The 114543-nt window shown below is 47.6% G+C and carries 121 protein-coding genes, 5 tRNA genes and 2 riboswitches (2 of these 128 only partly in view); of the genes, 92 read left to right on the top strand and 34 right to left on the bottom strand.

Annotated elements, in window-relative coordinates; genetic code table 11:
* From alaS to BLV22_RS04880, 8 genes are all read left to right on the top strand, one after another.
* Positions 1-2227: the 3' portion of an alanine--tRNA ligase gene (gene alaS, locus BLV22_RS04915; RefSeq protein WP_091612002.1), read on the top strand. The gene continues 416 nt to the left of window position 1, outside the view; the window shows 2227 of its 2643 coding nt (coding positions 417-2643); its start codon lies off the left edge, out of view; the stop codon is at positions 2225-2227.
* Positions 2228-2365: 138 nt separating this feature from the next.
* Positions 2366-2635 (top strand): IreB family regulatory phosphoprotein, encoded by a 270-nt coding sequence (locus BLV22_RS04910; RefSeq protein ID WP_091611999.1) that lies wholly within the window; start codon positions 2366-2368, stop codon positions 2633-2635.
* A complete protein-coding gene (gene ruvX / locus BLV22_RS04905) occupies positions 2632-3057 on the top strand; it encodes a Holliday junction resolvase RuvX (RefSeq protein ID WP_091611998.1) in 426 nt (141 codons plus the stop codon). Before BLV22_RS04910 ends, ruvX begins: the two co-directional genes overlap by 4 nt.
* A gap of 17 nt (positions 3058-3074) precedes the next feature.
* On the top strand, positions 3075-3365 hold the full coding sequence (locus BLV22_RS04900) for a DUF1292 domain-containing protein (protein WP_091611995.1): 291 nt from the start codon (positions 3075-3077) through the stop codon (positions 3363-3365).
* Positions 3366-3478: 113 nt separating this feature from the next.
* A complete protein-coding gene (gene mltG, locus BLV22_RS04895) occupies positions 3479-4579 on the top strand; it encodes an endolytic transglycosylase MltG (protein WP_091611993.1) in 1101 nt (366 codons plus the stop codon).
* A gap of 20 nt (positions 4580-4599) precedes the next feature.
* A complete protein-coding gene (locus tag BLV22_RS04890) occupies positions 4600-5271 on the top strand; it encodes an O-methyltransferase (RefSeq protein ID WP_176967651.1) in 672 nt (223 codons plus the stop codon).
* A 60-nt stretch (positions 5272-5331) separates the two neighbouring features.
* Positions 5332-5808, top strand: a complete 477-nt coding sequence (greA, locus tag BLV22_RS04885) for a transcription elongation factor GreA (protein WP_079476887.1) — start codon at positions 5332-5334, stop codon at positions 5806-5808.
* A 184-nt stretch (positions 5809-5992) separates the two neighbouring features.
* The gene (locus tag BLV22_RS04880) at positions 5993-6811 is read left to right on the top strand and encodes a YrrS family protein (RefSeq protein WP_091611987.1); all 819 of its coding nucleotides are present in this window, start codon (positions 5993-5995) and stop codon (positions 6809-6811) included.
* 56 nt (positions 6812-6867) lie between these two features.
* On the opposite strand, the gene BLV22_RS04875 is transcribed toward BLV22_RS04880, so the two are convergent.
* Positions 6868-7083, bottom strand: a complete 216-nt coding sequence (locus BLV22_RS04875; protein WP_091611984.1) for a DUF2536 family protein — start codon at positions 7081-7083, stop codon at positions 6868-6870.
* Positions 7084-7163: 80 nt separating this feature from the next.
* Here BLV22_RS04875 and mtnN point away from each other — a divergent pair, with 80 nt between their 5' ends.
* Positions 7164-7853 carry a 5'-methylthioadenosine/S-adenosylhomocysteine nucleosidase gene (mtnN, locus tag BLV22_RS04870; protein ID WP_091611981.1) on the top strand — a complete coding sequence of 230 codons (690 nt, stop codon included), beginning with the start codon at positions 7164-7166 and terminating at the stop codon, positions 7851-7853.
* Positions 7854-7870: 17 nt separating this feature from the next.
* Here mtnN and BLV22_RS04865 read toward each other — a convergent pair whose 3' ends face one another.
* Positions 7871-8488 carry an NUDIX hydrolase gene (locus BLV22_RS04865; RefSeq protein ID WP_091611978.1) on the bottom strand — a complete coding sequence of 206 codons (618 nt, stop codon included), beginning with the start codon at positions 8486-8488 and terminating at the stop codon, positions 7871-7873.
* 88 nt (positions 8489-8576) lie between these two features.
* Between BLV22_RS04865 and BLV22_RS04860 the strand changes: the two genes are divergently transcribed.
* Positions 8577-8774 (top strand): hypothetical protein, encoded by a 198-nt coding sequence (locus tag BLV22_RS04860; RefSeq protein ID WP_091611975.1) that lies wholly within the window; start codon positions 8577-8579, stop codon positions 8772-8774.
* Between the two features lie 88 nt (positions 8775-8862).
* On the opposite strand, the gene BLV22_RS04855 is transcribed toward BLV22_RS04860, so the two are convergent.
* The 10 genes from BLV22_RS04855 to BLV22_RS04810 form a co-directional block, all read right to left on the bottom strand.
* Positions 8863-10845 (bottom strand): S9 family peptidase, encoded by a 1983-nt coding sequence (locus BLV22_RS04855; protein ID WP_091612313.1) that lies wholly within the window; start codon positions 10843-10845, stop codon positions 8863-8865.
* Between the two features lie 450 nt (positions 10846-11295).
* A complete protein-coding gene (locus BLV22_RS04850) occupies positions 11296-11601 on the bottom strand; it encodes a HesB/YadR/YfhF family protein (RefSeq protein WP_091611973.1) in 306 nt (101 codons plus the stop codon).
* 121 nt (positions 11602-11722) lie between these two features.
* A complete protein-coding gene (locus BLV22_RS04845; protein ID WP_022793829.1) occupies positions 11723-11995 on the bottom strand; it encodes an HU family DNA-binding protein in 273 nt (90 codons plus the stop codon).
* A gap of 268 nt (positions 11996-12263) precedes the next feature.
* Complete coding sequence (gene mnhG, locus BLV22_RS04840; RefSeq protein WP_176967650.1) at positions 12264-12647, bottom strand: monovalent cation/H(+) antiporter subunit G; 384 nt, start codon at positions 12645-12647, stop codon at positions 12264-12266.
* Positions 12631-12915, bottom strand: a complete 285-nt coding sequence (locus BLV22_RS04835) for a Na(+)/H(+) antiporter subunit F1 (RefSeq protein WP_091612310.1) — start codon at positions 12913-12915, stop codon at positions 12631-12633. Before BLV22_RS04835 ends, mnhG begins: the two co-directional genes overlap by 17 nt.
* Before the next feature lie 2 nt (positions 12916-12917).
* Positions 12918-13394 (bottom strand): Na+/H+ antiporter subunit E, encoded by a 477-nt coding sequence (locus BLV22_RS04830; RefSeq protein WP_091611967.1) that lies wholly within the window; start codon positions 13392-13394, stop codon positions 12918-12920.
* Complete coding sequence (locus tag BLV22_RS04825) at positions 13394-14881, bottom strand: Na+/H+ antiporter subunit D (RefSeq protein ID WP_091611964.1); 1488 nt, start codon at positions 14879-14881, stop codon at positions 13394-13396. Before BLV22_RS04825 ends, BLV22_RS04830 begins: the two co-directional genes overlap by 1 nt.
* Positions 14874-15215: a Na(+)/H(+) antiporter subunit C gene (locus BLV22_RS04820; RefSeq protein WP_022793834.1), complete on the bottom strand. Its 342-nt coding sequence runs from the start codon at positions 15213-15215 to the stop codon at positions 14874-14876. The genes BLV22_RS04825 and BLV22_RS04820 overlap by 8 nt, the downstream gene beginning before the upstream one ends.
* On the bottom strand, positions 15215-15637 hold the full coding sequence (locus tag BLV22_RS04815; protein WP_091611961.1) for a Na(+)/H(+) antiporter subunit B: 423 nt from the start codon (positions 15635-15637) through the stop codon (positions 15215-15217). Before BLV22_RS04815 ends, BLV22_RS04820 begins: the two co-directional genes overlap by 1 nt.
* Complete coding sequence (locus BLV22_RS04810) at positions 15634-18039, bottom strand: Na+/H+ antiporter subunit A (RefSeq protein WP_091611958.1); 2406 nt, start codon at positions 18037-18039, stop codon at positions 15634-15636. The genes BLV22_RS04815 and BLV22_RS04810 overlap by 4 nt, the downstream gene beginning before the upstream one ends.
* 365 nt (positions 18040-18404) lie before the next feature.
* Between BLV22_RS04810 and BLV22_RS04805 the strand changes: the two genes are divergently transcribed.
* The 12 genes from BLV22_RS04805 (at position 18405) to holA (ending at position 29126) form a co-directional block, all read left to right on the top strand.
* Complete coding sequence (locus BLV22_RS04805; RefSeq protein ID WP_091612308.1) at positions 18405-18923, top strand: YqeG family HAD IIIA-type phosphatase; 519 nt, start codon at positions 18405-18407, stop codon at positions 18921-18923.
* Complete coding sequence (gene yqeH / locus BLV22_RS04800; RefSeq protein ID WP_091611956.1) at positions 18920-20023, top strand: ribosome biogenesis GTPase YqeH; 1104 nt, start codon at positions 18920-18922, stop codon at positions 20021-20023. Before BLV22_RS04805 ends, yqeH begins: the two co-directional genes overlap by 4 nt.
* Positions 20024-20878 (top strand): shikimate dehydrogenase, encoded by an 855-nt coding sequence (aroE, locus tag BLV22_RS04795; protein WP_091611953.1) that lies wholly within the window; start codon positions 20024-20026, stop codon positions 20876-20878.
* A complete protein-coding gene (yhbY, locus tag BLV22_RS04790) occupies positions 20868-21161 on the top strand; it encodes a ribosome assembly RNA-binding protein YhbY (RefSeq protein ID WP_091611950.1) in 294 nt (97 codons plus the stop codon). Before aroE ends, yhbY begins: the two co-directional genes overlap by 11 nt.
* Positions 21162-21177: 16 nt before the next feature.
* The gene (locus BLV22_RS04785; RefSeq protein ID WP_091611947.1) at positions 21178-21753 is read left to right on the top strand and encodes a nicotinate-nucleotide adenylyltransferase; all 576 of its coding nucleotides are present in this window, start codon (positions 21178-21180) and stop codon (positions 21751-21753) included.
* A complete protein-coding gene (gene yqeK / locus BLV22_RS04780; protein WP_091611945.1) occupies positions 21740-22303 on the top strand; it encodes a bis(5'-nucleosyl)-tetraphosphatase (symmetrical) YqeK in 564 nt (187 codons plus the stop codon). Before BLV22_RS04785 ends, yqeK begins: the two co-directional genes overlap by 14 nt.
* A gap of 13 nt (positions 22304-22316) precedes the next feature.
* Positions 22317-22673 carry a ribosome silencing factor gene (gene rsfS / locus BLV22_RS04775; RefSeq protein ID WP_091611942.1) on the top strand — a complete coding sequence of 119 codons (357 nt, stop codon included), beginning with the start codon at positions 22317-22319 and terminating at the stop codon, positions 22671-22673.
* 65 nt (positions 22674-22738) lie between these two features.
* Entirely contained in the window at positions 22739-23488 is a 750-nt protein-coding gene (locus tag BLV22_RS04770; protein ID WP_245724008.1) for a class I SAM-dependent DNA methyltransferase, read from the top strand.
* 126 nt (positions 23489-23614) lie between these two features.
* Complete coding sequence (locus tag BLV22_RS04765; protein ID WP_176967648.1) at positions 23615-24238, top strand: helix-hairpin-helix domain-containing protein; 624 nt, start codon at positions 23615-23617, stop codon at positions 24236-24238.
* A gap of 72 nt (positions 24239-24310) precedes the next feature.
* Entirely contained in the window at positions 24311-25600 is a 1290-nt protein-coding gene (locus tag BLV22_RS04760; RefSeq protein ID WP_091611934.1) for a homocysteine synthase, read from the top strand.
* Between the two features lie 118 nt (positions 25601-25718).
* A complete protein-coding gene (locus BLV22_RS04755; RefSeq protein WP_091611931.1) occupies positions 25719-28016 on the top strand; it encodes a DNA internalization-related competence protein ComEC/Rec2 in 2298 nt (765 codons plus the stop codon).
* A 75-nt stretch (positions 28017-28091) separates the two neighbouring features.
* On the top strand, positions 28092-29126 hold the full coding sequence (gene holA, locus BLV22_RS04750) for a DNA polymerase III subunit delta (protein WP_091611928.1): 1035 nt from the start codon (positions 28092-28094) through the stop codon (positions 29124-29126).
* A gap of 31 nt (positions 29127-29157) precedes the next feature.
* On the opposite strand, the gene rpsT is transcribed toward holA, so the two are convergent.
* On the bottom strand, positions 29158-29424 hold the full coding sequence (gene rpsT, locus BLV22_RS04745) for a 30S ribosomal protein S20 (RefSeq protein WP_091611924.1): 267 nt from the start codon (positions 29422-29424) through the stop codon (positions 29158-29160).
* A gap of 233 nt (positions 29425-29657) precedes the next feature.
* On the opposite strand from rpsT, the gene lepA reads away from it, so the two are divergent.
* From lepA to BLV22_RS04595, 30 genes are all read left to right on the top strand, one after another.
* Positions 29658-31481 (top strand): translation elongation factor 4, encoded by a 1824-nt coding sequence (gene lepA, locus BLV22_RS04740; RefSeq protein WP_091611921.1) that lies wholly within the window; start codon positions 29658-29660, stop codon positions 31479-31481.
* A 59-nt stretch (positions 31482-31540) separates the two neighbouring features.
* On the top strand, positions 31541-32683 hold the full coding sequence (gene hemW / locus BLV22_RS04735; protein ID WP_091611918.1) for a radical SAM family heme chaperone HemW: 1143 nt from the start codon (positions 31541-31543) through the stop codon (positions 32681-32683).
* 79 nt (positions 32684-32762) lie between these two features.
* On the top strand, positions 32763-33797 hold the full coding sequence (gene hrcA / locus BLV22_RS04730) for a heat-inducible transcriptional repressor HrcA (protein ID WP_091611916.1): 1035 nt from the start codon (positions 32763-32765) through the stop codon (positions 33795-33797).
* A 78-nt stretch (positions 33798-33875) separates the two neighbouring features.
* Positions 33876-34475: a nucleotide exchange factor GrpE gene (gene grpE / locus BLV22_RS04725; protein ID WP_091611913.1), complete on the top strand. Its 600-nt coding sequence runs from the start codon at positions 33876-33878 to the stop codon at positions 34473-34475.
* Positions 34476-34514: 39 nt separating this feature from the next.
* Positions 34515-36353 carry a molecular chaperone DnaK gene (dnaK, locus tag BLV22_RS04720; RefSeq protein WP_091611910.1) on the top strand — a complete coding sequence of 613 codons (1839 nt, stop codon included), beginning with the start codon at positions 34515-34517 and terminating at the stop codon, positions 36351-36353.
* A 171-nt stretch (positions 36354-36524) separates the two neighbouring features.
* Positions 36525-37649 (top strand): molecular chaperone DnaJ, encoded by a 1125-nt coding sequence (gene dnaJ / locus BLV22_RS04715; RefSeq protein ID WP_091611908.1) that lies wholly within the window; start codon positions 36525-36527, stop codon positions 37647-37649.
* Positions 37650-37667: 18 nt separating this feature from the next.
* Positions 37668-38612 carry a 50S ribosomal protein L11 methyltransferase gene (gene prmA / locus BLV22_RS04710; protein WP_091611905.1) on the top strand — a complete coding sequence of 315 codons (945 nt, stop codon included), beginning with the start codon at positions 37668-37670 and terminating at the stop codon, positions 38610-38612.
* Positions 38613-38623: 11 nt separating this feature from the next.
* Positions 38624-39382 carry an RsmE family RNA methyltransferase gene (locus BLV22_RS04705; RefSeq protein WP_091611903.1) on the top strand — a complete coding sequence of 253 codons (759 nt, stop codon included), beginning with the start codon at positions 38624-38626 and terminating at the stop codon, positions 39380-39382.
* On the top strand, positions 39379-40713 hold the full coding sequence (gene mtaB, locus BLV22_RS04700; RefSeq protein WP_091611900.1) for a tRNA (N(6)-L-threonylcarbamoyladenosine(37)-C(2))-methylthiotransferase MtaB: 1335 nt from the start codon (positions 39379-39381) through the stop codon (positions 40711-40713). Before BLV22_RS04705 ends, mtaB begins: the two co-directional genes overlap by 4 nt.
* A 28-nt stretch (positions 40714-40741) precedes the next feature.
* Positions 40742-41410: a deoxyribose-phosphate aldolase gene (gene deoC / locus BLV22_RS04695; RefSeq protein ID WP_091611897.1), complete on the top strand. Its 669-nt coding sequence runs from the start codon at positions 40742-40744 to the stop codon at positions 41408-41410.
* A gap of 130 nt (positions 41411-41540) precedes the next feature.
* Positions 41541-41714, top strand: coding sequence for a 30S ribosomal protein S21 (gene rpsU / locus BLV22_RS04690; protein WP_022794945.1), 174 nt, complete (start codon positions 41541-41543; stop codon positions 41712-41714).
* Positions 41715-41734: 20 nt separating this feature from the next.
* Positions 41735-42181 (top strand): GatB/YqeY domain-containing protein, encoded by a 447-nt coding sequence (locus BLV22_RS04685; RefSeq protein WP_022794946.1) that lies wholly within the window; start codon positions 41735-41737, stop codon positions 42179-42181.
* A gap of 173 nt (positions 42182-42354) precedes the next feature.
* Complete coding sequence (locus tag BLV22_RS04680) at positions 42355-43707, top strand: NfeD family protein (RefSeq protein ID WP_245724007.1); 1353 nt, start codon at positions 42355-42357, stop codon at positions 43705-43707.
* Position 43708: 1 nt separating this feature from the next.
* Positions 43709-44719, top strand: coding sequence for a flotillin-like protein FloA (floA, locus tag BLV22_RS04675; RefSeq protein WP_022794948.1), 1011 nt, complete (start codon positions 43709-43711; stop codon positions 44717-44719).
* A gap of 34 nt (positions 44720-44753) precedes the next feature.
* On the top strand, positions 44754-45380 hold the full coding sequence (locus tag BLV22_RS04670) for a hypothetical protein (protein ID WP_091611894.1): 627 nt from the start codon (positions 44754-44756) through the stop codon (positions 45378-45380).
* A gap of 160 nt (positions 45381-45540) precedes the next feature.
* Complete coding sequence (locus tag BLV22_RS04665; protein ID WP_091611892.1) at positions 45541-46545, top strand: PhoH family protein; 1005 nt, start codon at positions 45541-45543, stop codon at positions 46543-46545.
* Between the two features lie 16 nt (positions 46546-46561).
* Complete coding sequence (ybeY, locus tag BLV22_RS04660; protein ID WP_091611889.1) at positions 46562-47023, top strand: rRNA maturation RNase YbeY; 462 nt, start codon at positions 46562-46564, stop codon at positions 47021-47023.
* Positions 47007-47390, top strand: coding sequence for a diacylglycerol kinase family protein (locus BLV22_RS04655; protein ID WP_176967647.1), 384 nt, complete (start codon positions 47007-47009; stop codon positions 47388-47390). The genes ybeY and BLV22_RS04655 overlap by 17 nt, the downstream gene beginning before the upstream one ends.
* Before the next feature lie 22 nt (positions 47391-47412).
* Positions 47413-47802: a cytidine deaminase gene (locus BLV22_RS04650; protein WP_091612302.1), complete on the top strand. Its 390-nt coding sequence runs from the start codon at positions 47413-47415 to the stop codon at positions 47800-47802.
* 29 nt (positions 47803-47831) lie between these two features.
* A complete protein-coding gene (era, locus tag BLV22_RS04645; protein WP_091611883.1) occupies positions 47832-48734 on the top strand; it encodes a GTPase Era in 903 nt (300 codons plus the stop codon).
* 27 nt (positions 48735-48761) lie between these two features.
* Positions 48762-49511: a DNA repair protein RecO gene (gene recO / locus BLV22_RS04640; protein ID WP_091611880.1), complete on the top strand. Its 750-nt coding sequence runs from the start codon at positions 48762-48764 to the stop codon at positions 49509-49511.
* A gap of 299 nt (positions 49512-49810) precedes the next feature.
* Complete coding sequence (gene glyQ / locus BLV22_RS04635; RefSeq protein WP_091612299.1) at positions 49811-50701, top strand: glycine--tRNA ligase subunit alpha; 891 nt, start codon at positions 49811-49813, stop codon at positions 50699-50701.
* The gene (glyS, locus tag BLV22_RS04630; protein ID WP_091611878.1) at positions 50691-52775 is read left to right on the top strand and encodes a glycine--tRNA ligase subunit beta; all 2085 of its coding nucleotides are present in this window, start codon (positions 50691-50693) and stop codon (positions 52773-52775) included. The genes glyQ and glyS overlap by 11 nt, the downstream gene beginning before the upstream one ends.
* A gap of 44 nt (positions 52776-52819) precedes the next feature.
* The gene (gene ccpN, locus BLV22_RS04625; RefSeq protein WP_091611875.1) at positions 52820-53452 is read left to right on the top strand and encodes a transcriptional regulator CcpN; all 633 of its coding nucleotides are present in this window, start codon (positions 52820-52822) and stop codon (positions 53450-53452) included.
* A gap of 15 nt (positions 53453-53467) precedes the next feature.
* On the top strand, positions 53468-54283 hold the full coding sequence (locus BLV22_RS04620; protein ID WP_091611872.1) for a pyruvate, water dikinase regulatory protein: 816 nt from the start codon (positions 53468-53470) through the stop codon (positions 54281-54283).
* Positions 54284-54295: 12 nt separating this feature from the next.
* Complete coding sequence (locus BLV22_RS04615; RefSeq protein WP_091611870.1) at positions 54296-54763, top strand: DUF188 domain-containing protein; 468 nt, start codon at positions 54296-54298, stop codon at positions 54761-54763.
* A 24-nt stretch (positions 54764-54787) separates the two neighbouring features.
* Entirely contained in the window at positions 54788-56614 is a 1827-nt protein-coding gene (dnaG, locus tag BLV22_RS04610) for a DNA primase (RefSeq protein WP_091611867.1), read from the top strand.
* A gap of 222 nt (positions 56615-56836) precedes the next feature.
* The gene (gene rpoD / locus BLV22_RS04605) at positions 56837-57952 is read left to right on the top strand and encodes an RNA polymerase sigma factor RpoD (RefSeq protein ID WP_022794962.1); all 1116 of its coding nucleotides are present in this window, start codon (positions 56837-56839) and stop codon (positions 57950-57952) included.
* 85 nt (positions 57953-58037) lie between these two features.
* Positions 58038-58757 carry a tRNA (adenine(22)-N(1))-methyltransferase gene (locus BLV22_RS04600; protein ID WP_091611866.1) on the top strand — a complete coding sequence of 240 codons (720 nt, stop codon included), beginning with the start codon at positions 58038-58040 and terminating at the stop codon, positions 58755-58757.
* Positions 58754-59863 carry a Nif3-like dinuclear metal center hexameric protein gene (locus BLV22_RS04595; RefSeq protein WP_091611863.1) on the top strand — a complete coding sequence of 370 codons (1110 nt, stop codon included), beginning with the start codon at positions 58754-58756 and terminating at the stop codon, positions 59861-59863. Before BLV22_RS04600 ends, BLV22_RS04595 begins: the two co-directional genes overlap by 4 nt.
* Positions 59864-59901: 38 nt before the next feature.
* Here BLV22_RS04595 and BLV22_RS04590 read toward each other — a convergent pair whose 3' ends face one another.
* On the bottom strand, positions 59902-60846 hold the full coding sequence (locus BLV22_RS04590; RefSeq protein ID WP_091611860.1) for a 4-hydroxy-3-methylbut-2-enyl diphosphate reductase: 945 nt from the start codon (positions 60844-60846) through the stop codon (positions 59902-59904).
* Between the two features lie 258 nt (positions 60847-61104).
* On the opposite strand from BLV22_RS04590, the gene BLV22_RS04585 reads away from it, so the two are divergent.
* Positions 61105-62394, top strand: coding sequence for a DEAD/DEAH box helicase (locus BLV22_RS04585; protein ID WP_091612297.1), 1290 nt, complete (start codon positions 61105-61107; stop codon positions 62392-62394).
* Between the two features lie 11 nt (positions 62395-62405).
* The gene (locus BLV22_RS04580) at positions 62406-63308 is read left to right on the top strand and encodes a deoxyribonuclease IV (protein ID WP_091611857.1); all 903 of its coding nucleotides are present in this window, start codon (positions 62406-62408) and stop codon (positions 63306-63308) included.
* 128 nt (positions 63309-63436) lie between these two features.
* Here BLV22_RS04580 and BLV22_RS04575 read toward each other — a convergent pair whose 3' ends face one another.
* Both BLV22_RS04575 and ppx read right to left on the bottom strand, forming a co-directional pair.
* A complete protein-coding gene (locus BLV22_RS04575; RefSeq protein ID WP_091611855.1) occupies positions 63437-65545 on the bottom strand; it encodes an RNA degradosome polyphosphate kinase in 2109 nt (702 codons plus the stop codon).
* Positions 65546-65641: 96 nt separating this feature from the next.
* Positions 65642-67219 carry an exopolyphosphatase gene (ppx, locus tag BLV22_RS04570; protein ID WP_176967646.1) on the bottom strand — a complete coding sequence of 526 codons (1578 nt, stop codon included), beginning with the start codon at positions 67217-67219 and terminating at the stop codon, positions 65642-65644.
* 192 nt (positions 67220-67411) lie between these two features.
* Between ppx and BLV22_RS04565 the strand changes: the two genes are divergently transcribed.
* From BLV22_RS04565 to BLV22_RS04550, 4 genes are all read left to right on the top strand, one after another.
* Positions 67412-68188 (top strand): metal ABC transporter ATP-binding protein, encoded by a 777-nt coding sequence (locus tag BLV22_RS04565; protein ID WP_245724006.1) that lies wholly within the window; start codon positions 67412-67414, stop codon positions 68186-68188.
* On the top strand, positions 68188-69045 hold the full coding sequence (locus tag BLV22_RS04560; RefSeq protein WP_091611850.1) for a metal ABC transporter permease: 858 nt from the start codon (positions 68188-68190) through the stop codon (positions 69043-69045). Before BLV22_RS04565 ends, BLV22_RS04560 begins: the two co-directional genes overlap by 1 nt.
* 69 nt (positions 69046-69114) lie before the next feature.
* Positions 69115-69975 (top strand): metal ABC transporter permease, encoded by an 861-nt coding sequence (locus BLV22_RS04555; protein WP_091611847.1) that lies wholly within the window; start codon positions 69115-69117, stop codon positions 69973-69975.
* Positions 69953-70396, top strand: coding sequence for a Fur family transcriptional regulator (locus BLV22_RS04550; protein ID WP_091611845.1), 444 nt, complete (start codon positions 69953-69955; stop codon positions 70394-70396). Before BLV22_RS04555 ends, BLV22_RS04550 begins: the two co-directional genes overlap by 23 nt.
* Positions 70397-70475: 79 nt before the next feature.
* Here the strand turns inward: BLV22_RS04550 and ispG are convergent, their stop codons facing one another.
* Positions 70476-71603 (bottom strand): flavodoxin-dependent (E)-4-hydroxy-3-methylbut-2-enyl-diphosphate synthase, encoded by a 1128-nt coding sequence (gene ispG / locus BLV22_RS04545; protein WP_091611842.1) that lies wholly within the window; start codon positions 71601-71603, stop codon positions 70476-70478.
* Positions 71604-71918: 315 nt separating this feature from the next.
* Here ispG and BLV22_RS04540 point away from each other — a divergent pair, with 315 nt between their 5' ends.
* The 20 genes from BLV22_RS04540 to BLV22_RS04445 all read left to right on the top strand — a co-directional run bounded on the left by BLV22_RS04540 (position 71919) and on the right by BLV22_RS04445 (position 87288).
* Positions 71919-72818, top strand: coding sequence for a DUF1002 domain-containing protein (locus BLV22_RS04540; RefSeq protein WP_091611839.1), 900 nt, complete (start codon positions 71919-71921; stop codon positions 72816-72818).
* Positions 72819-73012: 194 nt separating this feature from the next.
* Positions 73013-73660: an NfeD family protein gene (locus BLV22_RS04535; protein WP_091611836.1), complete on the top strand. Its 648-nt coding sequence runs from the start codon at positions 73013-73015 to the stop codon at positions 73658-73660.
* A 194-nt stretch (positions 73661-73854) separates the two neighbouring features.
* Positions 73855-75486, top strand: coding sequence for a Na/Pi cotransporter family protein (locus BLV22_RS04530; RefSeq protein ID WP_091611833.1), 1632 nt, complete (start codon positions 73855-73857; stop codon positions 75484-75486).
* A 98-nt stretch (positions 75487-75584) separates the two neighbouring features.
* Positions 75585-76067, top strand: a complete 483-nt coding sequence (locus BLV22_RS04525) for a DUF456 domain-containing protein (RefSeq protein WP_091611830.1) — start codon at positions 75585-75587, stop codon at positions 76065-76067.
* A 78-nt stretch (positions 76068-76145) separates the two neighbouring features.
* Positions 76146-76220: transfer RNA gene (locus BLV22_RS04520), tRNA-Asn, on the top strand.
* Between the two features lies 1 nt (position 76221).
* Positions 76222-76298, top strand: a tRNA-Met gene (locus BLV22_RS04515).
* Between the two features lie 21 nt (positions 76299-76319).
* A tRNA-His gene (locus BLV22_RS04510) sits at positions 76320-76395 on the top strand.
* 24 nt (positions 76396-76419) lie between these two features.
* Positions 76420-76496 (top strand) — tRNA-Ile (locus BLV22_RS04505).
* Positions 76497-76526: 30 nt separating this feature from the next.
* Positions 76527-76619 (top strand) — tRNA-Ser (locus tag BLV22_RS04500).
* 364 nt (positions 76620-76983) lie between these two features.
* Positions 76984-77595, top strand: a complete 612-nt coding sequence (locus BLV22_RS04495; protein ID WP_091611828.1) for a superoxide dismutase — start codon at positions 76984-76986, stop codon at positions 77593-77595.
* 140 nt (positions 77596-77735) lie between these two features.
* Positions 77736-79838, top strand: a complete 2103-nt coding sequence (locus BLV22_RS04490; protein ID WP_245724005.1) for a peptidoglycan D,D-transpeptidase FtsI family protein — start codon at positions 77736-77738, stop codon at positions 79836-79838.
* A 184-nt stretch (positions 79839-80022) separates the two neighbouring features.
* Entirely contained in the window at positions 80023-80172 is a 150-nt protein-coding gene (gene rpmG / locus BLV22_RS04485; RefSeq protein WP_079476821.1) for a 50S ribosomal protein L33, read from the top strand.
* Positions 80173-80256: 84 nt separating this feature from the next.
* A complete protein-coding gene (locus tag BLV22_RS04480; protein WP_091611825.1) occupies positions 80257-80820 on the top strand; it encodes a 5-formyltetrahydrofolate cyclo-ligase in 564 nt (187 codons plus the stop codon).
* The gene (locus BLV22_RS04475) at positions 80810-81580 is read left to right on the top strand and encodes a DUF92 domain-containing protein (protein WP_176967645.1); all 771 of its coding nucleotides are present in this window, start codon (positions 80810-80812) and stop codon (positions 81578-81580) included. Before BLV22_RS04480 ends, BLV22_RS04475 begins: the two co-directional genes overlap by 11 nt.
* Before the next feature lie 55 nt (positions 81581-81635).
* A complete protein-coding gene (locus BLV22_RS04470; RefSeq protein ID WP_091611820.1) occupies positions 81636-82391 on the top strand; it encodes an HAD family hydrolase in 756 nt (251 codons plus the stop codon).
* On the top strand, positions 82384-83565 hold the full coding sequence (locus BLV22_RS04465; RefSeq protein WP_091611817.1) for a rhomboid family intramembrane serine protease: 1182 nt from the start codon (positions 82384-82386) through the stop codon (positions 83563-83565). The genes BLV22_RS04470 and BLV22_RS04465 overlap by 8 nt, the downstream gene beginning before the upstream one ends.
* A 60-nt stretch (positions 83566-83625) precedes the next feature.
* On the top strand, positions 83626-83826 hold the full coding sequence (locus BLV22_RS04460) for a YqgQ family protein (RefSeq protein ID WP_176967644.1): 201 nt from the start codon (positions 83626-83628) through the stop codon (positions 83824-83826).
* Between the two features lie 4 nt (positions 83827-83830).
* Positions 83831-84802, top strand: a complete 972-nt coding sequence (locus tag BLV22_RS04455) for an ROK family glucokinase (RefSeq protein WP_091611811.1) — start codon at positions 83831-83833, stop codon at positions 84800-84802.
* 36 nt (positions 84803-84838) lie between these two features.
* Complete coding sequence (gene aspA, locus BLV22_RS04450) at positions 84839-86257, top strand: aspartate ammonia-lyase (RefSeq protein ID WP_091611808.1); 1419 nt, start codon at positions 84839-84841, stop codon at positions 86255-86257.
* Positions 86258-86265: 8 nt separating this feature from the next.
* The gene (locus BLV22_RS04445) at positions 86266-87288 is read left to right on the top strand and encodes an MTH1187 family thiamine-binding protein (RefSeq protein WP_091611806.1); all 1023 of its coding nucleotides are present in this window, start codon (positions 86266-86268) and stop codon (positions 87286-87288) included.
* A 36-nt stretch (positions 87289-87324) separates the two neighbouring features.
* Here BLV22_RS04445 and BLV22_RS15000 read toward each other — a convergent pair whose 3' ends face one another.
* From BLV22_RS15000 to comGA, 8 genes are read right to left on the bottom strand one after another with little or no spacing between them, the layout of a single operon-like run.
* Positions 87325-87735: a hypothetical protein gene (locus BLV22_RS15000; RefSeq protein ID WP_176967643.1), complete on the bottom strand. Its 411-nt coding sequence runs from the start codon at positions 87733-87735 to the stop codon at positions 87325-87327.
* Positions 87668-88180 carry a competence type IV pilus minor pilin ComGF gene (locus BLV22_RS15145; RefSeq protein WP_091611799.1) on the bottom strand — a complete coding sequence of 171 codons (513 nt, stop codon included), beginning with the start codon at positions 88178-88180 and terminating at the stop codon, positions 87668-87670. The genes BLV22_RS15000 and BLV22_RS15145 overlap by 68 nt, the downstream gene beginning before the upstream one ends.
* Positions 88083-88409, bottom strand: coding sequence for a hypothetical protein (locus BLV22_RS15140; protein WP_143030953.1), 327 nt, complete (start codon positions 88407-88409; stop codon positions 88083-88085). Before BLV22_RS15140 ends, BLV22_RS15145 begins: the two co-directional genes overlap by 98 nt.
* Positions 88393-88845 (bottom strand): competence type IV pilus minor pilin ComGD, encoded by a 453-nt coding sequence (gene comGD / locus BLV22_RS04430; protein ID WP_091611797.1) that lies wholly within the window; start codon positions 88843-88845, stop codon positions 88393-88395. Before comGD ends, BLV22_RS15140 begins: the two co-directional genes overlap by 17 nt.
* A complete protein-coding gene (gene comGC, locus BLV22_RS04425) occupies positions 88845-89144 on the bottom strand; it encodes a competence type IV pilus major pilin ComGC (RefSeq protein WP_091611794.1) in 300 nt (99 codons plus the stop codon). Before comGC ends, comGD begins: the two co-directional genes overlap by 1 nt.
* Positions 89137-89289, bottom strand: coding sequence for a hypothetical protein (locus BLV22_RS14990; RefSeq protein ID WP_176967642.1), 153 nt, complete (start codon positions 89287-89289; stop codon positions 89137-89139). Before BLV22_RS14990 ends, comGC begins: the two co-directional genes overlap by 8 nt.
* Positions 89290-89304: 15 nt before the next feature.
* Positions 89305-90345, bottom strand: coding sequence for a competence type IV pilus assembly protein ComGB (gene comGB, locus BLV22_RS04420; protein ID WP_091611791.1), 1041 nt, complete (start codon positions 90343-90345; stop codon positions 89305-89307).
* Positions 90342-91346 (bottom strand): competence type IV pilus ATPase ComGA, encoded by a 1005-nt coding sequence (gene comGA, locus BLV22_RS04415; RefSeq protein WP_176967641.1) that lies wholly within the window; start codon positions 91344-91346, stop codon positions 90342-90344. The genes comGB and comGA overlap by 4 nt, the downstream gene beginning before the upstream one ends.
* Positions 91347-91653: 307 nt before the next feature.
* On the opposite strand from comGA, the gene BLV22_RS04410 reads away from it, so the two are divergent.
* From BLV22_RS04410 to BLV22_RS04390, 5 genes are all read left to right on the top strand, one after another.
* Positions 91654-93501, top strand: coding sequence for an assimilatory sulfite reductase (NADPH) flavoprotein subunit (locus BLV22_RS04410; protein ID WP_091611785.1), 1848 nt, complete (start codon positions 91654-91656; stop codon positions 93499-93501).
* 27 nt (positions 93502-93528) lie between these two features.
* A complete protein-coding gene (gene cysI, locus BLV22_RS04405; RefSeq protein WP_091611783.1) occupies positions 93529-95247 on the top strand; it encodes an assimilatory sulfite reductase (NADPH) hemoprotein subunit in 1719 nt (572 codons plus the stop codon).
* A 174-nt stretch (positions 95248-95421) separates the two neighbouring features.
* Positions 95422-95874 carry a GNAT family N-acetyltransferase gene (locus tag BLV22_RS04400; RefSeq protein WP_245724004.1) on the top strand — a complete coding sequence of 151 codons (453 nt, stop codon included), beginning with the start codon at positions 95422-95424 and terminating at the stop codon, positions 95872-95874.
* A gap of 128 nt (positions 95875-96002) precedes the next feature.
* A complete protein-coding gene (locus BLV22_RS04395) occupies positions 96003-97310 on the top strand; it encodes a Na+/H+ antiporter family protein (RefSeq protein WP_091611778.1) in 1308 nt (435 codons plus the stop codon).
* Positions 97311-97664: 354 nt separating this feature from the next.
* Positions 97665-98360 carry a Na-translocating system protein MpsC family protein gene (locus BLV22_RS04390; RefSeq protein ID WP_091611775.1) on the top strand — a complete coding sequence of 232 codons (696 nt, stop codon included), beginning with the start codon at positions 97665-97667 and terminating at the stop codon, positions 98358-98360.
* A 35-nt stretch (positions 98361-98395) separates the two neighbouring features.
* Here the strand turns inward: BLV22_RS04390 and BLV22_RS04385 are convergent, their stop codons facing one another.
* Positions 98396-99247, bottom strand: a complete 852-nt coding sequence (locus tag BLV22_RS04385; RefSeq protein WP_091611773.1) for a glycosyltransferase family 8 protein — start codon at positions 99245-99247, stop codon at positions 98396-98398.
* Between the two features lie 388 nt (positions 99248-99635).
* On the opposite strand from BLV22_RS04385, the gene cynS reads away from it, so the two are divergent.
* Positions 99636-100082: a cyanase gene (cynS, locus tag BLV22_RS04380; RefSeq protein WP_091611769.1), complete on the top strand. Its 447-nt coding sequence runs from the start codon at positions 99636-99638 to the stop codon at positions 100080-100082.
* 75 nt (positions 100083-100157) lie between these two features.
* On the opposite strand, the gene BLV22_RS04375 is transcribed toward cynS, so the two are convergent.
* The 4 genes from BLV22_RS04375 to BLV22_RS04360 all read right to left on the bottom strand — a co-directional run bounded on the left by BLV22_RS04375 (position 100158) and on the right by BLV22_RS04360 (position 103512).
* Positions 100158-100865: a 3D domain-containing protein gene (locus BLV22_RS04375; RefSeq protein WP_091611766.1), complete on the bottom strand. Its 708-nt coding sequence runs from the start codon at positions 100863-100865 to the stop codon at positions 100158-100160.
* A 516-nt stretch (positions 100866-101381) separates the two neighbouring features.
* Positions 101382-101744, bottom strand: coding sequence for a DUF2513 domain-containing protein (locus BLV22_RS04370; RefSeq protein ID WP_091611763.1), 363 nt, complete (start codon positions 101742-101744; stop codon positions 101382-101384).
* A 158-nt stretch (positions 101745-101902) separates the two neighbouring features.
* Positions 101903-103033 (bottom strand): 5-methyltetrahydropteroyltriglutamate--homocysteine S-methyltransferase, encoded by a 1131-nt coding sequence (locus tag BLV22_RS04365; protein ID WP_091611760.1) that lies wholly within the window; start codon positions 103031-103033, stop codon positions 101903-101905.
* A gap of 146 nt (positions 103034-103179) precedes the next feature.
* A complete protein-coding gene (locus BLV22_RS04360) occupies positions 103180-103512 on the bottom strand; it encodes a hypothetical protein (RefSeq protein ID WP_091611758.1) in 333 nt (110 codons plus the stop codon).
* 157 nt (positions 103513-103669) lie between these two features.
* Between BLV22_RS04360 and BLV22_RS04355 the strand changes: the two genes are divergently transcribed.
* Positions 103670-104143, top strand: coding sequence for a hypothetical protein (locus tag BLV22_RS04355; protein ID WP_091611755.1), 474 nt, complete (start codon positions 103670-103672; stop codon positions 104141-104143).
* Between the two features lie 95 nt (positions 104144-104238).
* Positions 104239-105393, top strand: a complete 1155-nt coding sequence (locus BLV22_RS04350; RefSeq protein WP_091611753.1) for a CapA family protein — start codon at positions 104239-104241, stop codon at positions 105391-105393.
* A 116-nt stretch (positions 105394-105509) separates the two neighbouring features.
* On the opposite strand, the gene BLV22_RS04345 is transcribed toward BLV22_RS04350, so the two are convergent.
* Positions 105510-106151: an MBL fold metallo-hydrolase gene (locus BLV22_RS04345; protein ID WP_091611751.1), complete on the bottom strand. Its 642-nt coding sequence runs from the start codon at positions 106149-106151 to the stop codon at positions 105510-105512.
* Between the two features lie 193 nt (positions 106152-106344).
* Positions 106345-106433, top strand: a riboswitch (glycine riboswitch).
* A gap of 3 nt (positions 106434-106436) precedes the next feature.
* Positions 106437-106524: riboswitch (glycine riboswitch) on the top strand.
* 63 nt (positions 106525-106587) lie between these two features.
* Here BLV22_RS04345 and gcvT point away from each other — a divergent pair.
* From gcvT to gcvPB, 3 genes are read left to right on the top strand one after another with little or no spacing between them, the layout of a single operon-like run.
* Positions 106588-107712, top strand: coding sequence for a glycine cleavage system aminomethyltransferase GcvT (gcvT, locus tag BLV22_RS04340; RefSeq protein ID WP_091612289.1), 1125 nt, complete (start codon positions 106588-106590; stop codon positions 107710-107712).
* An 18-nt stretch (positions 107713-107730) separates the two neighbouring features.
* Positions 107731-109092: an aminomethyl-transferring glycine dehydrogenase subunit GcvPA gene (gene gcvPA, locus BLV22_RS04335; protein WP_091611748.1), complete on the top strand. Its 1362-nt coding sequence runs from the start codon at positions 107731-107733 to the stop codon at positions 109090-109092.
* Complete coding sequence (gene gcvPB, locus BLV22_RS04330) at positions 109079-110560, top strand: aminomethyl-transferring glycine dehydrogenase subunit GcvPB (RefSeq protein ID WP_091611746.1); 1482 nt, start codon at positions 109079-109081, stop codon at positions 110558-110560. Before gcvPA ends, gcvPB begins: the two co-directional genes overlap by 14 nt.
* 69 nt (positions 110561-110629) lie before the next feature.
* On the opposite strand, the gene BLV22_RS04325 is transcribed toward gcvPB, so the two are convergent.
* The gene (locus tag BLV22_RS04325; RefSeq protein WP_091611743.1) at positions 110630-111022 is read right to left on the bottom strand and encodes a rhodanese-like domain-containing protein; all 393 of its coding nucleotides are present in this window, start codon (positions 111020-111022) and stop codon (positions 110630-110632) included.
* 164 nt (positions 111023-111186) lie between these two features.
* Between BLV22_RS04325 and BLV22_RS04320 the strand changes: the two genes are divergently transcribed.
* A complete protein-coding gene (locus BLV22_RS04320) occupies positions 111187-112023 on the top strand; it encodes a lipoate--protein ligase family protein (protein WP_091611741.1) in 837 nt (278 codons plus the stop codon).
* A gap of 76 nt (positions 112024-112099) precedes the next feature.
* Here BLV22_RS04320 and dat read toward each other — a convergent pair whose 3' ends face one another.
* Positions 112100-112975, bottom strand: coding sequence for a D-amino-acid transaminase (gene dat / locus BLV22_RS04315; protein WP_091611738.1), 876 nt, complete (start codon positions 112973-112975; stop codon positions 112100-112102).
* Positions 112976-113210: 235 nt separating this feature from the next.
* Here dat and mntR point away from each other — a divergent pair, with 235 nt between their 5' ends.
* On the top strand, positions 113211-113627 hold the full coding sequence (gene mntR, locus BLV22_RS04310) for a transcriptional regulator MntR (RefSeq protein WP_091611734.1): 417 nt from the start codon (positions 113211-113213) through the stop codon (positions 113625-113627).
* A 19-nt stretch (positions 113628-113646) separates the two neighbouring features.
* Here mntR and BLV22_RS04305 read toward each other — a convergent pair whose 3' ends face one another.
* Positions 113647-114018: a hypothetical protein gene (locus BLV22_RS04305; RefSeq protein ID WP_091611731.1), complete on the bottom strand. Its 372-nt coding sequence runs from the start codon at positions 114016-114018 to the stop codon at positions 113647-113649.
* A 459-nt stretch (positions 114019-114477) separates the two neighbouring features.
* Here BLV22_RS04305 and BLV22_RS04300 point away from each other — a divergent pair, with 459 nt between their 5' ends.
* Positions 114478-114543 carry the 5' end (the start) of a M24 family metallopeptidase gene (locus BLV22_RS04300; protein WP_091611729.1) on the top strand. Its footprint extends 1005 nt past the window's final position, so the window shows 66 of its 1071 coding nt (coding positions 1-66); the start codon lies at positions 114478-114480; its stop codon lies off the right edge, out of view.

Raw genomic sequence — 114543 nt, 5'->3', positions numbered from 1 at the left:
CTGGAGAGAAATTATCGGCCTTCCGGAAGAACGGGTTATCCGACTCGAAGAAAACTTCTGGGATATCGGCCAGGGACCAAGCGGACCGAATACTGAAATCTTTTATGACCGCGGAGACAGCTGGGGGGACGACCCCCGGGACCCGGAGATGTATCCGGGAGGAGAAAACGAGCGTTATTTAGAGGTGTGGAATCTCGTATTTTCGCAGTTTAATCATAACGCTGATGATACGTACACTCCGCTTCCGAAGAAAAACATTGATACCGGTATGGGTCTTGAACGGCTCGTGACCCTCGTTCAGGATGTGCCGACAAATTTTGATACTGATCTTTTCCGCCCAATAATCCGAAAGGTGGAAGAAGTATCTGGAAGAACGTATGGAGAAAATGAAGAGCAGGATATTGCTTTTCGTCTGATTGCCGATCATGTCCGGACTGTCAGCTTCTCAATCGGGGATGGGGCCCTTCCGTCCAATGAAGGACGCGGTTACATTCTGCGCCGTCTGCTCCGCCGCGCGGTACGTTATGCCGGCTGGCTCGGTCAGGAGGAGCCGTTCATGCACAGGCTGGTAGGCGTCGTGGGCGAAATTATGGAAGACTATTATCCAGAAGTCCGTGAAAAGCAGTCCTTTATTGAACGTGTGGTAAAAACCGAAGAAGAACGCTTCCACGAAACATTGACCGACGGGCTGAAAATGCTGAGACAAGTGACAGAAAGAGCCCGTAACAAAGGTGAAACGGTCATTTCCGGGAAAGATGTTTTCCGCCTGTATGATACGTATGGATTCCCTCCTGACTTAACGGCGGAATACGTAGTAGACGAAGGGTTCGCGGTAGACAATGAAGAATTCGAAGTGGAAATGGAAGCCCAGCGGAGCCGGGCACGTGCGGCCAGAAAAGATAGTGGTTCGATGCAGACTCAGGAGTCACTTCTGACAGATATCGATACAGAGAGCACGTTCGTCGGCTACGAGCATTTTGACGTGGAGACAAGCGTTCAGACGCTGATTCATAATAAAGAACTCGTGGATACAGTCGGAGCCGGGGAACAGGTGCAGCTCATCCTGGAAAAAACCCCGTTTTATGCAGAAAGCGGCGGCCAGGTGGCAGACCGCGGCACGATCGTAAATGAAGCAGCAGGGATGGAAGCGGTAGTGGAAGATGTCCAGAAAGCTCCGAACGGCCAGCATCTTCATACGGTACGAATTGAAAAAGGATCGCTTCGCAAAGGGATGCATGTAAGAGCGTCCATTGAAGAAAATACGAGAAGAAGCATTATTAAAAACCACACGGCGACCCACCTGCTGCATCAGGCTCTGAAAGATGTGCTCGGGGAGCACGTCAATCAGGCAGGGTCGATTGTGACAGATAACCGCCTCCGTTTTGACTTTTCCCATTTCGGGCAGGTCACTGAGGAGGAAATAAAGCGGATCGAATACCTTGTAAATGAAAAAGTGTGGTCCAACGTGTCGGTTCTGATTGAAGAAAAAGGAATCAATGAAGCGAAGCAGATGGGTGCGACTGCATTGTTTGGTGAGAAATACGGGGAAAGAGTGCGCGTGGTACAGATTGGCGACTACAGCATTGAACTGTGTGGCGGCTGCCATGTCGGCAGCACCTCCGAAGTCGGAGTGTTCAAGATTACAGGAGAATCCGGAATTGGCGCCGGAACCCGCCGCATAGAAGCTGTTACCGGCCAGTATGCGTATGAGTACTTTGAAAGCCGAATACAGCTGCTTGAAGAAACAGGCAGCATCGTCCGGGCCCGTGCCATTGACGATATCCCGCAGCGTGCAGAAGCTCTGCAGGAGCAGATCAGAAGCCTCCAAAAAGAAAATGAATCGCTGTCGCAGAAGCTGAGCAATCTCGAAGCCGGAGATCTTGCAGATGAGGCAGAAGAAATAAACGGTGTTCCGGTTATTGCCAAAGAACTTCCAGGAGCAGATAAAGATACACTGCGACAGACCGTGGATGAGCTCAAGCAGAAGCTTGGAAGCGGCATTGTCGTGCTTGGAACATCAGAAGGGGAAAAAGTACAGCTTATTGCCGGAGTAACGAAAGATTTGACTGAACGGTACAAGGCAGGAGATATTGTAAAAAAAGCAGCGGAAGTGTGCGGAGGCGGCGGAGGCGGCCGCCCGGATATGGCTCAGGCAGGGGGAAAACAGCCTGAGAAGCTTGCGGAAGCATTGGAAGAAGCGAAGAACTTTATCTTAACCCTTTCCTAAATACCCCTATCTCATGTACAATATAATCGTCTATACAGTAATCGTATTAATTACTACAGTATAGGAAGGGAGCTTCTCCTCCCTTCTGCTTTTTATGAAATGACATTTCGTGAAAAGTCATCCGAGGAGGTGGAGGAATTGAATACGAACGACCGGACCGTACGTTTTAACAGAAAAGAAGATTCTTCCGACCCAAAGGCCGAAGAAGTTCTGCTCAGCGTGTATGAAGCGCTTGAGGAAAAAGGGTATAATCCAATTAACCAAATCGTGGGGTATTTGCTTTCAGGCGATCCAGCTTATATTCCCCGTCATAAAGAAGCAAGAACGATCATCCGCCAGCTCGAGCGGGATGAATTAATCGAAGAATTAATGCGACACTATTTGAAGGACCACCAGTCATCTTCGTGAAAAGGGCGCTTGGTATCGATGTCGGAAAGAAAAGAATCGGGATTGCCATCTCCGACGCGTTGGGCTGGACAGCCCAGGGTGTAGAAACGATTCATTTAAAAACGACAGAGCCGGACGAAGCTTTTCCGCGTATTCTTGAACTGGTTAAAGAAAATGAAATCGAGCAGCTTGTGGTCGGTCTTCCTAAAAATATGGACGGGACGATTGGGGGCAGGGGAAAAGAGTGTCAGGCATTTGCAGAGAATCTTGAAGAATTTTCCTCGCTGCCGGTAGCCATGTATGATGAGCGATTGACAACAAAGGCGGCAGAACGCACACTGTTACAAGCAGATGTCAGCAGAAAAAAGCGCAAAAAAGTCGTAGATAAAATGGCAGCTGTGATGATTTTGCAAAGTTATTTGGACCATCAATCAAACTTATAGTAAAGAGGTGAAATATAATGGCTGAGGAAGAAGAAAAAGAAAGAATTGTCATACCTGATGAGGACGGCAATGAACATTTATTTGACATCCTGTTTACATTCGACGCAGATGAGAGTGAACAATCCTACATTGTAGTGGTTCCGTCAAGTGAAGCCGACAATGACGAAGTGGAGGTTTTTGCTTTCCGCTATGAGGAAGAAGGCGAAGGAGACGAGTCGGATATAAACCTTTTCCCGATCGAATCTGACGAAGAATGGGAAATGGTCGAAGAAATGGTGAACACGTACAGTGCTAACGAAATGGAGTAGAACCTGTTCTAACCGTAAAGGAAGCACACCGGATTTTCTTCCGGTGTTTTTCTTTATCATTATGCCTGCCCTGAAGCTGCTAAGCCAGGGAGTTAAGAGGAGAACATCCATTCATGAAAACGCTCATATATTCATATGCCGGGCGCCGCAGTTCTAAAAAGAAAAAAGGTAAGGCGGTACTTTATTCCCTGGGGATTATATTTCTGATGAGTGTTGCTGCGGCTCTCATGTATGTGCTGTACATGCTTTTTCCGGCAGCGGAAAGTGACGGGGAAAAACAGACCGTCGTTATTGAACAGGGAACCTCAACAAAAGCAGCAGCTGAGTATTTGGAAAATCAGCAGCTGATCAGGAATGCCGTTGTGTTTCAATATTACAGTTATTTACGGCCGGACAGCCTGAAAGCCGGTACATACCGATTATCCGCTTCGATGAGTGCCGGGGAAATTGCCCGTACGCTTGAAGCGGGGCAGCAGGCCCAGGAACCGGTTGTTTCCATCACCATTCCGGAAGGCCGGTCTTTGGAGCAGATAGCACGAATCAGTGCGAAGGATGCTGATTTTTCAGAAGAAAAGTTTATGGAAACCGCCACAGATGAAGCATTTATTCGCTCTTTAAGTGAATCTTATTCATTTATCCCGGAATCAAATAGCGAAAACGGTTTGCGCTATGCCCTGGAAGGATATTTATCCCCACAGACGTATGAATACTACGGTGAATCCCCGGATACTGAAGCAGTAGTGAAAGATATGATTGAACGAACAAACGAAACTATGGTAGAATTTTCGAACCAAATCTCCAACAGTCCCTGGACCGCCCGTGAAATATGGACCATCGCTTCCATTGTAGAACGGGAGGCGGGTCGGGCAGAGGATCGGGCCCCGATTGCCGGAGTGATCGAAAACCGGCTTGGGAAAAACATGCGTCTTGAGATGGACCCTACAGTGGCCTATGCTCTCGGCGAACACAGGCTTCGTACTTCCTTCAATGATCTGCAGGTGGCTTCGCCGTACAACACATACCGAAACCGGGGCCTGCCGCCAGGGCCGATTGCAAGCCCTGGCATACAGTCGGTCGAGGCAGCTTTGAATCCTGAAAATACAAAAGCCTTATATTTTTATGCCCGCCCGAACGGAGAAGTTATTTATAACGAAACGTACGAGCAGCATACACGCACCCAGAGAAAATTTGAAAGCGAATGGGAGAATCAATAGCTAGGAAAGCGGGCGAAAAAATGCCGGACATAAACAATCATTTTAATGAGTACCGGAAAAAGTTGGGCATCGGGCCGCCGCCGTGGTTTGAAGAAATGATTGAAGAAGCAGAGCGCGATCGTATACCGGTCATGGACGAAGAGGCACTGCAATTCATGATCGAACTTCTTCAGTTAAAAAAACCGGCATCGGTTCTGGAGATTGGCACTGCGATCGGCTATTCTGCTTTGCGAATGGCGGCTGCCCTTCCCGAAACGTCCATCGTGTCGGTGGAAAAAGACGAAGAACGTTACAGGCGTGCAGCATATTACCGGTCTGAAAGTCCGTGGCAGGAGCAGACTACGTTTATTCTTGGCGATGCTTTAAACCTGCAGGGAAAATTTTCAGAAGGAACGGCGTTTGACGCAGTATTTATAGATGCTTCCAAAGGACAATATCAGCAGTATTTTCAATTATGTGAACAGTTATTGGCTCCGGAAGGGCTTATTATTAGTGATAACGTATTGTTCCGCGGTTTGGTTGCTGACCCGGAAGCAGATATTCCTGAACGATTACAGCCGATGGTGAAAAAAATACGGGCGTACAACCGCTGGCTGGTGGAAAGAAAAGACTTTCGCACTAATATTTTTCCGGTTGGTGACGGTGTGGCAGTAAGTGCCCGGTTTCCGGAAGCAACTGGTAGTATAACGTAAAATACTATAAAAGTGAGCCGAAATATGATACATTTTTATACTGAATAGAGGAGTGAAAATATGCCAGAAGAAAAACAGCATTTTATGACAGAAGAAGGCAGAAAAAAGCTAGAAGAGGAACTGGAATATTTAAAAACTGAGCGGCGCCAGGAAGTCGTAGAGCGTATAAAAATTGCAAGAAGCTTTGGCGATTTGTCCGAGAATTCGGAGTACGATGCTGCCAAAGATGAACAGGCTTTTGTAGAAGGACGCGTAGGCCAGATTGAGCAGATGCTTAAAAATGCTGCTATCATTGAAGAGGACACAAGTAATAATTCCGTGGTGTCGCTCGGAAAATCAGTGCGGTTTAAAGAACTGCCAAATGGTGATGAAGAAAGCTATACGATTGTCGGAAGTGCAGAGTCTGATCCGCTTGAAGGGAAAATTTCCAACGACTCGCCGATGGCCCAGAGCCTGCTCGGACGCCAAATCGGGGAACAGGTGACGGTTTCAACACCAGGCGGGGATATTGAAGTCGAGATTATTGAAATTGCCTAAAAGTCGGTCATCAGCAATGAAAACTTAAGCACGGCGCCCTGCTTTGAGGATGTAAATCATAGGTCTATATTCCCTCGTTTTCCGGAAATATTTCCTTTATGATAAAACATGTTACGTTCTCTCTGTAGGGCGTGTTTTTGTACTATTAAAGCAATACATACGATAGGGGCAGGTGAATCATAAGATGTCGAACAACAACTATAACGACGACTCCGGCTCGCGCTTTCAAAAGAAAAGAAAAAAGCGCATGAATAATGTTTTAAATGCTGCTATTGGTGGTGTAGCAGTACTCATTCTGTTCTTTGGAATTCTATTATTGTTTTTTAACAATAATAACGAACAGGCTGAAGATAACGGGGAAGAAATGGCAGATTCAACGAATACCGAAGAAGAGCAGAATGAAGGCGGACCGGAGGATAATCCGGACACTTCTTCTACAGAAGAAACCCCGGAAAATAATGCAGACGAAGAAGATACAGAAGAAGAAAGCTCAGAAGAAGCAGAAGATACCTCTGAATCTGATTCTTCCTCTGAGTCCGATTCCTCTACAGAAGAAGAACCGGCTGCTTCTTCAAACGATGAAGGCGAAAGTGACTCCTCTGAGGAAAACACTGCCAGTGAAGACTCTTCAGATGAAGAGAACAGCAGTACTTCCGAATCAGAAGACAGTGAGAGCACTGATACGGAAGCGACTCAGGAAGACGGAGAATACGAACCGGTAGGCACTGAACAGGAAAACTTTACGGCTGACTTCAGTGAAGGCGGCCAGAACTGGGAAGAAATGGAGGATGCCGTAGAGGCTGCCACTGGGCTGAGATCGACAGAAGGCAACAGCACGGTGCTCTGGAGACTCGAAAATGGAGGATCGCAGGATACTGCAAGAGCAGTGATCAGTGAAGACGCCAGCAGTGAAAATCCATACGAAGTACGCATGGAGTGGGTGGAAGGCGAAGGCTGGAAACCGACAAGCGTCGAACGTCTCAGCAGTAACCAGTACAACTAGAGAAAAACCGGCTTTCCCCAGGAAAGCCGGTTTTTCTCTATATTGCTCAGATTAAATTAAGGGGCGGGGACAGCGCGGAAATGAACGACAGCGGTGTAAATTGAACGTCCGTTTTCTGAACGGGTGTGAGCATGGTGCTGAACGTGATGAACCCCGAGCATCATAGCCTCATTTTGTTCGATCTTTTTTTGAATATCTGTTTCCAACTGCTCGAGGGACGACGATTCAAAAAATTCGACCTTGTCCCGGATTGTTTGCAGGTTTAAGGACATATGTATTCTCCTTTGCGTTATAATGTACAGGGTAGTTTTACCAGTAGTTATAATTGTAAATGATAAAGGTGGGTCCGCCAATGCGTTTAGGCATTATTGGAGCAATGAAAGAAGAAGTGGAATATTTAAAAAGCTTAATGGAAAATATTGAAGAAAAAGAAACCGGAGGCTGCTTTTTTTCTTTTGGACGCTTAAACGGCCATGAGGTAATTCTTTTGCAGTCGGGTATTGGAAAAGTAAATGCAGCTATTGCCACTTCACTTTTAATCGGGCTGTATAAGCCTGAAGCTGTGATTAACACAGGGTCAGCAGGGGGATTTAATCCGGACCTTTCTGTGGGCGATGTGGTGATATCCACAGAGGTGCGTTACAACGACGTGGATGCGACAGTATTTGGCTATGAATTCGGGCAGGTGCCAAATATGCCGGCAGCTTACCCTGCAAGCCGTGAATGGATAGAAAAAGCAGAAGCAGCTGCATTGCAGGTGGACTTGAATACGCGGACAGGACTGATTTTGTCCGGGGACTCGTTTATGAGTAAGACGGAGCAGGTGGACAGCTTAAAAGCCCATTTTGACGAACCTCAGTGTGCGGAAATGGAAGCAGGGGCAATTGCCCAGGTATGCTACCGGTTTTCCTGCCCCTTTGTAGTTATCCGTTCGCTCAGCGATATTGCAGGCAAAGAAGCAAAGCAGTCCTACGATGAATTTTTAAAGCATGCTTCGAAGCAATCGGCTGACATGGTGATTGCTCTTTTAGCACAGGCATGAATCCGCCGGGGCGGCGGTTAGCGGAGAAGAGAAACGGTATGGCGGATAATTTGTGCCGTCAGTCCCCAAATAACAACATCCTGATAGTGATAAACAAACTGGGGCAGCGTTGTCGTGTTTGTGCGGTACGTTTCTTCATTCGGTATTAATGAAGTAGGGAAAGTTTCTGAAAAACGCATGCCCATGTAAACATTATGCTTTTCGGGCTCGTGCTTTAAAAAGAACTCAAGCGGCACGGTGAACAGTTCATCCACCTCTGACGTATTAGGGGAAAAATCACCCGCGTAATCAACTTCTCCGATGTAAGGGTAGACTATTCGTTGAAATGGCTGTACTACAACGTCCAAAGCGCCCCATACATCCATCGCATGAGAGGGGATCCCAGTTTCTTCTTCGAATTCGCGAAGTCCTGCAGCAAGAGGAGTAGAGTCGGAGGCATCGATTTTTCCGCCCGGAAAACATATTTCTCCCGGCTGAGACTGCAGCGACCATGCTCGGCGCTCAAACATTATATGATATTCATCGTGCAGTTGAAGCAGGGGTACTACTACCGCTGCTTTTCGCATATGCTCTTCGCCCATTATAGCGGCGGAACGTGTGCGAATTCTATTTTTCCAATAGCGGGCATTGTCCATAGTATCCTCCTTCTGGGGTATCGTTGTTTTTCCTTCTCCCTAACGTGGTATATATATTTACAGGTACTATATTACAGGAGGGATAAAGATGTCAGAATCAGAACGTCTTAAAAATAAAGTGAAAGAAGAAAAAAAACAGGAACCGGATAAAAAGCCGGGGAATGAAGAGCCGCCTACGAGCAGTGAAGACCCAATTCCGCTGGCAGATATGAAATACGAAGAAGAAGAAAACAGAAACAAACACAATACTAAGAAACGTTCCGGCAGTGAAGACAAAGATGGCTGACGCTGGCCGGCGTGTAAATGAAATCCCGCTTCTCTACTGAAGCGGGATCATTTTATATTGCACGGCACGGCGCTGAGAGGCTGAAATATTATTTTTTGATATAATGATGAAACCAGTCGATCATATGGACCAGCCGTTCGATCCGCAGAGCGGGAGGGCCAGAGCGGCTTAGTTCGTGATTGGCTCCTGGAAAACGGAGAAATGAGACCGTTTTGTTTAAATATTTCATGTTAATAAACAGCTGTTCCGCCTGTTCAATCGGACAGCGGTAATCGTTTTCGCTGTGCATGATCAGTAAAGGCGTATGGATATCTTTGACGTAGAGGAGAGGAGAGTGGTGCCAGAGCTTTTCCGGATCCTGATGGAGCGGTACACCAATCTCCCAGTCTGTAAAGAAAAAGCCGATATCACTCACTCCGTAAAAGCTGAGCCAGTTTGAAATGGAGCGCTGGGTGACGGCTGCTTTAAAGCGGTCGGTATGACTGATCATCCAGTTTGTCATAAAGCCGCCATAGCTTCCTCCGGTTACTCCCAGCCGGTTGCGGTCGACAAACTCATAGCTGTCGACTGCATAGTCCAGAATCGCGAGCAGATCCCCGAAATCTTTCCCGCCATAATCCCGGCGGCAGGCGTCGGCGAAAGCCTGGCCATAGCCTTGGCTTCCCCGTGGATTGCTGAACAGGACGCCGTAGCCCTCCGCAGCAAGCAGCTGAAATTCATGAAAGAACGTATGGCCGTACATAGCGTGAGGCCCTCCGTGAATCTCCAGAATCAGCGGGAACGTCTGTCCTTCTTCGTAATCAACAGGATACATAATCCACCCGTGGACGTCCCAATGATCGTCTGTACGGACGGAAAGAGTTTCGGGAAGGGAAAGATCAACTTCTTTCAAAAAGCTGGCGTTTACGTCTGTGAGCCGGACACGGCGTTTGTCCTCAAGTCGCCGGCTGTAGAAATCTCCCGGGTTGGAAGGATCACTGATGCCAAGCACAAACTGCTCGTTTTTAGGATGAAAGGAGAACGAAAAGACGTGGTTGTCCTCATCATGAACAGCGGTGATTTCATTATGCATATCCATTTGATATAAACCAACTTTTCCATTTTCGCTCGCCAAAAAGTAAATATGTTCCTGGTCGCTCGACCATACTGGCTTATCGGAAGTATGACCGGTTCTGATATCGCCGATCATATAGTCACCTATTTGGACGTCCCACTTTAATGTCATTCCTTTTCGTTCTTTTGTTAATGGGTTGATCAGCCAGATTTGATTAATCGTGGCGCTTTTATATTCCAATTCGTGGCCTGTGCACGCTATCCAGGAGCCGTCCGGCGACCAGCTGGCATTAGTAAACGTACCGGCAGAATCCGTTAGTTTGGAAATTTCTTTTGTTTCAATGTTGAGCGTATACAGGTCCTGGACCGGAGAAATATCTTCATCGCTGTTTCTGTTTGCCGAAAATACAATAAACTGGCTGTCAGGAGACCAGTCAGGAGAGTAGTGGTCGTAGCTGCCGTTAGTAAGCAGAGAGGTGTCCTCCCGGTCGAATCGAAACAAACCAATGTGTGCGCGTCTGCTGTGATGAAAGCCCCGGCTGTCTGATTTATAACGGAGACGGTCGATTTTCACAGGAGAAGAAAAATTATCCGAAGAGCCTTCCTCGGTGGTGAAAATGTCTTCTTCAGGGGCCTGTTCCGTTTCAAACAGCAGTTTCTGGCTGTCCGGTGACCATACTGGATTGGAGGCGCCGTGTTTAACGAAAGTAATCTGCTTCGGCTCTCCTCCTGAAGTGCTCATCATCCAAATTTGGTTAAGGCCCGAGCGGTCAGACACAAAAGCAAGGCTGGAGCCGTCCGGGGACCACCGCGGCGAAAAATTTGCATAAGACCCAAAGGTCCACTGAACAGGAACGTCGTCTGTTAAGTATTGCGTGTATATATTTGAATAGTAGCTGTTCGTATCACTTTGAATACATTTTTGTACAAACGCATACCGCTCGCCGTCGGAAGAAAGGCGGGCATCATCAACGACGTGAATACGTTCTAAATCTTCTGCAGATAAAGGTCTTTTCATAGACAAGGTAATGTCCTCCTCGTAGTATACCTGTGAGTCCGTTCGTTATGGAAAGGTTTCACGTATGTAGTGTGCTTTTTTAGTATAGTAAAACGTTTCGCAAAAAACAATCAAACTGCAGGAATGAAAGCTTCAGGAAAAAAGAGTGGAAGAACATCTGACATACATAATGAAAACCCCGCAGTAACTATGTACACTAATAAATAACAGGAGGCAGATGCTTCGTTCCAACATTTACATTGTTGCCTTTTGCAGGGACAATCGAAATGGATCAGCCGGTGTGGCTTTTCATTTTGGAGCAAGTCATTTCCTGTAAGCCGTGAATAACAGGCTCTCCTTTAGGCATCACTCTCTCTCCCTTTGAAGCTGCAGGCATAAGTGCCTGCAGCCTTTTTTTTTGAACAGGGCACCCTCTGTGGGGAATAAGGATAAAAAAACGCAGAGTAGGAATTACTCTGCGTCACTGCTTTCGTTGTATTCAAATATAATAGTATCATGTTTTCGGCTGAAGCTGACGTGCAGATTATGCGCGCGCAAATACCAGCTGTCTGCGTCTTCCACAAAAAAAGTGAGGCCTTCTTCCTCTGTCGATACTGCGGGCTTCTCCGGGCTATCAAGAGCAATACCCATGGAAAAGCCGGGATAAAGCTGCGGAGAACCGCCGTAACGAACGTAAAATCTGACAGAATCGCCGCTCTCAATATTAAGTTCTTCTTTCATCCATTTAACCGCGGGACGGGTAATTGTTATATCCATATGCAAGCTCCTTCAAAGAATGATATAGAATTGTTCCCTTATTCGCACTGGAAGAAACACCAAAGAACTCCAAGAAAAAGCAGCCTTTCTGAATCAGAAGGGCTGCTTTTAAATATTTATGTTAGTTCACAGCGTCTTTCAGCTGTTTGCCTGGGCGAAATGCAGGGTTTTTCGTGGAAGGAATCTTAATTTCTGCACCTGTTTGTGGATTACGCCCTTTACGAGCAGCACGCTCGCGTACTTCAAAGCTTCCAAATCCAACTAACTGGATTTTGTCGCCTTTTTTCAAAGTTTCTGTGATGCTGTCGAATACAGCGTCTACAGCTTTGGAAGCGTCTTTTTTCGAAAGCTCAGCCTGGTCTGAAACTGCGTTGATTAAATCCGTCTTGTTCATGAAAATACTCCCTTTCATTCCATAAATTTAGAGTCTTTCATACCAAATTAACTCATGAAAAGCCCGGTATGTCAACCCTTCCATTTATTTTTGTAGGTTTCTAAGAAGAAAAGCCAGAAATAAAGCAAATATATTTTAAAAATACTTCCATTATTCTGGTTTTTTTCTTAAATCCTATCATAACAAGGGTTTGATAAGAATTCCAGTATTTATGAGAAAAAGATTGAATATCAAAAAAACTGGACCAGATAAACGGTCCAGTTTTTCCTTATTGATCGTTATCGTTTTTTTCTTCGTTGTAGTGTCGATTCTCTTCCCTGGATCGGCTGAGAGCGTCCTGTGAGCTTCCCTCTGCCAGCGGAACGCCGGCATTATACGCTGCTCTTGCGATCAAGTGGCCACCCACAGGTGCCGTCACAAATACAAATACAAGGGTCAGCACGAAGCGGAGGCTGAAGGTCTGTGTGTGTACCATGAAAAACAAAAAGGCACCAAGGACAACACACAGCACCCCTAAAGTAGCCGCCTTCGTTGCAGCGTGCGAGCGTGTGAAGATATCCGGAAGACGGAGCAGGCCGACAGCGCTTATGATGCTGAAGGCCGCTCCAAAAAGGGCGAGCAGTGCTACAATCCAGTCAACTATCTCGGTCATGCTCAATGACAACACCCTTTTCGATATATTTAGCAAAGGCTACCGTGCCGATGAAGGCCAGGATCGCAAGCAGCAGCATCACTTCGATGAACGCCCTCGTATTCAAAATAATGCAGAAGAGAGCTGTTAGACTAATCAGCTGTATACCGATAACGTCGAGAGCAATAACGCGGTCCGGCATCGATGGCCCTTTAAAAACCCGGTACAGTGTGGCCAGAATGGATATGGTGACGAGCGTTGCTGCTGTGATATAAATCGCATTTAATATCATTATCTGCTGACCTCCCTAATCGCTTTTTCGAATGAATTGCGGATTTCTTCTTTAGCCGCCTCTACACTCTGCAGGTCCATCGCATGGATAAACAATGAACGGTTATCCGGAGCAACTTCGACTACCAGCGTTCCAGGCGTAAGAGTAATTAAAAGCGACAGCAGTGTTACTTCCCATTCGTGCTCAAGAGTGGTTTCCATTTCAAAGATCCCGGGACTGATGTTTAATTTAGGACTCAGAATCTGTCGGGCGACAGAGAAGCTGGACAGGATTAATTCTTTAAAAAAGATAAGGACCAGCACCAGGGCCGCGTAGACCCGGTGGAAATACAGTCTCTCCCGGAAAAAGCCCCGCATGAAATACAGAACGAGAAGACCAAGAAAAAAGCCGCTGATAAAGGATGCAAACGACCATGCATCATTAATTATCATCCAAAGCAGGGCCATAGCAAGATTGATCATAATCTGAAAAGACATTATGAATTCCCCCCTAACACAGCTTCAACATAGGCACGGGGATTGACCAGCGTTTCTGCCGCGCTTTCCACAAAAGGATACATGATTTCGGCGCCGAAGCCCATGAATGCAGACAGCGCTACAAGAAATACGATTGGAGGCATCTGCGCTTTAATACTGCCGTGCTGCTCTGCATGGGTAAGCATCGGTTCTCCCAAAAAGCCCTGCAGGAAAATGCGTATTACGGAATACAAAACGAGCAGACTTGCGACCATCATGACCGCCACGACAATATAATGTCCGGCTTCGGCACCACCGACAACGAGCATCAGCTTGCCGGGAAAGCCGCCGAGGGGCGGAACGCCGGCAAGAGCGAGGGCGGCAATGAAAAACATCCAGGTGAGAAGCGGGTGGTGCTTAATCATTCCCCCCATACCTGAGAGCTTGCTGGTGCCGGCTGCAGTAATCAGCGCCCCGATAATCAGAAACAGGGCTGCTTTAATGACAATATCATGCAGCAGGTAGTAGATGGCTCCTACAAACGCATCACTGTTCAATGAAGCGACACCGAATAGAATAAACCCAACAGCTACAATAACATTGTATACTAAAATCAATTTAACATCTCTGTAAGCAATCGCACCGATAACCCCAATAATCATCGTTACTGCTGAAAGTACAAGGAGAATGGTGTGTGTAATGGCTGTATCTTCGTTAAAGATAACGGAGTAGGTTCTAAAAATGCTGTAGATGCCGACCTTGGTCAAAAGAGCCGCAAATATCGCCCCGATGGCTGTCGGAGGCACCGAGTATGATCCCGGCAGCCAGAAGTAAAGAGGGAATAAAGCTCCTTTTAGTCCGAACACGATTAAAAACAAAATGGCAATAACCGTTATGATCGGTTCAGAGCCTGCTTCACCGACCCTTTCACTGAGCTGGGCCATATTCAGCGTACCTGTTACAGCGTACAGATATGCAACGCCAATAACGAAAAAAGCGGAAGAAACAACGTTTACAATAACGTAGTTAAATGATTCCTTCAGCTGTGTTTTTGTACCGCCGTGGCCAATCAAAGCATAAGAGGCTAAAAGAAGAACCTCGAAACAGACAAACAGGTTGAAAATATCACCAGTCAGAAAAGCCCCGGACACCCCGGAGATTAAAAACTGGAAAAAGGCGTAGTAGTAATATTTTTCCCGTTCCACTCCAATGGTGCTGAAAGAGAAATAAATAATAGGCAGAGCCACAAGTGCAGTAGTCGTCGTTAAAAGCACGGCTAATGAATCCCCTACCAGAACAATGCCAAACGGAGCTTCCCAGCCGCCGAGTTCAAGAGTCATGATTCCGTTGGACAATATGTACGTAAGCAAAAAGATATTGACGCCAATCAAAATCAGGCTCGTAATAAATGCCCAGGTGCGCTGGGCGGTGACATGCTTTGGGAAAAACAGTGCCACGATCCCTGCGATGAGAGGGACAAGGACCGGAAGGATCAGCCAATTACTCATCAGTATCAGTTCCTCTCAGTTGGTCAGTCTCAGCCGCCCCGGTCACTTTGTACGTACGGTATCCTAAAACAAGAATAAAAGACGTTACTCCAAAGCTGATAACGATAGCTGTCAGTATCAGTGCCTGGGGAAGCGGGTCTACATAAGTGTCAGCTTCTAGACCAAGCAACGGTGGGGCGCCAGTCTTCAGCCCCGCCATGGTCAAGAGCAGCAAATGGGCTCCGTGGCTTAAAACTGAGCTGCCAATAATAATGCGGATTAAGTTTTTCGTCAGTATTAAATACAAACCGACAGTAAATAAGAAGCCGGCAAGGATAGACATAATTATTTCCACTATTTATCCTCTCCGATCGTTTGAATAATAGTCATAGCCGTTCCGATAACCACCAGATAAACACCCAGGTCGAAGGCAAGGGTCGTCGTCAGTTCCAGTTCACCCAAAACGGGGAAATGAAAATACCCGAAGGTTTGTGAAAGAAACGGTACCGAGAAGAAAAATGAGCCTACGCCGGTACCAACAGCAAATACAAGACCGATGGCGGTCATAAGTTTGTAATCAATTGGCAGAGCCCGGCGGACCGTTTCCATATCGAAGGCGAGAAGCAGAAGCACTAACACAGCGCTTGTCATCAGTCCTCCGATAAAACCGCCTCCTGGCTCCTGGTGGCCGTTGAAAAAGATATAAACTGCAAACAGAAAGATGAGAAATGAAATGAATTTCGTTACTGTCTGCAGGATAATGTCGTTGTACTTCATTTATTCTCCCCTCCTGCCAGCCGTAATTTAATTAAGGAGTACACTCCGAGGGAGGCGATAGCTAATACGAGAATTTCAAGCAGGGTATCAAAACCGCGGAAATCCACTAAGATAACGTTAACGACGTTATTGCCGCCTGCTTCTTTGTAGCTGTTCTCTAAAAAGTAATCAGAAATTGCCGGAAACAGCCTGGTGCCGCTGGCTGAAAGTCCGATGAGTGTGACGGTGAGTCCGACCGTGGCTGAAATAACAAAGTTGACCGCATGAAATTTCGTTTCCTTCAAAGCATCGAAAATCTGCGGGAAATGATAGAAACAAAGTAAAAACAGCGTCACCGACACGGTCTCAATCGTCAGCTGGGTCAGTGCCAGGTCCGGCGCGCGGAACAATACGAAGAACAGTGCTACCGTATAGCCGAGCGCGCCCAGGGAAATGACCGCCTTCAACCGGGACCGTGTAAACATAAGAATAAGGGAAGACCCTACTAGCACCAGTGAGAGAATAGCTTCATAAGGACTAACCGGAACCATATTTTCGACATCAATGGTAAATGCTCCGGTACCAAAAAGAGAGAAAAGGAGCAGTACCACCGTGAAAGAGAAAATATATATAAAGTAATCTCTAACGAGCCCGGTCATATGCCAGGACATTAAGGCATGAGAAGAGCGGTCGAGCCCTTCAAGAGAACGGTTGTATGCCTGGTTAAACAGACGGTTTTCCGGAAAGATGACGTGCATTTTATTCCATTTTTGCAGTGCCAGGAATATGGCCGTACCAAGCAGGACAACGCCGATAGTCATAAATAGTTCCAGGGAAAAGCCGTGCCAGAAGTAAATGTCCACCCCAAATGACCCTGTCTGGGCAAGCTCAGGCATAATAGAAGCCATTGCCGGTTCGATAATCGTTGGTACGAGTGTATTCGGGAAAAAGCCGATAAACACGACAAGAGCTACGAGAATGAGGGGAGACAAAAGCATGCCAAACGGAGCCTCGTGTGGTTTGGTTGGAAGCTTTTCCTTTTGAAGTTTGCCGGTAAAGGTCCGGAAAACGAGCATCATACAATAAACGAAAGTAAAAATACTTGCTGTCCAGGCGACAATCGGAAGCAGAATACCGATGGAATCTACGCTGTACTGCGGGAAGTGGGTAATTTCCACCATGGACATGAAAAACATTTCTTTACTTAAAAATCCATTGAACGGCGGCAGGCCAGCCATGGAAAAGCCGCCGATAACAGCGATAGTAAAGGAAATCGGCATTAATGTCATGAGGCCGCCAAGCCGCCGGATGTCCCGTGTGCCTGTTTCGTGATCGATGATACCTACCATCATAAACAGGCTTCCTTTGTAGGTAGCATGGTTAATTAAGTGAAAAATAGCAGCTGCCACCGCAATTGTATAGGCGTTGTTGTCGATACTGTCATAGTGAAGCGCTGCAGCCCCGGCGCCGAGCATCGATAAAATCATTCCGAGCTGACTGACCGTGGAGTATGCGAGAATACCTTTTAAATCGGTCTGGCGTATTGCAGAAAGCGATCCCCATATGAGAGTAAGAAGTCCGAAGCCGGTGACAAGCCAGAACCAATAGGCACTGACCGCGAACAGAGGGGTCATGCGGGCAACTAAATAAATACCCGCCTTTACCATTGTCGCGGAGTGCAGGTAAGCACTGACCGGCGTCGGAGCTTCCATCGCGTCCGGCAGCCAGATATGAAATGGAAACTGGGCAGACTTTGTAAACGCCCCGAGCAGGATTAGAAGCATAGCCGGCAGAAACAGCGGGCTATCGGCGAGCTGGTCCGAAGCTTCCAGAATACCGCGAATGCTGTATGTGCCGGTTACAGAAGCGATCAGTACAAAACCAACTAAAAGGGCAAAGCCACCCATGACGGTGATAAGCAGTGATTTCAACGCACCGTAGCGTGATTTTTCTTTCGTATACCAATAAGAAATCAGCAGAAACGATGAAATGCTGGTGATTTCCCAGAATGTATACAAAACGATTAAATTATCTGACAATGTAAGGCCGAGCATAGCACCCATAAAAAGAAGCAGATATGTATAAAAGTTATTCAACTGCTCTTTATGCTTATCCAGATAATAGATGGAATACAAAACAACGAGAGCTCCGATTCCTGTAATCAGGAGCGCAAATAAAAGGCCGAGGCCGTCCACATAGGCAATATAATTAATGCCTAAGGAAGGAATCCACTCGAATGTTTTCATGACGGAGCCTGTGCCGGACACCTCCGGAAGGTAGCTCAAAAAGTAGCTGAAAAGAATAATGGGAACAATAAGTACGAACCATCCTGTATGTATACGCGGAATAAATTTATACAGAAGAGGCACCAGCACAGCAGCCAGAAACGGTGCAATGATGGCAAGGTGTAAAATAGTAAACATGAAGAACCTCCTTGTTAGTTTCGGTCGCCACTGAATTCTTTTCACATTATAGCGTATATCTAAACGCCTTGCATTAGAAGCGAATCCCGGAAACATCAATCATTTCAAACACATATATAGGAAGAGAGAGGGGACGCTTTTCACAATTTTTTTCTATATTTCATTACGTGTCTAAAGAAAATTGAAAAAAAAGCTTCTGACGGTTATACTTGCTGATTGTACGGCTTATGACGGAAAACAACGCCAGATTATTGCGATATTTGAATAAGGGTTTGTTAAAATAGAAGAAATAAGTGCGTTTTATATTACAGTCAGATGCAGGCTGAAAGTTAAAGCAAGCCTGCTCGAAGGGGGACGGGATTTTGATTAAGCGATTTATGCCAAATGAATACCTGCCGAGTGTTTTAGATCTCGATCTGGAACACCTGCGTGAAAATAATATTAAAGGTATTATCACTGATTTGGATAATACTCTGGTAGAATGGGACCGGCCGGATATAACCAACGAGCTTGATGACTGGTTTTTCTTTTTACAGGAGCAGGGGTTTCAGGTAACTATTGTTTCCAACAATTCCGAGCACCGTGTCCGCTCATTTTCAGAGCCAAATGGCATTCATTTCATTCATTCGGCCAAAAAACCGATGGGACGGGCGTTCCGAAAGGCGACCAGACGGATGGGATTGAAAAAGCGAGAAGTGGTTGTAGTCGGTGACCAGGTTCTGACAGATGTGTTCGGGGGAAACCGGGCCGGATTTTACACTGTCTTAGTCGTGCCGGTGGCCCAAAATGACGGCTTTCTGACAAAAATCAACCGGAAGGTAGAACGCCGGGTAATGAAGCGTTTGAAAGACAGAGGATTAATTCAATGGGAGGATACACAATGACCGAAGAGCTGCACTGCGCCGGATGTGGGGCGCCTATTCAAAATGAGGATAAAAATAAAGCCGGGTACGTCCCGACCTCAGCGCTAGTGGACAGAGCGACAGTGATCTGCCAGCGTTGTTTTCGTTTGAAGCATTATAATGAAGTCCAGGACGTGGACATGGAAGATCAGGATTTCCGTGATAAGCTGCATGAGCTTGGCAGAAAAAAAGCGCTTATTGTAAAAATTGTTGATGTGTTTGATTTTGAAGGCAGCTGGATTCCTGGATTTCAAAGATACGTCGGAGACAACCCGGTACTGCTGATGGTTAACAAAACGGATCTGCTCCCGCACTCTTTAAATGAAAACAAGCTTCTCCACTGGATTCGCCGCCAGGCAAAGCAGCAGGGATTAAAGCCGAAGGATGTTGTTTTGCTGAGTGCCAAAAATAAACAGGGTATCCAGGAAGCTGCTTCAAGCATTGAAAAGCTGAGAAACGGCAGAGACGTGTACGTTACCGGATGTACAAACGTTGGTAAATCTACATTTATTAACGCACTGATTGCTGAATTCGGAGAAAATGAAGAACAGGACATCACCACTTCTCATTTTCCGGGAACGACGCTTGACATGATTGAAGTTCCTTTAGATGAGCAGGCGAGTCTGTATGATACCCCGGGACTTATCAATGATAAGCAGTTCGGGCGCAAACGGAGTCTTAAGGAGCGAAAAGAGTTTATCCCTGAAAAGGAATTAAAACCGAAAGTGTACCAGCTTGAAAGCGGACAGACGATATTTATCGGCGGTTACGTGCGTATGGATTTTGTCGAAGGCGACCCTAATTCATTTGTTGTGTTTATGTCCAACCGGCTTCCGGTGCACCGCACCAAGCAGGACAACGCTGACCGCCTCCACCCGGAAAGGGTCGGGGACGTATTGAAGCCGCCGTACCGCGTGGAAGACGCGCCGGAATTAACGAAGCACCGAATTGAAATTAAAGAGGAAAAGACAGATATTGTCGTGCAGGGGCTCGGATGGATTACGGTAACAAACCCCCGTGCTTCCGTGGATATTTACGTGCCGGCCGGCACAGGGGTATCAAAACGGGAGGCGGTGATTTAATTGCCAAAAACGCTTCTCGGCTTAATCGGCCATCCGCTCGGGCATTCGCTGTCACCGCAAATGCATAATGAGCAGTTCGGAAAGCTTGGCGTCGACGGTTACTACCATTTGTTTGATATGCCGGAAGAAGAGCTGCAAAAGGGCATACAGGCGCTTCGGCAGCTCGGGGCTGCCGGCTTCAACATTACCATCCCCCACAAAGTGAATGTGATGGACGATATCGATAAGCTTGATCCCTCGGCCAAAAGAATCGGTGCGGTGAACACGGTCGTAAGAGAAAATGATGAGCTTGTCGGATATAATACGGACGGGGAAGGCTATCTGGAATCTTTACTGGCCGTGCGTTCATTGGAGCAGATCAAAAATGCAAATATCCTCGTGATTGGAGCGGGCGGGGCAGCGCGGGCAGTATGCTATGCGTTAAGCCTCCGAAGCCCTGAGAGCATTACTATCGTAAACCGTACGCAGGAAAAAGCAGAACAGCTGAAAAACCACCTGGAAGATATAGCAGCCATCAAAACAGCGTCGAAAGAAGAGGCAGAAAGCAGGAACGGGGAGTACGATATACTGATTAACACTACTTCTATTGGGATGAGCCCTGAGGTAAACAATTCCCCCTGGATTCTCGAGAATGTAAAGGCTTCTGCATTATGCAGTGATCTTATCTACAACCCATGGGAAACCAGATGGTTAAAGGATGCCCGGGAGGCAGGGCTCGACACATTGAATGGAAGTGGAATGTTTGTTAACCAGGGAGCGCTTGCGTTTAAGTACTGGACGGGGAAGGAACCGGACCGTAAAGCAATGCAGGCACTCGTCGAAGATCATTTAAAAGGAGAAAATAATGCTGAATAATAAACAAAAGCGTACCTTGCGCAGAGAAGCACATTCGTTAAAGCCGCTTTTTCAAATTGGAAAAGAAGGCATGAATGAACAAATTATTAACCATGTAGACGAAGCGATTGAAAAAAGAGAAATTCTGAAGGTGAACCTTCTGCAGAACTGCATGGAAGACAAGCATGAAGTGGCATCTGAGCTTGCCGAAGGTACTGGCTCTGAAGTCGTGCAGGTGATCGGAAACACGATCGTACTGTACCGGAGATCAAAAGACAATCCTGGGATTGAACTTCCAAAGTAAACAAGGAGAACCTACTATGAGTGAACGTATCGGCCTGTTCGGAGGCACATTTGATCCACCGCATTTAGCTCATCTGATTATGGCGGAAGAGGCAAAAAATGCATTAAATCTGGATGAAGTCTGGTTTATCCCAGTACACACACCGCCGCATAAGCAAAGGGAGAATATGATTTCCGGGGAAGAACGTCTGATGCTCGTAGAAGCAGCGATTGAAGATAACGCGGGATTTCGCACGTCCTCCGTGGAGATTGAACGCGGCGGGCCTTCGTATACAATTGATACAGTACGTTACTTTAAGCAGCAGGCGCCGGAAACGGAGTTTTTCTTTTTGATCGGCGGCGACATGGCAGACCAGATGGATAAATGGAAGGATATTGAAAAGCTGCGCAGGCTGGTCGAATTTGTATTTGTGAACCGTCCCGGCTACAACGGCTACAAGCCTTCGTGGCTGACCCAGGTGGAAGCTCCCACAATGCACGTTTCTTCTTCGATGATACGCCGCCGGCTCAGGGACGGCGAAACCGTCCGCTATATTGTGCCGGGAAATGTATTAAAAGAGATTGAGAGGAAAAAACTGTATGGACAAAAATGAAGCTCTTCAAATCGTTAAAGAACAGTTAACGGAAAACAGATACAAGCATACGCTCGGTGTCCGGGAGACCGCTTTATATTTGGCAGAACGGTTTGATATCGATTATAATAAAGTAGAGATAGCAGCTATTTTGCATGACTATGCTAAATACCGTCCTGTCGAAGAGATGCGTGAACTGCTCCGCGGAAAAGAAGAAGCCGGCAGGTTTATCGCCTACGGGGACGAACTGCTTCATGCTCCGGCCGGCGCTTATTTCATTCAAACAGAAGCTGGAATTGCAGACGCGGATATTGTTTCTTCTATTTACTGGCATACGACCGGGAAGCCAAACATGACAGCTTATGAAAAGGTGCTGTTTTTAGCGGATTATATAGAACCAAACCGGACATTCCCTGGAGTGGAAAAAGTCCGGGAGATGGCAGAATCAGACATAGACGCTGCCATCGTTATGGCTCTTGGAAACACGATTCAATTTTTAATTTCAAAAAATGTTCCTGTATTTCCAGATACGCTCGCCGCTTACAACGATCTGGTGATGGAACACAAATAATGGAGGTCTGTAGATGAACGAAAAGGAACTGCTTGAATTAGCGGTACAAACTGCTGACAGCAAGAATGCACATGATATCGTAGCACTGGATATGAGAGGGGTGTCGCCGGTCGCAGATTATTTTGTTATCGGACACGGCACATCCGAAAAGCAGGTACAGGCGATTGCCACAGAATTGAAAAAGGCTGCGCATAAGCAGGGCCTCGACGTACAAAGGCTTGAAGGATATAACGAAGCAAAATGGGTGCTGATCGATCTCGGGGATGTCGTCGTGCACATTTTTCATGAAGACGAAAGAAATTATTACAACCTTGAAAAATTATGGGGCGATGCCGTCTACGTGGAACTCGAAACGGTGCTTTCCCAGTAACAATGCAAGCCTGAAAGGCCTGATTTTTCAGGCCTTTTTCTAATTTAAACGAAGGGAAGTGCAGGATGGATCACTCAATGTATAACGGCTTTGCCGAAGTGTATGACCGGCTGATGGCTGACGCTCCGTATGACGCCTGGAAAGAAGCTGTAATAAAAGAAGCCCCGGCCAAAAGCCCGAGAATGCTTGAACTTGGATGCGGAACCGGAGAGATCATGAAACGTCTCTACAGCGAAGGATTTCACGCCGACGGCATGGATCTTTCAGCAGACATGCTTGCAGTGGCAGCAGAGAAATGGAGTACTTCAGGGGAAAAACCTGTATTATTCCATCAGGATATGAGGTTTTTGGACGCGCCGTCTATGTATCAGCTCATTTTTTGTTTTTGTGATTCCCTGAACTATTTAACTGCACCGGAGGATGTTAAAGCCACCTTTGCCGGCGTTTATAACCATCTCGAAGCAGGTGGAATTTTTATGTTTGACGTTCATTCCATTCACTACATAGAGGACATTTTGTCTGAGGTTTCCTATGCAGACAATGATGAAGAAATTTCTTTTATATGGGATGTGTATCCTTCGGAACAAATCTGGGAGGTCGAGCATGAGTTGACTATTTTTTCGAAAAATGCAGACGGCACCTACACCCGGTATGATGAAGATCATGTCCAGCGGACGTTTGCCATTAATGAATACAAAGAGTGGCTCGAGGAAGCGGGTTTTTCGAATGTTCGTATCACAGCCGACTTCACAGCTGATTTTCCGGATGAAGAAAGCGAGCGTATATTCTTTTTGGCGAAAAAAACAGACAAATAGTGTAAAATATTGTAATATATAGAAGTGAATACTCTCCTCTGCAATATGGGAGCCCCGCTCCCTTCCCCTCCCGAATTTTCCCTTACTAATTAAACAAATAAAAAGAATCTGGAGTTGATGCTTTCTTTGTCGAGCCGTTGGAAATTAATTGCAGTCAGCGCCGGCGGAGCCGTGTGCCTTGGAATTATGTTTCTATTATTTTGGAGCGGAATGCCCCGGGAACAAACGGAAACACAGGAATCTGTTCCATGGGAAAATCAATCGGAAGAAAACGGGCAGGAAGAGACCTCTGGAAGTGATTCTGATAAAGAAACCGAAGAGCCTGATGGGGATGTCCGGGTCGATGTAAAGGGCGAAGTGCATGCCCCGGGTGTCTATACACTTCAGGCAGATGAGAGAGTCGAAGAAGCGATCCAGAAGGCGGGCGGAATTACTGACAGGGCGGATATGCTTCAGGTGAATCTTGCAGAAAGAGTAGAGGATGAGATGGTTATTCACATACCCGGAGAAGGGGAAGAAACAATTACCGGCCCACTTGAAGAAAACAGTGAGGAAGGGGCTGTGGTCAATGTGAATGAGGCGGAACAGGTGGATTTGGAAACCATACCTGGAATCGGGCCGGCAAAAGCCGCAGCTATTTTAAGCTACAGGGAAGAAAACGGTTCCTTTGAAACGATAGAAGACCTATCCAACGTGAGCGGAATTGGGGAAAAGACAGTGGAACAGCTCCGAGATTACATTTCTCTCTAATATTTACTTTTCGAAATAGTCTGATAAAGTTAAGAAAGAAATACTATTGCTTTGAGAGAAAGGAGCTTTCCTGTGGAAGAACATAAAGACTGGAAACTTGAAACACTTTCTGTGCATGCGGGCCAAACCCCCGATCCTGCCACTAATGCAAGAGCGGTGCCTATTTACCAGACAACGTCCTATGAATTTAATGATACCGACCATGCCGCAGATTTATTTGGCCTTCAGGAGTTTGGGAACATTTACACCCGAATCATGAACCCGACCTCCGATGTGTTCGAAAAACGAATGGCTGCTTTGGATGGAGGTATCGGTGCGCTCGCTACTGCAAGCGGCAGCTCCGCCATTCATATTGCCGTTTTAAACATTTGCAGCGCCGGAGATGAAATTGTCGCTTCGAGCGGCTTGTACGGCGGAACGTATAACATGTTTATGCATACGCTTCCGAAAATGGGCATCCAGGTGCACCTGGTGGATGGCACGGATCCACAAGCTTACGAGGAAAAGATAAACGAAAATACAAAATTAATATTCAGCGAAATTATTGGAAATCCCAATGGCAATGTGCTCGATATCGAAAAAATTGCCGGGGTGGCTCACGGTAACGGCCTGCCTTTAATAGTGGACGCTACGACAGTAACACCTATTTTATGCCGGCCCATTGACTATGGTGCGGATATCGTCGTGCATTCGGCCACAAAATTTATTGGCGGGCACGGAACTACTATTGGCGGCGTGATTGTGGACAGTGGAAAATTCAACTGGGATAACGGCAAATTCCCTGGGCTTACAGAGCCGGACCCGAGTTATCACGGTGTCGTATTTACCGAAGCGGTTGGAGAAATGGCCTATATTTTAAAAGCACGTGTGCAGCTGCTGCGTGATTTGGGACCGGCTATTTCTCCAATGAACTCATTTTTGCTTCTCCAGGGGCTTGAAACACTTCATCTGCGGATGGAGCGCCACTGTGAAAATGCTGAAAAGACAGCCTCATTTTTGGAGCAGCATGAGCTGGTGGACTGGGTGAGCTACCCGGGGCTTTCTTCACATGATACGTATGCTACGGCGGAAAAATACCTGCCGAAAGGAAAAGGGGCCATTCTGACCTTTGGCATCAAGGGTGGTCTTGCCGAAGGGAAAAAATTTATCGAAGCCTGCAACCTGCATTCGCACGTAGCGAATGTCGGAGACGCAAAGTCGTTAGTTATTCATCCGGCAAGCACGACGCATCAGCAGCTCTCTGAAGAAGATCAGCGTGCAGCAGGGGTGTCGGCAGACCTTATCCGGGTTTCCGTCGGCATTGAACATATAGACGACATTCTCCGGGATTTAGAAGAAGCCCTCCAGGAAAGCCAGAAGTAAACCACGAACGACAAAGCCTGCCTCGCGGGGCAGGCCCTTCCTTTTTTTCTTTTTTCCTATTTTTATATTTAACAATCGGGGGGTGAACAAGGTTCCCGTCCTTTGGATACTTATATCTATGACAGCCCCGGTCGGAATGCTGCTTCGCGGAGATTTCTGGGTGTGGGGGATTATTTGGTTCTGCTTCGGCGCCGGATGGATAATGCTGCGGCACTTTCGGATGTTTGCTGCCGGTGCAGCATTGATGCTGATTTTTGCCGGAAGCTCTTGGTACTGGGTGGAACACAACAATTCATTTTTTGACGGCACCGAAACAGAAATGACCGGTACCGTAGCCTCGCCTCTAACATATGACGGCGGCGGAGCCCGTTTTGCTCTGCGGACGGATAAGGGGGAATACATACCGGTTACATGGTGGTTTGATACTGAAGAAGAAATGCAGCAAAGTAAAAGTCTCCTCCCGGGAGAGCAGTGCCGGTGGACCGGGGAAATGAAGGAACCGTCAGCTTCTGGCAATCCCGGCGGATTCAGCTATCAGACTTATCTGTACTGGGAAAAAATACATTGGCTGTTTACGGCGGAAAATAGTCAGAGCGTTGAATGCTTTGCGCGCTCTACGGGAGCTGTTGACAACCTCCAGCGGATCCGGGCCCAGCAGATGCAGCGGATCGAAAGGTTCTTCCCGGAACAGGCCGCGGGCCTGGCGGGCTCTCTGCTGTTTGGAGACCGCACGTCCATGGCCGGCGAGGTGGAGGAAGCATACCGCTCGCTCGGTCTCGTGCACGTGCTCGTCGTTTCCGGCATGCATGTTGCCATTATCAGCGGTGCCGTATTTTTTCTGCTGAAACGAACCGGGATGACGAAAGAACGCTCATATACTGTGATTCTCTGGCTTCTCCCTGTATACGCTGTTTTAACCGGCGGAGCTCCCTCGGTGCTTCGTGCGGCCCTTGCTGCAGGAGTGTTCATCGGCTGGCAGAAATGGGGGCCTCGCGGACAGCGCCTGGATCCGGTAATTATTCTTCTGACGGTGATGGGGGCTATGCTCATTCTTAATCCAGGTTATCTTTTTCATATCGGTTTTCAACTCTCTTTTTTATTAAGTGCACATCTGCTTTTGTGCAGAAAAAGGATGGCGGCTGCCGGGAAATGGAGGAATATGGTCTGGGTTGCCGGTTCGTCGATGCTTGTGTCTCTCCCAGTAATACTATGGAATTTTTATCAATTTTCCCTTTGGAATGTATTAATTAATTTTCTGTTCACCCCGGTTCTTCTATTCCTCGTTCTCCCCTTTTTATTTTTGAATTACCTTCTCTCCTTTTTTATTGCTTCTCCTCCTGAAATCTTTTCTATGGTGTTTTCTGGAATCGACTGGATGCACGAACTTTTTATCTATCTGGGCGGCATGTCCTGGTCCACGGTACTTCTCGGAAAACCGGGTCTTGTTTTTACCGCCGTATATGCGGCAGGATGTACAGCATTTATTTTGGCGTGGAACAAAAACATGCGAAAAACAGCCATGTATCTATCAGCAGCAGTCATGCTTGCGGCAGCAGCCTGGCAATGGACGGCTCCTTATACAGACGGCCGGGGAAGAGTAACCTACCTCGACGTCGGGCAGGGAGACAGCACAGTAGTCGAACTGCCTTACCGGCAGGGAGTGATTGTTGTTGACGGGGGCGGGCGGGTAAGCTTTAACGACGAAGAATGGAAGGAGCAGGAGTCTCCCTTTGATCCCGGTGAAGCAGTCGTTGCTGAATACTTAAAATACCGGGGGATCCGCAAATTGGACACGGTGGTGGCGACGCACGGGGACGCTGATCACGTGGGCGGCCTGAAATACGTGGTGGAGCATGTGCCGACAGACGAACTGTGGTATGGCAGAAGCGCTCAGTATGAGGCCGGGGAACAGGAACTTTTGGCAGCATTTGACGAGCATACAGATATTAGGCTCGTCGAAGGCGGGGAAAGTTACCGCATTGGGAATACGGCCTTTTATGTTCTGCATCCTAAGGGTGAATGGGAAGATAAAAACGATCGTTCTGTTGTTTTGTATTTTGAACTTGGCGGAAAGCGCTGGCTGCTGACAGGAGACGTCTCCACCGGGCAGGAAAAACAGATAGTGCAGACATATCCGGGCCTGCAGGTTGACGTTTTAAAAACGGGCCATCACGGCAGCAGCACGTCCACAGACAGGGATTTTGTAGCAGCGGTTCAGCCGGAGCATGCGGTGATATCAGCGGGCTACTGTAACCGCTTTGGCCACCCTCATCCGGAACCTCTCGAAATACTTGAAAAAGCAGGCGTGAACGTATGGCGTACGGATCTTCAGGGAGCCGTCCAGTTCATTACCTCTTCCCGGGAGAAGCCCAGCATACGTACAGCAAGAGAGGAAATGCTTCCAGTGTGCAATTAAGTCATGGTTTCTCGTAGGAATGGGAAAGAAAATACGGTAAAATAGAAGGAGAATACGTTCGGAAAGTGTGAGCAGATGGATTATATAACGATGGAAAAGCAGGTACAGCAGGAGGACGTGCAGCCGTTTTACCTTTTGCAGGGTGAAGAAGGCTATATGATTCAGGATATTCAGCAGAAAATTATCGGAAAAGCATTGGCGGAAGAGGAGAGAGAATTCAATCTGTCTACATTCGACATGCGCGAAACGCCGGTGGAAATTGCTGTGGAGGAGGCGGAAACGCTCCCTTTTTTCGGAGAGCGGCGAGTGATCGTGCTTAAAAACTGTTATTTTTTAACGGGGGCAAGAGAAAAAGAGAAGGTGGAGCATAAAATTGAATCGCTGGAAACATATGCCAGGCAGCCGAACCCGACTACCGTGTTAATACTGTCCGCGCCGTATGAAAAGCTCGACGCCCGAAAAAAGGTAGTTAAAGAAATTAAAAAACAGGCTGTTGTACTCGAAGCAGCAGCCGCCGGCGAAGAGACGATGAAAAAATGGATGCAGCAGTTTAACCAGGCCCATCAGCTCAAAATGAGCCGTGAAGTCATGGATCGTTTTATTGCGCTTGCCGGCAAAGACCTTCTGATGCTTGCCGAAGAGGCGAAAAAGCTGCAGCTTTATACGGGCAGCGGGGAAGTGACGATGGAAACAGTGGATAAACTAGTGCCGCGCTCGCTTGAGGACAACGTGTTTGAACTGGTGGATGCCGTAGTCAAAGGCCAGGCAAAAACGATGCTCCGCATCTATTACGACCTGCTTAAGCAGGGAGAAGAGCCAATCAAGATTCTGGCGCTGCTTGCCCGTCAGATCCGTATTATTTATCATGTGAAGAACCTGAAGCAGCAGGGCTATTCGCGAAAACGCATGGCCGGTTCAATTAAAGTCCATCCGTATGCGGTACAGCTGGCCGAAAAGCCGGCGGCGGCATTTTCGCATTCGTATCTGCAGGAAGCCATGAAGCTGCTTAGTATTACGGATTATCAGATGAAAGCCGGAAAGATGGACAAGCAGCTCGCCCTCGAGCTCTGTTTTATGAAGCTTGTATCGGGACAGAAAATTGGACAATAAAAAAACGACTCGGGCCCGAGTCGTTTTATCCTTATTGTGCTACTGCGCTTAGGCGCTTGTGCATTCTGGATTTAGCGCGGTTGGCCGCGTTTTTGTGAATCATGTTTTTGCTGGCTGCTTTGTCTACTTTCTTCATCGCGAGCGCGTAGGAATTCTTCGCAGCATCAACGTTGTTTGCATCGATGTTTTTGTCGAATTCTTTAATAGCCGAACGCATGGAAGAACGGAAAGCCTGCTGCTTCACGCGTTGATTTTCGTTAATAATCACGCGCTTTTTTGCGGATTTAATATTTGCCATGGTGGTCACCTCCTTTAGTTACCGGTCATTTCTTTTATCAGCACAAAAGGATTCTATCAAAAATCACGACTGAGCGCAAGATTCAGCAGGAAAGAGTTAAATGGAGGAAATTTTCAGAATTAAAGCGAAGCGAACGCGAACATTGAAGGAAGAGCGGGGCATTGCTATAATAGACGTTAGTCTCTGCGAACGGAACGCACGGCAAAGTAGTAATAACAGGAGTGATCGAATCAATGAAAGAGCAGGAAAAACTTGAGCGCCAGAAGCGCATTCGTAACTTTTCGATCATCGCCCATATTGATCACGGGAAATCGACGCTTGCTGACCGGATTTTAGAATCGACCAGTGCGTTGACCCAGCGTGAAATGAAAGACCAGATGCTGGATGCGATGGATTTAGAAAGAGAACGCGGCATTACGATTAAACTTAATTCTGTACAGCTGAAATATACACATACAGACGGAGTGGAGTACATTTTCCACTTGATTGACACTCCGGGGCACGTCGACTTTTCCTATGAAGTGTCGCGGAGCCTGGCAGCCTGTGAGGGGGCCCTGCTGATTGTAGACGCCGCTCAGGGCATTGAAGCCCAGACGCTTGCCAATGTGTATCTTGCCCTCGATAACGATCTGGAAATTCTGCCTATTATCAATAAAGTGGATCTGCCGAGTGCAGAGCCTGACCGGGTGAAACAGGAAGTCGAAGATGTTATCGGTCTGGACGCTTCGGAAGCAGTGCTTGCTTCCGCGAAGGACGGGATAGGCACAGACGAAATTTTAAGGCAGATCGTTGAAAAGGTACCGCCTCCACAGGGTGACCCTTCGGCTCCGCTGCAGGGCATGATTTTCGACTCTGTATATGATACGTATCGCGGAGTCATCGCCTATATCCGGATTAAAGAAGGGACAGTCAAGCCGGGAGAAAAAATCCGGATGATGCAGACCGGAAAAGAATTTGAAGTATCGGACGTCGGCGTATTTAATCCGAAGCCGGTCTCCTGCGATGAACTGACCGTGGGGGACGTTGGATTTTTGATTGCCGGCATTAAAAACGTCGGTGATTCGAGGGTCGGCGATACGATTACAAACGCCCACAATCCGGCCTCAGAGCCGCTGCCGGGTTACAAACGCATGAACCCAATGGTTTTCTGCGGCCTGTTCCCGACAGATGCAAGCAAGTATAACGCCCTCCGGGACGCGCTTGAACGGCTGGAGCTTAACGACAGCTCGCTGCAGTTTGAAGCAGAGACGTCCCAGGCGCTCGGCTTCGGTTTCCGCTGCGGATTTCTTGGCCTGCTTCATATGGAAATTATTCAGGAACGCATCGAGCGCGAGTACAATATCGAGCTGATCACCACTGCCCCAAGCGTTATTTATCACGTGCAGATGGTGGACGGGGAAATGAAAGAGATCGACAACCCTTCCAATATGCCAGATGCCCAGCAGGTGGAATGGGTGGAAGAGCCGTTCGTAAAAGCGACTGTCATGGTGCCAAATGATTACGTGGGCGCCGTTATGGAGCTTTGCCAGGCTAAGCGCGGGGAATTTAAAGACATGAAGTATATGGATGATACGCGTGTAAATATCGTCTACGACCTTCCGTTAACTGAAATTGTCTACGACTTTTTCGATCAGCTGAAGTCGCAGACAAAAGGATATGCCTCATTTGATTATGAGTTTATCGGCTTTAAAGAAAGCAATCTCGTGAAGATGGATATTTTGTTAAACGGGGAAAGCGTGGATGCGCTGTCCGTTATTGTCCACCGGGACGTAGCCTATGAACGCGGAAAAGCTATCGTTGAAAAATTAAAGGATTTAATTCCGCGCCAACAGTTTGAAGTGCCGGTGCAGGCGACTATTGGAAAAAGCGTTATCGCCCGTTCGACAATCAAAGCCATGAGGAAAAACGTTTTGTCCAAATGCTACGGCGGCGACATTACGCGGAAGCGTAAGCTGCTTGAAAAGCAGAAGGAAGGTAAAAAGCGGATGAAGAGCGTTGGAAAAGTAGATGTTCCCCAGGAAGCATTTATGTCTGTATTAAAGATGGATAAAGACTAAGCAAAGCGGGCTGCCTTCCGGGCGGCCTTTGCTTTTTCCATAAAGAAGGAGAGAAAAGCGTGGCCAAAGGATTGTACGTCCACATCCCTTTTTGCGAATACATTTGTTATTATTGTGATTTTAATAAATTTCTCATTAACAATCAGCCGGTGGATGAGTATTTAGAAGCACTGGACCGGGAGCTCGCCTCCTATACGATGGACAAGCTGCAGACGGTTTATATCGGAGGGGGTACGCCTACGGCTCTTTCGGCCGCACAGGTGGAAAAGCTGATGCAGATCATGGACCGGCACGTTCCGGTGACCCAGCTCAAGGAATACACGGTAGAGGTGAATCCGGGAGACGTAGGGGAAGAGAAGCTGTCGCTGTTGAAGGCAGGAGGAGTTGACCGGCTGAGCATTGGTGTTCAGACGTTTCATGATTCCCAATTAAACAGTATCGGCCGGGGGCATTCTGCGGACGAAGCAAAAGAAACAGTCCAGGCCGCCAGACAGGCTGGCTTTGATAATATTTCGATTGATTTAATGTTTGGGCTGCCGGGCCAGACAATGAAGGACTGGGAAGAGACGCTGGATGAAGCGATGGCACTTGCGCCACCGCATGTGTCGGCCTATTCCCTGAAAATCGAAAAGCAGACCCGGTTTTACAATTGGTGGAGGGAAGGAAAGATCGCTCCGCTGCCGGAGGAAGAGGAAGCGGATATGTATGAGCTGCTTGTGGATCGTCTCGAAAGCCATGGGCTTCATGCTTATGAAATCAGCAATTTTGCACGTGCCGGGTACAGCAGCCGTCACAACCGGATATACTGGCAGAATGAAGAATATATTGGTGCCGGTGCCGGGGCTCACGGCTACACCGGCGGCGTGCGCTATGCCAACATCAAACCGTTGAACCACTATATCCAGGCAGTTCAGGAAAAAGGCAGTCCGGTACAAACGACACATCCGGTAACGAGAAAAGAACAGATCGAAGAGGAAATGTTTCTTGGGCTTCGTTTATACGAAGGTGTATCTACAAAGCGTTTTTATCAGAAATACGGCTGTGCCGCGGAAGATATATATCCGGAAAGCATCCAGGAAGCGAAGCGGAAGGCGTGGCTCGCAGAAGCGGATGGCCGCTTGTTTTTAACAGAAGAAGGGAAACTGCTCGGTAATGAAGTGTTTGCTTTATTTTTATTGGATGATGAGCCTGAAAACAATTGACAAAGCAAAAATCCTTTGATAGCTTATAAAATAGATTTAGCACTCGGATAAAACGAGTGCTAACAGAGGAGAATGTGTAATGCTTACCGATCGACAATTACTCATTTTGCAATCGATCATTGAAGATTATATTCAATCGGCCGAACCTGTAGGTTCAAGAAGCATCTCCAAAAAAAACAGCATTACGTTCAGTCCGGCCACCATCCGTAATGATATGGCGGATTTGGAGGAGCTCGGTTTTTTGGAAAAAACCCACAGCTCGTCCGGACGCATTCCTTCCCAAAAAGCTTACCGGCTGTATGTGGACCGTCTGCTGCTGCCGTACCGTTTCAGTGAACCGGAAATGAATAATATTCAATCGCTTTTTGCCGGCAAAATACTCGAAGCCGAAGAAGCAGTGAAAGAAACAGCCGGCATTTTGTCTGAATTGACGAGCTATGCCTCTATTGTGCTTGGCCCGGAAATGTTTGAATCGAGACTCAGACAAATTCAGATTGTTCCTATTGGAAAAGAAGCAGCTGTTGCTGTCATCGTGACAGACACAGGGTATGTGGAAAATCATACGGTAGCTCTTCCCCCCACTCTTGAAGCAGGGGAGCTCGAACAAATTACGAACATTTTAAACGAGCGGCTGCGGGGAATTCCGCTTTATCAGCTGCAGCGGGCACTGTTTTCTGAAGTAAGAGACGTTTTAAAAAGGTATGTGTTCAACTACGAAGCAGCTCTTTCGTTTACGGAAGAAGCTTTACGGAAGTCGCGGCATGAAAAGATCTTTTACGGAGGAAAAACCAACCTGCTCAACCAGCCGGAATTCAAAGACGTAGACCGTGTGCGGGCGCTGCTCGAATTAATGGAGGAAGAGCATTTGATTCACGAGCTCTTAAAACCAACCATTAACGGCATGACGATTAGAATTGGCCAGGAAAACACCAATGAAGCGTTTGAGCACTGCAGTATCATTTCTGCCACGTACTCCCTGGCTGGCAAGCCGGTTGGGACCATCGGTATTGTAGGGCCGACGAGAATGGAATATCAAAAAGTAATCAGTCTGGTTAATCATCTTTCCTATGGACTTTCAAATGTGTTAGATGACTTGTACCGGAGAGACTCTTAATGATAGTATTTGTTATTGGTTGATGAACTTAATAAAGAGTCGGATAAAGTATGACTTTGAACGATAGCAACAGCATTTATGGAGGTGGCGCAGGTGAGCGAAAAAAACAAACAGCAGGAAGAGGAAAAAAAAGATCAGGAAGCACCGAATGAAGAAGAATTAACTGAAGAAGACGTTGAAATCCTCGATCCGGAAGATGTTGAAGAGGATGAACTCGAAGAGGAATCAGGTTCGCGTGAAGCGGAACTGCAAAAAGAAATAGAAGAATGGAAAAACCGTGCTTTGCGCGCCCAGGCAGACTTGGAGAACGTGCGCCGCAGAGCGAAAGCGGAAAAAGAAGAAGACGCCAAATACAGGGTCCAGCCCCTGGCAGAGGAGCTTCTGCCGGTAATGGACAATTTTGAAAGAGCGATGCAGACCCAGCCGGATAACGAAAGTGTCCAGTCATTTATTGACGGTATGGCGATGGTCTACAATCAATTCAGAACTGCGCTCGAACAGCAGGGCGTAGAAGAAATCCCGGCACAGGGCGAATACTTTGACCCAACCATTCATCAGGCTGTCATGCAGGCTGACGAAGAAGGGTTTGAGTCCAATCAGATTGTGGAAGAAATGCAGAAGGGATACAGACTGAAAGATCGTGTGCTGCGCCCTTCAATGGTAAAAGTGAACAACTAATAATTCAGATATAGAGTACTGTATAGGAGGAAGAAAAAAATGAGTAGAACAATTGGCATTGACTTAGGTACAACAAACTCTTGTGTAGCCGTTATGGAAGGCGGCGAAGCACAGGTTATTCCGAACCCGGAAGGCAACCGCACAACTCCTTCAGTTGTAGCATTCAAAGACGGTGAACGCCAGGTGGGGGAAGTGGCAAAGCGCCAGTCCATCACAAACCCTAACACGATCAGTTCCATCAAGCGTCACATGGGCACAGATTACAAGGTGGAAATCGAAGGCAAAGAATACAATCCGCAGGAAGTTTCTGCGATTATTCTCCAGAAATTAAAGTCGGACGCTGAAAGCTATCTTGGCGAGACTGTTACAAACGCAGTTATCACAGTGCCTGCGTACTTTAACGACTCCCAGCGTCAGGCAACAAAAGATGCCGGCCGCGTTGCAGGTCTTGAAGTAGACCGCATTGTAAACGAGCCGACAGCTGCAGCACTTGCATACGGCCTCGAAAAAGAAGAGGACCAGACTATTCTCGTATTTGACCTCGGCGGCGGTACCTTTGACGTTTCCATTCTTGAACTTGGCGACGGCTTTTTCGAAGTGCGTTCCACGTCCGGCGACAACAAGCTTGGCGGCGACGACTTCGACCAGGTAATCATCGATCATTTGGTGGATGAGTTCCGCAAGGAAAACGGCATTGACCTTTCGCAGGATAAAATGGCTGTGCAGCGCTTGAAGGATGCAGCAGAGAAAGCGAAGAAAGATCTTTCCGGCGTTACACAGACACAGATTTCTCTGCCGTTTATTACAGCAGACCAAAGCGGACCGAAGCACCTTGAGCTTACACTGACACGTGCTAAGTTTGATGAGCTTTCCTCGAAGCTGGTTGAACGTACAATGGGACCTACAAGACAGGCGATGAAAGACGCCGGCCTCAGTGCTTCTGAAGTGGATAAAGTTATCCTTGTTGGTGGTTCCACACGTATTCCGGCTGTACAGGAAGGAATTAAAAACTTAACCGGCAAAGAACCACACAAAGGTGTTAACCCGGACGAAGTGGTAGCCGTGGGTGCTGCTGTTCAGGCCGGCGTACTCACTGGTGATGTGAAAGACGTTGTACTTCTCGACGTTACACCGCTTTCCCTTGGTATCGAAACCATGGGCGGAGTAACAACGAAATTAATCGACCGGAACACTACGATTCCGACAAGTAAATCCCAGACGTTCTCAACAGCGGCTGATAACCAGCCTTCTGTGGATATTCATGTGCTGCAGGGCGAACGTGAAATGGCTGCAGACAACAAAACGCTTGGCCGTTTCCAGCTGACAGACATTCCACCAGCTCCGCGCGGCGTACCTCAAATCGAAGTTACCTTCGATATCGATGCTAACGGTATTGTGAACGTGCGTGCGAAAGATCTTGGCACAAACAAAGAGCAGTCCATTACCATCACTTCTTCTTCCGGCCTCTCTGAAGAAGACATTGAACAAATGGTCAAGGATGCTGAAGAAAACGCTGAAGCAGACAAAAAGCGTAAAGAAGAAGTAGAAGTGCGCAACGAAGCGGACCAGCTCGTCTTCACTACAGAAAAAACGTTGAACGACCTCGGCGAAAACGTAACAGAAGAAGAAAAACAGCAGGCTGAGGACGCAAAAGAAAAAGTGAAAACAGCGCTTGAAGGCGAAGATATTGAAGCCATCCGCACAGCGAAGGACGAGCTTCAGGAAATCGTTCAGCAGCTGACAACAAAAATGTATGAACAGGCAGCGCAGCAGGCTCAGCAGGAGCAGGGCGAAGCCGGCGGCGAAAGCAGTGACGATACTGTAGACGCTGACTATGAAGATGTTAAAGATGACAATGATAACAACAAAAACAGCTAACGATCTGTAGCGCTGATGAATGGGGCTGTCCCGAATAGTGGTCGCTTGACTGCTTCTATTCAAGGGGATAGCCCCTTCTTTCTGTAATGAATATGTTTTTCGGATTGAAGCGTCTTCTTGTAGAATGATAAGATAACACGTATGGACAAGAGCGAGGAGTGAAGATGAACGATGAGTAAACGCGATTATTATGACGTGCTTGGCGTCAGCAAAGACGCAGATGAGCAGGAAATAAAAAAAGCATATAGAAAACTGGCACGCCAGTACCACCCGGACGTCAACAAAGAAGATGACGCCGAAGAAAAATTTATTGAAATCAAAGATGCCTACGATACATTAAGCGATCCCCAGAAGCGTTCGAATTACGATCGTTTCGGTCACGAAGATCCGAATCAGGGCTTTGGCGGCGGCGGAGCCGGAGCTGGCGGTTTCGGCGGCGGCTTTGGCGATATTTTCGATATGTTTTTCGGTGGCGGTGCTTCAAGGGATCCAAACGCTCCGAGACAGGGGGCGGATCTGCAGTATACGATGACGCTTACCTTTAAAGAAGCGGCTTTCGGCAAAGATACAGAGATCGAAATTCCAAAAGAAGAAAATTGTGAAACGTGTGGCGGCGACGGCGCAAAGCCGGGCACAGAAAAAAGAACGTGCCGCCAGTGCGGCGGGCAGGGCCAGATGAACGTAGAACAGAATACACCGTTTGGCCGTGTCGTGAACCGGCGTGTATGTGACCGCTGCAGCGGATCGGGCGTCGAAGTGGAAGAAAAATGTGCTACATGTAACGGGAACGGACGCATCCGCCGTAACAAAAAAATCAATATTCATATTCCGGAAGGCGTCGACCACGGCCAGCAGATCCGCGTGAGCGGTCAGGGCGAGCCGGGCGCAAACGGTGGACCACCGGGCGACCTGTTTGTCGTTTTTAACGTACAGCCGCATGAATTCTTTGAACGTGACGGAGATGACGTTTATTGCGAAATGCCGCTGACATTTGTGCAGGTAACGCTTGGCGATGAAATCGAAGTACCGACACTGCGCGGTAAAGTTAAACTGAAAATACCGGCTGGCACTCAATCCGGCACAAAATTCCGTCTCCGGAATAAAGGTATTAATAACGTACACGGACGCGGCCAGGGCGATCAGCATGTAAAAGTCCAGGTAGTGACGCCGAAGAAATTGACGGACCGCCAGAAAGAACTGCTGCGGGAATTCGCAGAAATCAGCGGCGATGAAGAAACCGATGAGCAGCACGGAAACTTCTTTGACCGTGTAAAACGGGCGTTTCGCGGAGAGTAAGAAGAGAGGAGCAGGTATATGAATTGGATTGAAATTTCTGTCCACACTACCCAGGAGGCAATTGACCCTGTGTCGTTTGTGCTTCAGGAAGCAGGAGCGAGCGGGGTTGTGATTGAAGATTCGGCCGACCTGGAGCGGGAATGGGAAGAGGCAGAAGACGAATGGTTTATGCTTTCTGAAGATAATTATCCGGATGAAGGCACGCTTGTGAAAGCCTATCTTCCGATGACAAGCTACGTCACCGATACTGTGGAGGAAATTAAGCAATCCATTAATGAACTGCTCCTTTACGACATTGATTTAGGACGAAACCAGGTAGTGCTCAAAGAAATCGCTGAGGAGGACTGGGCAGAGGCCTGGAAAAAGTATTACAAGCCTGTCCAGATCACGAACAAAGTTACTATTGTGCCTTCCTGGGAAGAGTATGAAAAAAAGAGCGGGGAAAAAATTATTACCCTGGATCCGGGCATGGCATTTGGCACCGGCACGCACCCGACAACTGTGCTCAGCATGCAGGCACTTGAAGAGTACACACGCCCGGGTAACGCAGTACTGGATGTGGGCACCGGATCCGGGGTGCTCGCTATAGGTGCATCCTTGTTTGAAGCGGGAGAGATTCTTGCGCTCGACCTCGATGAAGTGGCCGTCAGAAGTGCTAAAGAAAATATCAGCCGAAACGGAATGGAAGAAAAAATTACCGTGGCCCAATCGGATCTGTTGGAATATCAATCGATGCAGGCAGATATCATTGTGGCTAACATTTTAGCGCCGATTATTATCCGCCTCGCGGAAGACGCGTTTAGTTCCCTTAAAACGGATGGTGTGTTTATTACTTCAGGCATTATTGAAAGCAAACGTACAGATGTCGAACAGGCTCTGACGGAAGCGGGTTTTGTTATTGAGGATGTGCGGGCAGTCGAAGACTGGCTGTGCATGATCGCCCGCCGGCCGCAGACACTGTAAAGGAGAGGAATATGCAGCATTATTTTGTGGATCCCTCCTCCATACAGCATGAATATATACAAATCACGGGTAATGATGCAAAGCACATTGCCCGTGTTATGCGTATGGGCCCGGGAGAAAAAATTGTATGTAAAGACAATCAGGGACGTGCCTTTGTGACTGAAATTGAAAGCGTGGAGGAAAAAAGTGTCCATGTGAAAATAATCAGCGAATGGACAGAAGGAGCAGAGCTTCCTGTAAATATCATCGCTGCCCAGGCCCTGATTAAAGGGGAAAAAATGGACACCGTCGTGCAAAAAGCAACAGAACTGGGAGCCGCGGCGATTTATTTTTATGAAGGGGAGCATTCTGTGGTAAAATGGGATGCGAATAAACGGCAAAAGAAAATTGATCGTTTAAACCGAATTGCTAAAGAAGCAGCAGAGCAGTCAGAGCGGATGTATATACCAGAAATTGTTTATTTTTCCTCTGCACGTGAGGTTATAGAACACACGGCTTCCGTCGGGAGCCGGATCGTTTTATCAGAAGCAGAAGCGAGAGCGGAGCTGCCCGCAAAGCTCCCTGAGGTATTCAGCCGATGTCCGGAAACGCTGCTTGCATTTATCGGTCCGGAGGGCGGGTTCTCCCGTAACGAGCTTGACCTGTTTGAGGAGCAGCACATTCCCGCGACGTCCCTGGGAAAGAGAATTGTCCGAAGTGAAACCGCTTCTTTGCTGCTGCTTGGAGCAGTGACATATTATTATGAAATTCAGGAGGGGAACATACAATGAGATCAGTGGCGTTTCATACTCTTGGCTGTAAAGTAAACCATTACGAGACAGAAGCCATATGGCAGTTGTTTAAAAACGACGGCTATGAAAAAAAGGAATTTGATCAGACCGCGGACGTCTATGTCATCAATACCTGTACAGTGACAAACACTGGCGATAAAAAAAGCCGCCAGGTGATCCGGCGCGCAGTGCGTAAAAATCCGGACGCCATTATATGCGTCACCGGCTGTTATGCCCAGACGTCTCCGGGAGAAATCATGGATATCCCGGGCGTCGACATCGTTGTCGGCACGCAGGACCGCAAAAAAATGCTCGACTATATTGAAGAGTACACAGTGTCCCGGGAGCCGATTAACGGTGTAAGCAATATCATGAAAAACCGTGTGTACGAAGAGCTCGATGTGCCGGAGTTTACCGATCGGACGAGAGCATCGCTGAAAATTCAGGAAGGGTGCAATAATTTCTGCACCTTCTGCATCATCCCGTGGGCCCGTGGTCTGCTCCGTTCGAGAAATCCGGAAGAAGTTATGCATCAGGCTGAACAGCTGGTTAACAAAGGCTATAAAGAGCTGGTGCTGACAGGCATTCATACAGGCGGATACGGTGAAGACTTGAAAGACTACAATCTCGCAGGGCTGCTCCGGGACCTTGAAACCATTGATGGATTAAAACGGATCCGGATTTCTTCCATAGAAGCAAGTCAGATCACCGATGAAGTAATTGACGTACTCCGCAGATCAAACAAAGTAGTAAATCATCTGCACGTGCCGCTTCAGGCTGGCTCGAACACTGTGCTTAAAAGAATGAGAAGAAAATACAGCGTGGAATTTTATGCGGACCGCCTCGAAAAACTGCGCGAAGCGCTTCCGGAGTGCGCTATCACCACAGATGTGATTGTAGGCTTTCCAGGAGAAACGAAAGAAGAATTTCAGCAGACGTACGATTTTATCCGGGACCAGCGCTTCTCAGAGCTGCACGTATTTCCGTATTCAAAAAGAACTGGCACCCCGGCTGCTAAAATGAGCGACCAGGTTGAGGATGAAGAGAAAAATGACCGGGTACACCGTCTGATTGAGCTGTCGAATCAACTCGCAAAAGAATATGCTTCGCGTTTTGAAAATGAAGTCGTAGAAGTAATCCCGGAGGAAGAAGATAAAGAAAAACCAGGTTACTTTGTCGGCTATTCGACGAATTATATAAAGGTGCGTTTCCCTGCGAACCCGGAATGGCGTGGTGAAATTGTGCGCGTGAAAATTACGAACGCGGGCTATCCATTGAATGAAGGGGAATTTGTACGCGTGCTCGACCATGATACAGCAACGCTTGTATAACTATAACAGTTAAACTGGAGGAGAAAGTATGGCAGATCTCGCGCAGTATATTGATCACACACTGCTGAAGCCGGAAACCACATTTGAAGACATTAAACGTATCACAACGGAAGCCAAAGACAATCATTTCAAGTCTGTATGCATTAATCCGGCAATGGTGCCTTTTGCAGCTAAAGAACTGGAAGGATCCGATGTGCTTGTCTGTACAGTGATCGGTTTTCCACTCGGTGCCACAAACCCGGAAACAAAAGCATTTGAAGTGAAAAATGCCATCGCCAACGGAGCGAAGGAAGTTGATATGGTTATTAACATTGGCGCCTTGAAAAGCGGGGAAGACGACCTGGTCCGCGCGGACATTGAAGCGGTCGTACAGGCTGCAAATCAGGAGGCGCTGGTGAAAGTGATAATAGAGACAGCGCTGTTAACGGATAAAGAGAAGAAGACGGCCTGCAGTCTTGCAGTTGAAGCCGGAGCGGATTTTGTGAAAACATCCACCGGGTTTAACGGAGGAGGAGCAACGATTGAAGATGTGCGGCTGATGAAAGAGACGGTGGGCGACCATGCCGGCGTAAAAGCGAGCGGCGGGGTCAAGGACCGCCAGACTGCTCTTGCCTTAATTGAAGCCGGAGCGTCCCGGCTTGGTGCGAGCTCTGGAGTGAAAATACTGCAGGGTGAAACCTCAAGCGAAAACTACTAACAATCTCTGCCTGCCCGCTCGTTGATTTTTTGGCATAGATGCTTTATACTATTTACCAAATGGCTAGTATTTGAGTAATAGTCTTTATTCATATATTAGTTAGATTGGTTGTTCGGAGGGAGGGAATCACATGGCAGAGACAAGAAAGAAAAAGAATGAAGATATTGATGCCGCTCTTCGCCGTTTTAAGCGTAGCCTTTCCAAAGAAGGAACAATGGCTGAAGTGAAAAAACGCAAACACTACGAAAAACCTAGTGTTCGTCGTAAGAAGAAAAGCGAAGAAGCTAGAAAACGTAAGTTTTAAGTAAAGAAGGTGCTGCATCCTTGGAACTCATGGATCGTTTAAGCAGTGACATGAAGTCAGCAATGAAAAACAAGGAAAAACAGCGTTTAAATGTCATCAGAGGCCTGCGGGCATCGATGCAGAATGAAGCCATTAAGCTCAATAAAGAGCTTGATGAAAGCGAAGCAACAGCGGTTTTAAACCGCGAAATGAAACAAAGAAAAGATTCCCTCCATGAGTTTGAAAACGCAGGACGGGAAGATTTAGCAGAACAGACCAGGTTCGAAATGGACGTCATATCTGAGTATCTTCCTGCTCCTTTATCGAATGAAGAATTGGAATCGATTGTGAAAGAAACTATTCAGGAGGAGAATGCCTCTTCGATGAAAGATATGGGAACGGTGATGTCGGCGGTGATGCCTAAAATCAGCGGAAAAGCAGACGGTTCTCAGGTAAATCAATTAGTGAAAAAGCATTTATCTTCTTGATAATAAGAAAGCTAGAGATCGAATCAGGGTTTAGTTCCGGTTCGGTCTCTTTTTTTAAAACATAAGCGAGTCTTATTACCGAAATAAACGGGAAAAAATTGAAACGCTTTTATCTTTATCCTCGTACATAAGAGTATAGACATATAACTAATGAACGGGAGGGGGGGATAGAGGTGGAGCAGAGAAAAAGCAGATGGTTGTCCGTTCTACTTGCCATGCTTTTCATGACAGCCGCCTGGATTCCGGCATCTGTACAGGGGGCCGGTGAAGATCAGACCGTGTATGTTATTCCGGTTGAACAGACCGTCGAGCAGGGGATGGCCGCATTTTTGGAACGATCGGTGGAAGAAGCGGAAGAAGCTGATGCCGACAGGATTATTTTTGAACTGGACACACCCGGAGGCGCGGTGGATGCCGCAGGTGAGATTGCTTCAATTATCGATGGAACATCTGTTCCAACTACAGCATATGTAACGGAGCAGGCCATGTCAGCAGGAGCGTTTCTCGCTTTGAGCGCTGACGAAATTGCCATGGCGCCTGAAACAGAAATGGGGGCAGCTCAGGTTATTGACGGATCCGGTAATGCAGCATCCGACAAGGCTCAGTCGGCATGGGTGTCTAATATGGTCAATGCAGCTGAATCAAATGACAGAGATCCAGTGTATGCAGAAGCGATGGCTGATCCTGGAGTTGATCTGCCGGATTATCGTGCCGGAGAAGGTGAACTGTTAACGCTTACGGCGTCGGAAGCAGCTTCTGATGAAGTGGGCTATGCAGAATACATTGCCGACAGTAGAGATGATCTTCTCAGCCAGATGAATCTGGGCGATGCTGCAGTGGAAGAAGCAGATATCAGCGCAGCCGAGCAGCTCGCAAGATGGGTAACCAGCCCCTATGTGATTCCGATTTTATTGAGCGTCGGTATGATCGGCCTAATACTTGAAGTATTTTCACCGGGATTTGGTATTTTCGGAGGCATCGGTCTCGCATCTTTAGGACTTTTCTTTTTCGGTCATATGATTGCCGGGTTTGCTGGTTTTGAAGGACTGCTGCTGTTTGGAGTCGGCCTGATATTACTGCTGATAGAATTCTTTGTTCCTGGTTTTGGAATTTTTGGTATATTAGGTATAGGGGCAGTCGTTGGCAGCCTGTTTATGTCGTCGTTTTCTGTTTCCGTCATGGCGATTTCCGTCGTCCTGGCAGCGGTAGCCGCCATCATTGCAGCAGTAGTCATGGTGGTTGGTTTCGGAAAACGGGGGCCGATGAAAAAGCTGGTGCTGCAGGATACTTTTTCTTCGAAGGAAGGATATGTGTCAAATGAAGGCAGAACAGACTTATTAGGCAAAGAAGGAACGGCATTAACCCCGCTGCATCCGACCGGTGCAGTAGATATTGATGGGGAAAAAATTGATGTTGTTTCAGACGGCCGCTATCTCGACCGCGGAGACGCTGTGCAGGTAGTGCGTGTAGAAGGCACGCGTGTTGTAGTAAAGCCATATTCTAACAAAGAAAGAAGGGAATCATGACATGGGAATTGATATAGGTCTCGTTATTGTATTAGCTATTATTTTAATAGCGCTCGTCATTTTATTCACTTTTGTTCCGGTTGCGCTTTGGATTTCGGCGCTTGCAGCAGGGGTGAAAGTAGGTATTTTCCAGTTGGTCGGTATGCGGCTCCGGAGGGTTATTCCGTCGAGAGTAGTAAACCCGATGATCAAAGCAGAAAAAGCTGGCCTCGATATTGAACTGAACAAGCTTGAAGGCCACTATCTGGCCGGCGGTAACGTGGACCGGGTGGTTAATGCACTAATCGCTGCCCAGCGTGCAAATATTGAACTTACATTTGAGCGTTGTGCCGCCATCGACCTTGCCGGCCGTGACGTGTTGGAAGCTGTACAGATGAGTGTTAACCCGAAAGTTATTGAAACACCGTTTATTGCCGGTGTCGCAATGGACGGTATTGAAGTGAAAGCAAAAGCAAGAATCACCGTCCGGGCAAACATAGACCGCCTGGTCGGGGGTGCCGGTGAAGATACCGTTATCGCCCGTGTTGGTGAAGGCATTGTTTCGACGATCGGTTCTTCCCAGAATCATAAAAAAGTATTGGAAAACCCGGACAGCATCTCGCAGACGGTTCTTTCCAAAGGCCTGGATTCAGGTACGGCTTTTGAGATTTTATCCATTGATATAGCCGATATTGACATTGGCAAAAACATTGGTGCAGAACTGCAGACAGACCAGGCGGAAGCAGATAAAAACATCGCCCAGGCGAAAGCCGAAGAACGTCGTGCCATGGCTGTAGCTCAGGAGCAGGAAATGAAGGCACGCGTAGAAGAAATGCGTGCGAAAGTTACCGAGTCCGAAGCAGAAGTGCCGATGGCAATGGCGGAAGCCCTGCGTTCCGGAAACCTTGGCGTCATGGATTATATGAATATCCAGAACGTAATGTCTGATACGGATATGCGTGAATCGATCAGTAAATCCGGTAAAGACGACGATCAAAACGGGCCGTATAACCGTCCACACACCGATAAATAAGGGACTTTGTCCGTAGAAGAAGGTGAATGAAGCGATGGAGCAGCTGTTTGAACTAGTGTTTAACAACCTGTGGATTTTACTGCTGCTCTTCGGCGGTTTGATTACATTTCTCGGCCGGGGAGACAGCGGCCAGCAGCAGGAGGGCAGCGGCAGTGATTCGAAACGGCGCGGAGCGTTCGGAAAACTCGAGGATCTGTTTGAAGAGTTTGAAAATGCCCGGAATGAAAACACACCGAACCGTCCTCAGAATGATCCTTCCGGAAGCCCTGGCAACCATCCGACGCGCCGGGTGCCGGAAGCAGAGGCAGAGCTGTACAAAGAAGAGGCAGATAAGCCTCAGAATAAAAGCAGTGCTTTAAAAGAATATGAAAAGCGCCGTGAAGAGCTTCAAAAGCAAAAGAAAAATGCAAGCCAGCGTCTTGAGCGTGCTTCCCGGCAGTCCGCTGAACATGGAAGCGTCATGTCAGACGGAGAAATTGGCGGAGCGCGGAGAAATCCGCGGTCGATAAACAAGAAAGAAGCGGCAAACGGGCTCGTGTGGGCAGAGGTTCTCAGTCCGCCGGTCACGAGGCGCAGCGGTTATCCTTACCGGCGGCAGTCAACAATGTCGCGTGAAAAAGTTGTGCCGCACCGTGCCGCTAAAAAAAGCAGTAATGAGTGAACCTGATCTTCGGATCAGGTTCTTTTTTACTTCAAATGCGTAAAATGTCTGCTATTTTTTTGCAACACCCTCAGCGCGGTGGTAGAGTGGAGTTAGCATACTAACGAAAAAACTGATAACAGCAAGGATATGATATTATACTCAAGGAGACTGAGCTATATTGACCGAAAAGAAAACGTTAGAATTACAAGTGAATGAAATGAATGACATACAGCAGCTGTTTGGTCCGAATGATGTGCACATTGAGCGGCTGGAAGAAAAGTTGGGCGTTTCAATTATTACCCGGGGCGGCTCACTGATCGTAGAAGGAAATGAAAAGCAGGCAGCGCTGGTCGAAGAAGTGATTGAAGCTTTGGCGAGGCTGTTGAAAAAACGGGTGCGGATCTCAGAACGGGACGTTGTCTACGCAGCGCAGCTTGCCGAGGAAGGAAAGCTTGAAAAACTTGAAGATCTATTTCAGGAGCAGATTGCTGTAAACGCTGAAGGCAAACCAGTCATGATTAAAACCTTGGGGCAGAAAGAATATATCGACCAGATCCGCCGTAAAGACATGATATTTGGCGTTGGCCCGGCAGGCACGGGGAAAACCTATCTGGCGGTCGTAATGGCGATCAATGCTTTAAAGGAGGGGCGGGTGAAGCGGATTGTATTAACCCGTCCTGCAGTGGAGGCCGGGGAAAGCCTTGGCTTTCTTCCGGGAGACCTGAAAGAAAAGGTGGACCCATACCTGCGTCCACTTTATGACGCACTGCATAACATTTTTGGTGCGGAGCATACACAGCGGCTAATGGAAAGAGGGACGATCGAAGTAGCCCCCCTCGCGTATATGAGAGGCCGGACGCTCGACGATGCTTTTGTTATTCTCGATGAAGCCCAGAATACGACGAAAGAACAGATCAAGATGTTTTTAACGCGGCTCGGCTTTGGTTCAAAAATGATCGTCAACGGGGATCTCACCCAGATTGATCTTCCAAAAGGGCAGCAGTCAGGTCTGAAGGTGGCAGCGCGCATTTTAGAAAACATCGATCATATTGGATTCGTTTATCTGGAGGCCACGGATGTCGTACGGCATACACTGGTGCAGCAGATTCTTGATGCGTACGAACAGGAGGAAGGCGATCCAAAGCGTACGCTGAACCGGCCGGACAAACCAACAAACAACTAGTCAGGGGTGGACAGGTGTGAATATTGAAGTGGATATGGTGGACGAAACGGAACGAGTGGAGCCGAAGCATTGGGAGTTGGTGCAAAACATCCTGCAGTTCGCATGTGAAGAAGAAGGAGTCGTAGACGGCTCGGAGGTTTCTGTGAGTTTTGTGGACAACGAAATGATCCAGGCGGTCAACAGAGAATACCGGGAGATCGACCGGCCGACTGATGTGATTTCATTTGCGTTGAATGACGACGAAATTCAGCCTCAGGCCGAAGGCATACCGAACCTGCTTGGAGACATTATCATCAGCGTCCCTAAGGCCCGGGAACAGGCTGGGGAATATGGTCACTCGTTTGAAAGAGAGCTGGGCTTTTTGGCCGTTCACGGCCTGCTTCATTTGCTTGGTTATGATCATATGGACAAAGAGGAAGAGGACAGAATGTTTTCGCGTCAGGAAAGGATCCTGGAAGCGTATGGGTTACCGCGATAAATCGGTACTGAAGCGCTGGAAGGACGGCTTTATATTTGCTGGAAAAGGCATCCGCCTTGCCTTCCGGGAAGAGCGTCACATGCGATTTCACGTTTTTTTCGGTCTAGCGGCCGTTCTTTTAGGAGTAGTGTGCGGGATCGCTTTATGGCAGTGGACCGTTCTTTTGCTGGCAATTGCCGGCATGCTCGTACTCGAAATGGTCAATTCAGCGCTGGAGCGCCTTGTGAATTTAGTGTCTCCGGAATGGAATAAAACCGCGGGAGACGTCAAAGATATTGCCGCCGGTGCGGTACTCATTTATGCTGTATTTGCTGTGATCATCGGTGTGATGATTTTTATGCCTTTCTTATGGGAATGGCTGAGCTGACAAAGGAGGAAGAACATTGGCTATAGAAAACGAACTGCTTGAACGGGCTAAACAGGCAAGAGAACAAGCGTATGTCCCGTATTCCAAATTTCCGGTAGGAGCGGTTTTTGTAGGAGAGGACGGAGAGTGGTATGAAGGATGTAATATTGAGAACTCCTCATATGGATTAAGCAACTGTGCAGAAAGGACAGCCGTGTTCAGCGCGGTGCGCACGGGCATGCGAAGCGGGAAAATGGCGGCTGTCATCGCCGATACGAAAGGGCCGGTCGCTCCGTGCGGAGCCTGCAGGCAGGTGCTTTCTGAGTTTCTGCCGAAGGATGCCCGGATTGTATTGGGCAACCTCCAGGGCGAAATGAAAGTAACGACGATGGAAGAGCTGCTCCCGGGAGCGTTCGGCCCGGAAGATTTATAGTATGAAAGCAGGAAAGAAGAGGGAAAATAATGAGTGAATCGTATCATTCCGGATTTGCCGCTTTAATCGGGCGGCCCAATGCGGGTAAATCCACATTAATGAACCAGGTGCTTGGCCAAAAGATTGCGATCATGAGTGATAAAGCACAGACAACAAGAAATAAAATCCAGGGAGTCTACACGACTGAAGATTCCCAGATTGTTTTTATCGATACCCCGGGCATTCACAAACCAAAGCACAAGCTGGGCGATTTTATGGTACGCGCGGCTCTGCAGACGCTGAACGACGTAGATATTATTTTATATCTGATCGATGCGTCAGAGTCATACGGCCCCGGCGAGGAATATATTATCGAAAAACTGAAGCGGACAGACACCCCGGTATTTTTAATCGTTAATAAGATCGATAAAGTCCATCCGGACGAACTGCTCAAAGTGATCGCGAGCTATTCCGAACGGTATGATTTTGCCGAGGTAGTGCCGGTTTCTGCGTTGAACGGCAATAATGTGACGACGCTTCTTGAGGAACTTACCAAATATCTTGAGGAAGGCCCGCAGTTTTATCCGGAAGATCAGGTCACCGATCACCCGGAACGGTTTATCGTGAGTGAACTGATACGTGAAAAAGCTCTTCAGCTTACGCGCGAAGAAGTTCCGCATTCGCTTGCCGTTGTTATCGATGAAATGAAAGAACGGGAAAACGGTGCGGTGTATGTGGCAGCTACAATAGTCGTTGAACGCCCGACCCAAAAAGGCATTATTATCGGTAAGCAGGGATCGATGCTCAAGGAAATCGGGCAGCGGGCCCGGGCAGATATTGAGTCGATGCTTGGCTCGAAGGTGTTCGTGGAGCTTTGGGTGAAGGTGGAAAAGGATTGGAGAAACAGCGCATATCTGCTTCGTGAGAACGGATATCGCGAAGACGAATATTAAGAAATCGCCTGTGAGCGGAGGAACAGCATGATTCAGAAAACAGAAGGAATTGTTTTGCGGACTGCTTCCTACGGGGAATCCAATGTAGTGTTAACGGTGTATACAAGAGAGCACGGTAAAATGGCGATGATGGCCAAAGGGGCAAAGAAACCAAGCAGCCGCCTGCGCTCGATCTCCCAGCCTTTCGTCTACGGAACGTTTGTGTACTACCCGGGAAAAGGAATGAGAACGCTCAGCCAGGGGGACGTAACGGATTCATTCCGCAGCGTGCGTGAAGACATTGTTCTCACTTCCTACGCTTCCTATTTGTCCGAACTTCTTGATAAAGTTACGGTGGATCAGGAACGAAACCCTTATTTATTTGAATTGTTCTGGCAGCTTTTGCGGCGCATCGACGAAGGTGAGGATGCTGAAGTGCTTATCCGTCTCTTTGAAGTAAAAATGACTGCAGTGGCAGGCATTCAGCCTGTGATCGACCGCTGTGTGAACTGCGGCCGGCAGGAAGGCACCTTTCATTTTTCGATCCGCGAAGCAGGCTTTCTCTGTCATCAGTGCTGGGAGATCGATCCGTACCGTTTCCGTATCCAGCCGAAAACGGTGCGTCTTTTGCGGACGTTTTTCTATATTGATGTGCACCGGATCGGCTCGGTTTCTGTATCGGCTGAAACGAAAAAAGAGCTGAAGGATGTGCTGAACAGCTATTATGATTCGTACGCAGGTATTCATTTAAAGGCGAGGCGTTTTTTGGAGCAGATGGAAAAGTGGAACGTCGAATGAGTGCTTGACACACTCGCAAATGTTAAGTACTATTTCAATACAATCATAACGATGCGCAGGGAAAGAAAGTAGTAGCAATCTTCTTCAGTCTTAGCGAGTGCAGGATAGTGAAAGCTGCACGCTGACCGGTTGTGAAGGCGTTCTGGAGCGTAGAATGGATAAAGCGGCTTTTCGGCTGTTATGCCGAAAAAGCAAGTAGGGTGGAACCGCGGTAATAACCGTCCCTATACCTGAGTGACAGGTATAGGGACTTTTTTAATGAAAATAAACGCAAAACAGAAGGGGTGTTTAACATGGCAATGAATATCCAGGAAATGATTTTAACATTGCAGAACTACTGGGCTGACCAGAATTGTATTATTATGCAGGCCTATGATGTGGAAAAAGGAGCGGGGACGATGAATCCGATGACGTTTCTGCGCAGTATCGGACCGGAGCCGTGGAACGCAGCATACGTAGAGCCGTCGAGACGACCGGGCGACGGACGCTACGGGGAGAACCCTAACCGTTTGTATCAGCATCATCAGTTTCAGGTAGTCATGAAGCCTTCGCCGGACAACATCCAGGAGCTGTATTTAAAAAGCCTGGAAGCGATTGGTATTGACCCGCTTGCTCACGACATCCGCTTTGTGGAGGACAACTGGGAAGCTCCGACGCTGAGTGCCTGGGGCCTTGGATGGGAAGTCTGGATCGACGGCATGGAAATTACCCAGTTTACGTATTTTCAGCATGTTGGCGGCATGGATGCCCACCCGGTGACAGCTGAAATTACATACGGCATTGAACGGCTGGCGTCGTATATTCAGGATAAGGAAAACGTATTTGACCTGGAATGGGTGCAGGGCGTTTCGTACGGCGATATGTTTTTACAGGCGGAGTACGAGCATTCGAAGTATTCGTTTGAAATTGCGGATAAAGAGCTGCTGTTGAATCAGTTTGCCGCAAGCGAAAAGGAAGCGGAACGGGCCATTGAAGAAAAACTGGTGCTGCCTGCCTATGATCATGTATTAAAATGCTCGCATTTGTTTAACCTGCTGGATGCCCGTGGGGCGATTTCAGTGACGGAAAGAACCGGATATATTGCACGCGTGCGCAATCTGGCAAGAAAGTGCGGGAAAGCGTACTATGAAGAACGGGAAAAATTAGGATTTCCGCTACGGAAGCAGGAGGCGATGAACGATGAAAACTAATCACTTTTTACTCGAAATCGGTGTGGAAGAAATGCCCGCCCGCTTTGTGGAGGGTGCGGTAAAGCAGCTGAAGGAAAAAACGGAAACCTGGCTGCAGGAGCAGCGGCTCACTTATAGCGCCGTTCGCATGTTTTCTACTCCAAGACGGCTCGCGCTCCGCATTGAAGACCTGCCCGATTATCAGGAGGATATGGTCGAAGAGGCCCGTGGGCCGGCAAAAAAGATCGCTCTCACAGAAGACGGGGAATGGAGCAAGGCTGCTTTAGGTTTTGCCAGAGGCCAGCAGGTCGATACAGGGGATCTGTACTTTAAAGAGGTGAAAGGCACCGAGTACGTTTTTGTGGAAAAAGAACACAAGGGCCGGCCGACCTCAGAACTGCTGCAGGAAATGGAGACAATTATTACGTCGCTCGCATTTCCGAAAAATATGCGATGGGGAAGTCATGAGCTTCGTTTTGTGCGCCCGATTCAATGGCTCGTGGCATTGTACGGAGAGACAGTGATCCCATTTACGATTACAGACCGCACAGCTGGCAATATTTCTTACGGACACCGGTTTCTGGGAAATGCCATTACTGTTCATAAGCCGGAAACGTACGAGCAGCAGCTGAAAGAGGAGTATGTGATTGCGGATGCGTCTGAAAGAACAGAATTGATTCGAAGCCAGATCGAAGAAATTGAAGCGGAAAACAGCTGGCACATTCCGATCGATCAGGAGCTGCTTGCTGAGGTAAATCAGCTTGTGGAATATCCGACCGCGCTGCATGGTTCATTTGATGAAGCGTATTTGGACATTCCGCGGGAGGTGCTCGTTACATCCATGAAAGAACACCAGCGGTATTTTCCGGTGGAAAATGATGAAGGCAGTCTACTTTCGTATTTTATTACAGTACGAAACGGTAATGCGGAGCACCTTGACCAGGTCCGAAAAGGAAATGAGAAGGTGCTTCGTGCGCGTCTGGCGGATGCCCAGTTTTTCTATGACGAAGACCAGAAAATGTCCCCGGACGAAGCGGTGGAAAAATTAAACCATGTCATTTATCAGGAAAACCTCGGTACAGTCGGTGAAAAGGTAATGAGAGTGGAGGCTGTAAGCACCCGGCTGGCAGAATACCTGCAGCTGGACAGCACGAAGGTGCAAAATGTTAAGCGTGCCGCTCATATTTCCAAGTTCGACCTCGTAACGTTAATGGTGGACGAATTCACCGAGCTCCAGGGGGTTATGGGAAGAGAATATGCCCGGATGGCAGGAGAAAATACCGCAGTTGCCGAAGCTATTGCTGAACATTATAAACCAAAGTCCGCCGGGGACGCTCTCCCGGAAAATGTTGAAGGCGCGGTTATCAGCGTTGTGGATAAAATGGACACTATTGTTTCGAGTTTTGGTGTAGGGATGGTTCCTACCGGGTCCCAGGACCCTCACGGGCTGAGAAGACAGGCAGCAGGTATTGTCCAGACAATTACGGGGCACCGCTTTCCGCTGACGATTCAGCAGGTGATCGTTCTGGTGATGGATGAAATCAAAGAGCGTTCTCTTCTTCAGCGCGAAGAAGCGGATGTCCTGAAGGATCTCGAAGAATTCTTTACCCAGCGCGTCCGCCAAAAGCTGCTTGATGAGGGTGTCCGTCATGATATCGCGGATGCTGTGCTGCTTCATCTTGGTGAAAGAATTGACGTAGTGACAGAAAAAGCTGGATTTATTCAGGCGCGTGCTGAGGAAACAGACTTCAAAGAAACGGTGGAAGCACTCAGCCGGGTGACCAATATCGCAAAAAACACAGACAGCGGTTCGGATATTCAAACAGAGCTGTTCCAGGCGGAAGAGGAAAGAGAGCTTTACGAAAAAAGTAAAACCTTGAATCAACAGCTCGATGAAACGCTGGGGCAGGCGGATGTTGCCGGTGCGTATCAAGCGCTGCAGGCAGTTACGCCGGCCATTAATGCCTACTTTGATCACGTCATGGTTATGGCTGAAGACGAACAGATAAAGCAGAACAGACTGCAGCAGATGGCACTGTTATCCAAGGAAATTGAACGGTTCGCCCGCTTTCGGAGTATTGTTTTTTCATCGTAAAACAATGCCTCCGTGCGAAGCGCCGATGAAGGTAGGGAGTCACTATCGAATTAACAGAGCGTCAGGAAACCATCCTGCAGATTGTTAAAGACAACGGGCCGATCACCGGGGAGCACATCGCAGACAGGCTTTCACTGACGAGAGCTACACTGCGCCCGGATCTGGCCATTCTCACAATGTCAGGATTTTTAGAAGCAAGACCAAGAGTAGGGTATTATTATACTGGGAAAACGGATACCGAAGAGCTGAATAATCAGCTGCAGAAATTAACCGTCAAACATTATCAGTCGATCGCAGTGGTAGTCTCGGAATCAGACAGTGTGTACGATGCCATCTGCACCATGTTCCTTGAAGATGTCGGTACTCTCTTTGTGGTGGATAAACAAGGTTATCTGGCCGGCGTCCTTTCAAGAAAAGATCTGCTGCGGGCGAGTCTCGGCCGCCAGGATACGGAAGCGATCCCTGTAAGTATTATTATGACGAGGATGCCCAACATCACGATCTGCAAAAAAGAAGATCTGGTCGTTTATGCAGCAACCAAGCTGATTGAACGCCAGATTGACGCGCTGCCGGTAGTGAAAGACGCCGGTGGTGAGAAGTATGAAGTGGTCGGCAGGATCACGAAAACGAATATAACGAAAGTATTGGTGGATCTGGCCAATAACCAATTATTTTAACCCGAGGAGGCAGACATGACCACAAAACAAGATCGTCCAGTAGTATACGTAGTGTCCGATTCGGTAGGAGAAACAGCTGAACTGGTAGTAAAAGCCGCTGCGAGTCAGTTTGGGGAAGACGGGATGGAAGTGCGCCGTATTCCGTACGTTGAAGACGAGGGCACGGTGGAAGAAGTCATTCAACTGGCCAAAGAGGCCAAAGCGATGATTGCGTTCACGCTGGTGATCCCTGAAATCAATCAGTATCTCCGGGAGCGTGCAGAAAAGGCCGGCGTAGACTCTGTGGACATCATGGGGCCGGTGCTCGATAAAATGGTGACGCTCACGAACCAACAGCCAAGATATGAGCCTGGCCTTGTATATCGCCTCGATGAAGATTATTTCCGTAAGGTGGAGGCGATTGAATTTGCGGTCAAATACGATGACGGCCGGGATCCACGGGGCATTGTGCGCGCGGACATTGTGCTGATCGGCGTATCGCGAACATCGAAAACGCCTCTTTCCCAGTATCTGGCCCATAAGCGCCTGAAGGTGGCAAACGTTCCGCTGGTGCCCGAGGTGGACCCACCGGAGGAATTATTTAATATCCCGAGTGAGAAATGCATTGGGCTGCGGATCAGCGCCGATAAATTAAACCGTATCCGTTCAGAACGCCTGAAAGCGCTTGGACTGAGACCGGAAGCAAACTATGCGAGTATGGAACGAATTCAGGAAGAGCTCGACTATTCGGAAGAACTGATGAATAAAATCGGCTGTACAGTAATTGATGTATCCAACAAAGCTGTGGAAGAAACAGCCAATATTATCTCCAATATGTTTCAGCAGCGCTAGGAGAGAATCAGTATGACGAAAAAGGGAGCCACAGTGTATGTGGACGCTGACGCATGTCCGCATAAAGAAACGATCGACACGTGGGGGGCAGGCAAAAGCATGCAGATCGTTTTTGTAGCGAGCAGCGCCCACGCATCAAATAAAGTGTATGAAGCAGAAACCGTGATGGTGGAAAATGAACCCGAAGCGGCGGATATGTATATTTGGAATCATGTTTCTGCCGGGGATCTGGTCATCGCCGATGATCATGGCCTGGCAGCAATTGCTCTTGAAAAAGGAGCGGCGGTTCTCTCCTTCCGGGGGAAACGATGGAAAAAAGGCGATGAAGAATGGCTGCTTGCCGGCCGGTATGCCGGCGTTCTGGCCAAACAGGGAAAGCATAGAGTTAAAGGGCCTAAAGCAATATCACTTGAAGAACGCAAGCTTTTTTTTGAGGGCCTGGAGATTTTTGAAGCAGGCGGCAGTGAGTCCAAATGGTAATAGACTCGTCAGGGAGGAAACAAAGTGGCAGCGTTTATTCCAGAAGAAAAAGTTGCTGAGATTCGGGAAAAGACAGATATTGTCGAAGTCATCAATGATTATGTACAGCTGAAAAAACAGGGCAGACATTATCTCGGTCTGTGTCCTTTTCATGGGGAAAACACCCCGTCATTTTCTGTTTCGCCGGAGCGGCAGCTGTATCACTGTTTTGGCTGCGGTGCAGGTGGCAACGCCATAACTTTTTTGATGGAGCACGACGGCCTGACATTTGTTGAAGCCATTCAATCCCTTGCAGCCAAAACGGGTACTGAACTGCCCGAGCTTGAAGATCAATACCCGGGCGAACGGGAACAGCATCAGTCCAAAAAAGAAGCGCATCAAATGGCGGCCAAATTTTACCATCATCTGCTGATGAACACGGAGCAGGGAAAAGAGGCGTATGATTATTTAACGGCCCGGGGCATTAGCGAAGAGATTATTGAAGAATTCCAGCTCGGCTATGCACCGGAGCGAAACAATATGCTTGTGCAGCTGCTTGAAAAAAGGGATTACGACCTTGAAGAAATGGAAGAGGCAGGGCTGATTTTCCGCCAGGAATCGAGCTGGCAGTGGAATGACCGTTTTCGCGGCCGGGTTATGTTTCCTATTCATAACCAGCGTGGTCAGGTTATTGCCTTTGGCGGCCGCGCGCTTGGGGAAGGTGTGCCGAAATACTTAAACAGTCCGGAAACGCCCATCTTTTTAAAGCATGAAACGCTCTACTCGTTTTCCAAAGCCCGCCAGGCGATCCGCAAACAGGATGAAGCTGTCCTGTTTGAAGGCTATATGGATGTTATTGCTGCCTGGAAAGCGGGAGTGAAAAACGGGGTTGCGGGTCTTGGTACGGCTTTTTCCAAACGACAGGCCGAGCAGATCCGAAAAGCAACAGACAAAGCGGTAATTGCTTATGACGGCGACAACGCCGGGCGGTCAGCGGCGTGGAAAACTGGGGATATTCTTGAAAAGCAGGACATCGATGTAAGGGTGGCGCTGTTTCCGGCAGAGATGGACCCGGACGACTATATTCAGGCTTACGGGGCAGAAGCATTCAAGGTTCAGCTTTCGGAGCGTGCGGTGCCTTTTATGTCCTTTAAAGTTCAGGAGCTGCGTAAAAATAAAAACCTTCAAAATGAAGGAGACCGCCTTGCCTATATCGAAGAAGTACTCCGGGAAACATCTGTGATCAGCAGCGCTGTGGAACGTGAATTCTACATGAAGCAGTTGGCAGAAGAATTTGATTTGTCGATGGACGCTCTACGCGAAGAAGAACGCAAAGTGCAAAAAAAGGAACAGCAGGAAAAAGCAGCAAAAGCTCCTTCTTCTGCGGAAACAGGCAAACGGTGGCGGAGCGGAGCGCTTCCGAAAAAGCAGGTATCGATGCGCTCAGCCTACGAAAATGCTGAACGGACGCTCCTCGCCTTTATGCTCCAGAACCGGGAGGTAGCTGAGGATGTTAAAGAGCGGATTGGGGGAGAATTTAACATTGATGCCCATACAGCGCTCGCAGCATATTTATATGCTTATTATGACGACGGCCATGAGCCTGACGTAAGCCGGTTTATGGAATACGTTGAGGAGCAGGAGCTTGTAAACCTGGTATCTGAGCTGATGCACCTTGACATTCCAGCAGAAATATCAGATAATGAAATGTCTGACTATATTGAACAGATTAAAATTCGACCAAAACGGGAAGAATTACTGCAAAGGCAGAAACAGCTTAAAGACGCTGAAAGAAATGGTGATTCAGAAACAAATCAGCGACAGTTGCTGACAAGAATCATGGAATTGATGACGCAGCTGAAGAAAAACTAGCCTGAAGCAATTTGCTTGCGCTTTTCCTTTGTGGTTGATAAGATATGATCACGATAGAAGGAAAGCGTGCCAGTTTGATGTGCACGCTCTTTCTATGTGCCTGCCGTCCTTTCAACCAGCTAAGAAAATACCAGGAAAAGAAATCGTCGGCACAGACAATTGCGGGCATGTAAAGAGACAGGGTAGGATTCAAGGTGTGAAGCTTGGAAGGAGGGAGATCGAATGGCGGAAAAACCAAGCCGTCCGCTGGCGGAAGGTGAAATGTCGGTCGATCAGGTAAAAGAACAATTGCTCGAAACGGGCAAAAAACGTGGAACGTTAACGTATGCAGAAATAACAGAAAAACTCTCCAGTTACGACCAGGATTCTGAGCAAATGGATGAGTTTTTTGAATACCTTGGTGAACAAGGCGTTGATATTATCAACGAGGGAGAAGAAGTTCCAAGCATGGAACAGGTGGAAAAAGAAGACACCCTCGACTTGAATGATTTAAGCGTCCCTCCAGGCATTAAAATTAACGATCCAGTCCGGATGTATTTAAAAGAAATCGGCCGTGTGCCGCTTCTTTCTGCGGAAGAAGAAATTAATCTTGCCACTAAAATTGAAGAAGGCGATGAAGAAGCAAAACGCCGTCTCGCAGAGGCCAACCTTCGTCTGGTTGTTTCGATCGCAAAACGTTACGTCGGCCGCGGCATGCTCTTCCTCGATTTAATTCAGGAAGGCAACATGGGTCTGATCAAAGCGGTGGAAAAGTTTGACCACAGCAAAGGGTTTAAATTCAGTACGTATGCTACGTGGTGGATCCGTCAGGCAATCACCCGTGCTATTGCCGACCAGGCGAGAACGATCCGTATTCCAGTGCATATGGTGGAAACGATCAACAAGTTGATCCGCGTGCAGCGTCAGCTGCTGCAGGACCTTGGCCGTGAGCCGCTTCCGGAAGAAGTTGCCAAAGAAATGGATCTGACTCCGGATAAAGTAAGGGAGATTCTTAAAATCGCCCAGGAGCCGGTATCGCTGGAAACTCCTATCGGTGAAGAAGATGACTCCCATCTTGGTGACTTTATTGAAGACCAGGAAGCGATGGCACCGTCGGATGCAGCTGCCTATGAACTGCTGAAAGAGCAGCTCGAAGATGTGCTTGATACGCTTACGGACCGTGAAGAAAACGTTCTCCGTCTCCGGTTTGGCCTTGATGACGGACGTACCCGCACCCTCGAAGAAGTGGGTAAAGTGTTTGGCGTGACAAGAGAACGAATCCGTCAGATTGAAGCCAAAGCGCTGAGAAAGCTTCGTCACCCGAGCCGCAGCAAACGATTAAAAGATTTCATGGACTAATGAATTCATCATAGATACAAGGGGACGCATGCTTCTAATAAGCAGGTGTCCCCTTTTTTATTTTACATAGAAGAGAGAGGAAAACATGAAAAAAGCTGTATTGCCGGACAGACTGTCTGTCATCGTAGAACAAATTGAGCAGGGAGCGGTGGTCGCAGATATTGGCACGGACCACGGGCTGATCCCGGTTGAAGCAGTCGTGCGCCGGGAGGCGGAACATGCAGTAGCGGCAGATGTGAATGCAGGCCCGCTTCAGGCTGCATCGGACTACATTACGGCCTGTGGATTAACAGGTAAAATTGAAACCCGTCTCGGGAGTGGACTCACTGTACTGACAGAAAATGATCGTATTGATACAGTAGTCATCGCTGGAATGGGCGGCACGCTGATCACAGATATTTTAGAGCAGGGGAAGACACAGCTCCGCTCCGTGCAGAAGCTGATCCTGCAGCCTAACGTATCCGCGGTCCGTATCCGCCAGTGGCTGCTCGACAACGGCTGGAGGCTTACAAATGAGCGAATCCTGAAGGAGGACCGCCATGTGTATGAAATACTGACGGCAGTACCGGGAGAAGCGGAAGCGCCGTACCGGGGCCGTCAGGAGCCGCTTGAAAAACAACTGTTGTTCGGCCCGTATCTGCTTGAGGAGCGCAACAATGCTTTTAAGGACAAATGGATGAGGGAAAAAGATAACTGGCAGCAGATTTTACAACAGCTGGCAAACGCTGTTCCGACAGAACGGACAACGGCAAAGAAACAAAAATTAAACCAATATATTGCATGGGCTGAGGAGGTTATTATATGAATACTGTACGTGACGTTATCCGGGTGTTTGAAGAATGGGCGCCACCGTCGCTTGCCGTGGAAGGCGACCGGGTGGGGCTGATGATTGGGGACTGGAACCAGCCGGTGACAAAGGTGCTCACTACCCTTGATGTATCCGAGGAAGTAGTGGATGAAGCCGTCAAAACAGGGGCGGAGTTAATCATTGCCCACCACCCGCTGCTGTTTCGTTCAATAACGTCGCTTGATGTGGCAAATGGACAGGGACCGGTAATTGAAAAGTGCATTAAGCATGATTTAACTGTCTATGCCGCTCATACGAACCTCGACATTGCTCCAGGGGGAGTGAATGACATGATGGCAGAAGCGCTCGGTTTAACGAACACGGAGGTGCTGGCTGCGACAGGCGAAGACCAGCTATATAAGCTGGTGGCCTTTGTACCGGAATCCCACGCTGAAGAAGTAAGACAGGCAGTGGGAGACGCGGGCGCCGGCTATATCGGCGGGTACAGTCACTGCACGTTTTCTGCTTCGGGAACGGGAACGTTTATCCCCGGGGATGGCACGGATCCTTTCTTAGGCGAGCAGGGAAAAATGGAGTTCGCGGACGAAAAGCGGATGGAAACGATCGTGCCGGCCTCTCTCCAACAGACTGTAGAAGCTGCTTTGACCGCCGCTCATCCGTATGAAGAACCGGCGTATGATGTGTATCCACTCGCTATCCCCGGTGAGCCTTACGGGCTTGGCAGAGTGGGGGAGCTGCCAGAGGAAATGACGCTTGAAGCGTTTGTGGAGCAGGTGAAAAAAAGCTATGATGTGCCGTTTGTCCGCGTGGTGGACGGAAAAACCGACCGGGTTAAACGCGTGGCTCTGCTTGGGGGCGATGGCAACAAATACTGGAAGCAGGCGCTTTCGAAGCAGGCGGATGTGTACATTACCGGCGATATTTATTTCCATACAGCCCAGGACGCGGCGATGGATGGCCTTACGATGATTGATCCCGGCCATCATGTGGAAAAAATTATGAAAAAAGGCGTGCAGAAGGAAATGCAGCACCGCAGCCAGGGCCGGCTGCAGGTGGAATGGCTGGCTTCTGCTTTGTCTACCGAACCATTTCGGCTGGCATAATAGAAAAAATCCCTCCGCGATCAAGCGGAGGGACTTTTTTATGATTTTGCTTTGATTTTTGGAAGAATTTTTGATTTATCGATATGAGACTCGGTGTCCCATGTGGATGAATCGTTTGGATCGTACTGGTCGATAAACAGGATGACTTCCTTTGTAATTAACGTTGGTGTGGAAGCGCCTGCTGTAACACCTACAGAGTTGACATTTTCAAGCCAGCTTAAATCCAGCTCGGTTAAGTTGCTGATCCGGTATGCTGTGGTGCCTGCGACCTGTTCAGACACCTGGGCAAGCCTGTTGGAGTTGTTGCTTTTCGGGTCGCCGACAACGAGAACGAGATCTACATCCTTTGCCTGTTCAGCTACCGCTTCCTGGCGGACCTGGGTGGCATTGCAGATTTCATTGTGAACTTCTGCGTGCGGATAAATTTCTCTAGCCCGATCCATAATGTCGGAAACATCCCATTGGCTCATGGTCGTCTGGTTAGTCATAATAATCCGTTCCGACTGAATATTTAAGCTTTCAAGATCATCGAGTGTTTCCACTAAATGCACAATGTCCGGAGCGACACCTACAGCACCTTCCGGTTCCGGATGTCCCTTTTTGCCGACATAGATAAACTCATAGCCCTGATCCCGTTTTTCCCGTATTAAGTCGTGAGTGACCGTAACATCGGGGCATGTGGCATCAATAGTCGTGAGTCCCTTTTCTTCGGCAAGCTCGCGTACTTCCGGAGAAACGCCGTGAGCTGTATATACGACTGTCCCCTTATCCACCTGCCGGAGTATTTCAAGCCGGTTGGGGCCGTCGAGGGAAATAACTCCTTCTTCTTCAAATGCGTCAGTCACGTGTTTATTGTGTACGATCATGCCTAAAATATAGATTGGGCGCGGAAGCTCCTGGTTACCGGCGGCTTTTTTCGCCATTACCATTGCATCGACAACGCCGTAGCAGTATCCGCGTGGTGAAATTTTCGTTACTTCCATAAAGGCCTCCTGTTTCATAGTTTGAACCGTGAGGTCTTGCGTGTACGCGCTGACTTTACGTATGCAGTCATGTAAAACGATTCTGGATTCATTATACTACCTAAGCGCCTAGTTGAAAAGAAAGGACGGCTGGCTGAAATGCATTCCTTTAATATTTTGTGAACAGAAGCAGAGGAGAAGCTATGGTTTCTATTTTAACTATGATAAAATATGGAGATGCAAAAAATGCGTAAATGAAAAGAGAGTTAGGTGAACAGCGTGGAAAATCGCTTTAAACAATACAATATTCCGGCGTATGCCCTCAGGCTGCTGGATAAAAAACGAATTCAAAAACCAACGGATATTCAGGAACGGCTGATTCCTTCTGCGATTAACGGAAAGGATGTTATCGGCCAGTCACAGACCGGGTCCGGGAAGACGCTTGCGTACCTGCTGCCGATCCTGAGCAGAATCGACACCTCCAAAGCGGAAGTGCAGGCAGTCATTACAGCGCCGACACGTGAGCTCGCCGGCCAGATTTTCGGCGTCCTGAAGGAAATAACGGATGAAGACGAAACGTCTTCGGTACGTGCCAAGCAGGTATCCGGGGGGACGGACCGGTCCAGAGTGATGGAGCAGCTCCGTAACCCGCCGCATATTATTGTAGCCACGCCGGGCCGTCTGAAGGACATGGTGGGAGAAAATGTTATCAATGTACACACGGTCAGCATGCTTGTCATTGATGAAGCGGACCAGATGCTTGATATGGGCTTTCTGGAAGAAATTGATCCGGTGGCCGGCAAAATGGCTGACAACCTGCAGATGATGGTATTTTCTGCCACGGTACCGGAGAGCCTGCAGCCGTTTCTGCGCAAATACATGAACAATCCCAAGCATGTGCACGTGAAGCCGGAGCATGCGACGCCAAAAGAAATGACGCATTACGGCATCGCTCTCAGGCACCGCAGCCGTCTTGACGTAACGATGGAGCTTGTGGACCGGCTGCAGCCGTTTCTGGCCATCATATTTGCAAGCACGAAGGACGAAGCGGATGAACTGGCCGGAGAGATGTTTAAAAAACAATATCCGGTAGAAGTGCTGCACGGCGGTCTGCCTTCACGGCAGCGCAAACAGGTTATGAAACGGATTCAAAATCTCGAAGTCCAGTACCTGGTAGCTACCGATCTTGCTGCCCGCGGCATGGATATTCCGGGCATTTCGCACATTATTAACTACAGCCTGCCAAAAGAGCTGGAATACTTTATTCACCGGACGGGCCGTGCCGGGAGAGCTGGACTGACAGGGGAGTCATATACTCTGATGGGAGAAGAAGACCGCAAAGCCGTTCTTTCTCTTCAGAAGCAGGGCATCCGCTTCACGTTCATGGACTTTCGTAAAGGAGCATGGACCGAGCTGTCCAAACCGCTGTTTGCTTCTGCACAGACGAAGCGAAAGCCTGCACCTGCACCTGACTCCATGCCGGTGAAAAAACCGAAAAAAGTGAAGCCGGGCTATAAGAAAAAAGCGATGGCAGACCAGACGGCGTCCCGCCGACGCAAACGAAAATAATAACTGAGGTGATGACTGTGCTTTTAGGCTCACATGTATCCATGAATGGAAAGAAAATGCTTCTTGGTTCAAGCGAAGAAGCGGCTTCGTACGGAGCGACAGCGATGATGATCTATACAGGAGCGCCGCAGAACACCCGGCGTAAACCTATCGAAGAATTAAATATCGAAGACGGGCATGCCCACATGAAAGAAAACGGCATTGAAGAGGTAGTGGTCCATGCGCCTTATATTATCAACATTGGCAATACGACCAAACCGGAAACATTTCAGCTGGGCGTCGATTTTCTGCGCAATGAAATCAGCAGATCCGAGTCGCTCGGGGCCAAGCAGATTGTTCTTCACCCGGGGGCGCACGTCGGCGCCGGGACAGAAGCGGGCATTAAGAAAATTATTGAAGGCTTAAATGAAGTCATTTATCCGGATCAGAAGGTTCAGATCGCGCTTGAAACAATGGCTGGAAAAGGTTCGGAGTGCGGAATAAGCTTTGAAGAGCTTTCGGAGATTATCAGCGGAGTGACTCACAACGATAAACTGAGTGTCTGCTTTGATACATGCCATACGCACGATGCGGGCTACGATATCGTGGGGGATCTGGACGGCGTTCTGGAATCGTTCGATCATTATGTAGGCCTTGACCGGCTGAAGGTGCTTCATATTAACGACAGCAAAAACGAACGCGGGGCAGGCAAAGATCGTCATGAAAATATCGGTTACGGCTATATCGGCTACAGCACGTTAGCTGAAATTGTTCATCACGATGCGTTTGCTTCTGTGCCTAAAATACTGGAAACACCTTATGTAGGCACAGACAAGAAAAACAAAAAACCACCGTATAAGCATGAAATTGCGATGCTCAAACAAAAAGAATGGAAGGCAGGCTGGCGGGATGAATTAATGCCGGCAGAAGTATAAATGTCTTCTGCATGAATGCGTGACGCATTCATGCTTTTTTATTTCTGGAGCCGCAGGAAAAGGCGCCAGTCCGTACGAACAGCAAAAAGCACGCCCCCTGCATGCATTCATGCGGGGGGCGTGCTTTTTTATTCGTTGTTCATATCAAGAAATCTCGATGCCCACTCAAACAACACCAGCTGGCTGTTAACGGCGGGCTCTTCGGATGCAGGCTCGACGTAATGATAATAACCGCTGCTGTCCTGTTCTCTTGCCTTCACGTTATCCTGCAGAATCAGCTGCAAAATAGCACTGAGCCGCTTTTTTAAAATGGGCTCGTAGACTGGAAACATGATTTCGATTCGTTTTTCCATGTTTCTTGTCATCCAGTCAGCCGAGGACAAATAATAGTCGTCGCTGCCGCTGTTGGCAAAATAAAAGATACGGGTATGCTCAAGGAAACGGCCGACAATGCTGCGGACAGTAATGTTTTCGCTCACTCCGGGAATGCCGGGCTTCAGGCAGCAGATACCACGGACAATAAGTTCTATGCGGACACCGGCCTGGGAGGCTTCATACAGTTTAATAATGAGCTCTTTATCTGTTAAAGAATTCATTTTTGCGATAATATGGCCGCTTCCGTCCTGCTGATGGCAGTCAATTTCCTGCTGGATTAAATGAATCAGCTCCTCGCGTATCCCTTCCGGAGAAGTGCTGATTTCATTCCAGAACGGCTGCTGGGAAAAGCCGCTTAAGTGATTAAAAAAGTTAGTGGCATCTTCACCGAAGGAGGGACGGGTCGTAATCATGCCCATATCGGTGTACACTTTAGCGGTGGAGTCGTTATAGTTGCCGGTACCAAGGTGCACATACCGCTTGATGCCGTCCGCTGTCTTTTTGACGATAAGCACAATTTTACTGTGGGTTTTCAGTGACGTAATGCCATAAATGACGTGAACCCCGGATTTCTCGAGGGTTTTCGCCCATTGAATATTATTTTCTTCATCAAAGCGTGCCTTCAGCTCGACAAGGACCGTCACCTGTTTACCCTGTTCCGCTGCTCTTGCCAGTGCAGAAATGATGGGGGAGTCCCCACTGACCCTGTAGAGGGTCTGCTTAATGGCTAAAACGTCCGGGTCGTCGGCAGCTGAGGAAATAAAGTCGATAACAGGCTGAAACGATTCGTAAGGATGGTGCAGCAAAATATCCCGGTCACCGGAAGCGTCAAACACATCGGAATCGGCAATCAAATCCTCCGGCGGCTGGGGAATAAGCGTTTCGTACACCAAATGTTCCCATTCCGGCGCGAGTTCATCGCAGAGCGGAAATAAAAAGGTTAAATCGATCGGCCCCTTCAATGTATACACGTCGTCCGGATGAATCTCGAGAGCTTCGAGCAGAAACTCAAGAATGTAGTCATCCATCATGCCGTGCTGGCATTCCAAACGAACGGCGGCTCCCCATTTGCGTTTTTTTAATTCCTTTTCAATTTCCCGCAGCAGATCGCGGGCACCTTCCTCATGAATCGTTAAATCCGCGTTCCTGGTGATCCGGAACGGAGAAGCACTTACGACAGTAAAACCCCTGAAAAGAATCTGGATAAATTCAGCCAGTACCTGTTCAAGCAGAATATACTCCCGGCTGCCGTCGGATGATGGAAGCACGAGGAAGCGGGGAAGCACTCCGGGCACCTGGACAATGGCAATGCTCTCTTTTTCATCGCCGGCTTCTTTCTGGAGCCGGACAGCCAGGTTCAGGGACTTGTTTAAAAGCATGGGAAACGGGCGGTAGGCATCTACAGCCATCGGGGTCAGCACCGGCATAATGCTGGACATGAAGTACTCCTGTATATACTCATACTGGCCGCTGTTTAATTCAAGCGTCGAAAGAAAGCGGATGTTTTCTGAGGCTAACAGCGGAACAGCCTTTTCCGTAAAAAAATGGTCCTGCAGCCGCACAAGCTCTGAATTTTTTTCGGTGATGGCCGAAAGCTGCTGCTTTGGTGTGAGTCCGGCTTTATTTTCAGGTTTATTGAATCCTGCTTTCACCTGGTCTTTTAACCCTGCCACCCGGACCATGAAAAATTCATCCAGGTTGGAGCTGAAGATGCCTAAAAACCGCAGGCGCTCAAGGAGCGGATTGTTCTCGTCGAGCGCTTCTTCGAGCACCCGCTCATTAAACGCAAGCCAGCTGATTTCACGGTTGTTATAATATGCTGGGTTTTCAAGGTCAATATGTGTCTGAGTCGTTTCGGTCATGGTAGAATCCGCCTTTCTTTACACCCTGGTCACTCCTGGGCCAATTGTATCAACGAAATGTTAAGTGCATGTAAAGATTCACGAAAAAAGCATTGTTCAGCGGGAAATAGCAGAAACCGGCGATTGTTCATGGAAGTGAAGCACAATCTCGCGGTTGATCATTTTTTCCAGGTGTTTTTTATACTTATCTGCTTTGGCTTCTTCAAAAGTGGAATTCATGCCTTCGCGGCAGTATATATGGAAATGAAGCTCTTTGCCTTCTTTTTCAACGCCAAGCCCGGAAACGATATTGCGGCGCGTACGGTTGAGCGAGTAAGAGAATTTTAAAATGCTTCCAAGAAATTCGAGCCGTTTTAAACTGTTTTTCTGCATATACGGCCGGAACGGCTTCGCGAACTGTTTAAACATCGATTTAGATTTGAAGGAGGACACAAGCGACATGGCGATTCGTTCCTCATGCGTTATGCCGTCGATGGAACGGTTGGTTAAAATGTAAAAGGTATGCTGGCTGCTTGCCTCAGAGCTGATGTATTCCCCGATATAAAGAACCTGGGCCGCACGGTTCAGCAGGCGGTGGTTGTCTTCATGCAGGTAGGATTTGGGAATATACGGCTCGAGGCTGTTGTACATCGAAGAAGCAATGTTTCCGACCTCGTCCACATAGTCCGGGTTGATCTCGAATTCCCGGTTCAGCTGGTAAAAGCTTTCCTCGATCACATCCGGAAAATGAGGGTACATTTTATCCCGGAGCAGCTCTTCAAACAACAGTCCGTCACGGAGGCCCTTGTTGCTGATTAAATAGTAGGAGGCATCGATATGTTTATAGAGCTGGGAAATGATCCGGACCGCCGGAATAATGACGTCCGCCCGGTCTTTGGAAAGCCCTTCGATATTTTCCCGTTCGGATAAGCTTGATTTTTCAAGAAGCTCCATCGTTTCGGCAATATCGTCACAGGTCATGGAGTACTGATGCAGACCAGCCAGAGGATAGTTGATGGAAGCCTGATGCACGAGCACCATGTTACGGGAGCTGCCGCCGATACCGACAACGGGGAGGCTTTCACCTTCTTTTTTCAGCCAAGACACCTTTTGAAACTGTTTTTCAATCCATTTATTCATCTGCTTCAGGTTACTGGAGGTGATTTTATCATCGTTTGGCAGGAACTTCTGTTTCAATGTAAGGGCGCCGAAAGGAAAGCTGTGGGTACGTACAAGTTCCCTGTTTTTAAACATGGTCACCTCTGTACTGCCGCCCCCGATATCAATTGTGATTCCTTCAGAAAGGCTGGTGGAATTCACCACTGCAAGATACCCGTAGGAGGCTTCTTCCTCGCCGGATAGAACACGGATGGAGAAATCGATGCGTTCTTCAATGTAGTCGAGTACTTCTTCACGGTTGGAGGCGCCGCGGATGGCTGCAGTAGCTGCAGCATGAATGGTTTGAACGTTGTGAAAACGGAGGACTTCTTCAAACTGCTGCAGGGTATGCAGAAGGATATCCCGTCCTTCCTGGGTAAGCGCATTCTGGTCGTCGATATGATTGCTCAGGCGGGCGACGATTTTTAAATTATGAAGCTCGCGGTAGCCGCGTTTTTCATCCATTTCATTAATCACGAGACGGATCGAGTTGGAGCCTATATCAATAACGGCAACTTTTTCTTTCGCTTGAAACATCTTCATCATTCCTTAGAATTGGATTTAATTTTGTTTAACAGCTTTACTACTAACTATCATACAAAGAATAACCATGAATTGTATACACGATTGAGCAAAGAAGATTTACAGAAGCGAAAAGGTTTTGTATACTTTTCCTATCAATAAATCGTAACGGTTCTTAATTGTTTTTGGAAAGAAGGAGGCTTCCCGGTGGAAGATTCAACAAATACGCTGCTTGAAGTGAATCATCTGTCCTTTCGCTACGAGTCAGAGCTCGTGCTTGACGATATCAATATGAATATAAATTATGGAGATTTCGTAGGCCTGGTCGGGCCGAACGGCTCGGGAAAATCTACGCTTGTCCGGGTTCTTTTAGGCCTGCACAAGCATTACAAAGGAGAAGTACGCTGGTTTGGGACACCGGTACGCCAATTTCACCAATGGCCAAAGATCGGCTATGTGTCTCAAAAAGCGAATCGTTTTAACGCCGGATTCCCGGTGACTGTATATGAAGTAGTAGCTATGGGGCTGTACGGTAAAAAGGGGCTGCTCCGGTTTTTGAATCGTAAAGACAAGCAGCGCATTCACGAAGCCCTCGAGCAGGTGGATATGCTCGGCTATAAAAAGAAAAATATGGGCAGGCTTTCCGGGGGACAGCAGCAGCGGGTGTTTATTGCACGTGCCCTTGTGAGCGACCCGGAGGTACTGATTTTGGACGAGCCGACCGTCGGGGTGGATGCTGCATCCGCCCAGGCATTTTATGAGCGGCTGAGTCACTGGAACAGGGAGAAGGGTATTACTCTTATTCTCGTTACCCATGATGTAGGAGCAATGACCAAATACGTAACGAAAGTAGCCTGTCTGAATCAGCAGCTTCATTTTCACGGAACGACGCGGGAGTTTGAAGAAAGTGATCTCGCCGGCACATACGGGCATGACGTGCATATTATCCATCATGAGCACGATCACCATGCAGGAGGAGCCTGATGATCTTTCTGGAATTTGATTTTTTAAGATATGCGCTTATCATCGGCCTCATGATCGGCTTGATCGCTCCGGCTGCAGGCGTGTTTGTGGTGGTAAGAAAGACGCCGATGATTGCCGATGCGATGTCGCATACAGCGCTGACCGGCATCGCTTTTCATCTTTGGCTCGCCTCTTTCTGGGTATGGCTCAGCGAATGGAATCCTCTTTATACCGGTATTTTATTTACGTTCATCGTTTCGTTTGTAATTGAATATCTGCGCCGGCGGTTTCAAACGTTTCAGGAGCTTTCTATTCCGGTAGTGATGGCTTCAGCCATTGGGCTCGGAGTCGTATTTATTTCTCTGGCAGATGGTTTTAATAATGATTTGTTTAACTATTTATTTGGAAGCATTCTTACGGTGAATGCCGCAGACGCAGTGGTGATTGGTGTTATCTCTGCCGTATCGCTGCTGTTATTTCTGCTTTTTTATAAAGAATTATTGTTTCTGGCTTTCGATGAAGAACAGGCTGCCGTAAACGGCATCCCGGTACAGAGAGTGAATTTATTATTTGCCGGCATCGCGGCGCTCATAGTTGCTTCTTCCATATCTATTTTGGGAGTGCTGCTCGTTTCCGCTTTAATTACCCTGCCGGCAGCAGCGGCGCTCCGGGTCGCTTCCACCTTCAAAAGCATGTTTTTATATGCTGTGATTTTCGGGGAAACAGCCGTTCTGGCCGGCTTTTTTGCTTCATATTATTATGATCTGAGCTCTGGCGGCACAATCGCAGTCATTTCATTTCTTATATGGACGGTCGTTGTGCTGGCCGAGAAAACCATTGGACTGATACGTCAACGTTCATGGGAAGAAGCGAAATAGACGGACAAAGCAAATCAATAGCACAGAAAAGCGATCCTTGTGTAAAATAAAGAATAGAGAGTGACGGCTATGTTTGATATTAATTTTGTGGAACGAAGCATTATAGCAGCGGTGTTGATTGGACTGACAGCACCTTTGATCGGCTCGTTTTTAGTCGTGCGCCGGTCCTCGCTTATAGCAGATTCTCTCGCTCACGTCACCCTTGCCGGAGTGACGGCAGGAGTGCTCGCCGGTAATCTGCAGGCTTTTTGGGATATCAACCCTTTATACAGCGGCTTTTTATTTGCGTTTGCCGGCTCGTTGATCATCGAACGGGTACGCCACACCTACGGGGGCTTCCAGGAGCTTGCCGCCCCGATTTTAATGGCAGCAGCGGTAGGCTTAAGCGCCGTTTTCATGTCTATATCCGCTGACGGAGTGACAGAGTGGTACGGCTATCTGTTTGGAAGTGTCGTTTCCGTACAGATGGAAGACCTTTGGTTTATCGGATTAATGACGATTGCTGCCCTCGGGCTGCTTGCAGCGTTTGGCAGGGAATTGATGTTTCTTTCCTTCGATGAAGAAATGGCAGCTGCTGCCGGCATCCCGGTTAAAATGTTCAACGTGCTGCTTGCTGTCCTGCTTGCGATTGTTATTTCTGCATCGATGCAGGTGGTCGGCGTGCTGCTTGCCGGGGCATTGATTACGCTTCCGGCAGCGGCCGCGATGCAGTGGGCCTCCGGCTTTAAACGAATGCTCCTGATTGCTGTTATTATCGGGGAAGCCTCCGTGGCGGCTGGTGTGACCGGATCCATCTTTTTTGGCATTGCTTCCGGAGGAGGCACTGTAGTGACAGCTGCTTTTATACTTTTTGCCACTTTAGTTCTCAGAACATGGATCAACTGGAAAAGAAACAGGAGGCTTAAATATGAACGTCACCAAAGCGCTTAATATTATGAAAGAGCAGGGATTTAAATATACAGCCAAGCGTGAAGAACTGCTCCAGCTTTTTTCAGATGAAAAACGCTATTTGACAGCGAAGGAAGTATTGCAATCCCTGCAGAAAAATTACCCGGGAATGAGCGTGGATACCGTCTACCGCAACCTGTCCATATTTGAGGAAATGGATATTCTCGAGATGACAGAGCTTGAAGGAGAGATGCATTTTCGTTTTTCCTGTTCAACAACGGCCCATCATCACCATCTTATCTGTCTCGAATGCGGAAAAACGAGAGAAATTGAAACGTGCCCGATGGACTGGTTGAATGAAAACGTTGACGGCGGCTTTGAAGTGACGGGGCATAAGTTTGAAATTTATGGGCTTTGTGCCGAATGCAAAAAAGCCAAACAAAAGGAAGCAGCCCCGGCGTAATCAAAGAATCAGTAATAGCACAAACGCAAAAAAGGAGCTCCACCCATCATGGGCGGAGCTCCTTTTTTGCGTTGAAAGCTTAGTTTGTCAGTTCTTTTTCTTTAGCTTCCCGTTCTTTTTCTGCTTCTTTGGCGTAGTGCTCTTCAGCAATTTTATCGACTTCGATCTTCAGCTCTTCCACCATGGTTTCTTCCGGAACCTTCCGGATAATTTCTCCGTGGCGGAAAAGAAGGCCTTCGCCTTTTGCACCGGCAATACCGATATCGGCTTCTCTTGCTTCGCCGGGACCGTTAACGGCGCAGCCGAGCACGGCTACTTTAATCGGAGCTTTAATGGTGGAAATATATTCTTCCACGTCATTGGCGATACTGATCAAATCGATTTCAATACGTCCGCAGGTCGGACATGAGATAAGTGTAGCTGCGTTGGATGCGAGGCCGAATGTTTTCAGCAGTTCGCGTCCCACTTTTACTTCCTCTACTGGATCGGCACTGAGGGAAATACGCAGTGTGCTTCCGATTCCTTTACTTAGAATAGCACCGAGTCCGGCGGAGCTTTTAACCGTACCTGCGAATTGAGTGCCTGATTCCGTGATTCCCAGGTGAAGCGGGTAGCTGAATGCCTGAGCCGCTTTTTCGTAAGCTTCAACAGCCAGGTGTACGTCTGAAGCTTTCATCGAAACGATGATATCGTAAAAGCCGAGCTCTTCAAGGATGGAAATATGGTAGAGAGCACTTTCGACCATTCCGTCTGCAGTTGGATATCCGTATTTATCAAGGATCCGTTTTTCAAGAGATCCGGCGTTTACGCCGATACGGATCGGAATGCCTTTGGCTTTGGCTGCCTCAACAACCTCTTCAACTTTTTCCCGTTTTCCGATATTGCCGGGATTGATCCGGATTTTATCAGCGCCGCCTTCGATAGCCTTCAGGGCCATATTATAGTCGAAGTGGATATCGACAACGAGCGGAATGTTGATGCGCTGTTTAATTTTCGGAATTGCTTCAGCATCCTTCATCTGTGGGCATGCGACGCGGACAATCTGGCATCCGGCTTCTTCAAGGCGGTGGATTTCTGCGACGGTCGCTTCCACATCGTGGGTTTTTGTGGTGGTCATGCTTTGTACTACTACTTCATTACTGCCCCCGATCGTCACATTGCCTACTTTGACTGCTCGGGTTTCGCTGCGGTGGGTTATTTGGCTCATGTATCCATTCGCCCCTTTATATTGGTGAATTTATTTCGTGCCTCGTCTAATGCAACAACAATGGTTGATAGTGGTCTATAACACAACGTAATTGTATCAGTGGGTGTATACTCTTGGCAAGCAGTTGCTTCTAGAGAGCGGAAATCAGAAGTACATAAGCCGGCATTTTGTAAAATGATGAGAAACTTACGAAAGAGTGCGGAGGATGTAACTTTTCCCCCGGACTTACGACTATAGATGCGACGAATATAAATATATTGGTCATAAAAGTATAAGATTGGAAATGAAAGGGCATAAGAAGGAGAGTTGAGCATAATGAAGTGGTGGCAGCAGACATTAGCAGCCGGGGTAGTTACGTTAGGGGTTCTTGGGGTGAGCCAGGAGGCGTCAGCAGACGCTGCAGCAGGAGATGTAACGGTGACGCTCGGCCAGGACCTGTCTTCAGATCAAAGAAGTTCTCTGCTTGAAGAGATGGATGTGACTGAAGGGGAAGTACCGGTCGTGGAGGTCACAAATGAAGAGGAATACCAGTATCTCGGAGATTATTTAAGCAGCTCTGAAATTGGTTCACGCGCGCTGTCTTCTGCAAGGATTACTGCAGTTGAAGACGGGGAAGGAATTGATATTGAAACGAATAAAATAGATACAGTTACAGAAGGAATGTATGCGAATGCGCTGGCGACAGCGGGCGTGGAGGATGCAGAGGTTTATGTGACCGCTCCGTTTGAGGTATCCGGGACGGCCGCGCTGACCGGGATTTTAAAAGCTTATGAACAGCAGAACAATGTCAACATATCCGAGGATCAAAAACAGGTGGCAAATGAAGAGATTGCCAAAACATCTGAGCTTGGCGAAGATATCGGTAAAGAAGAAGCAACAACACTGATTACTCAGATTAAGCAGGAAATAAATAACACGGAAATTAATAATACGGAAGATATCCGGGTCATCGTGCAAAATGTTTCAGGCGATATGAATATTGAACTGAGCGAAGAGCAGACGGATGAGCTTGTTTCCTTATTCGACCGGATGCAGAACTTAAATATCGACTGGTCGCAGATGGAGAACCAGCTTGATAAAGCTTCAGAAAACATCGACAGCTTTGTGAACAGTGAAGATACGCAGAATTTCCTTTCGCGCATCGTCGCTTTCCTTGAACAGATGCTTGATTCCGTCCAGGGATGGTTTAACAGCGACTCCGGGGAATCGGCATAATATTAGAAATATGAGAAGAGGCCGTGGGGCCTCTTTTTTATGCAAAGAAGACGCTTTCAGCTGACAACTGGCAGACAGAAGAGTTACAATAAATGTGAAACGATTACGGGTGTTTACGCGTATATAAGATTACCAGGCTTTTACGAGCCACAATAATTAGTGATTACAGAAGTTTATGGAAGGGAGTATATACAATGGAATGGTTAGCGAACCCGAGTGTAGGCTTTCTTGTCGTTTTTCTTGGGACGATGTTTTTAATCTCAGAGTTTCTTGTTAAGTCCAAAAGCTTATTTTTTATTTTGGGAACAGCTTTTATGGTCTTATTCTTTTCCTATCACCTTGAAGGGGCAGCCGGTATCTGGGTGCTTGTATTATATGCAGCCGGGCTTGGGCTGATTCTGCTTGACGGCAAGCTTATCGGAGACGGGACTGTCTCTATTGTAGGTCTCCTTTTAATGGGAGTATCAATCGCTGTGCCGACTCCTACTATTATTTACGGGATACTCGTTATTTTCGGCTTTTTGGCCGGAGCCATAGCAGCGATGTTTTTCCTGAAGGTATTCCCGCGGCGGGACCTGTGGTCGAAGCTGATGCTTAAGGACAGCTTAACGAGCGAACAGGGCTATAACTCGATTAATCAGACGTATGAAGGACTGGTCGGCAAAACGGGGACCACCGTTACTCCCTTCCGTCCGACTGGTACGATTGATATTGAGGGGGAGCGTTACAGTGCTACAAGCGGCGATCAGTGGCTGAATGCTGAGGAAGAAATTGAAGTAATGTCTGTGGACGGGACGCGCATCCGTGTCAAACGTCTCGAGACGGCTGTCAAAGAACAGTAATTTCCATATTAAAGGTTATTCATGAAAAAAGAGGAAGCTGCGGCTTGCTCTTTTTTTACGGGAAAAACTTAAAAGTTAAATAACTTTGGGAAAAATTAATATTTCCTTTACAAACTACTCAATTTACTTTAAAAATAGATTGGGTGCGGCAAAAAACTGCCAAAATTCATAAAGCGACTAAGGGGATGTAGAGTTTGGATATTCAAACGATTTTGTTTACTTTTTTTGGTGGTTTGGGGATATTCCTGTTCGGAATTAAATACATGGGCGACGGTCTGCAGAAAATTGCCGGCGACAGGCTCCGGGATCTTCTGGATAAATTCACCTCCAACCCATTCATGGGTGTACTGGTTGGAATTATCGTTACTATACTTATTCAATCAAGTTCAGGAACTACAGTACTTACGGTCGGTCTCGTAAGCGCCGGCTTTATGACGCTGCGGCAGGCGATAGGCGTTATTATGGGAGCGAACGTCGGAACAACGGTAACGGCGTTTATTATCGGGATTAAACTCGAAGAATATGCTCTTCCGATTATATTTATTGGTACAGTACTGATCTTTTTCTTTAAAAACAAAAAAGTAAACAACATAGGACAAACTTTTTTCGGCTTCGGGGCCCTGTTTTTCGGGCTTTCACTTATGGGGGATGGAGTAGCACCGCTCGAAGAACTGCCGGCATTTAACGATTTAACCATCAGCATGAGTAACAACCCGCTTTTAGGATTGCTGGTAGGGGTCGTCTTTACAGTAGGACTGCAGAGTTCCTCAGCGACGATCGGACTGCTTCAGGAGCTGTATACGCAAAATGCGATATCACTGGATGCTGCGCTGCCGATACTTTTTGGGGATAACATAGGTACAACTGTTACAGCAGTCATCGCGGCTATAGGCGCTTCTGTGGCAGCAAAGCGTACAGCCTTGACGCACGTTATCTTTAACTTGATTGGCGCAACGCTCATCCTTATTCTGCTTGTTCCTTATACAGCCTTCATCAGTTTTCTGCAGGATGCACTTAATTTAAACGAGCCGATGACGATAGCTTTTGCGCACGGCATATTTAATATGTCGAACGTAATTATACAGCTGCCGTTTGTCGGGGTGCTTGCCTATATAGTAACCAGGCTTGTCCCCGGAAGTGATGAAGAAATTGAATACAAACCGAAGCATCTGGATCCAAGCTTTATTTACCAGTCTCCTGCAATCGCTTTGGACCAGGCGAAGCTTGAAACGCTGCGGATGGCTGAATATGCAGGCAAGGGCCTTAGAAAAAGCGAAAGCTACCTGGAGACAAAAAATAAAAAAGACGCTGAAAAAATTGTGCGTTATGAAGAAGCGATCAACAACCTTGATAAAGACATTACAGATTACTTGATCGGTATTTCTGCACGCTCCCTGTCTAAAGAAAATTCACGGAAACACTCAGTGGTGATGGACACCGTCCGTGACATTGAGCGTGTCGGAGACCATATGGAAAATGTGATGGAACTCGTGGACTATCAGCTGACCAACAAAGTGACGCTCTCAGAAGAAGCGTATAAAGACTTGAATGAAATGTTCACGCTGACGATCAGCACGTTTAACCGTGCTGTTGAAGCACTTGAAAAAGATGACTATGAAATTGCCCAGCAGGTTGCCAGACAGGAAGAAGATATCGATAAGATGGAGCGGAAGCTGCGTAAAAAACACATACTCCGCTTGAATGAAGGACGATGCTCCGGCTCTGCAGGTATTGTGTTTGTCGACATGATCAGTAACCTCGAACGTATCGGCGACCATTCAGTGAACATTGCCGAAACGGTACTGGACGACCGGGAAGTTTCATAAGAAGAGAAAAGAAGGAGGCGGTCCTCCTTCTTTTTTATTGATTATATAAAGAGAAAAGCGGCTATAGAATAACAATACATCTGCAAAGGGAGGTACATATGGAACTGATTTGGTATTTGCTGGGGATTGCCTGTTACGCGCTGGCGCTTGTCGCGGTTGTATATCCAATTCTGCCGGGCGGGATTTTTCACGCAGCTGCTGCACTTATGTTTGCACTGGGCTACGGATTTTCGGATATCGGTGTTGTCTACTGGGTGATTCAGGCAGTCATTGCTGTGCTGCTGTTTGTAATTGATTACGCGGCTAATTACTATGGTATTCAACGGAGCGGTGGTACAAAATACGGCATCTGGGGGAGCCTGATCGGCCTGGTCGTCGGCCCGTTTATTATTCCGGTCGCCGGTATTCTGATCGGCGCGCTTGCCGGAGCTGTTATCGGGGAGCTGATCGGCGGCCAGAAATCGTGGAAGCAGCTTGGTAAAATTGGTGTAGGGTCTGTCGGCGGATTTGTCGCAAGCGTTGTTATAAAAGGCGGTATATTGCTAGTGAATGCCATTTATATTATAATAATTCTTGTTTAAAGAAATACAAAAATCTGTTTGACGCGTTTTTAGGGAAATGATATAGTAATTACTGTCGTAAAAACGGCAGTAACACATTCCGCAGTAGCTCAGTGGTAGAGCAATCGGCTGTTAACCGATTGGTCGCAGGTTCGAATCCTGCCTGCGGAGCCATGGCGGCGTAGCTCAGCTGGCTAGAGCGTACGGTTCATACCCGTGAGGTCGGGGGTTCGATCCCCTCCGCCGCTACCAATATATTTACATACTCATACGGCGGTTGTGGCGAAGTGGTTAACGCACCGGATTGTGGTTCCGGCATTCGTGGGTTCAATTCCCATCAACCGCCCCATTTTTTTGTCTGTAATGCTTTTAAGGACCCTTAGCTCAGTTGGTTAGAGCAGACGGCTCATAACCGTCCGGTCGTAGGTTCGAGTCCTACAGGGTCCACCACTTTAAGAAGAAGTGGGTAAATATGTATCTGGAGGAATACCCAAGTACGGCTGAAGGGGACGGTCTCGAAAACCGTTAGGAGCTTTACGGCTCGCGAGGGTTCGAATCCCTCTTCCTCCGCCATAATTATTATTTTAAATGTTAATTTTTATATAACTGCGCAGCAAACTTTTCCGGTTAGGACGGAAAAGTTTTTTTATTTTGAAGGCAGCTCCGGCCGTGACGGGCCCAGTCAAGAACAAAGCCGGTTTTGATTACCTGGTTTTGACGGGGGCAGCGAAGGCTGACGAGATTTTTATGTTTAAAGAAGAAGCATAAGGGAATAATCAACCGTGGCAGGCTTTCTAGTTGATTACAGCAGAAAGCCGATTTGAAAAATAAGAATTGTTTTGGTAAGATAAAAGTAGACTAAGTGTAATTTTGTATACTAAATTATCGCAAAGTCACTTTGAACAAATCACCAGAACTTTCAAGGAGGGCATTTTGTATGAGTACACATCAACTACCAGATCTACCTTACGCACCAAACGCATTAGAGCCTCATATCGATGAGCAGACAATGAACATTCACCATGATAAACACCATAACACGTATGTAACAAAATTAAATTCAGCCTTGGAAAATCACAGCGATCTTCAAAACAAAAGCGTTGACGAACTGATCAGCGATTTGAACGCTGTCCCTGAAGACATCCGCACCGCAGTAAGAAATAACGGCGGCGGTCATTCCAACCACTCCATCTTCTGGAAGCTTCTCAGCCCTAACGGCGGCGGCGAACCAAAAGGCGAAGTGGCAGATGCCATTAAGAGTAAATGGGGAAGCTTTGACAAATTTAAAGAAGAATTCGGCGCAACAGCTGTCGGACGTTTCGGTTCCGGCTGGGCGTGGCTCGTATTAAATAACGGCGAGCTTGAGCTTATGGATACGCTCAACCAGGATTCCCCGATCATGGAAGGGAAAACTCCTCTTCTCGGTCTCGACGTCTGGGAGCACGCGTACTACCTGAAGTATCAAAACCGTCGTCCGGATTATGTAGCAGCATTCTGGAATGTTGTAAACTGGGACGAAGTTGAAAAGAACTATCAGGCGGCTAAATAATATATTTAAGGATCCGTTCCCGGAATTTGGGAACGGATTTTTCTGTTTAGGTAGAGAGCAGAAGTTCGGCAGCGGCTTTTTTCTATGCTATACTTAATTGGAAACAAGCAAACTTACATATATTAAGAGAGGGATTGCGTGTGGCTTCCAGAAAAAATAAAAAACCTTCCATTCCTTTTCGGCTGAACGTTCTTTTTTTCGCTGTTTTTATATTGTTTTCGATATTAATCCTGCGACTTGGATACGTGCAGATCGTTGAGGGTGATACGTATGAAGAAGACGTAAATGAAACGGCCTCCACATCGGCGAGCCGGGTCGATGCCCCGCGCGGAATTATGTACGACCGCAATGGAACTGAGCTGGTGGATAATAATCTTATTCTGACTTTAACGTATACGAACCAGAGAAGCTATGAGGATGAAGAACGCCTCCAGACGGCTGAAGAACTTGCTGAGCTGATTGAATTTGATGAAGAGGAAACAGACCGTGAGAGCATGCCGGAAAGAAATTTGCAGGACTACTGGCTTTTAACGCGTGAAAAAGAAGCGGAGGAGCTTGTCTCAGACAAAGAAGAGCAGCGGCTCATGGAAAACGATAAAGATCCATATGAAGTGCAGCTCGACCGGATTACAGAAGAACAATTGAATGATATCAGCGACGAAGAGCTGGAAGTTGTAGCTATCTGGAGTGAAATGATTTCGGGGTACTATGACTCGCCGCAGCGTGTCAAACGGGATTTGACAGAAGGCGAGGCTACAGCGATCAGCTCACGCCTGGATGAACTTGAGGGAGTGGATGTAACCAGGGACTTCCGGCGCGACTATCAGTACACGCAGGCCTTTCAGAGCCTTTACGGGAATGTAGGGTCAATCCCTGAAGAAACCGTAACCGAGTTTCTGGCCAAAGGGTATCAGCGTTCCGACGAGGTCGGCCAGAGCTTTCTCGAGGAATACTATGAAGACACGCTCAGGGGTAAAAAAGGAACCGTCAGCGGTGAGGATGATGACGCCGAGGAAACGAATAATGGAAGCCGCGGCAATGACCTCGTGCTGTCGATTGATATGGATCTGCAGCGGGAAGTACAGACGATAATTGATGATCAGATGGGGCAATCGGAGGGAGCGTTTCCGAACGACGAGCAGGCCTATGTGACCGCGATCGACCCGAATACCGGGGAAATACTTGCCATGAACGGATATGATGATCAACTCGGGAACGTAACAAACACGTTCGAGATGGGGTCAACGATCAAGCCTGCGACAGGCATGATCGGTCTTCAGGAGGAAGTTATTACAGAAAATACGGAAATCAACGACACGCCGCTGGAACTTCCAGGGGGAGTGGATGTTAGCTCTTCCCATGATATCGGCACTGTGGACGTTGTCGGTGCCATTCAGGAATCATCTAACGTGTTTATGTCTGAAATTGCCATGAGGCTAATGGATTACGAACGTGGAGACGGTGCAAATTTTGATTTGGATAAAGTGGACAATTCCTACGATACAATGCGGGATTATTACAGCCAGTTTGGGCTGGGGGAAGAAACAGGAATCGATCTTCCATCAGAGGCTACAGGGCTTGACGGAGGAACAGGGGCCCCGGGAAGCCTGCTGTACTTCTCATTTGGTCAGTTTGACACGTATACACCTCTGCAGCTGGCCCAGTATTCTGCCACCATCGCTTCCGATGGCCAACGGATGGAGCCGCACCTGGTAAAAGAAATCCGTGAACCTAACCGTAATACCGATGAAATGGGAGCGGTGCTTCACCAGTTTGAACCAGAGATGCTGAACCGGGTTAATATTGACAAAGAATACTTTGATATCGCCCAGGAGGGCATGTACGATGTGGTGAACACGGATTTGGGGACAGCAGACAGCTATTTCACGGATGTAAATATGGAAATTGCCGGGAAAACCGGTACGGCTCAGCGCAGTATCCGCAGGGAAAGCGATAACGAATTAGTAGAGGTGAACAACCAGACCTTTATTGCCTATGGACCGTATGAAGATCCGGAGATCGCCATAGGCGTCGTCGTCCCCAACGTTTATGTTGATGATGAGGGTGGGCGTTCGGGTATCGCCAACAGCATCGCCGCCGACACGATGCAGGCGTATGTGAACCTTAAGGAAGAACGTCCAGGCGCCGGAAGCAGCGAAGACGATGCTGAAGGTGAAAATGAAGAAGACGGCGAAAACGCAGGAGACGAGGAAGAGTCCGGCGGTGACGAAGAAGAACAGTAATTCTGTGGGGATAAAGGACTGCGCCAAGTCGTTATGTTCTTGAAACTTTTTACTGATTTGCCGCTTTTACAAAAAATCTTCTTAACTTTCCTGAGAAAAACTAACATCACAGACTTGAAGCACAATTAGGAATCTGATAGTATTACTAAGTATGAAAAATGTACGAAAGTAGGGAGGGAATCACATGCGTGTACAAATAACGCTTGCCTGCACAGAGACTGGTGACCGTAATTACATCACCAGCAAAAATAAACGCACAAACCCTGAGCGTATTGAGTTGAACAAATATTCTCCTCGTTTAGGAAAGCACACTCTTCATCGCGAAACGAAATAAGCAGCAGGAGATTACATCTCCAGCTGCTTTTTCTTTTGTCTTTAAAGCATTTTACGATGAAAAAGACATGAAAGGGGAAGACAATTGAATAAACATATGCTCCGGCAGCAGGTTAACAGCGCGTATCAAAATCTTTCCGGGAATGACCGCCTGAAGGCAGAAAAAAAGATTTATGAATACTTATTCCAATGGAGCGGCTGGAAACAGGCGGAGACGATTGCAGTGACTGTTTCACTCAAAAATGAGATAAACACCGGCCCGATTATTGAGACTGGATGGCAGCAGGGCAAACGGATGTGTGTCCCTAAAATAGAGCCTGAACAGCGCGGAATGGATTTTTATGAAATACAGGCATTCGGGGAGCTCGAGCGTACTATCGGTCAGATATACGAGCCTAAAAAAAACATTTGTCCCCTCGTACCTCCGGAGCAGCTTGACCTTGTTCTTGTGCCTGGTCTTGTATTTAACAGGCAGGGCTACCGCATTGGATTCGGGGGCGGATACTATGACCGCTTTTTAAAGCGTGCGGATTTTTCTACGGCAGCCCTGATTCATCCTTTTCAGCTTCAGGATCGTATTCCGGTGGAAGCGCACGATGTGCCGGTACAAACCCTCATCAGCAGCCAAGGTCTTATTCATGTGGAGTGAAGCGGTTCTCGGTTTAGTGTTCGCACTGTTTTTGCTGGTAATTTGGCGAAAGCGGTCATTAACGCTTGCCGCAACGGTATCAGCCGGAGTGCTCGGCACGCTTGTTTACACGTGGACAGGGTGGCTGGGAACGGCAGCCCTTCTCACTTTTTTTGTGAGCTCGACAGCCCTGTCACGTTTGAATAAACAGGAAAAGGAACAGCGGGACAGCTGGCAGGTAGGGGCGAATGGAGGGCCGATGCTTATGTTTGCTGCTTTGTTCAGTGCCGTATCGTGGGAAGGGTTTTTAGCCGCTGCTGTTGGCGCAGCGGCTGCATCAAATGCGGATACGTGGGCGTCAGAGGTTGGCCGCCGGTTTGGGGACAGGCCGTTTCACGTGCGCAGCCGAAAACGGATAGAAAACGGTTTTTCCGGAGCGGTTTCCGGGGCAGGAACGCTGGGGGCTTTCGGCGGCGCTTTTCTTGTGGGGGGAAGTGCCTATTTCATTTCTTCAGAGATGAACGACTTTATGCTTATCGCTGTAAGTATAGCTGGTGTATGCGGCTGCTTTATCGATACGTTTCTCGGAGCTTATGCAGAACGGCTGAATCGTTGCAGCGTATGTGGGTCCTATACGGAAGACGAGGTCCATCACGGAAGGAAAACTATTCACGCCTCGGGCATTTCATGGATGACAAACAACGCTGTGAACGCGTTGAGTTCTTTTGGCGGCGGTATGGTGGTTATAGTGCTTTACATTATTTCTTTCTTTTCCTTTTGATTTCGCCTTTAGCGGGAGGTTGCTATAATAGAAGGAAGAAAGGTGGCACAATTACATGCGCTGGACAACGATTTGTTTCGACCTGGACAACACCCTTTACGATCACGAAAAAGCTTTTCAAAAAACAATCAAAGCTGTATTTGTTTCTATCAGACAGCAGCTGAATAAAGAAGCTCCGTTCGTTCATGAAGACAAGTGGTTCGAGGTGTTTAAATATCACTGTGATTTGTTTTGGCAGGAATATGAGGAAGGCATTCTTACGCAGGAGCAGTACCGGATCAAACGGTATGTAGAAACGATGCACGCGTTCGGGCTCCCGGGCTCCGGCCGGAAAGCTCTCGAGTTTCATCAGGAGTACGAGCAGCGGCTGCCGGAATTCAGCGAACTGTTTGAGAGTGTACCTGGTTTGTTGGAATCGCTCGCAAAAAGCAGCGTCTGCCTCGGCATTATCACAAACGGATCAGAGAAACTGCAAAAAGAAAAGTTTTATCGGCTTCAGCTTGACCGCTGGATCGACCACCGTCATCTTTTTATATCTGAAATGGCCGAAGCACCGAAGCCGAAGACGGCAATTTTTGACGAAGCGCTGGAGCTTTTGGGCAGCCGGAAAAAACGGGCGCTGTTTGTCGGTGACTCGTGGGCCCACGATGTAGAGGGTGCGGAAAATGCAGGATGGGAAGCTATCTATGTAAACACCCGCGGCGAGGAAGCAGGGCATTCGTCGAATACAGTAAAAGAGTTTAGTGAATTTAATCAGGCAGCCTCATATTTAAGAGAAATAGTGGAAGAAGGACGGCGTTCGGATGTCTAAACGGGAAGCTCACCAGTTTTGGAAATTTACAGAGCAGCTTATGGAGGAAGAATCTTTCCGCCTGATTGATGTCGGCCCGGATCGAAAGCGGATATGGCTTCAGGGGGATGTCGACGGACAGCCGTGGATTGTGCGCATGGCGAGAGTGGAATATGAACGGCTCGGACGGCTGGAAGACGACAGGCATGAAGCGGAGAAAAGCTTCCACGGGTGGAGGCGGCGGCTTGCCTTAAGAAAAGCAAAATTTGCGAACGTATATATTACTTCTTATCCTCCGGCGGATATGACAGAACCGATGAAGAGCGGAGACCGCGAAGCCCGTTCCTTTTTATTCGCCGATGACAACGGGCGGGGTTTGGCGGATGCACCTCCCGCTGTCAGTACGTATCTAAAAACCAATGAATGGACATGGGGCGGCCTTGAAGAAGAGCTCGAACCCGAGGAGCATGAACAAAGAGCTTCCTTTTACCGCCGTCAGGCAGAAAAAAAGCAGCGGGAGCTTGAACAGCAGGACATGTCCTTTTTTTCCAGCGGTAAGCCGATTGTGACCTATACTGTGCTGGCGTTACTTGCTGTGATTTTTTTAGTGCTGGAACGCTCGGGAAGCAGTATGAACGTCAACACCCTCATCGAGCTTGGCGCGAAATATAACCCGGGAATTGTAGACGGAGAATGGTGGCGGCTCGTTAGTGCCATGTTCCTGCATATTGGTTTTCTGCATTTGTTTATGAATAGTCTGGCGTTGTTTTTTATTGGCGGCATCACGGAACGTATTTACGGTACAGCGCGCTTTATTATAATTTATTTTGCTGCAGGCGTATTTGCATCAACGGTCAGCTTTGCTATGAATGAACAGGTGTCAGCCGGAGCCAGTGGCGCTATCTTTGGCTGTTTCGGAGCCCTTTTATATCTGGGGCTTGCTCATCAGCGGCTGTTTTTCCGTACGCTTGGCATGAACGTGCTTGTTATTCTCGGGATTAACCTGGTATTTGGATTTACTGTGCAGGCAGTGGATAACGGAGCCCATATTGGCGGTCTTGTCGGCGGCTTTATTGCCTCCGTCTTTGTGCATCTGCCGGGACATCGCTGGCAGTTTGTGCGTGTAGGAGCATTTGCGTTTTTTGTTTTGGTGTTTGCCGTCTTTTTTGCGATAGGTATGTACCGGTGGAATTAATCAAAATACGTAGTAGAAAAACGCCTTTCGCTTGCTATAATGAAAGGAAGCAGGATAACTATGGAATCCATGACAGAAATCCGGATGTGGCTTCGCACGGTCGGAGCCTTCATCTATACGAAAAATCGTTTAATGGATTTAGATTTAATGGAAGAAGAGATCAGAGAGGCCTATAACAACGGACTTTTGGATGTCAGGATGTATCAGACTGCTTTGTTGACGATAAAAAGAGAACGACGAATCGAACAGGAAAAGGGGTAGACAAATGGCTGAAAAATACGTAATCGGAATCGATATCGGCGGCACCGCGGTAAAAATGGCACTATTTGACCAGAACGGCGGCATGCAGCACAAATGGAGCATTACCACCAGCAAGGAAGAAAACGGAAAATACGTGCTCGATGAAATTGCAGCATCGATTGAGCATGAACTGGATGAAAAAAATATTCCGATTACGGAAGTCGCCGGCGCCGGCGCGGGGCTTCCCGGCTTTATCGACATAGAAAACGGTATTATTGAATTCGCAACAAACATAGGATGGAAGGATTACCCGGTCGCGCGTATTCTCGAAGAAAAGCTCGGTTTTCCCATCGCGCTCGATAACGATGCGAACCTGGCAGCGGCAGGCGAATATTGGAAAGGAGCCGGCACGGACGTCCAGGACATGATTTTTATCACGCTTGGCACCGGGGTCGGAGCAGGTATTGTGCTTAACGGGGATATTGTGAACGGCAAAGATAATATGGCTGGTGAAATTGGCCATGTTACCGTAAAACCGGAGGGAGGCCGGCTTTGTAATTGCGGCAAACGTGGCTGCCTGGAAACCATTTCTTCGGCAACAGGTATGGTACGCGGAGCCCTCGAACATATAGACGAAGCAGAGGGCTCTCCGATTTATGATGTGCACCAGCGCGGAGAAGAAATTACGACCAAGGATTTGTTCGCCTATGCCACGTCCGCTGATCCGTATTGTGCCGGGGTGATTGACCACGCCATGTATTATTTGGGACTTGCCGTCGGCAATATTGCAAACACCCTGAATCCGGAGAGAATCGTGATCGGAGGCGGAGTGGCCGCTGCCGGAGACGATTTACTGCAGACGCTGCGCGCTCATTTTGATATGTTCGCGCTCGACAAAGTAAAAAGAGGAACGGATTTTGTCATTGCCGATCTCGGAAACGACGCCGGGGTGGCGGGAGCCGCATGGCTGGCTAAAAATCATTATATGAATAACTGAGATAGAAAAAATGATTGTTAAAAAGGGGCTAAAAACATGGAAAACTCCCGTGTGGAACGTGACTTTTTAGGAGAAAAGAGAGTACCTAAAGATGCTTATTACGGGATTCAAACGTTGAGGGCAAAAGAAAATTTTCCAATAACCGGCTATCCGCCGCACACGGAATTAATTAAAGGATTCGGTTACGTAAAAAAAGCAGCGGCTACTGCCAACGCGGAAGTCGGCTTTCTGAATGAATCTATTGCCGAGGCGGTCATAGAAGCAGCAGACGAAGTGATCGAAGGTAAATTTGATGATCAATTTATCGTAGACTCCATTCAGGGCGGAGCAGGGACTTCCTTTAATATGAATGCCAACGAAGTCATTGCCAACCGCGCCATCGAATTACTGGGCGGAGAAAAAGGGGATTATCTGCGGGTAAGTCCTAATACCCACGTAAACATGGCTCAGTCCACCAACGACTCGTTTCCGACAGCTATTCACATTTCGGCGCTGCGTCTTTCGCAGGGACTTGTAAGTGCGCTCGATAATTTGATCGAAGCGATGGGAGAAAAAGAAGAAGAGTTTGACAATGTCATTAAAATGGGACGTACACATCTGCAGGATGCCGTACCGATCCGTCTCGGCCAGGAGTTCGGTGCCTACCGCCGGGTGCTGATGAGAGACCTGCGCCGCATTAAGCGGTCAGTGGATCATCTATATGAAATTAACCTCGGGGCCACAGCTGTCGGCACAGGGCTTAATGCGATGCCTGAATATATTGGCCGCGTAGCGGAAATTCTTGCTGAGCAGACTGGGATGCCGTTTTACAGTGCCACTGATCTTGTGGATGCAACGCAGAATACGGATTCCTACACCGAACTGTCAGCGGCACTCAAAGTACATGCGATTAACCTGTCCAAAATGGCGAATGACCTCCGGCTGATGAGCTCGGGACCGAGAACCGGCCTGAATGAAATTAACCTTCCTTCCCGTCAGCCGGGCTCCTCGATTATGCCGGGGAAAGTGAACCCGGTCATGTGTGAATTAATCAATCAGATCTCTTTTCAGGTCATCGGCAACGACCATACGATCAGCCATGCTTCGGAAGCTGGCCAGCTCGAATTGAATGTAATGGAGCCGGTGCTCGTATTTAACCTGCTTCAATCCCTTTCGGTGCTGCAGAATGGTTTAAAAGTGTTCCGGGAATTTACCATTGAAGGACTTACAGCCAATATTGAACACTGCCGGAATATGGTAGAGAGAAGCGTAGGCATCATTACAGCCATCAACCCGCATGTGGGGTATGAAACAGCTGCGAGAATCGCAAGAGAAGCGATTGAAACGGACCAGAGTGTACGCTCGATCTGCATCGAACGGGGGATATTGTCGGAAGAAGAGCTCGATGAAATTTTGGATGCCAAGGAAATGACCAAGCCGGGTATCGCCGGCTCACGATTCATGTACGGCGAGTAACAGCTGGCATGAAAATTCGCGGGCTTTCCTATCAGCGCGGCGTGTTTTTCTTTGGAGCTTCTTTTATCAGCAGAGCCTATGTTGGCAGTGAAGGAAAGATACACGCCGAACTGCTTCCGCTTTCTCTGCGGTCTTACTTAAGAGTGGGGGCAGTGGTGACAGGTGCGATGCCTGTCTGGTACAAACTTACAGCCGCAGCCTGGCTTGCAGCGGCAGCTTTTCAACTGCTTCCTTTATATTCATTTTTATTGTTTGTCATGGGCACTCATTTTATTTTTCCGCGGCAGCTCAAAAAGTTTCACGGCGCAGAGCACAAAGTCTTCAGCTTCACCGAGGTGCCAGAAAAAAGCTCGTGGAAAAGAGTGGGAAGGGCATCGATTACAAACCGTCACTGCTCCACCAACATTGTGTTTATATACTTCGTTTTGTTTCTTGTAATGGCGTCTCCGGTTTACATTATTTCTTCTCCGGGAAATGTTTTTATAGCTGTCAGCGCTTATGTATCATTGCCGATGGCTTTTGCGGCAGAAGAAGTGCTTCAGCGGCACTTTGCCGGCAGCAGAAATACGTGGCTGAAGCCTTCGTATTGGCTTCAACGGAATATTACATGTTCTGTGCCGGAGAAGGTACACGTTCAAACTGCGATTACAGCGTTTCGTATGCTTGCTGAACGTGAATTCCCGCACCGGACCGGAAGAACACGAAAGGAGCAGTTATCTATGGCAATTGTTGATGTGACAGTTTCTCCTGTAGATAAACAGGGAACCGGGATGTCGGACACAGTAGCAAAAATTCAGGACGTGCTTGAAAAGCACAATGATAAAATTGATATTGAAATGACGCCAATGAGTACGCTTCTCGAAGGAAATATTGGCGATCTGCTTCAGGTCGTCAGAGAAATACACGAAATACCTTTTCAGGAAGGCTATCAGCGTGTATCAACAAATATTCGTATTGACGACCGCCGTGATGCAGAAGGCAAGCAGATGAAAAAGAAAATGGAATCAGTACAGAATGCACGAAAGCAGTAGTCAATACGAAAGCCGGCAGAACCAAATCTGCCGGCTTTACCTATGTTCTGGGTAAGAAAGAACTTCATAAACAGAGGCTCTCCAGTCTGCGGAATAAGATACCTGCTTGGAAAACCCCAGGCGGTGGCGGGCAGTGAATTTGATTTCACCGTTCCCGGATTCTTTCCATTCGACGGTGCCATCAGGCATCGATACGGCACCAGATTCAGAAGGGGCTTCAATATAAATATTTTCGGCATTTCGGATCATCCATTTTACATCCAGGGATCCAAACTCCTCATTTTGCTGCAGAAGCTGAAGCTTTAAAAGCCCGGCAGCAAGTACCATAAATAAGAAAATGAATAAAAGAAAGAAAATGGTAGAGGGGAGAATAAAGCCTTTACGAAGGGAAGAGCTTCTTCGTCGCTGTATGATAGGAAAGAAATGATTGAATATACTGACCATCATTTAAAATCACCTCCACATCTGCCCCGTAGTCTCCTGTCTCCACAAAAAAAGCAGAAGCTCCCTGAAGCATGATTTCAAATCCTTCGTTGTCCACCCGGCGTACGACCCGCCCGTTAGACATAAAATATTCGTACGTATTCTGTCTGGATTCAATATAAAACCGTTGCTTCTCATAGGTTAACGATTGAGCAGTCTGCATGTCTTCCTCCATTTGCTGAACGAATAAGCGTGCTTCGGTATCGGGAGCCGGGACATCAGTTAAAAGCAGACTGCTGAATTTAGCGGCGGCCAGTGCCCACAGACTGAACAGCAAAAGAGTAATAATCATTTCAGGAAGTGTGACCCCTTTATTGTTTTGGAAGCACGTAAACACACTGCTCGTTTCGGCTCTCTTCGATCGAAGTACATACTTTATAGCCTTCCTCGTGTTCTTTAATGTGAACATAGATCTTTCCTTTCGAATAGGAGGCAGCAGTGACTGCGGCAGAAGCAGACTGATGAATGCGCCCTGCTTCCTTTTCCATCACATACAGCTGCTCGTAATACAACTGCTGGCTGTTCCAGTTCTGATAAGTCTGATGGAGAAGGGGGAGCATAAATAGAGTGACAGCGAACAGAAGCGAGAGGGCGCTGACGGCTTCGATCAGTGTGAATCCATTACGAAGATGTCTCAACTCGGAGCCGCCCCCTTCCGATTTGAAATATAAACCGGTACGACCGGGACGGGCCGTGAAGGGATATGGTGCCAGCTTTTTTAATATTTCCTTTCTCCGTATAAGACAATTTATGAAACTGCAGTTTAGATGCAGTAGGAGCAAAAAAGCCTTCGGGGATAGTACGCTGGATTAAAGGTTCACTGCGGTCGTTTCCTATAAGGGCATAGTAGCTCTCATCTTCCTTCCAATCGAGACGGGTGGAGGTATGGTGGGTATAAGCATAATGCTGGCTGTAAACGAGATCAGCCTGGAGCTGCTGAACGAAATGGTCTTCACGGCTACTCTCATAGGCCGAAGAGAAATGAATAAATGGAACAGCAGCAAGCACACTGAAAATGAGCAGTACTACAATAGCCTCCGGGAAGGTATAACCCTTTGAACTGAAAAGAGACATCAGGAGCCTTTACTTACGGCTCCGTTGTTATATACAAGCGGAGTGTTGTCCGGGCAGGTGGTCGTTTCTACATAGTCAGCTTCAACAAGATCCTGAAGGGAAGATGGCTCGCTGCCGTATTCAACCTCATAAGCAGCGGCCTGCGTTTCTAAAAGCTGGATGGTGGCGTCACATCCTTTGGACTGGGCAACCTGGTTGTTTGTACCGATATTCGGGATAGCAATTAAAAGAAGCACAGTAATAATGAGCAGTACAATCAGCATTTCCACCATAGTAAAACCTTTATTGTTTTTAAGCATATGTTTTTTCCTTTCTGGAAGGGCGGGATTGGCGAAGCAGCTGTAATAAAGAAGCAATGTCTTCTTCTTTATGCATTTCAAGGTCCGTCAAGCGTTTTTCAAGTACTGAGATTCGTTCAGAAAAATAATCGTGAGAGGTTTGCATGGCTGGTCACTCCTTTTACTGGATGGAAGTAATCATGTGGTACATAGGTAAAAATACTGCAGCGAAAAGACTTAAAATCAGAATGCCGACCGAGAAGAAAAGAATGGGCTGGGCTGTCATGGTCACCCGCTGGATGTCTGTTTCGAGTTTATGCTGCGTCTGGCTGCTGTATTGCACAAGTACCTGGCCGAGTGCTCCGATAGACTGCCCGTACTGCACTGCCTGTCCGAGGCTTTCAAGGTACCATGGCCGCCGGAACGTTTCCGGCAGAGGAGTCCCGGCAGCGAGCATCTGTTCGAGACGCGCCCCTTCTTCCTGAATCAATGGGGAATGCTTCTGGTTTTTTAACACCAGGCAGCTTTCGGAGAGAGACAATCCATTTAACAGCAGGTAGCCGAACTGTTCAGCGAAAGAAGCAGTAGTTCTCATAGTAATAAACGGACGGAGAAACGGCAGCCTGGTCCAAAAAAGAGCTCGCGTCGAGGCTGGTTTCGGGCGGACAGCGAAAGCGTAAAATACTCCGAAACCAATCAGCAGAATAAAAGCAAAGGCAAAAAAGAAAGGGGCTGCAGAAATCATTTTCATCACCATTCTGGTATAGAAAGGGAGCTCCATGCTCAGTTGTTCAAACAGTTCGAGAAACTGTGGAAAAAGATAGCGGACAAATACGTAAGCGAGAATAATCAGCAGCCACAGAAGAAATAGCGGGTAATACAGAACTTTACGGAAGCTGCTCCAGGCCTCCAGCCGGCTCATGTAATGACCGCCCGCTGCAGTTAATCCTTCGGAGAGCCGCCCGGACTGCTCCGCGAAATAAACAAAAGCAGCAATGTCAGAGGGGAAATGGTGTTCAAGTAAAAGCTCATGCAGCTCCCGGCCGCTGCGAAGATGTCTTCGTATGCTGCGCAGGGAAGCAGTGACGAAAGCCGGCTGCTCCCAGGAAAGCATCTGTATGGATTGATCCAGATGATACCCGCTGCCAAGCAGCTCACCCAGCTGCTGAAGAAATAATGCTTTAGCTTCCGGCTTCCAGCTTTTTTTAAACGGCTTGCTCATGCCTCGGCCCCGGCAAAGGCTTCCTTGCCGAACAAGCCAAGCGCATACCCCCGCCTCAGCTGCTCATTTATCCGGGGCGAATCGAGTGGTTTATTGGAGTGAAGCATGGAATGGATGTCCTTTTGGGTGGAAAAATCAAATAGGGCCAAGCGCCCGGGGCTGGAAAGAGAAGTGGTGGGAATAAGCCGCTGGTGGGCAACGAAGGTGGTTGTTTCAAGGAGATCCGTTTTCGAAAGGCCAAGGTCGAGCAGTCTGCGGAGGACCCCGAAAGTGCTGCCGGCATGAAGCGTAGTGAGCACAAGATGGCCGGTGAGTGCGGCCCGCAGTGCCAGCTGCGCTGTTTCAGCGTCACGTATCTCCCCGATCATAATAACGTCAGGATCATGCCGCATGGACGCTTTCAGAAGAGATGCATACGTAAGCCCCGCTTTTTCGTTGACCTCGGTTTGGATGCAGCCGGGTACCCGGAGTTCTATGGGGTCTTCAATTGTAATAATACGCTGCGACTGGGAGGCAAGCAGATGCTCGAGCATGGCATAAAGGGTGGTGGATTTTCCGGACCCGGTGGCTCCAGTCAAAAGAACCAGTCCTTTACGGGAGTTAAGCACGTCTTCGAACGAGCGTGTAGTTGTGGAAGTTAAAAACAGCTGAGGGAGGGTAAACTGAAAAGTCTGCGGAAGAAGCCGGATAGAAAAGCTTTCCATACGTTCTGAAGGCATGGTGGAAAAACGGAGATGTACAGGGGGATGAAGCGAGCGATACGTAAGAGAGCCGTCCTGCGGACGCCTTCGTTCGCCGATGTCCATACCGGCTCTGAACTTTAAGTGCGTAATAAGCCGGTGGGCGAAAGCTGCGGAATACGTATCTGAAAGTTCAAGGCGTCCATGGATGCGAAAATAGAGAGAAGCTTCTGAATAAGACGGCAGCAGATGAATATCCGACGCACCAGCGGCCGCTGCCTGATGGATCAATTGCCGTGTAAATGATTCGATGTTGGTCAAGGCCTCACCTTCTTTCTGAAAAGTAATTTTATTATATGGCAAAACAAAGGAATAATCTACCATTTTTTTCAATGTATTAATTTTTTGAAGAAAGCGTAACGGAAGCAGCGGTGTGATAAAATAAAAAGGATTGCCGAATATTCCTTCAGGAATTTAAAACCAACTTGACACATAAGAATTATACGGATAAAATTGACCATAATAAAATGACCAGTTTACACACGTGGATAAGATAAAGCTAAAAAGAAAATTATTTTGTCCTTAGAACGATAAGATTGCAGTTAAATTTATTTGTGAGGTGGAGAGAGTGCAATTGCAGGTTACGAATAGTCCTTTTAGCCAGGAGCAGGTAGATTTACTGAACCAGCTCCTGCCGACATTAACAGAAAATCAGAAAATTTGGTTAAGCGGGTATTTGGCTTCGCAGGCGACTTCAGGCGCTGCACCAGCAGCTGAAGCGCCGGCTGCCCAGGAAACGGCTGGCCCCCAGACGTCCCAGGCGGAGACGGCTTCCAAGGAAGTAACCATTTTATTTGGCTCCCAGACCGGTAACGGTCAAATGATTGCAGAAGACAGCTCAAGAAGGCTGAAAGACCAGGGCTACAATGTAACTGTAAGTTCGATGGATGACTTTAAGACGAAAAATATGAAAAAAGTGGAAAATATATTAGTCATCGTAAGTACGCACGGAGAAGGCGATCCTCCGGATAACGCTATTTCCTTCCATGAGTTCCTGAAAGGGCGTAAGGCTCCGAAACTTGAAGATGTCCGTTTTTCCGTACTTGCGCTTGGGGACACCTCCTATGAATATTTCTGCCAGACAGGCAAAGATTTTGATCAGCGGCTTGAAGAGCTTGGAGGCACCCGTCTGTATCCAAGAGTAGACTGTGATGTTGATTTTGACGACGATGCTGAAGAATGGATCCAGGGCGTTCTTTCGAGCCTGAATGAGCTTCAGGAAGAAACAGTGCAGGCAGCAGCCCCTGCAGGAGGTGCCGCGCCTGCAGTTCCTGCCACGGAACAGCCGTCCTACTCAAGAACTAATCCGTTCCGGGCGGAAATATTGGATAATATTAATTTAAATGGCCGGGGCTCAGTAAAAGAAACCCGTCATGTAGAGCTTTCACTTGAAGGATCAGGCCTGACTTTTGAGCCCGGGGACAGCCTCGGCATGTTTCCGGAAAACGATCCGCTTCTGGTTGACCAGCTGATTCGCGAAATGGACTGGAATCCGGAAGAAACAGTAGTGTTGAATAAGCAGGGTGATATCCGCTCGCTTCGTGAAGCACTCCTCTCTCACTTTGAAATTACAGTATTAACTAAACCTCTGCTTGAAAAAATGAGCAAGCTGACAAATAATGAAAAACTACAGGAGCTGCTGGAAACAGAACATGCGGATGACCTGCGCACCTACCTTGAAGGACGGGACCTTTTGGATCTGTTGAAGGATTATGGTCCATGGCAGGGCGGAGCTGCAGACGTGGTGAGTAATTTACGGAAAATACCGCCGCGCCTGTACTCGATAGCAAGCAGCCCATCCGCCAACCCTGATGAAGTGCATTTAACAGTAGGGGCCGTTCGCTACGATGCGCATGGCAGAGCACGGACAGGTGTCTGCTCCGGACAGTGTGCAGAACGCACGGAGCCGGGAGATACGCTGCCTATTTATATTCAGCACAACCCGAATTTCAAACTTCCTGATAACCCGTCTGCCCCTGTTATTATGGTAGGACCGGGAACTGGGATTGCACCGTTCCGCTCATTTGTTGAAGAACGTGAAGAAGTGGAAGCGGACGGCAAATCATGGCTGTTCTTCGGAGACCAGCATTTCCGGACAGATTTTCTGTATCAGACAGAATGGCAGCAGTGGCTTGAAGAAGGTTCGTTATCAAAAATGGATGTAGCCTTTTCGCGGGATAACGAAGAAAAGGTATATGTCCAGCACCGTATTCTTGAAAATAGCGGAGAAGTTTATCAGTGGCTGCAGGATGGCGCGTTTTTATACATCTGTGGAGATGAAAAGCGGATGGCCCATGACGTGCATGAAGCCCTGGTGACAGTGCTTGAAAAAGAAGGAAATATGACCCACGAAGAAGCTGAAGCGTTCATGCTCGATCTGCAGCAGCAAAAACGCTATCAGCGTGACGTATATTAATAACTACCGGGGAGGAACCAAACGCATATGTCAGAATACAGCAGTTTAAAAAACATTCAGGATGCCCCGTTAGACGGAATGGAGCACTTGAAAAAAGACAGTAACTTCTTACGCGGTACGCTTGTTAAAACGATGGCAAACCCTATCACTGCGAGCATTCCGGAAGCAGATGGAAAGCTGATGAAATTTCACGGCAGCTACATGCAGGACGACCGGGACCTGCGCAATGAACGCCGTCAGCAAAAGCTTGAACCGGCTTACCAGTTTATGCTCCGTGTCCGCCTCCCGGCTGGTGTCATTACGCCGGAACAGTGGCTCACAATGGATGAAGTGTCGCATAAATACGGGAACGAAACTCTCCGGCTCACTACCCGTCAGACGTTTCAGATGCACGGGATTCTCAAATGGAATATGAAAAAGAACCTGCAGGAAATTAACGCAGCTATGATGGACTCGATTGCCGCCTGTGGGGACGTTAACAGAAACGTTATGTGCAATGTGAATCCGAATCAATCCGATGTGCACGGGGAAGTTTATGAGTATTCTAAACAGATTAGTGACCATCTGCTGCCTCGCACGACGGCTTACCATGAAATATGGCTTGATGAAGAGAAAGTAGCGGACAGCAAAGAAGAAGTTGAGCCCATTTACGGGGAAACGTATCTCCCAAGAAAATTCAAGATTGGCGTGGCAGTTCCGCCATCCAACGACATTGATGTTTTCTCCCAGGACATCGGCTACATTGCTATTGTGGAGGACGGGGAGCTGCAGGGTTTTAACGTATCTGTCGGCGGCGGCATGGGAATGACGCACGGCGAACCGGATACCTATCCGCAGCTTGGCCGCGTTATCGGCTATGTGCCAAAAGAAGAAGCGGTAAATACAGCAGAAAAACTGCTGACGATTCAGCGCGATTACGGCAACCGTTCCAACCGGAAAAACGCCCGTTTCAAATATACGATTGACCGCTACGGGGTCGAATGGCTGACAAGCGAATTGAATGAACGACTTGGCTATGAAATAGAAGCTGCCCGTCCATATGAATTTGAAAGCAACGGAGACGAGTACGGATGGATCAAAGGCAACGACGGTAAGTGGCATTTCACCCTGTTTATTGAAAATGGACGGATCAAGGATGAGGAAAACTATCAATTGATGACCGGCCTGCGGGAAATAGCCAAAATTCATACTGGCGATTTTCGAATGACGCCAAATCAGAACGTTGTCATATCCGATATTACGAGCCATAAAAAACGGCAGATCAGCCAATTGATTGAGGATTATGGTCTGACAGACGGAAAGCATTATTCCGCTCTCCGCCGCAATTCCATGGCCTGTGTTTCCTTTCCGACCTGTGGCCTCGCCATGGCGGAAGCAGAGCGTTATCTTCCATCGCTGGTTGATAAACTCGAAGTGATGCTTGAAGAGCAGGGCCTGCGGGATAAAGATATTATTATCCGCATGACGGGATGTCCAAATGGCTGTGCCCGTTCAGCGCTCGGAGAGATCGGCTTTATCGGAAAAGCACCCGGCAAATACAATATGTATTTAGGCGCAAGCTTTACCGGCGACCGCCTGAGCAAGCTTTACCGGGAAAACATCGGGGAAGAGGAAATTTTAAGTGAACTCGAACCGATGATTGGCCGTTTTGCGAAGGAGCGTTACGAAGGAGAGCATTTCGGGGACTTCGTCGTTCGCGCAGACTACGTGAAAGCAACTACAGACGGAACAAATTTTCATGATTGATAACAACGGGGGAACGCGTAAGCGGCTCCCGTTTTTTCTATGAATTTAAAAGAGATATTTTTTCCTCCGTGCTTTCGCTTTCAGGGTTGTATCCTGTTTCCATGTGCCATAAGATGAAATATAGTGCGATAAAATAATTATACGCAAGGTAATAGAACTATGCAGGAGGCCGTCATGAGTATAAGAATACGAACCGTAGAAGCAGAAGATATCCCCAGTCTCGCAGAAGCCATGCAGACGTATATTGTGGATCATTACGAGCATCCGGACCCCGGTATCGGCAAATTAAAAACGTTAATAAAAAAGCTTCTGGCCCAACCGGAAATCGGTATCCAGTTTATTGTGGAGCATTACGGCGACTTGATCGGTTTTGCTACCCTGTATCAGACGTTCAGTACCCTTCAGGTTAAAAAAACAGCGATCTTAAACGATCTGTATATTGACCCCGAGTTCCAGGGGCAGCATTATGGTAAAGAACTTCTCGAGTTTGTCCTTTCTTACGTGCAGTCGGAGGATTTTGCCGGCATGGTGCTTGAAACAGACCGGGCCAATAAAAAGGCACGCAGACTCTACGAATCGCTCGGCGGGGCTAAAAGCGCATGGACACATTACGAATGGGAATTTTAAAGGAAGAAAAAATATTTTACTCTGATAAAGTTTGAGCAGACTAAAGGATTTATGCTAAAATCTTCTTTGTGCGTTTAACCTGTATACATGTACATAAACGATAAAAGAAGAGAAACGAGGGAAACAAAGTGGAGTACGCAGTTATAGTTTCAGTCCTGGTGCTGATTGCGCTAAGCCTCTTCCGGCTGAATGTCATTCTTGCATTGATGGGGGCAGCGGTCACTGCAGGACTGCTGGCCGGCCTGTCATTTATTGATTCCATTGAATTGCTCATATCCGGTATGGGTGGCAGGGCTGATACCGCCCTCAGCTACATTCTGCTCGGTGTATTTGCAGTCATGATTGGCTATTCGGGTATTACAGGGTTTTTAGTGACGAATCTGGTGAAGCTGTTAAAGAATAAACGGGCGGCTTTGCTTTTAACCATTGCAGGAGTGGCCTGTTTATCGCAGAATCTTGTGCCGGTACATATTGCCTTTATCCCGATACTTATACCTCCGCTTCTGCATTTATTTGATCATATGAAAATCAACCGGCGGGCGGTGGCCGTGAGTTTAACCTTCGGCTTAAAGGCGCCATATATGCTGATACCTGTCGGCTATGGACTGCTTTTTCACGATATTATTTTCGAAAGCATGAATGACAACGGCATGAACATTGCTTTAGACCAGATTTGGCAGGCGATGATTATTCCAGTAGGTGGTATGGTGATCGGCCTGCTGATAGCTGTGTTCGTTACGTACCGCAAAGATAAAGAAACGAACACCGGAAACATAGACGTTACGGAAGCAGAGGCTTCCTTGAAGGACACGAAAAAATTTCAGTGGTCGCATCTGTTAACACTGATAGCAATTGTATTTGCGCTGCTAGTACAGGTATGGACAGAATCATTGGTAATTGGTGCACTGACGGGCATTGCAGCTATGTTTATTTTCCGGATCGTTCCGGTGAAAGAAGCCGACCAGACGGTGAATGACGGCGTTCGCATGATGGGAATGATCGCCTTTGTAATGCTGCTCGCCTCCGGTTACGCGACTGTGCTGAAGGACACCGGAGCAGTAGAGCAGCTAGTGGCAGTAACGTCTGACACTATTGGAGGCAGCCAGCTGTTCGGAGCAGTGGTGATGCTTTTAACAGGACTGTTGATTACAATGGGCATTGGCTCTTCATTTGGGACGATTCCGATTCTTGCCGCATTGTTTGTGCCACTGAGTGCCTCACTCGGCTTCTCTCCGCTTGCCACTGCAGCTTTAATCGGCACCGCGGGGGCAATTGGGGATGCGGGCTCTCCGGCTTCCGACAGCACGCTTGGACCGACAGCCGGCCTGAACGCCGATGGACGCCATGATCATATTTGGGACACATGTGTACCTACATTTCTACACTTCAACATTCCGTTGTTTATCTGCGGACTGGCCGCAGCATTTGTTCTGTAGCAGTCCTGCAGCAGAGACATTGCAAAATTAAGCCAAAACAGGTAAAGTGAAACATGAATAAATAATGTATGTTTTATACGAACGATAGAAATTTTTAGACAATAGTGCTGAAAATAAGTCGTTAGACTCACAGGAAATGAAACCCAGGGAGTCGTCTCAGGCGGCTCCCCGCAAAAATTTAATAAACAGTTAATGATGCAGGATCGTTAGACAGTTGAGCTAAACGATAAGCTACAAAGGATATTTTTCCTCTGTGGCTTTTTTTATGGTTTTATAAGCCTTCGTTTCTCCCGGGAAGACCGGAAGAGCGAAAACAAAACAAGATAAGGTTTGGAAGAAAGGGAGAAGAATGTGATGTCAGAAGTGAAGGAAGTACAATCAGCGATAGCTGGATATATTGGAAAGGTTTTGAGGGAAAGCTTTGGAAAAGGCCCTATCTCAGTACATACTACGTGGGCGCCGCCTTATTTTTGTGTCCATATCCGTGATTTTTTGGTACCAATGGAACAAATTTTAATTCAAAAAAACGAGGGCGGGAAAGTGGAAGAGTTGAGAGAGATGCTGATGAGCGTTCTCTATGCTGATATAAAATCAGAACTCGAAGCGGTTACCGGGAGGGAAATACTCGATATTTACACAAACTGGAACCTCGATCAGCGCTCCGGAGTAATTTTCGGTACAGTTGATGCGCCTGCAGAATCCGGGGTTGTGGAAAAGTGGCAGGAAGAGTTAAACAGGGTCGTGAAAAGAGCAGGAGAAAACAAGGAAGGGCTCTCTGCTTTTGTGAATACAAAGCCTTTAAATCACCGCGTAGTACTGATTGAACGAACGAATGTATTAACTCCGGTAGAACGCCAGCTTCTTGAAGAAGGACATGCAGAGGAAATTGAAGCAGCAAAAACGAAACTCGTAAAAAGCATTATCGAAGAAACAGATTTACTGGCCCGGATGCCCCGGGAAGTGATCGATCCATTTATTATCTGGGATGTGGATAAAGACATTAATTATTTAATATTTGTCTGCAGCAGCAAGGAACCCGAAACAAAATAAAGCCGCCCTTTTTGATTAAAAGAGCGGCACCGGTGTTACAGGGAAGTAGGTTTGACGACAATTTCGTCTTTTTGGGCGGCGTATTCATGATACAAATGCTTTAACGGGTGCTTGGTGTTTGGCTGCCACGGTTTTTCCGGGCCGGTAAAATGAACAACGGCCGGCTTTTCGGCAGCGCTCATCACCTTTTTCCCCTGACGGGTGTCAGGTACAGCCTTCAGAAACATATCGGTCATTGTATTCCATTTCGGATGAAGCTCGAACCAATGGTTGTAAAGCACAGCGTTTAAGCCGTCCTGATCGTGATAAAGCATCCGGCTCTCGTGCTTTTGGATAAACTGTACGACCTGATCGGTCACCTGGTGTTTTTTCCAATTCGGCACCTGGATCATCATGACTCCGGAATTGAAATATTTAGCTTCCGGCGGCATGAATAAATCGTCGTTGCGGTAAAAACCGCCGAAGTTTTCTGCTGCGGCAATAACCTGGCGCCGCAGGGGAATCTTCCACAAAATTGTAATGTCTTCCTGGATGACGGTATCGCAGTCGATATACAATACCTTGTCTACATCCGTAAACAAGTACGGAATGGATAACCGGTAATAGGCAGCATTGGTAATATGATAGGAATGTTTGTGATTTGCCTGAAAAAGATTTTTATATTTGTTTGTGTCGATGGCGTGAAAAACGACACGGGATTTAAAATGAGCTCCGAGCTGCTCGAGCATTTGCTTTTGGTAGCTGCTCCAGCCGGTTTCAATAACGTGAAATTCGATTCTTTCCGGCTTCGTGGTGTTCGTAAGCAGAGATGTAAAGGAAACAGCTGTGTGTTCTGCATAGTTGGCGTCAGCTACAGTCGTAACAATATAGGGAGAAGAATAAGACATAACAAGCACTCCTTCGTGGGGTAATAGTAATAATCTGTTTCAGTCACAGAAGCACCCGGTGCATGCCTGGAACTAAAAAGAAACAGCTGTCAGGCCTGGCTTTTTCTTTTCAGCTTATGATTAGCTCCCAATGGTCTAACTCATTGCTGCTGAAGCTGGTTATATTCAATTTTAAATACAGCATAAAAATATGCAGATAATTAACATATATCCTTAATACATCTTTTTGAAACAAAATAATGGCGAATTAACAAAAAATGGGCTGTTGGGACTAGGTTTAAAACAGTCTGGATGGAAGCTGCCTAAAAGAAGGTGGCAAAAATCATATATCGGGGTGATGGCTGCATGTTAAAGTGAAGTAGAACAAAATAGGGAAGGGGAGAAAATAATGGAAATGAGTGAGGTCACTGCCAAGCTGATAGAAGCAAAAAACCGGAAAAGAGCTACTTATCAGGATTTAGCGGAAGCTGTGGGCCGTAATAAAACCTGGGTTGCTGCTGTAATTCAGGGCCAGGCATCAATGGACGAAAAGGAAGCAGACGCGCTCATTAACTACCTCGAAGTTCCTTATGAAGAAATTAAGCATGAACTGGTGGCTGTGCCATACAAAGGTTCTCTAAGCGAAGACGTTCCGACAGATCCGCTTATTTATCGTTTTCATGAAATTACTCAGGTATATGGGACGACCTTGAAGGAAATCATCCATGAGGAATTCGGTGATGGTATTATGAGTGCCATCGATTTTAAAATGGATGTAGAACGTGAGGAGGACCCAAAAGGGGATCGGGTGGTTGTCACGTTGAACGGCAAATTTCTTCCATATACAAAGTGGTAAACGAGTAGATATGATAGAGCCGCTTTTCCATTTCAAAGGAAAGGCGGCTCTACATTTATGAAGCTTATAAGCAGATTAATCTACTACGGTTACTTCAACACTGCGGCGGCCGAAGGAATAAGCTTCGGACTTACTTGGAACGTGAACATCAATACGGTTTCCGTTTATCGCCCCGCCGGTATCCGCTGCCGTATAAGTGCCCATACCTTCAATTTGTACTTCAGAGCCGAGTGGAATAACGTCAGGATCTACAGCGATTACTTTCGCATTGCGGTTGGTATTTAAATTCACACCGGTAGCTGTAATGCCGCTGCAGCCTGCGCAGGCTGCTGTATAAGCAGTGGCTTCGACTGTCATGGACTCTCCGCCGGAGGTATCCTCAGAGCTGCTGCCTTCGGAAGTGGAAGCAGATTCTACTGCTTCATTATCACTGTCGTCCGCTTCAGAACTTTCTTCAGTGTTATTTTCACTGGAGCTGCTGGAGCTTTCCCCGTAAAGCGCTGCTTTTGTGTTCGGACCAATGACGCCGTCGACCGTAAGGCCTTCATCAGCCTGGAAATCACGGACAGCTGCTGCTGTAATCGAACCAAAAACCCCGTCTACTTCATAATCATAATATCCTTTATCATCGAGTACGGATTGGGCTTCGGATACAGAGTCATTGGAGTCTCCCTGGGCCAGCAGGCTGTCTGATGCGTCACTTACCGCTGGTGCTGCAAAAGCCAAAGCTGTACCAAGAACTGCGCCGCCGATCCAATGTGAAGCTTTCGTAGATTTTATCATGGTTGAAAAATTCCTCCTCGGAGAGTTTTAAATTTTTTATTTAATAAGCATTAAGGGTGAATGAACGTAAACAATTTAGTGTTGGATGCGTATGTTGAAATAATCTATCGCACGTTTGTAAATTTAACTTGAAGTGGGAGAACTTTCAATCTAAATAGGACGAATGTAATGTAAACGTAACAAGGCTAAGCTTTATGAAATATATGGGAAACTATGTGTAATATTTATAAAACCTTTATATTATAAGGGTTTTAAGGCAGTTATACTTAAAATTTCAGTAAGAAAGCGAACATAATGTTACAAATGAAAAATGTGAGAAAAATAACCTAATTTCGATATTTCGTGAGGAATGAACTAATTCTTAAAAATTAGTAAAGCCATAAAAATGCTGCAGAAGAAAAGTGGGGGCACGGAGAAATGAACTCTCAGCCAGTACAACAAAAAACCCCCTGAGTCATCAGGAGGTGTGCCGGAAGCTATGTGGAAAAACATAAATCGTGAGAAATTAGTTGTGCGTCAGTCGTTGCTTAAATGCTGGTAAAGTGTGGTTTTAAGTAAATCTGTCAGGACGGTCAGAGGGATATTGGACATCGACCAGCCTTTTTCCATGGCTTTTTCCTGTGTTTTGTTCCAAATATTGTCGTCTTCGGCGACATCAATGAAATCATGGCCGGCAAATGTAATTTTAATATTATGGTAGCTTGTCACCTGTTTACTCAAGGTTTTGTGCCGGGTAGCCTCGATCAGGCCTCCGTCGGTGAGCAGATACATGTAGTAATCGGTTTCTTCGTTTTTAGATGTCAGGCTGAAGCCGGGCTTTTGCTCTTTCAGATCAATCAAAAGCTTCCTGATTGATTCCATGTCTCTTTCCATAACCATTTTATCTTCCACCTTTTTTATACTTACTGAAATTATAATATTGGGACTGGCCTAAATGCCAGAAAAGATTTACGTACCCGGGTGCTTTAATAATGAGAATTGTCATACGTACCTGTTAAAAAAGAAGCCGGGAAACGCCGGCTTCTTTTTCCGAATACTTATTTCCAGACGTCTTCGGCAAGAGACACGACGTGGCGCACTTTCGCCCATTGCTCTTCTTCAGTGAGGATATTGCCTTCTTCGGTAGAAGCAAAGCCGCATTGAGGGCTTAAACCAAGTTGTTCAAGCGGTATATATTTTTCTGCTTCCTGCAGTCTGGATTTGATCAGCCCCGCATCTTCAAGTTCAGGGAATTTCGAAGTGATTAAACCGAGTACCACCTGCAGATCGCTGCGGTTCACATACTTTAATGGTTCAAAGCCTCCGGAGCGCTCGTCATCAAATTCCAGCAGGAGGGCGTCGACGTTTAATTTACTGAACATATATTCTGAAACGGCATCGTAGCTGCCGCTGGATGCATAGGTGGACTTGTAGTTGCCGCGGCAGACGTGCATATAGATCCGCATATCTTCAGGTTTATCAGCGATCGCTTCGTTGACGGTGTTTACAAACATGTCCAGCGTTTCTTCCGGGTTCAGGCCACGTGCTTCAAGGAGACCGCCGGAAAGTACGAGATCCTTGTCCTTTTCAGCGCCTAGAAATAAAGACCAGGTCGTATCATCAAACTGAAGGTGGCGGCAGCCGGCCTCGTACAGAGCCTGTATCGTATCCTTATACACCTGCACCAGATCGGAAAACAGCTCGGCTTCCGACTGATAGACATTTTTTTCTTCTTCGGTTACAGTCCGGAAAATAAACATGCTTGGACTTGGCACTGTCACGCGGGCGGCGTGCTCACCTTTCAGGCTGTGCAGGAATTCGTACTCGCGGACGACAGGATGGTCGCGGAAGGCTAATTTATTAACAACTTTGACCCCCTCGGCTTTTGTTTCCGTATTGTCGCTGAATACAAGTCCGTGGTCCAGTTTAATAAATTCTGCTCCGTCGACCTCCTGCATAAAATCGAGGTGAAACCATGCGCGGCGGAACTCACCATCCGTAACGACCGGGAGACCTGCTTCTTTTTGCTTTTCCACAAGAGCAGTAATTTCTTCGTTTTCAATGTCCCATAGCTCTTCGGCGCCTAATCCTCCCTCTGTGTACTGCTGCCGGGCTTTTTTGAGTCGCTCCGGACGGAGAAAACTTCCTACGTGTTCTGCGTGAAACGGTGCTTTTGTCAAACCATCCACTCCTCTGTAATATGTATAGATTCAGGAAGATCTGTATATATTTTTCCTACTAATAGTATATGGAAGCAGATGACGGTTTGTCTACAGAAACCCTCAGAAGCAGGCTGTGCTTCCAGGAAAATGAAAAGCGGCCCGTATGCGGTCTGTTAAGGGCGCCGCTGAAAGACAATCACCGGCTCCCCGAGGTCGTTTGTATGACAAACAGCATGGTAAGTGGAAAATAAACGGTAAAGGCCGTTAAAGCCTTTCAATTTGATTACAAAAGCGATATCTTTCATATTCAGTTTTTCTCCGGTGAGGGCGTAAATCGTTTTTTTCGGACGGAAGCTGTTGTCCATTTTGTCAGCAGTCTGCTTATCGATTTCCTGAAAAACGAGAATAGTTTTAAGCTGGCTGGCAAATTCGCCTTCTGCCTTTATGGCAGCGGCTTTTTTCTTTCGCGCCCGGTTGAGCGCAGACGGTTTTTCCACGGGGGTCATTATAAGATTCCTCCTGACAATAGTTTAACTGCTTTTCTTTCCATACCCCGGAAGCTGTGTGATTCAATCCCGCTGTTTAAAACGTTTTGGATGAAGTTTATGAAAAAAGAAAACCGTGAATAAAACAATCATCTCCCACAGAAAGAAGGAACGGCCTGTGATTGAAATTTTGATTGAACATGTACCGAGTACACTGCTGCATCTGCTGACCGGTGCAGCGGTGATGTATATATTTTACGGAAATCCGGATTTAACCATTTTGCAGCGTTTGAAGGTGATGGCATTCGGTGTGATGGTGCTTGTGCCGGATATTCCGAAGCTGTTTGGCAACTATATTTTTCATACGCTGCTGACGATGCCATTTATTGCAGGAGCTTTCGCTCCGGTTGTCCGCCGCGCGCTCGGGGGAGGATTCCCAAAAGCCTGGTCAGCTGCATTTTTTACGCTGGCCGTTGGTTCTATGCTGATTGATTTTCTGGGAAACGGTACTCAGTTTTTATTCCCATTAACATCGAAAAATTTTTCATACCCGCTGCTTTACCAGGAATGGTGGGTGATTGTGCCGCTTGCGGGTGTCTTGGGGACGCTTGCTATGGGCGGAAGAAAAAATATTTCGCCCCGGGATTCATAAAAAACGTATGAAAACCTCTTCAATTTTAATGAATATATTAGTAAACTTATAGTATATTTAGACTAGGAATTTTAATAGAAAGAAAAGAGGATGTTATGCGAAAACTTTATTTTGGATTAACGTGCGGTGTCTTCCTCTTGAGTGGCTGCAGCAGTGCCCAGGAATCCACCGGGGAAAATGAAAATTCAGAGGCGCAGAGTGAAAATTCAGAGGCACAGAACGAAAATTCGGAGGAACAGACGGAGGAAGCTCCCGCAAAACAGGAGCAGGAAGATGAAAGCGTTACGATTGGCGCGGCAGGAGACGTTTTGCTGCACGGCCGTGTATATAAAAGAATGGAAGAAGACGGGGAGTACGATTTCACCCCGGCGTTGAAGGCAGTCACCCCGATGCTTGAGGAACCGGATTACACGATTGTGAACCAGGAATCAATCCCCGGCGGCGAAGAGCTTGGCTTATCAGCTTATCCTTCCTTTAACAGTCCATACGCAATCGTGGACGACCTTCAGGATGCCGGAGTGGACATGCTCTCCGGGGCCAATAACCATACACTTGACCGTGGAATGGATGCTGTAAACAATGCGATTAATCATTATGAGCAGACGGGTATGGATTACGTAGGTGTATATAAGGACGAAGAAGATGCAGAGCGGCAGCGTATAGTGGATGTGAAAGATGTAGACATGGGTGTGCTTTCCTATACTTACGGACTGAACGGCATCGAGGTGCCGGAGGGGCATGAATATGTCGTTCAGAAAATTGACAAGGAACAAATACAGGAAGACGTCGAAGCGATGAGAGATGACGCAGACGTCGTGGTCGTGAATATGCACTGGGGTGATGAATATGAGCGGCTTCCAAATGAAGAACAGAAAGAGCTGGCCCAATTTCTTGCAGATCTGGAAGTGGACGTAGTTATTGGTCATCACCCTCACGTGCTTCAGCCGATGGAATGGGTGGAGGGTGAAGAAGGCAATGAAACGCTTGTTTATTATTCTCTCGGGAATTTTTATTCCGGTCAGGACACTGATTATACTGATACAGGCGGCATTGCTACATTCGAGGTGGAAAAAGACGGCGAAGATGTGAAGGTTACAGAGCCTAACATTGATTTTACCCAGGTCGTTCCGGGTCCTGAAGACCAGTACACTGTAAAGCCCATGGCCGAAGCAGATCATCCAGCCGAGGGCGGTGAAACGGAACAGGAGCTGCGCGAGCATGTGTATCAATGGATCGAGGATCAAGAATAGTGTATATGCAAGTAAGCTAAGATCCGCCTGGAAGCAGGCGGAAAGGCATATATAATTTCAATTAATGTATCAAAATACTAAAGGACCTCTGATTTTAAACAGAGGTCCTTTGCTGATTATGCGCCAAACCCATTAATAAACGGATTGGAGTCCATTTCGGCTTCAATATCGGTGAAGGGGCCATGGCCGCAGGCTACTACCGTATTTTCCGGGAGCTCAAGCAGCTGCTCGTGAATGGAGGCCAGCAGCGTATCCATGTCTCCTCCGTAGAGATCGGTACGGCCGACACCGCCTGAAAACAATACATCGCCGGAGAAGACCGTATTCGTTTCTTTATGCCAGTAGGAAATACTTCCTGGCGAATGGCCCGGCGTATGAAGCCATTGGAATTCAAAGCTGCCGAATTGAAGCGTTCCTTCAGCCTGCAGCAGGTGGTCAGCTGGCTTTGTGGTAAACGCAGCCTCCGGCATCATGCGTCCGGAACCGTTTTTCTGGGCGTCCCCAAGCCAGTCACTTTCCTGCTCATGAAGATAAACAGGGATATTGTAGGCGTCCCTAACGGCATCAAGCGCGCCGATATGATCAAAATGGGCGTGTGTTAACAAAATAACAACGGGATGCAGCTCGTTTTCCTGAAGATAGGTGAGCAGTTTATCGGCGTCTCCGGCTGGATCAATTATCACGGCATTTTTATCATTATCATACAGAACATAGCAGTTTGTCTGCAGTGGTCCTAGTGGAAGCTGTTTCCAGTTCATAGTTTCCCTCCAATTTGTAGGCTGATTTTAGTATAAACAATATTTCAGTAAGAAGAAATGACCGATCCAAAGAGTTGGACGAATGTTAAAAGAAAATTTACCGGGAATGTTCGGGTTAATTTATTTCAGCATTGGTTTTTAGCTGAATTAGTGATAGAATATGAGCAAATAAAGGTGTACATATAATGCGCGGATGATGGTAAGGGGAGAGACTGCCAGGCAGCGCCGAAGGAGCAAGCCGTAACAGGTGAATCTCTCAGGCAAACAGACTCTTACTGGACGCTCCTCTGGAGAGTGCTTCTTTTAGAAGCCACCCACGAAGACACTCTTTCCGTATGACGGAAAGGAGAAACTTTCTGGTTATAGGACAGAGCTTCCATAGTTATGGAGTTCTGTCTTTTTTATGATTTTTCCTGTTTTGATTTTTCAGAAAATAATGAATGAGGTGGTTTTCTTGGCAGAATTAAAACGAACTCCCCTGTATCCCGTGTATGAGAAATACGGAGCAAAAACCGTAGATTTCGGCGGATGGGAAATGGCTGTTCAGTTTTCCGGCATCAAAAAAGAACATGAGGCAGTGCGTACAAAGGCTGGTCTGTTCGACGTTTCCCATATGGGCGAGGCGATCGTAGAAGGGGAGGGTGCTGGTGAATTTCTGCAGTATATGCTCACAAACAACATAAAAAATGCAGAACCCGGAAAAGCGCTTTATACCGCCATGTGCTATGAAGATGGAGGGACGGTTGACGATCTGCTCGTGTACCAGCTTGAAAAAGAAAAATACATGCTCGTTTTGAACGCAGCCAACATCGAAAAAGATCTGGAGTGGCTTCGCCGCCACGTAATGAAAAATGTAAGTATTACCAATATTTCAGAAGATACAGCGCTAATTGCTGTGCAGGGTCCGATGGCAGAAACGGTGCTGCAGAAAGTAACCGATGCTTCTCTTGCAGATATCCTGCCTTTTCGTTTTGCTGCCGGTGCTTCGGTCGGGGAAACGGAAAATGTCATCGTGTCACGAACCGGCTATACCGGCGAAGACGGCTTTGAATTATACTGTCCGGCCGGGGAGGCGGTCCGCTGCTGGGAGACAATCATAAAAGCAGGAGAATCTGAAGGAATCATCCCATGCGGTCTTGGTGCGAGAGACACCTTGAGGTTTGAAGCAAAACTTCCGCTGTACGGCCAGGAGCTTAGTGCAGATATTACACCACTTGAAGCAGGGATCGGCTTTTGCGTAAAGCTGAAGCAGGAAGACGATTTTATTGGTAAAGAAGCTTTGAAAAAGCAAAAAGAAGCAGGCTTAAAACGCAAGCTCGTCGGCATTGAAATGGTTGATAAAGCAATTCCGCGCCCGGGTTACATTGTGCACGATGATAACGGAGCGGAAATTGGCTGGGTAACTACCGGCACTCAGTCGCCCACGCTGAAAACAAACGTGGGACTTGCGCTTCTGAATATTGAATGGACGAATCTGGATCAGGCTGTCGAAGTGGATGTGCGGGGCAAAGCCAGGCGGGCAAAAGTGGCAGCTGTACCTTTTTATAAACGGGAAAAATAAACAGAGGAGGCATCAGGTATGGATTATCGCTACCTGCCGGTTACCGGCGAGGATAAAGAAGAAATGCTTAAAACAATTGGCGTGGAGTCGGTCGGTGAACTGTTTGAGGACGTGCCGGAAAATATACGCTTTTCCGGTGAAATGAACCTGCCGAAAGCTCTTGGGGAAACGGACCTTCTAAAGGAAATGAAGCGCCTCAGCGACAGAAATACGAATGTACAGGACTGCGTCTCCTACCTCGGGGCAGGAGTGTACGAGCATTATATACCGACAGTCGTCGATCACGTGCTCCGGCGCTCGGAATTTTACACGGCGTATACCCCTTATCAGCCGGAAATTTCGCAGGGTGAGCTGCAGGCAATCTTTGAATTTCAAACGATGGTCAGTGAGCTTACAGGAATGGATATCGCTAATTCGTCTATGTATGATGGGCCGACGGCGCTTGCGGAAGCAGCACTGATGGCCGCAAGTGAAAACAGGGGGAAACGTCGCACGATCGTCGTCTCTGAAACGGTTCACCCCGAAGCGCTCGATGTATTGAAAACATACGCTGTCGGCCCCGGGCTTACAGTGAAAATCGTTCCCGAAAAGGACGGTCGCACGGACCTGGGAAAGCTGGAAGACATGATTGATGCTGATACCGCAGGAGTGATCGTGCAGTACCCGAACTTTTACGGGACTATTGAGGATTTAGCTGCTGTAAGGCAGGCAGCCGATAAAGAAAACTCGCTGATGATTGTTTCGGCAAACCCCCTTGCGCTCGGCGTCCTGACACCGCCGGGACATTTCGGGGCAGATATTGTCGCGGGAGACGCTCAGCCGCTTGGTATTCCAATCCAGTTTGGAGGGCCGCACTGCGGATTTTTTGCCACCACAAAAAAGCATATCCGGAAAGTGCCCGGACGTCTCGTCGGACAGACGGAAGATGAAGACGGAAGCCGTGGATACGTACTGACGCTGCAGGCAAGAGAGCAGCATATCCGCCGGGATAAAGCGACCTCCAACATTTGTTCAAACCAGGCTCTGAACGCGCTGGCTGCTTCTGTTGCGATGACCGCTCTAGGAAAAAAAGGCCTGAAGGAAACGGCTGAACGAAATGTTAAAAGTGCTCATTTCTTTAAACAGCTGCTCAAACAAAAAGGCATCCAGCTTGTCCATGAGTCACCATCATTTAATGAATTTGTGATTAACCTCGGCCGCCCTGTGGCAGAAGTGAACGAACAGCTCTTCAAACAAGGGATCATCGGCGGGTATGATTTAGGCGAGGTTTCGGCGGATAAAAACGGACAGATGCTCGTGTGTGTGACCGAACTTCGGACGAGAGAACAGCTGGAGACCTTTGCCAAACATTTGGAGGTGCTTGTACATGAAACAGCCTAACCAGCCGTTAATTTTCGAACAAAGCAGACCGGGAAGGGTAGCGTATTCCCTTCCTGAGACAAATATACCTGAACAAAGCCTGAGTGACATTTTGCCCGGAGCTAATATCCGGGAAGAAGAGCCGGCACTGCCGGAAGTGTCTGAGCTGCAGCTGATGCGTCACTATACGGCGCTTTCGAACCGGAATTACGGAGTGGATTCGGGCTTTTACCCCCTCGGGTCCTGCACAATGAAATACAATCCGAAAATCAATGAAGAAACGGCCCGCATGGCCGGGTTTGCCGCAACGCATCCGTACCAGCCGGAAGCGCAGGTGCAGGGGAATCTCGAGATGATGTACGACCTGCAGCAGGCGCTTGCTGAAATAACCGGAATGGATGAAGTGACGCTTCAGCCGGCGGCCGGTGCCCAGGGAGAGTGGACCGGCCTGATGCTGATCCGGGCGCTTCACGAAGCAAATGGAGAAACGGGGCGCACGGAAGTGATCGTTCCCGACTCTGCGCATGGAACGAACCCTGCTTCAGCAACGGTGGCAGGATTCGATCATGTAACGGTCCGGACTGATGAACGCGGGCTGGTGGACCTTGAGCATTTAAAAGAAGTAACGGGCGAAAAAACGGCTGCCCTCATGCTCACGAACCCGAACACACTCGGTTTGTTTGAGGAAGATATTATGGAAATGGCCGATACAATCCATCAGGCCGGCGGCCGGCTCTATTATGACGGGGCCAACTCCAATGCCATTATGGGCATCACAAGACCCGGGGATATGGGATTTGATGTCGTTCACCTGAATCTGCATAAAACATTCACCGGCCCTCACGGAGGCGGAGGTCCCGGCAGCGGGCCGGTTGGCGTAAAAAAAGAGCTGATCCCTTATCTGCCCGGACCGGTGCTTACGAAAGAAAATGATACGTACTACTGGGACAAAGACCGTCCGCATTCCATCGGCCGCGTGAAGCCGTATTACGGCAACTTTGGCATTAACGTGCGTGCCTATACGTATATCCGAACGATGGGGGCAGAGGGACTCAAAAAAGTATCAGAGTATGCTGTATTAAACGCCAATTATTTAATGAGACGGCTCGAGCCTTATTTTGACCTCCCGTACGGCCGTCACTGCAAGCACGAATTTGTGATTTCGGGCCGCCGCCAGAAGAAGCTCGGCGTACGTACGCTCGATATGGCTAAACGACTGCTCGATTATGGCTACCACCCGCCAACGATTTATTTTCCCATCAACGTCGAAGAGTGCATGATGATCGAACCGACGGAAACCGAGGCGAAGGAAACGCTTGATGCGTTCGCAGACGCCATGATCGGAATTGCCAAAGAAGCAGAGGAAGACCCGGAAATGGTGCAGGAAGCGCCTCACACCACCGTAGTCGGAAGGCTGGATGAGACGCTGGCAGCACGTAAGCCAGTGCTGACATATAATACCGAAACGTCGCTCAAGTCCATGAAATAAAACAAGCCAAGGAGGTCTTCGGACTTCAAAATCACAAAAAAGGAAGAGCGGAGATGCTCTTCCTTTTAATTATGCGCTTTTTTTCTTTTTGCTGATTTTCCCTGTCCAGCGTTTGAAGCCGCCTTTCAGGTGATAGATGTCCCGGTTTCCCTTATGCTTTTTGATCAATTTTGCAGCTTGCTTTGAACGCATGCCTGACTGGCAGTATAAATAAACAGGCTGGTCTTCCCGGATCTCCATCATCCGCTGTTTCATCTGGGAAACAGGAATATTCCGGGCCCCGAGGATGTGGCCGCCGTCATATTCTTTCGGCTCACGCACATCGATAAGCTGGGCTTTGCGATAGCCTTTAATAAAGTCTTCCTGTGGTAATGCAGTTAAGTCTTTCGGGCCGACAAAACGGCGTACAATAAGAAAAACCAATACCGCAATAAGCACTACCCATAACCATTCAAATATCATATATATTATTTCACCTCTTTCCAGGTCGATTGCAAATTAATTATAACGCATAACCCTGGTATTTTGCTAGATTTCTAATTAACGGGTGGTCATTTTTATATATGGAAAGCAGTGATCTCTGCTACAATGGAAATGGAAAAATCGAGAAAGAGAGATGAACATTAATGGCAAAAGATACTTGGCTTTTTATAGATTCAGGCAATCAGTCACCAGCCTATAATATGGCGCTCGATGAAAAACTGCTGCAGTGGCACAGTGAAGGGCAGATTCCGCCGGTTATCAGGTTTTATGGATGGAACCCGCCGACGCTGTCGGTCGGTTACTTCCAAAAGGCGAAAAAGGACATTGATATGGATGCGGTGGAAAAGCACGGCGTAGGTTTTGTACGCCGGCCGACGGGAGGCCGGGCAGTTCTTCATGATCAGGAGCTGACCTACAGCATCATTGTGTCAGAAGACCACCCGGAGATGCCGGAAACGGTGACGGAAGCCTACCGCGTCCTGTCTGAAGGGATTCTGCAGGGGTTTTTAAAGCTCGGTCTGGATGCTTATTTTTCCGTGCCGAAAACGAAGGAAGAAGAGGATTCTTTGAAAAATCCCCGTTCGGCCAACTGTTTTGATGCCTCCTCGTGGTATGAGCTGGTCGTAGAGGACCGGAAAATTGCCGGAAGTGCCCAGACGAGACAGCGCGGCGTTATTCTGCAGCACGGTTCGATTATTCTGGATCTTGATGAGGATAAATTGTTTGATTTGTTTAAATATCCGAGCGAGCGCGTGCGGGAGAGAATGCAGAAAGCATTTAAAAACAAAGCTGTGGCAATTAACGAACTGACGGATAAACCATTTACACTTGGCGATCTGCGCGAAGCATTTAAGGAAGGATTCGCCGATGGTCTGAATGCCGGCCTTGAAGAATATCAGCTGACCACCGCCCAGGAACAAGAGGTGCAGGAACTGGCCGAAGAGCGCTATCAGGCAGAGGAATGGAATTTCAGGCGCTGACACGGTTCATAATAATGGAATTAAAATACAAAAGACCGCTCCCGGGCGGTCTTTTGTTGATTACACATATAAATACTTAGTTATAGGTGACAAGCGGCTGGGTGTCACCTGCTTCGAATAGTTCGACCTCCCTGCGGAATTCTCCAAGAAGCTCTCTCGTTACCGGAGAATGGCCGTACCCGGCTTCAAATGAGCCCTGAATGGATCGCACAGGCACGATTTCAACCGAAGTGCTCGTCATAAACATTTCGTCAGCCTCTTTGGCCTCCCCGATAGTAAACGGCCGTTGTTCGACGGGAATATTCAGCTGCTTTGCAAGCTGAAGGACATAGCGTTTAGTAATACCTTCAAGAATATAATTGCTCTGCGGATGGGTAATAATCGTTTCATCTTTAACAATAAAGGCGTTAGTGGAAGAGCCTTCCGTAATAACGTCCCCACGGTGCTGAAGAGCCTCTGCGCAGTGGTGGTCCTCCGCGGCCCGTTTGGCGAGTACATTTCCGAGCAGATTAATGGTTTTTATGTCACAGCGAAGCCAGCGGATGTCTTCAGTGGCGTACACATCAATGCCGTCGGTCTGTTTAGCAAACGGCACCCCGGCCGTTTTTGTAAAGCCGGTTAACACAGGGGCGGTGCCGCGTTCATACAAATGATCCCGGGCCTGGATTCCTCTCGTCAGCTGAAAGTAAATATAGCCCGTGGTAAGCCCATTTTTATCAATCAACCGGCGGAGAAGCGATTTCATGGTATCGGGGGAATAGGGAACCACCAGGTCGAGTTTGGAAGCACTGGCCTGAAAACGCTCAAGGTGACCTTCTTGGAGGAACAATTTTCCATTGTACACCCGGATCACTTCATAAATGCCGTCGCCGAAATAATAACCGCGGTCTTCAAATGAAATAGCGGCTTCCTCTTTTGGAATGATGGATTCGTTATACATCACATAGCTCATGAATGCTGCCTCCTTCAATACTTTATATTGTACAAGATTGCAGGTGCGAAAAAAAGAAAAGCCGTTTAAAAGGGAAGGAATTATTCAGAAAACAAAAAAGTTTCTTAAGGGCAATTCTGAAATAAGGGATAATTATAAGAAAAAGAAGATTTGTTTTTTAGAAATAGTTTCGTTAAAATAAAGAAAGCCAATTTTTTTGTGTGACGGTTTTTATCATATTTATTGGAGGGTCTCGATGCCGACTCCTAGTATGGAAGATTATTTAGAGCGGATTTATCAACTGATTGAATCGAAAGGATATGCGCGGGTCTCAGATATTGCAGAGACGCTGGACGTGCATCCCTCCTCGGTAACAAAAATGGTCCAAAAACTCGATAAAATGGAATATCTGATTTATGAACGGTATCGGGGACTTGTGCTGACTTCAAAAGGAAATAAAATAGGAAAGCGTCTGGTTTACAGACATGAGCTGCTTGAGAAGTTTTTACATATTATCGGCGTGGAGGAAGACAAAATATATGCCGATGTGGAGGGTATTGAACATCACCTAAGCTGGGATGCGATTGACCGTATTGGAGATGTTCTTCAGTATTTTGAAGAGGATGACGAACGTGTGCAGGCACTGCGCGACATTCAGCGTTCGTACGAATAAAAAAGATCAGGCGTTTGTTTTACGCCCGATCTTTTTTTCGGTTTTTGTTCCCCTGAATTACTTTCAGATTTGCATCGTTGCGCCGTTTACTGGAGCTTTTAGCAGATTTTTTCTTCTGCTGCTTCTGTGCCTGTTTAAAATTTTTCGCCTGAGTTCCTTTCGCTGCTCCGGGCCGTCCGGAAGCAGCATTAGAGCCTGCCTGATACTGGTTCATCATCGCGCGTTTCATGATAACCTTTGTAAAAAGAAAATATAGTCCAACAGCGATAGCTGCACCAATAACAAGGTAGAGAAGCAGACCGAGCGGATCTGTTACGAGCCGGTAACCCACCCCTAAAATGGCAAGTCCCAGCACAACAGTGGCAATGGGATTTTTCAGCGCTTGCTGCATGGAACACACCTCTCGTTTCGTTAAAATTTTCATGCGTTATCAGCGGGCAGGGGGGAGTTATACCGAAAATGAAGCAGGCAGGGCGTGAACATAGTAAAAATAAGATATGCCCCGGCACTCTGTTATCCGGATCGAACAACTCCGTAAGAAGATTCATTTCCATACCCGTTAAGTAACGCTGTAAAACTTTCTGCGGAGAATTGACAGCGATTCTGCAGAGGCATAAGGCGTTAGGGGGGATAGAGTGTGAATAGAAATAGTACTTAAATTTTACAATAAAGATTTGAAATGCGCTACTTTTAAACATTATCTCACGGTGTTTATATTATTCCCATATTCTAAGGAAAATACACGTAATATATAAAAGAGACCTTCCTCTCTGCTGATGCCTGTTTCCCTACCGCGCGTTGTGTTACGATAAACAGGGAAGCAAAGTCAATTCAAAAAGAGGTGTCGGTAATGCATGAGATCACAGCACGTATTCGTGAAGACCTTGAACATAAAAAGCTTGACGCGCTCGTCATA

It is taken from the genome of Marinococcus luteus, from assembly GCF_900106595.1.
GTDB classification, from domain to species: Bacteria; Bacillota; Bacilli; order Bacillales; family Marinococcaceae; genus Marinococcus; species Marinococcus luteus.
Note: the sequence above shows the minus strand (reverse complement) of the source record. Positions and strands in the feature narration are given on the sequence as shown.

Excerpts from the sequence above, each read along its gene's own strand:
- BLV22_RS04785 (WP_091611947.1), top strand. The coding sequence starts at position 21,178 with ATGAGTGAACGTATCGGCCTGTTCGGAGGCACATTTGATCCACCGCAT.
- glyS (WP_091611878.1), top strand. The coding sequence starts at position 50,691 with ATGAAAACTAATCACTTTTTACTCGAAATCGGTGTGGAAGAAATGCCC.
- BLV22_RS04550 (WP_091611845.1), top strand. The coding sequence starts at position 69,953 with ATGAACGTCACCAAAGCGCTTAATATTATGAAAGAGCAGGGATTTAAA.
- BLV22_RS04345 (WP_091611751.1), bottom strand. The coding sequence starts at position 106,151 with ATGAACTGGAAACAGCTTCCACTAGGACCACTGCAGACAAACTGCTAT.
- BLV22_RS04865 (WP_091611978.1), bottom strand. The coding sequence starts at position 8,488 with ATGGACAATGCCCGCTATTGGAAAAATAGAATTCGCACACGTTCCGCC.
- BLV22_RS04370 (WP_091611763.1), bottom strand. The coding sequence starts at position 101,744 with ATGGTTATGGAAAGAGACATGGAATCAATCAGGAAGCTTTTGATTGAT.
- mltG (WP_091611993.1), top strand. The coding sequence starts at position 3,479 with ATGAAAACGCTCATATATTCATATGCCGGGCGCCGCAGTTCTAAAAAG.
- BLV22_RS04810 (WP_091611958.1), bottom strand. The coding sequence starts at position 18,039 with ATGTTTACTATTTTACACCTTGCCATCATTGCACCGTTTCTGGCTGCT.
- rpsT (WP_091611924.1), bottom strand. The coding sequence starts at position 29,424 with ATGGCAAATATTAAATCCGCAAAAAAGCGCGTGATTATTAACGAAAAT.
- BLV22_RS04525 (WP_091611830.1), top strand. The coding sequence starts at position 75,585 with ATGGAACTGATTTGGTATTTGCTGGGGATTGCCTGTTACGCGCTGGCG.
- BLV22_RS04595 (WP_091611863.1), top strand. The coding sequence starts at position 58,754 with ATGAATACTGTACGTGACGTTATCCGGGTGTTTGAAGAATGGGCGCCA.
- BLV22_RS04445 (WP_091611806.1), top strand. The coding sequence starts at position 86,266 with ATGAAAATTCGCGGGCTTTCCTATCAGCGCGGCGTGTTTTTCTTTGGA.
- gcvT (WP_091612289.1), top strand. The coding sequence starts at position 106,588 with ATGAATGAGGTGGTTTTCTTGGCAGAATTAAAACGAACTCCCCTGTAT.
- BLV22_RS04580 (WP_091611857.1), top strand. The coding sequence starts at position 62,406 with ATGACTGTGCTTTTAGGCTCACATGTATCCATGAATGGAAAGAAAATG.
- BLV22_RS04360 (WP_091611758.1), bottom strand. The coding sequence starts at position 103,512 with ATGACCCCCGTGGAAAAACCGTCTGCGCTCAACCGGGCGCGAAAGAAA.
- dat (WP_091611738.1), bottom strand. The coding sequence starts at position 112,975 with ATGAGCTATGTGATGTATAACGAATCCATCATTCCAAAAGAGGAAGCC.
- mntR (WP_091611734.1), top strand. The coding sequence starts at position 113,211 with ATGCCGACTCCTAGTATGGAAGATTATTTAGAGCGGATTTATCAACTG.
- ppx (WP_176967646.1), bottom strand. The coding sequence starts at position 67,219 with ATGTTTCAAGCGAAAGAAAAAGTTGCCGTTATTGATATAGGCTCCAAC.
- rsfS (WP_091611942.1), top strand. The coding sequence starts at position 22,317 with ATGAACGAAAAGGAACTGCTTGAATTAGCGGTACAAACTGCTGACAGC.
- holA (WP_091611928.1), top strand. The coding sequence starts at position 28,092 with ATGGATTATATAACGATGGAAAAGCAGGTACAGCAGGAGGACGTGCAG.
- BLV22_RS04670 (WP_091611894.1), top strand. The coding sequence starts at position 44,754 with ATGGAGCAGCTGTTTGAACTAGTGTTTAACAACCTGTGGATTTTACTG.
- BLV22_RS04350 (WP_091611753.1), top strand. The coding sequence starts at position 104,239 with ATGCGAAAACTTTATTTTGGATTAACGTGCGGTGTCTTCCTCTTGAGT.
- BLV22_RS04855 (WP_091612313.1), bottom strand. The coding sequence starts at position 10,845 with ATGAAAAGACCTTTATCTGCAGAAGATTTAGAACGTATTCACGTCGTT.
- BLV22_RS04375 (WP_091611766.1), bottom strand. The coding sequence starts at position 100,865 with ATGATAAAATCTACGAAAGCTTCACATTGGATCGGCGGCGCAGTTCTT.
- greA (WP_079476887.1), top strand. The coding sequence starts at position 5,332 with ATGCCAGAAGAAAAACAGCATTTTATGACAGAAGAAGGCAGAAAAAAG.
- mnhG (WP_176967650.1), bottom strand. The coding sequence starts at position 12,647 with ATGACCGAGATAGTTGACTGGATTGTAGCACTGCTCGCCCTTTTTGGA.
- BLV22_RS04825 (WP_091611964.1), bottom strand. The coding sequence starts at position 14,881 with ATGAGTAATTGGCTGATCCTTCCGGTCCTTGTCCCTCTCATCGCAGGG.
- BLV22_RS04615 (WP_091611870.1), top strand. The coding sequence starts at position 54,296 with ATGACGAAAAAGGGAGCCACAGTGTATGTGGACGCTGACGCATGTCCG.
- yhbY (WP_091611950.1), top strand. The coding sequence starts at position 20,868 with ATGCTGAATAATAAACAAAAGCGTACCTTGCGCAGAGAAGCACATTCG.
- cynS (WP_091611769.1), top strand. The coding sequence starts at position 99,636 with ATGGAAATGAGTGAGGTCACTGCCAAGCTGATAGAAGCAAAAAACCGG.
- BLV22_RS04320 (WP_091611741.1), top strand. The coding sequence starts at position 111,187 with ATGGCAAAAGATACTTGGCTTTTTATAGATTCAGGCAATCAGTCACCA.
- recO (WP_091611880.1), top strand. The coding sequence starts at position 48,762 with ATGATTCAGAAAACAGAAGGAATTGTTTTGCGGACTGCTTCCTACGGG.
- BLV22_RS04770 (WP_245724008.1), top strand. The coding sequence starts at position 22,739 with ATGGATCACTCAATGTATAACGGCTTTGCCGAAGTGTATGACCGGCTG.
- BLV22_RS04540 (WP_091611839.1), top strand. The coding sequence starts at position 71,919 with ATGAAGTGGTGGCAGCAGACATTAGCAGCCGGGGTAGTTACGTTAGGG.
- gcvPA (WP_091611748.1), top strand. The coding sequence starts at position 107,731 with ATGGATTATCGCTACCTGCCGGTTACCGGCGAGGATAAAGAAGAAATG.
- BLV22_RS04815 (WP_091611961.1), bottom strand. The coding sequence starts at position 15,637 with ATGAAGTACAACGACATTATCCTGCAGACAGTAACGAAATTCATTTCA.
- hrcA (WP_091611916.1), top strand. The coding sequence starts at position 32,763 with ATGCTTACCGATCGACAATTACTCATTTTGCAATCGATCATTGAAGAT.
- BLV22_RS04560 (WP_091611850.1), top strand. The coding sequence starts at position 68,188 with ATGATCTTTCTGGAATTTGATTTTTTAAGATATGCGCTTATCATCGGC.
- gcvPB (WP_091611746.1), top strand. The coding sequence starts at position 109,079 with ATGAAACAGCCTAACCAGCCGTTAATTTTCGAACAAAGCAGACCGGGA.
- BLV22_RS04850 (WP_091611973.1), bottom strand. The coding sequence starts at position 11,601 with ATGGATATAACAATTACCCGTCCCGCGGTTAAATGGATGAAAGAAGAA.
- ispG (WP_091611842.1), bottom strand. The coding sequence starts at position 71,603 with ATGAGCCAAATAACCCACCGCAGCGAAACCCGAGCAGTCAAAGTAGGC.
- BLV22_RS04465 (WP_091611817.1), top strand. The coding sequence starts at position 82,384 with ATGTCTAAACGGGAAGCTCACCAGTTTTGGAAATTTACAGAGCAGCTT.
- BLV22_RS04600 (WP_091611866.1), top strand. The coding sequence starts at position 58,038 with ATGAAAAAAGCTGTATTGCCGGACAGACTGTCTGTCATCGTAGAACAA.
- comGC (WP_091611794.1), bottom strand. The coding sequence starts at position 89,144 with ATGCTTAAAAACAATAAAGGTTTTACTATGGTGGAAATGCTGATTGTA.
- BLV22_RS04830 (WP_091611967.1), bottom strand. The coding sequence starts at position 13,394 with ATGTCTTTTCAGATTATGATCAATCTTGCTATGGCCCTGCTTTGGATG.
- BLV22_RS04845 (WP_022793829.1), bottom strand. The coding sequence starts at position 11,995 with ATGAACAAGACGGATTTAATCAACGCAGTTTCAGACCAGGCTGAGCTT.
- BLV22_RS04890 (WP_176967651.1), top strand. The coding sequence starts at position 4,600 with ATGCCGGACATAAACAATCATTTTAATGAGTACCGGAAAAAGTTGGGC.
- BLV22_RS04475 (WP_176967645.1), top strand. The coding sequence starts at position 80,810 with ATGTGGAGTGAAGCGGTTCTCGGTTTAGTGTTCGCACTGTTTTTGCTG.
- BLV22_RS04325 (WP_091611743.1), bottom strand. The coding sequence starts at position 111,022 with ATGATATTTGAATGGTTATGGGTAGTGCTTATTGCGGTATTGGTTTTT.
- BLV22_RS04575 (WP_091611855.1), bottom strand. The coding sequence starts at position 65,545 with ATGACCGAAACGACTCAGACACATATTGACCTTGAAAACCCAGCATAT.
- BLV22_RS15145 (WP_091611799.1), bottom strand. The coding sequence starts at position 88,180 with ATGTTCACATTAAAGAACACGAGGAAGGCTATAAAGTATGTACTTCGA.
- rpsU (WP_022794945.1), top strand. The coding sequence starts at position 41,541 with ATGGCAGAGACAAGAAAGAAAAAGAATGAAGATATTGATGCCGCTCTT.
- BLV22_RS04655 (WP_176967647.1), top strand. The coding sequence starts at position 47,007 with ATGGGTTACCGCGATAAATCGGTACTGAAGCGCTGGAAGGACGGCTTT.
- comGB (WP_091611791.1), bottom strand. The coding sequence starts at position 90,345 with ATGAGCAAGCCGTTTAAAAAAAGCTGGAAGCCGGAAGCTAAAGCATTA.
- BLV22_RS14990 (WP_176967642.1), bottom strand. The coding sequence starts at position 89,289 with ATGCAAACCTCTCACGATTATTTTTCTGAACGAATCTCAGTACTTGAA.
- BLV22_RS04390 (WP_091611775.1), top strand. The coding sequence starts at position 97,665 with ATGTCAGAAGTGAAGGAAGTACAATCAGCGATAGCTGGATATATTGGA.
- BLV22_RS04470 (WP_091611820.1), top strand. The coding sequence starts at position 81,636 with ATGCGCTGGACAACGATTTGTTTCGACCTGGACAACACCCTTTACGAT.
- BLV22_RS04590 (WP_091611860.1), bottom strand. The coding sequence starts at position 60,846 with ATGGAAGTAACGAAAATTTCACCACGCGGATACTGCTACGGCGTTGTC.
- mtaB (WP_091611900.1), top strand. The coding sequence starts at position 39,379 with ATGAGATCAGTGGCGTTTCATACTCTTGGCTGTAAAGTAAACCATTAC.
- yqeK (WP_091611945.1), top strand. The coding sequence starts at position 21,740 with ATGGACAAAAATGAAGCTCTTCAAATCGTTAAAGAACAGTTAACGGAA.
- BLV22_RS04620 (WP_091611872.1), top strand. The coding sequence starts at position 53,468 with ATGACCACAAAACAAGATCGTCCAGTAGTATACGTAGTGTCCGATTCG.
- BLV22_RS04535 (WP_091611836.1), top strand. The coding sequence starts at position 73,013 with ATGGAATGGTTAGCGAACCCGAGTGTAGGCTTTCTTGTCGTTTTTCTT.
- era (WP_091611883.1), top strand. The coding sequence starts at position 47,832 with ATGAGTGAATCGTATCATTCCGGATTTGCCGCTTTAATCGGGCGGCCC.
- BLV22_RS04460 (WP_176967644.1), top strand. The coding sequence starts at position 83,626 with ATGGAATCCATGACAGAAATCCGGATGTGGCTTCGCACGGTCGGAGCC.
- BLV22_RS04875 (WP_091611984.1), bottom strand. The coding sequence starts at position 7,083 with ATGTCCTTAAACCTGCAAACAATCCGGGACAAGGTCGAATTTTTTGAA.
- BLV22_RS15000 (WP_176967643.1), bottom strand. The coding sequence starts at position 87,735 with ATGATGGTCAGTATATTCAATCATTTCTTTCCTATCATACAGCGACGA.
- lepA (WP_091611921.1), top strand. The coding sequence starts at position 29,658 with ATGAAAGAGCAGGAAAAACTTGAGCGCCAGAAGCGCATTCGTAACTTT.
- floA (WP_022794948.1), top strand. The coding sequence starts at position 43,709 with ATGGGAATTGATATAGGTCTCGTTATTGTATTAGCTATTATTTTAATA.
- BLV22_RS04455 (WP_091611811.1), top strand. The coding sequence starts at position 83,831 with ATGGCTGAAAAATACGTAATCGGAATCGATATCGGCGGCACCGCGGTA.
- rpoD (WP_022794962.1), top strand. The coding sequence starts at position 56,837 with ATGGCGGAAAAACCAAGCCGTCCGCTGGCGGAAGGTGAAATGTCGGTC.
- mtnN (WP_091611981.1), top strand. The coding sequence starts at position 7,164 with ATGCGTTTAGGCATTATTGGAGCAATGAAAGAAGAAGTGGAATATTTA.
- BLV22_RS04555 (WP_091611847.1), top strand. The coding sequence starts at position 69,115 with ATGTTTGATATTAATTTTGTGGAACGAAGCATTATAGCAGCGGTGTTG.
- prmA (WP_091611905.1), top strand. The coding sequence starts at position 37,668 with ATGAATTGGATTGAAATTTCTGTCCACACTACCCAGGAGGCAATTGAC.
- yqeH (WP_091611956.1), top strand. The coding sequence starts at position 18,920 with ATGACCGAAGAGCTGCACTGCGCCGGATGTGGGGCGCCTATTCAAAAT.
- dnaJ (WP_091611908.1), top strand. The coding sequence starts at position 36,525 with ATGAGTAAACGCGATTATTATGACGTGCTTGGCGTCAGCAAAGACGCA.
- BLV22_RS04900 (WP_091611995.1), top strand. The coding sequence starts at position 3,075 with ATGGCTGAGGAAGAAGAAAAAGAAAGAATTGTCATACCTGATGAGGAC.
- BLV22_RS04755 (WP_091611931.1), top strand. The coding sequence starts at position 25,719 with ATGACAGCCCCGGTCGGAATGCTGCTTCGCGGAGATTTCTGGGTGTGG.
- glyQ (WP_091612299.1), top strand. The coding sequence starts at position 49,811 with ATGAATATCCAGGAAATGATTTTAACATTGCAGAACTACTGGGCTGAC.
- BLV22_RS04305 (WP_091611731.1), bottom strand. The coding sequence starts at position 114,018 with ATGCAGCAAGCGCTGAAAAATCCCATTGCCACTGTTGTGCTGGGACTT.
- BLV22_RS04880 (WP_091611987.1), top strand. The coding sequence starts at position 5,993 with ATGTCGAACAACAACTATAACGACGACTCCGGCTCGCGCTTTCAAAAG.
- BLV22_RS04705 (WP_091611903.1), top strand. The coding sequence starts at position 38,624 with ATGCAGCATTATTTTGTGGATCCCTCCTCCATACAGCATGAATATATA.
- BLV22_RS04860 (WP_091611975.1), top strand. The coding sequence starts at position 8,577 with ATGTCAGAATCAGAACGTCTTAAAAATAAAGTGAAAGAAGAAAAAAAA.
- grpE (WP_091611913.1), top strand. The coding sequence starts at position 33,876 with ATGGAGGTGGCGCAGGTGAGCGAAAAAAACAAACAGCAGGAAGAGGAA.
- rpmG (WP_079476821.1), top strand. The coding sequence starts at position 80,023 with ATGCGTGTACAAATAACGCTTGCCTGCACAGAGACTGGTGACCGTAAT.
- BLV22_RS04385 (WP_091611773.1), bottom strand. The coding sequence starts at position 99,247 with ATGTCTTATTCTTCTCCCTATATTGTTACGACTGTAGCTGACGCCAAC.
- deoC (WP_091611897.1), top strand. The coding sequence starts at position 40,742 with ATGGCAGATCTCGCGCAGTATATTGATCACACACTGCTGAAGCCGGAA.
- BLV22_RS04495 (WP_091611828.1), top strand. The coding sequence starts at position 76,984 with ATGAGTACACATCAACTACCAGATCTACCTTACGCACCAAACGCATTA.
- BLV22_RS04400 (WP_245724004.1), top strand. The coding sequence starts at position 95,422 with ATGAGTATAAGAATACGAACCGTAGAAGCAGAAGATATCCCCAGTCTC.
- aspA (WP_091611808.1), top strand. The coding sequence starts at position 84,839 with ATGGAAAACTCCCGTGTGGAACGTGACTTTTTAGGAGAAAAGAGAGTA.
- dnaK (WP_091611910.1), top strand. The coding sequence starts at position 34,515 with ATGAGTAGAACAATTGGCATTGACTTAGGTACAACAAACTCTTGTGTA.
- cysI (WP_091611783.1), top strand. The coding sequence starts at position 93,529 with ATGTCAGAATACAGCAGTTTAAAAAACATTCAGGATGCCCCGTTAGAC.
- comGD (WP_091611797.1), bottom strand. The coding sequence starts at position 88,845 with ATGTCTCTTTTCAGTTCAAAGGGTTATACCTTCCCGGAGGCTATTGTA.